The following is a 115,343-nucleotide window of genomic DNA, read 5'->3' on the forward strand; positions in this document are numbered from 1 at the left end:
TATCGCTTAGGTCCACCAGTTCCGACGGGTCACTTTGAATGTCGAAAAACATCTCGTCGTCTTTGAATTTGACCAATTTGAAACGTTGATCGCGGATGGAGATATTGTCTTGAAACTCGTAACGCAGAACGGAACGCTGTCGGATCGGCATTGCCTTGTGCATGCCACTGCTGGTGAAGGGTTTCGTTCCCCAGGTGGGCGTCGGCCGGGTGCCCATGAGGTAGCGATCGCTCCAGTTAGCGTTTTCGCCAAGATCCATTAGCGGTTTCAAGCTTCGCCCGGCAAGCGGACCCGCAGTGTCGGTGGGTATCTCCACACCGGCCAGTTCGCATATCGTGGGCAGCAAGTCCATGACGTGGGCATTGTCGGCGATTGAAACGCCACCGTGGCCGCCAGGCAACCGGATGAACAACGGTGAACGCACACCATTGTCCCACACTTGCCCCTTCTGTCCTCGCAGTTTCATTGCGTTCCGGATGACCGCTTCGTCTTCAGCGATGAATTGCGAGTTGTTTGACATCCGGTTGATGGGGCCGTTGTCGTGCAAGTAGACAACCACCGTGTTCTGTGCAAGATCGCTCTCGGTAATCGATTCGATCAAACGTCCGACGCCCTCATCCGTCTGTGCGACATACCCTGCAAGAAGCTCGAATCCCTCGCTGTATCCTCGCCCACGGTATCGTTCGATGTACTCTTCCTTGGCGGTCCACTGGGTGTGAATCTGCGGATAGCTCGCCATCGCAAACCATGGTTTCCCTTCTGCTTGTTTGCGCCGTATGAAGTCCTTCGTCCATTCGGTTACCAGGTCGACGCTCCATCCTTTCGGCGACTCCTGAATACCGTTTCGCTCCACAATGGGATCCGTGTCCGCATACAATCGCCCAACCAAGTGAATGCTTTCGTCGAAGCCGCGACGATACGGCTTGGTGTCTTCGGATTTACCCAAGTGCCATTTGCCGAATAGGCCGGTCGCGTAACCACCACGTTGCAATGCTTGGGCCAGCGTCACTTCGTCGGTGTGCATGTATTCGCGCCCACCGTGAACCCCCCAAACGCCAGCGTCAACGAAGTAGCGACCCGTCATCAAGGCCGCCCGAGTGGGGGAACATGACGCATTGACGAAGAAGTTCTCGAAGCGAATCGACTGTTTGCTCAAACGATCAATTTGAGGAGTCTCGAACACGGAATTCCCCGAGCAACTCAAGTCTCCAATCCCCATGTCATCCAATAAGATCAAGAGGATGTTCGGATTGGAAGACGCCTCAGCGGGTGCTGGCCCCAAGATCGCGATGGCAAACACAAGGCAAAGGCGGCTCAGGTTGCGATTCAAATTCATAGGGAGGTCCCGTTTGTCGTTGAGAGCCTAGCGTCCGGTTTTTGTCGACGGAGCACGGTACATATCCGGAAGATCTGTTTCGAAAAGAGTGTAAGGATCTTGATGGAAAGACTTGAAATCCGCATGGTGTGGGTCGCCCGGAAGCGGCACCCAATAGTTTTCTGGGCCATTTTGCCACAGCAACATATAGACGAACTGGCGGGCGTGGGCGTCGGACTTCAGCATTTCTAGCAGGTCGACGTACCAACTCGTCTTTGACGAATTCTTTAGGCCCTTTCTTACGCCGATCTCCGCGATGACAACTGGCTTCTCGTGCTTCTGGGCAAAAGACGCCGTAATCTCGCAGTTCTCCAGGAATTCGTGGTAAAAAACCTCCCAGGGCTCTTCTCCGTCCCTGTAGATTTCGTTGCCGTAGTGGTCGACAGCTACAAAATCGACGTACTTGTCTCCCGGATACCTCGAACGCATTTCTTCTTCGCCGGTACGGGTAACCGAATACGGCGAATAGACCAACAACAGGTTGTCGACTCCCTTGTCGCGAAGGTAGTCGACCGTGTAGCGATAGGCAGAGACATACTCCTCTGAACTACACGACTTAACGCCCCACCAGAACGCGTTGTGGGTGTGCTCATGAAAGGGGCGAAACAGGACAGGGATTTTCACACCATCAACCGTAAGACCCTTGAAAAACTTCACCTTTTTGTCCAGCTCTGATCTCCACGCCTTGTTAGCAGAACCACCAGGTGTGATCTCTCGCATGGGATTGCCCGCCCGGTCCTTGTGACCGCCTCCGGAAAGCGGGTTGTGAGCATGCCAGCTGATCGTAATGATCCCACCACGTAGGTGGGCGTCGATGATCTCATCTCGAATCAGGTTGTGCTCCCGATTCACTGGATTGAAATCGAATCCATGCACGGCCGGGTACTCGCCCACTGCCCTGACGCAATCGGAGGGATACGGAGGCACGTTTTCAAAGTTTCGCCCGTCACGAAACATTGTTTGGGTGTTCTGATGGCCGACCATGATTCCCCTTCCACTCATGCGTTTCATGTTCGCATAGAGATTCCGAGTCTCGATCGTCGCGTTTCCATCCGATTGGCCCCTTGAGGTTGAATGCCCCATCAGGAGTACGACTCCCCAACAGATGCAAAAGATTAAAACGGTTCGTAGTGAATGCCAACCTTCCTTGATGTTTTTCCGGAACCGACCCACAGGAACGTCGTGCTGGTGCCGTTCTCTAAGTCGCATCGTACAGCTTCCAATCTTGTTTCGATGAATCATGATGCTTGGAATGAACAGGGGGGCTTGAATGTGACTACTGCAATTCGCGAATCGGCGGATTCGACCACGCTACATGCCGGGCTGGCGATCAGCGGATCAAAATGGTGTCCTGCGCGGAAACGGCCTTGTCGATCCAGATCAACATGTCCGAATCGTTACTACCGATGGAGGTTAGGCTGTACTTATCAGCGGCCAGCCTGTTCCCGTTGATAAAGACCTCGCAATCTGCAGGACTCCTGTGGAAACCGCGTAGCATGATGGCGGGATTGATGATCGTTTCAAATTTCTGCGGTAAGAATCTTAGTTCTACCTTGGGAAGTGATCCCTTCTGCAGGGTAAGCTCATATGCCTTCTTCACGTGGTTGAATCCGGTGTCGACGGCGTTATGACTCAAGACCACAACGCGAGCGGGGTAGAGCCAGGAACTTGCCACCAGGCGAATATGGTCATCATCTTGGTTTGTGGCACCAATCAAAAGCGTGACCTCATTCGGTTCACGTTCCGTGCTGGTGTTGATGCGCATGTTTCCAATCCAGCTATGGTACGGTCGGTTGACTGACACGATGTTGAAGACATCGATGTCAATCTCCGACATTGGCCAGTGTGCGCCCAAGTTAAAACGCACATCTCGGCTGTCTTCGTTTTGATAAAGGAAATTGCTGGTGACGTAGTTATCGACGAGGCCCTGGTTCTTACCAAGCACCAGGAAGGCATCCGGTCGATTCTTCAATGGGATTCTCAAAATCTCTTCATTCCAGCTCTTGTTGTATCCCTTGACCGTCACCTCGCTGCCCAGGCGATTCTCAACGTTCTCACCTTGGATGTTCGATACGCGGGTTATCACCGGTTCGAGTATGGCTTCGGGCAAAATCCCCGGTGGTATCACGTACTGTGGCTGGCAAGTCGTGTGGTGAAGGTCGGTGTTCGCCCAGATTCTGACATTTCGGGTTCCCGTGCCATCAGGATAAAACGTGTACAGCTCATCGACCCATTCGTTGAAATAGATCTTGTAGTTGTTGTTGTTCAATGCGTACTGGTAAAGAACGGTGACTCGACTCGGTGTGTTCTCAATGATTTCGACGCGGGTATAGCGGTTCCTTTTGTCCTGCATCGGTTCGTTGCAACTCTGTGAACCGTATCCCCAGGCCTCCACAAATTCGTAGCTGACACCCACATTGTTGAAATCCCAGAAGGGGATATAGGACGTATGCTCAGGGAACACCATATCCTTGCGGTTGGGAAAGCTAACCACGACGGCGTCTCCCTTGACTCCGCCATAGCTGTACGTTTCCCGTCGAGCGCTGAACGATCTGTCGTCGCCGTACACTTTTCTCGTGAAAAGTTGTTTGAACTTGCCGGCGACCAATCCCCTCGCGTCGATCAGTTGACATAGCAAAGCGTAGTCGCCAGCCGGCAGGTTCTTGATGTCATGGTCACCAAGGCAAACGATGTAGTCATTTCCGCTGCTGAACTCGGTCAACAATTCTGAGGCGATTACTTCCCCTGTCTCTTGGCGAATGAGTGACACAGTCAAGTTGTAAGTGTCTGCGTTGTGCATCACCGGAATGCACCGGATGCGTCCCGATTGTTCCTGCGGAAGATAGACCGCCTCCAGGTCGAATTCGACGAACGGCGGCACTCGGCTCATGTAAGAAGTGTGATAGAACAGGCGTCCGGTGTTCGCATCCGAAATCTTTACCTCAAACGATTGGAAATCGAAGTCTCGAATCTTTATCTCTGTGGTGACTTGTAGACTCTCTTCAGCGGGAATTTTCAGCGTTTGGCGGTTCAGCGCTCTATCCCCGTTTTGGTCCTGTGTGGCAACCTCCACGGCGATGTTCAATGCACTCTCGCTCGTGTTTTCAAGATGCAGTCGCAGCGGGTTGTTGCCCCAAAACATCGGCTTTTGCCAAACCCCTCCACTATAGTTGGCGTGGGCCTCGTTGAAGGCGATCGACCTCACGGCCAGAGGGTTTTCTCCGCACACTAAATCCGCAAAACGGATCGGAGATGAAAACCCCGCGTAGGTATTCATTCGGTCGGTACGGTCCTCGCAGTAGGGAATGGAACTGTATTCAGCAAACCTCGCGTAATCAAACGTGTTTCTTTCGCTCACAGCATTCTTTTGCTCGGCGGAAAGGAATTGTGTCTGCTGCCTCTGCTTGACCTGGATTTGGTTTCCAACGCGACTGCTTCTCCCTCGCCCCGCAAGAAGGCCAAACGTTCTTCCGTCAAAGTTCTTGCGGTTGCTGATATGGTTGACATCAATGAAGATTTCGGCCGTCCAGCGATCGTCGTATCGGGAAACGCTGCTATGCCATTTTCCGTTCCACTGTGGTTTGTAGTTGGACGAAAATGCGTATTGAACCGGCCGTTCAATCGTCTGGTCCATCGTGGCGCCCGAGGCACTCAACACCAGGTTCACCGCCTGCCAATGGTCGTGGTCCAGGTCCAACCATACCTCCACTCGGTCGTCGCCTTGGATATTTTGCTCGTCATCCTGGATGAATGCCTTGGTCCGTAGACCCGACATGTCGTCTTCGAAACATTCAAACGCGACGTACAGATACCGTTGGTCGAAAAGGACGTAGAAATTCGTCTGATTAGCGACCAATTCGCCGGGGCCGACACAAGTCTTCTGGAAGTCAGTGTAAACGTTCGACTCTTTCCAGCAGTCATCATCGAGTTTTCCATCCAATACCGGCGGTTGGTCGGCTCGCAGTGCAACAAGCTTCCGCAATGAAAAATTCTTCAGTCCCGCATCCATCCGGTCCAGGTATTTCATCTGCGCGGACAAGGGACTGCACGCGAGTACGAGGATCGAAAGGCTGATGGATCGAAAAGTCGTAGTCATTGAATCTACCTGCCCGTGGTGCTGGTGAATCGGATCGACAATGTTGTTTCAATGGGGATCTCTCGGTCCAGCCAGATGATCTTGCCTGCATCGCCACTTGTTGTAATCGTTGCAGACTTGTACTCCTCTGGGGCCAACGCTTCGTTATCTATGCTGATGGACTGGATCTCCATAAAACAATTTTCCAGGATCACTACGGGGTGAAAGACCGTCTCCTCCTCTCCTGAAAAACAAAAATTCAGCTCCGGAACCTCATGGCTCTGGTGGAAGACAAACGCCTTTTGGGCTGCATCGAAACCAGTGAATGAAATTCCATCGTATTGCGTATGCACCGATGGCGGATAAAGCCAGTTCGTGCCGATTGTGATGAGTTGTTCATCACCTTGATCACACACACCGATCAAGTGCTTCCATCGATTCGGCTGTGTCTTGGGATCGGGCACAACGTGGACGCTTCCGAGCCAACTGTGATACGGCCGGTCGGTTCCGACGACGCTGTAGACATCCACGTTCATCGGTTGCATCGGCCAGTGCCCGCCCATGGACCGTCCGACGTCGCCAACAACGAGGCCCTTGTTGATTGAATTCGGGACGATGTCTTCTCGCTTCGACCAAATCAGATAGGGATGTTTGCGGTCTTTCAGAAAGATCCGCATCACTTCCTCCTTCCAATCTTTCGCTTGTTCGGGATGCTTCAATACTGGCGCATCGATTCGGTTGACAACGGATTCACCGTCAAAATTGAAAACCTTGCAAGTGATGTCTTCGAACATCTGCCGCGGGATGACACCGGTGGGGAAGACGTATTGAGGCTGAAGGATTTCGTGTCGCACATCGCTGTTGGCCCAGAACTGAATGTCTCGAACGCCGGAGCCATCTGGGTAAAGGTAGTAATACTCGGTGACCCATTCATTGAAAATGATCTGGTAATTCGGGTCACCCAGTGCGTATCGCCAACGCAATACGACGCGCGCCGGCGTGTTTTCAATGATGTCGACTTTGGAGTAACGGTTTTCCTTGTCCTGCATCGGCTCGCTGCATCCCTGGTTGCCAAAGCCCCAGCACTCCATGAACTCGTAGGTGACGGCCATGTTCTCGAGGTCCCACCAGGGAACATAGGAAGAATGTTCCCAGAAAACGAATCGTTCACCGGCGGGGAAGGATACCACCGTGGCCTTGCCCTCTTGGCCACCGAAGCTGTACTGGGTTTCCGAAGCATGCAAGTTGCTGCACGGTTCTGTGCGGTGTTTGGTGAATCCGTGATCAAATTCTCCGATAGTTTTCCCTGTTGGATCCCGCAGTCGACAGGTGATGGTGTAGTTCGACGATGGTAGGGATGACCAATCGAATCCCTCGAAGCAAGTTTCGAACAGATACGGTTTCAGATTCGATTTTCGATCTGTAGCGATGGGAGCCGGTTCGTTGGTGCGGTATAAATCAAAAGAGATACTGCAGCCGTCGATGGCTTCGGGGATAACCACCGGGCTGAAAGCTATTTCTTTGTCTTTCGTTCTGTTCGAATAGATCGCAGATAGATCGAATTCAACGAACGGTGGAACCCTTGTATCATAAGACGTGCTGTACAGAGTCGCGTTTGCGTCTTTGTCGACGACCGATAATGAAAACTGTTGACGTTCACAGTCGCGGATCGGGATCAAGGTTGTAACCGTACGCGAGTCTTTCGCGTTCAATGAGACGTCCTTCTCAATGCGGATTGAATCCCCACGGTAGTCGGTTGTTTGGCTAACCAAAAGAAGATCCATCGAGTGGCCAGAGTGATTTTGCAGCGTCACTTCAAGCGGGTTGTCGCCAAAGAACTGTGGTTTGTGCCAAACGCTTCCGTTGTAGTTCGCATACGCTTCGTGAAAGGCAAGTCTGGAAACAGCTAGGTCGTTCTGGTCAAAGACCAAGTCCGCATAGCCATTGGGTTCCAGCCAGCGATCGGAAAAGCTTCCTTTCACATTGCCGTCGACCGGTTGCCAGGCCGTCATTTGTTGCGTTCCATGCGGTTTGGCTCCGCCGCCAGCACGCGGACCATGATAGAAACGTGAGTGACGGTCTCGGACAATATTGAAACCCCAAGTGGTGCCGGGGCGGATGGGATGGGGATAGATGCGATCCATGGCGATAGCCACTTCGGCAGTCCAGCGATCATCAAGTTGCTGTGTCTTTACTCGCCATTCCGTATTCCAGCGATCGTCACCCTTAATGCATGAAACGGAATACTGGACCGGGCGATCAAACGTGGTGTCGTACGTGATTCCGTTGGCATTGAATGCTAAACGGATGATGTTCTTGTGGTTGTGTTGCGGATCCAGCAAAATTTCGATGCGATCGTCAAACAGGATGTCGGGATCGTCATAGCGAACCGTCTCTGTCCGCACTCTCTGCATTTGCTCTTCTTGGCAAGAGAATGCGAAATACAGATAGTCGTCGTCATGGGTCAACCACGCGGTGGTTTCCTGGAGGTTGTTGTTTGAACCTAGCTGAATGGTATTGGAAAAATCGGACAATCGGGTTGCCCTGCGCCAGGCAGCGTCGTCCAGGACTCCATTCACAACGGGAGGTGACAAGGTTTGATTGCACGTCGCCAGCTTGATGTCGAAAACTTCGGGTTCCTTCTTCATCAAGTCAAAATACTTGATCTGGGCCATTCCGCTCGACGGAAAGCAAACGCAACCGAGCATCAGTAATGCAAACCAGTGCATTCGTTCAGGTCTTCTGTTCATCGCAGTGGGGCGTTGGTGGTTGCCATTGGAGATCCGGTTCACTGACCGCTCTTGTCGTGTCGGTTTACATGGACGAAGGGGGCTCCTCGCGAATCACCTGAATCTTCGATCAGCCAAGTCTTCATGGTGAATGGTCCGGCGGGAAGATCGATGTTGAACTCAACCGATGTTGCATTTGCGGGAATCGTTAGTTCTTGATCTATCGCACCGATGCGAAGTCTCGCACGTTCCGCCCTGATCGGTTCGGTGGATTCAGCTTCGTCGGGCAATTCTTGCAAGCGGAAGGTGTAGGTTCCGGGGCGTTCTACTTGGACTGTCCACCAACCATTGGTTTGCTGGCGGTTGGCAATGACGTCAGGATTCCAGGTCAGCAAAGATGACCGACTGTGCCAATCGTGGCAGGTTAGTTTGACCGGGTTTTCCTGTGCTGCGCCAATGTAGACGCGACAAAATTCGTCGAAGCGGGGCTGAAGGGTACTCCACCAATCCAGGTATTTGGATCGAAGTTCTTCAACGACCTTGGGATGCTTCGAAGCGATATCGTTTTCCTGTCCCGGATCCGTTTGGATGTCAAAGAGTTGTTTTCCTTCGACCAGCCGCCAACGCTCCGTCATAACTGCCGACTTCAACCACTTTTCCGGTCGCTCAACACGAGGGTTGTGGACACACAAGGTGCGATCTGGCCAAGTCACTTGTTCGCCGTGAAGCAGTCCCGCGAAGCTACATCCGTCGATGTCGTTTGGGGCTGCAGGCTGTAAACCGCAAAGGTCGATCAGCGTCGGAGTGAGATCGAAGTGTGCGGTGAGTTCTGGGATATCTCGGCCACCGGTGAGGCCACCATTGGGCCAATGAACGAAGCATGCGGCGCGATGCCCACCGTCATACGGACTGCCTTTCCATTTCCGCAATCCGGCATGATAGGCGTAGGGCGAAGGCTTACCGGGCGTGGGGCCGCCGTGTCCGTTGTCGTTCATGAAAATCAGGATCGTGTTGTCGGCAATCCCAAGCTCGCCAAGCCGATCTCGCAATTGCCCAAGGTTTGCGTCAATGCAGGCGATCATCCCGAAGAATCGAGCTCGCAATTCTTCCATGCCAAGTTCGAGATACGGCTCGGCGTATCGATCGGGCACTCGATACCAGAAGTGGGGGGCGTTCAGCGGGAGGTAGCAGAAGAACGGTTCGCTTTGATTTCGCTCAATAAACTGTGTTGCCTCGCGAAACCATACGTCGGTGCAGTAGCCGTTGAACTTCTCCCACCGTCCATCCCGACAGTAGTGATCGTCAAAATAGGTGTTGCCCCAGTAATCTGGGTTTTGCCCGATACCCCCACCGCCGTGGATCAGCGTTTCATCAAAACCGCGATCTTGGGGCCGATAAGGGTACGCGTCCCCAAGATGCCACTTTCCAAAAATGCCAGTGCGATAACCGGCGTCACGGAATCTGTCGGCCAGTGTCGTTTCGTTGTGACGTAGAATTGAGCGTCCTTGAAGCGTGTGCCATACGCCGACGCGGCTGGCGTACTTACCGGTCATCAATGCCGCTCGGGTGGGCGAGCAAGTGGGATCGACGTGGAAATCGGTCATCCGAACACTGTCGGAATACAAGCGGTCCATCTCCGGCGTTTCTAATGCTGGATGACCGTGACATCCGAAATCACCATATCCCTGATCGTCCGTCAGAATCAGGATGACGTTCGGGGGACGCTCCGAAGCGACAAGCGAAACAGCCGCAAAGGCATAGCACGTAAATAGAGTTGTAAATACGAAGCGTTTCATTGGTTATTCAATCCTCGAAAAACGGTCTTTGCGTTGTCGTGAAGGATCCGTCGTTTCTGTGTCGCCGACAGCAAGTCCGAATCGCAGCGAACCGTATCAATCAACTGTTGGTACGTGTGCAGATTTAGCGTTACCGGTGCGTCGGATCCCCAAATCAGCTTTTCGGCCCCGACCAACCCTACCGCTTCGCGCAACAGACGGGCGACCTCAGGGCATGGATAGCTTTCTTCCAAGAGGGTTGGCACGGCGGATAAGCCCAGCCAAACGTTGTCCCTTTGCCCGAGTTCCAGCAGGCTCTGACGACGCTTCAACGCGACCGTGTCAGACAATTGATCTGCGGGTAGATAGCCCAGATGTGCAAGCACGAAACGCGTCGAGGGCATTCGCGAGATCAGCGCATCAAAGCCTTCGACTTGATAGCCAAGATTCCCTGGAGGTCCCGGATCAATGATCACTTCAAGACCTTCATCGGCAACCGTCTGCCAAATTCCATCCATCTCCGCAGAATCGATCCGGAAATCGGGATACAAGCCGGTCCAACCCCAATCAAAACTCATCTCCATTTTCAACGTGTGATGCCGGGGCGAGACGAATTGGCGAATCGTCTTAGTCGCGAGCGGGTCTCGGGGATCGATCTGAATGACTCCGCAAAACCGATCAGGATATCGCTGTGTGCAGTCACCGATGTATTCGTTGCAGGTACCCAGCGTGGGGTTCTGCAGGAGTACGGCTTGCTTTACGCCTGACCGATCCATTAGCTCGACCAATGATTCAACCGGATAGTTGGAATCGACACATGTGGTCGGCAACATGGGCACGAACTCTGCACCACGATTTACACATCCACAACGGCCTGAAACCACTTTGCCGAAGCGATTGCGGCCACGGACCGTGGGAATCACATGAACGTGCGCGTCGATGATCGGGATTTCTTCATGCATCGCAAACGCCTCAAAGCTCAAGTCATGATCATTCCGCCGGTGATGTTGAGTGCTTGCCCGGTCATAGCACTGCTTTCTTCACCGCAAAGAAATTTGACGACGTTCGCTACCTCCTCCGGGCGAATGAACCGCTTCATCGGCACGTCTTCCCAGGCCTTGTGCATCGCCGCAAGATCGACACCTTCTGCTTCGGAGTGCATGCGAACGAGTTGTCCAATTCGCTCGCCTTCAATCGGACCCGGACAGACAGCGTTCACACGAATTCCGTGTTCTACCAACTCCAGTGCAAGCGTCTGCGTCAGCCCTATTAGCGCCCACTTGCTTGAGACATAATCCGCTCGGAAGGGCAAACCACGCCTGGCAACATTGCTGGCGATGTTGATGATCCGACCCGATTTGCGAGCGATCATGTGGTGCGATACTTCACGTGTGACGAGCATCGTGCCGGTCAGATTGACCCGAAGCGTTTAGTCCCAGTCCTCGAGTTTCATGTCCTGAAGCAACTGCGCCTTTCCGTTGAATCCAGCGTTGTTGATCAGGATGTCGATTTTCCCGTCCAGAAGTTGCGCTGCGTCGGCGACCGCTTTCGTCACGTCCGTTTCCACGGCGATGTCGCAGGATAAGCCGTCAGCGGTCGCACCAAGGCGTCGCAAGTCTTGGACGGATGCGGCGGGATCTTGTCGATCCAGTACGACCAATCGAGCACCCTCCGCAGCAAACTGCTCGGCCAGGCTCTTCCCCAGCCCCATCGCGGCGCCGGTGACAATGACGTTTTTCGTTTCGAATCGTCTCATGACAACTCTTTTGCTTCTGCGACGCTTTAGGAGTCTTGTTTTGCGAATTGTCGTAAGGTCGATTCGTCGACCGTTACACCCAGCCCGGCTCCCTGTGGTACGGGAACCTTTCCGTCCGCACCAATCGCGATCGTCTGCGTCAGCAAATCGTCACGCAGCGGGTTGTGGTTTTGATCGAACTCGACGACCGGCTCGTTTTGCAGCGGAATCGGATTGGCCGTATGCGGCATCGGCGGCAAAGCGGCGATCGCGTGAAGAGCTGCTGCCAATGCGATTCCCGATCCCCACACGTGTGGAAGCACGGGGACACCGTACGCCGAGGCAATCGCGTTGATCTTTTGCCATTCGGAAAAGCCACCGCAAACGCAAAGATCGGGTTGGGCAATATCCACGCATCCGCTGCTGATCAAATCCCGAAATCCCCAACGCGCGTATTCCGCTTCACCCCCGGCGATCGAGATGTCCAGAGTCTCACGCACACGTCGATAACCATCACGATCTTCTGGCGGCACAGGCTCTTCGAATAACAGGCAACCGAATTCTTCAAGAACGCGGCCCATGCGTATCGCCGTCGTCGCGTTGTAGGCGTGGTTGCAGTCGACCAAGATCCCGGTTGTCGGTCCCACTGCGCTACGAACAGCCTCCAGACGCCGGCGGTCGTCTTCAATACTGACCAGGCCGATCTTAATCTTCAGCAAATCAAAGCCTGCTTGAACGTACGAATGGGCCTCTTCCGCAAGTTGCGGCAGTCCTCGCTCAATTTCCTTGACGTCTTCGCCTCGGTAATAGCAGCCTGTTGCATATGCAGGCACGCTTTGGCGAAAAGCACCACCCAGTAGTTCGTGGACCGGAACACCGAACGATTGACCTTTCAGGTCCCACAAAGCGATGTCGATAGCGGAGATCGCTTCGATGTAAGAGCCCTTCTGGCCGAAGTCACGAGTCGCCGCATAGAGTTCCTCCCAGATCCTGCCCGACTCACGCGGTGACCGACCAATGATCTCGGGTGCAAGTACATGATCGATACATGCAGCAACCGGCTCCGCGGGACCGTACTGACCACCTTCACCCCAGCCGACCGCACCGTCGTCTGTTTCAATGCGAACCAGCAAGCTATTACGTTCGGGAAACGCGCATTGCGATGAATAAAACCGATCGTTGCCGAGCTGGACGGTCAGCACATAGGTCTTTACCGACTGAATCTTCATCCATTCATCTCGGTGAATTGATACTTGGCATGGTGTCTTCGGCTCTGGTTTCAGTCACTGGCGGTGGAAACGGAACCTGCCGTACCAACTTGACGGTTTCGAAAGGCAGCCAAAACATCTGTCAGCGTGCTAGCGATGTGCTCGCGCATTCGTCGCTCCGCCTCTTCACCGTCGCGCAGCTTCAGCGCTTCCAAGACCTCTTGGTGCTGCTCGATCGATCGTTCAAGTCGATTGGGAACCAATAACGCGAGTTCGTGCAACCGCTCGGTCAACTCCTTCAGGTTGGCGACCATTCGCAGCAGTCGAGGCGTACCTCCCACACTCAGGACCACTCGGTGCAATTCATCCGTTGCATCGGAGGCGCCGGCGCGATCGCCATCGGCAAGCATTGCTGATGCCACGGCCATGCGTTCCTGCAAATGTGCAAGGGCGGAATCGCTGAGCAACTCGGCGGCACGTCGCGCACTGATACCCTCCAGCGCTTGCCGAATCAGATAAGCCTCGTTGATGTCTTCTGCGGAGATTCCAACGACGATGGCACCTTTGCGCGGCAGAATTTGGACCAGGTGCTCATGCTCCAGACGGCGAAGTGCCTCGCGGATGGGGGTCCGGCTGACCTTCAAGTCGTCAGCCACTCCCAGCTCGGTCAGCGGCTGGCCCGGAGAGTATTCGGCACTGAGGATTCGGGATTTCAAGACCGCGAACACCCGGTCACTGGTGGTCGTGGCAAGGCTCTTTGACGCGGCAATTTCCAACGTTTTTGACTCCGATAACGTCTTGTGGTCATGTTGGGTACCGATTGTATACAACGTGGGTTCGCCAGGCAAACGACGGCACCCGCGGATCGGATGCCTCCCGCTCAAAGCCGCCTTGGTTTGTTTCTGACAGCCGGGTTAACAGCGGAAGAACCGTTCCCGCACTAGAGCAGTGTTAACGCCGACTAAGGGCAGGCTCCGGTCCACTTGAGGTCATCGAGATCTCGTAGCCGAGAACAAATCAGCTTCTGCAGACTGACGTACTCGGCGGTGGAAATCCAAACTTCCATTCCACCGGGCGACACTTTTCGTCGGCGAGCGAATCGGGACTGATCGAAAGCCTGGTCGGTCAATTCGAATTGCTCGATCCGAAATGGCGTTCCTACGATCTGAATTTCCTTCTTGACCGTTCCGCCGATCAGCTCAAACGACAATTACGTATCAAACTTGAATGAGTTGCTAAGCCGGTCCGCCAGTGCACGTGTATCCAACTCGGAAGTTCCGATCACAAAATCTGCACCGGTGGTTGAGCGTGGAAACAAGTAGTACACGCTGGAGGAAGATCTCCTCAGCATGTAGTCCAATCCCGCCTCATTCATGGCTGCGATCAATTGCGTAACGGCTTCCCCAAGCTCCACGTCGTGGGGGCCGCTGGTTCCTGCAATTTCGGCGTCGTTTCTCGCGAGACAACCCCATCCCCTGCCAATCGTTCAACCAGGATGGTGGCTGCTTCCACAAGTCACGTTGCTCAACAAAAACAGACCACTCGTCATGCATCCGCATGTACTTCACGATCCCGGGCATGAGATCGCGACTATACCCGCTGGAAGTTTCGATCATTAGTGCCACATGACGTTTCATTCATACATTCAAGACAGCATACGATGCTGGCGAAGTTCGCGGAGCACGAGCACTGCAGCCAGCAATTCTTTGGGACATAGTTGAGGCTAGTTCCGAGGGACGAGCGTACGATTCGATGAAAGGCGATTCTATCCCGGAAGACACACGAGAAACACGGTCACGACGCATACCATGCCAAAGATGGCGGCAGAAATTGCGGATCAAACGTACGATCAAATGCGGACGTCCAGTACCAAAATTCGGTTTCATTGTTCAAGCAAGACCAATTAGTCACTCAATGACGCGTTCGTCAGGTTTGAAAGAATCATTGCCGCAATGTCGTCGTTGTTCGTGTCTTGCATCAGTAGATGCGAGTTGCCGTCGATGTTTTGTTCGGGCAGCCAGATCATGGTGGCCTTTCCACCGGCTGCCTGAATCTGTTTCACCATTTGAGCACTTGCCTCGTAGCGTCCTTGCATCGGACGCAAGTCAAAGTTGTCGCCGTAGACCGCGATCAGTTGTTTGTCCGCGAAGTGCTGCTTGATGTCGTCAGCATTCGTCGGCGTCCCGGTTACCTCCACAGTGATTAATCCGTTGACCAGATCTCCTCGATCGCGTGTCGCCGCGTAGCCGGTCGGCCCAGCCGCGGAATGGACAAGTATCGTGGCCGGACCAATCTTCTCCAGCAATTCGACCAATGCGTTGACTTTGGGGTTGGTGCCTCGCCTGCCGGAAGCGGTATCACTCGGGGTATCCGAATCAACCTGCTTTTCCTCTGCCGAACCGGCCTCGGCACGTTCTTGCACTGCCTGCCCGCGAAAACGTCCGCGTCGTCGAAATTCGCCTGCACCGCCCTGACCTGCAGCAGCTCCGCCACGACCGCCGCTGCGGCCACCACCCGACATGACCGGCGTCATCGATGCATGGAGTTGATCGATATGCTTGTAGGGAAATCGCGTGTTCTCTGCGGGAACACCGGGTTCAGGCCCGATCCCCCAACGACGCCACGTGATCTCGTTGGACCACAGCATGATGCGTGGTGTCGTTTCCGAGGCGGTGATCTTCCCAACCTCGAAACCCGAGATCGCATTTCCTGGTTCGTCGAAGACATACACGGGATGCCCCGCCTTGGCAAAGATCTGCGCCCAACCCTCTCGTCCATCGGGAGTTCCGAGATACAGATAAGAAGTCAATCCCATACCGGGGATCATGACGATGGGTGATTTGTCTTGCCGCTTTTCTTTCGGCGGGACCAGGAAATGAACGGGGGCCTGGTCGACGATTTGATTTCCACCGCCAAATCGCCCCGCGCTGGTCATGGCGACCTCACGTCCACCCACGAACATGACGCCCATTTTCTCCAGCACCAAGGGCTCGCTGGCAGCCGCTGAGGCCACTGTGAAAAGGGCAAACACAGAAGTCCAAATCGTGTTCTTCATGATTTAACTCAGTATCTCGTGTGCAACGGTTCCCGCGGTCTCGGTCAAACGCATCTCGCGACCCGCATAGCGGAAAGTCAGTTTTTCGTGATCGAATCCCAGCAGATGCAAAATAGTGGCGTGCCAGTCGTGAATGTGCGTCTTCCCGGAGATCGCTTCGTAGCCGTGATCATCCGTTTTGCCGTACTGGAATCCGCCTTTAACACCACCACCAGCCATCCACATCGTGAATCCCTTGTGATTGTGATCGCGACCTTTGCCATCGGGGGAGTAAGGCGTACGGCCGAATTCGCCACCCCACAAGATCAGTGTGTCCTTCAGCAGATCACGACGCCGGAGATCTGTAATTAAACCCGCGATCGGTTTGTCCGTTTCGGCGCAATTCTCTGAAAGTGCAGTTTGCAGATTGCTGTGCTGGTCCCAGCTTCCGTGTCCAAGTTCGATGAATCGGACGCCCGCCTCGGAAAATCGCCTGGCCAGCAAGCATTGACGCCCAAACCCGTCGGTGGGATCTTCGCCGATGCCGTACAGGGCCAGCGTATCCTGCGTTTCACCCGACGTGTCCATGACTGCGGGCACGGCATCTTGCATTCGGAAGGCCAATTCGTAGTTTTCCAGCGCCCCTTCAATCTCTGGATTGTGGATATCCCTCGCTAATTTTTCACGATTTAGGTTGGCGAGTAGATCGAGCTGCGCGCGCTGATCGGTCTTCGACAGACGCTGATTTACCGCATTGTTGATTCCATACGGATTCACTTCGCCACGACGCATCCGATCAATTCGTCGGTTGCGGGCACTGGTGTCAGTAACGGTGAACTTGGTGCCTTGAAATGCCGCCGGCAAGAAAGCACTGCCGAAGTTCTGTGCGCCGCCGACACTACTTGGCGGATTGATCGAGATGAAACCTGGCAGGTTTTGGTTTTCGGTGCCGAGTCCGTACAGTGCCCACGCCCCCATCGACGGCCGGACTTGTTGAAAGTTTCCTGTATGCAATTGCAACATCGCCTGGGCGTGAGACGGTTGGTCGCAATGCATGCCGTTAAGCAGGCACAGGTTATCAGCTTGCTTGGCCAAATGGGGAAACAACTCGGAAATCCAAAGTCCACTGTCGCCATGCTGATTGAAACGAAAGCTTGATTTGCACCAGGGTGTCCCGTAGTTGGAAGGCCTGCCATGATCGGTGGCTAGCCTCGGCTTGTAGTCAAACGTATCGACGTGCGAGGGGCCACCGCGCATGCACAAGAAGATGACTCGCTTGGCACGAGGCTCAAAATGCGGCGACCGTGAATTCAACGACGATTCGCTCGCGGGACTTTGCTCCGCGGCCAGCGCGGAAAACGCCAAGTAGCCAAACCCAGCCGACATGCTCTGTAGGGCATGGCGTCGCGAGATAGAGGGTGCTGTGGGATGGTTCGTGCAAATCATGGATAACAAGTGTTTAAAAAAGCATGGGCTATCTGTCGCCTTTCGCTCCGCGAAACTCGCGGACAACCGTTGCTTTCGCGGAGCGAAAGACGACATTCAATCAATTTGGCTGAACTCGGTGGTGCACATCAAAACCTGGCAGTAGGCGAGGAGCTTGTCTCGCTTGTCGAGTCTGGACGAATCGTTGAGCGAATCCATGAACGCGAACGCATGCTGACGTTCGGCGGGCGTGGATCGGCGTCCGAGCAGAAGCAAATAGGCGGAATCGACTCGCTGGCTTGCGGGCTGGTTCAAGAGTCGATCGGCAAGGCTTTCTGCCTGACTGGCCACAAATTCGTTGTTCAACATGTACAGAGCTTGCAGCGGACTGGAGGTCGACTCGCGGGTCCCCGAGACGCTTCCGGCATCCGGTGCATCGAACAGCTCCAACATTTCCGGCATGACACTTCGGACTCGCGGCAGGTAGACCGAACGGTGGTTTGATTCAATCGCTCGAATCACGGGCTCGAACACGTTTTGGCCGACCGTTCCTTCGCCGACACTGCGCAGGTAAGTCCCAAGCGGTCGCTCGGGATCCAAATTCCCCGCAGCGAACAACATCGCATCGCGAATCGATTCTGCTTCCAATTGTCGTTTGTTCGTTCGCCACAGCAAACGATTGTCGGGATCAATATCAAAGTTGGCAGCGTCGAAATCAGAGGACAATTGCCAGGTGCGTGACATCGCAATTTCGCGAATCAATGACTTGATCGACCAACCGTTTTCCATGAACCTGGCTGCCAAGTGATCCAGCAGCTGCGGATGCGAGGGGCGTTCACCGGAAGCGCCAAAATCATCCGCGGTCCGCACCAGTCCCTGACCGAACATCCAATACCAGACGCGACTGACAATCACTCGTGCCGTCAGCGGATTTTGTTCACTTGCGATCCACTCTGCCAATTCAAGTCTGCCGCTACCATTGATGCGTGGAGGAAGCGAATGCCGACCGGGTTTTGAAAGGACCTGCACAAAGCCGCGCGGGACCAGTTGAGCCGGTTTGTCAATCTCGCCGCGAAGCAACAACCGAGTCGGCAACGGGAAGTTGCGATCTTGGGTGCCCATGGCAAAGACCCTTGGATTCCCACGAGAGTCGTAAGCTTGCAGCGTCGCCTCCGTTTCATCACGATCGCTGCGAATCCGCCTGAGCGTTCCGCGGAAGACGTTCTCGCCACTGCGAATCTTCTTCATGGCGTCGTCAACGGTTTGTCTTGCGTCATCGCGTGCTTTCACCAATTCCGCATACTCATCAGCGGTCAGTGCCGGGATTCCAGGCTCTGGCCCCAAGCCGGTGATGTCGATCAACGTGGTCGCCTGTCGCGTCTGGGCCTTGATCAAACCGTAGTGCGTTTCAGTTGCTCGAAAGATTCCCGCTAAGGCGTAATAATCCGATTGTGGAATCGGATCTGCTTTGTGATCGTGGCATCTCGCGCAAGCAACCGTGGTCGCCAGAAAGGCTCGCGTTGTGGCATCGATCTGTTCGTCGACCAAATCCGCATAGAATTTCTGTGCGTCTTCCTCGCCAACGAGCTTCTGGCCCACGGCCAAGAACCCGGTCGCGATAATGTTCTCGGCCCACTCAGCATCGCTGCCGATCGGCAGGAGGTCTCCGGCCACTTGCTCCATAATGAAGCGATTAAAAGGTTTGTCGTTGTTGAAAGAATCAATCACGTAGTCGCGGTACCGCCAGGCGTGCTGGTGAACGTTGTTGGAGTCACCGCCGGTCGATTCGGCAAAGCGAGCGACGTCTAGCCAATGTCGCCCCCATCGTTCACCGAAGTACTTTGACCCCAACAAAGTATCCACTAGCTTCTCAATCGCGGCTTGATTCAAGCCTGTGGAGTCGCCCTCGATTTCAGCCGACCAGTGCTCGATCGCAGCCGGTGTTGGTGGCAACCCGGTCAGCACGAAAAAGAGACGCCGAACCAACACTCCAGCCTCTGCATCTGCAACCGGCTGTAGATCCTCGGACTCCAATCTCGCCAACACGAAGCGATCGAGATCATTCCGTGGCCAGGAGGCATTCGTCACCGTCGGCGGGCGAACGAGCTTTGGTAATTGATAAGCCCAGAAGTTCCGTCCAGCGGCCACATCGATTTCAGACTTTACATCAGGAACGTTCTTAGTGACGCGTGGGTCGGGGGCTCCCATTTCGATCCAACGACGAATATCTGCGATCACCTGGTCCGGCAACTTACCTTTGGGTGGCATCTGATAGTCGCCATCGTAGGTGATGGATTGATAGAGCAAGCTATCGAGTGCCGACCGCCCACGGATCGCCGGCCCACTCTCGCCTCCGCGCCGCAAAGCGTCGCGCGTGTCGACTTTCAGGCCCCCGCGAGACTTCCCCGATTCGGTCGAATGGCATTCGTAACAATGCTTGACCAGGACCGGTCGAATCTTCGTTTCAAAGAACTGATCTCCGGCTCGATCGTCGGCACCCGCAACGATCGACGAGCAAAACAAAATAGCAAGGCAGATGCACGTTCTCATTTACTGGTCCTCTTTCTTGGTGGCCGCTTCGGCTTCACTGCGATAACCGTTTGGCCGGACGAGGAAGTATTGCGTTGGTTGACGTCGGTATCATCCGTAATCACGTTCAACTCGGTGATGCGATTCCCCTGGGTGACAAGCCTTGCCGAAAGTGGCTTTTGCATGCGAGTGAAAACGGGATGCTGCATGCCGCCGGCCAATTCGATTCCCACACGGAACTCAAACGTCCGCCTCTCACGCATGGCAGCAGTGATTTTTGCGTCCGCCGGAATGACCGCCGTCAATGTCTGCGACAAATTCCCGCCTCCACGGCCGCGACCTCCTCGTATCCCACGACCTTGCCCCATGCCACCGCCTCGCATCCTGCGACCGCGCCCAGCACCTGGGGCACCTCCGTTCTGTGCAGCATCTTGGGCTTGGCCGCCTCCGCCACGTTGCATGCCACGGCCACTGGAAGATTCGACAAATGCAATGCGATTGCCAAGAACTTTCTGGATCGTGATAAACCTCTCTTCGCTGCGAGCAACCGCCGGAATGGCGAGCATCATCGTTAGGGCAATCGCAAATCGGTGCATGAACTCGGTCTTCGCGAAATGGAAAATGGAGTAGCTGTTCGTTGTCGTACAGCGAAGCGGAGATTGGACGCGCGATTTCAAAAAATCTTGGCTGTTCTTCTTGATGAGCAATTCAGATTAATTTTGATTTTCCGCGTCCAATCAGGTTCCACTTCGACGACTACAGTTGGCTGAAGGATCGTCCTGAAGCGTGCTCCAGCAAATAACTCGCCGGATAGATCATGGTTTCCAAGACTGCAACTACACTGACTATTGCCGTTCTCTCGCTTTTTATCTTTTCAGATAACGCCAAGGCCCAGCGGGGTGGCCGCGGCGGAGGGGGATTTCGTGGAGCTGAGACGCAGGCGCCCGATGGAGCGGATCAGGAGAATTTGGGACGCGGCCGAGGTGGCCGGCGAGGCGCAGCGGGTGGTCAGGCGGGCGGTGCGAGGGGAAACACAACCGGGAAGCTTTTCGCCGCGATCGATGACAACCAGGATGGAATCATTACGCGTCAAGAAATGCAGAACGCGCTGCGTGCCTTCACCAAATTAGATGAAGACAACGACGGCAAGCTGACCGCTGAGGAAGCGGGCGAACGGGCCGCCGGAGGGCGAGGTGCAGCGATGCGCGGGCGCGGTGGCCAAGGGCAAGGAACGCAAGGTGGAGCCCGACGAGGCGGAGGCGGCCAACGCGGTCGTGGCACGGCCGCCCCACGGGACCAAGACTCAAGTGGCAAATCGGGTAAAGGCAATCCGCTGTTGGATGATTGAGACTGGTGAGCGATCCCATTCCTACCGAACCACCGAATGAAACGGACAAGGGCGACCCGGGAAGTGAGTTTGTCTCACTGATCGTTCAGCATCGGCACGCGCTTTACGCTTTTATCGCCAAGCAGCTTGCTCATCCAGCGGATGCCGAGGACGTTTTTCAGAAGACGAGCGTCGTTTTGTGGTCGAAAATGGCGGACTTCGATTCGGGCGGCAGCTTCTTTCATTGGGCTTGCGGAATCGCCTTTAACGAAGTGCGCAATCATCGGCGTACGCAAGCAAGGAATCGACTCCATTTTGATTCCGAGCTTTCCGAGTTGCTTGCTGAGGAATCCATGGCAGAGGAGGAGCTGACTCTGGCTCGGCTGCAAGCGCTCAACCGTTGCATGGAACAACTATCACCACGACAACAGCAGATCATGCGTCGCTGTTACGACGGGACCTCCACGATCTCGGAAGTGGCGAGCAAGCTCGGTCGCAGTCGTGATGCCCTTTACAAACAGCTCGCTCGACTTCGCGAAAAGCTGTCGGATTGCATACGTGGCCATATTGCAGCGGAGGATTTTGTGTTGTGAGCGCTCAAGACCTCGACCGCTTAATCGATTTACTCGTCGCTGGAGACATATCTCCCGCCGAGCATGAAGAGCTGCAATCACTTCTGAAAGCGGATGGGAAAGCTCGTGCCGCATTCCGCCTGCGTATGGACCTGGAATCGGGATTGCGTGGTTGGGCCGCGGAGGCACCGGAATCACACGCAATCAAGCATGGGCCAGTTGCAAAACACGTTACTCTGCATCCCGACGCGCATTGGGTGACGGAAGCTCTCGATGCGCGCCCCACCTCCCAACCCTCCCTGTGGGAGGGTCGAGCGAAGCGAGGGGAGGGCAGGCACTCCAAGCGTTGGATGAACCGGCAATTCACTGTCCTCGCAGTCTTGGCCGCGTCCGTCATCTTTTTCATCGCAGCCCTCTCGTGGACTCCAAAAAACAATGAGCAAGAAATCGCCGGCTCGCAGCTTTCCTCCTCTGATGGCAACTTCATTACGGAAAATGCACTCGGGCAGTTAATCGAACAGCCCGACTGTCGCTGGCAAGTCAAACCGGTTTCGTGGGAGGGCACATTCCGCTCCGGCACGGCCGTACTTCAGCAGGGAGCAGCAGAGCTCAAGTTTGGGTCGGGAACCAACCTGATTCTTCAGGCACCTTGCGAGTTGAAGGTGACTGATGCAAGTACTGCGGAGTTGCTCTCCGGAAGCGTGGCAGTCCATGTCACCGAACAGTCCAACGGTTTCGTGCTTGGAACGCCCGAGTCAGAAATCCTGGACGAAGGAACCGAGTACGCCGTGTCGGTGGCCAAAGATTCCACAGAAGTCCACGTGTTTGATGGCAGCGTGTGGTGGGTGCCAAAGCTTGAAGGCGCACGATCAACAGATGACCTCGAAGACAAGATTGAAGCTGGTCAGGCGAAGAAATACGCGCGATCGAAACCGAGCATTGGAAAGTTCATACCGTTTGGCCAGCGTCAGTTCGTTCGACGCATCGAGCAGGCTGTTCGAGCAAATACCGAGGGCGAAATCATTGCCTACGACGGATTCGAAAATATTGCTGGCCGAGTTCGTCGCGGCCGCAGCGGATTCGGATGGTCCGGAGGTTGGCTTCCCATCGGGCAGCGACGCGGCAAAGCAGCGGAGATTATCGATGCTCCTGCCGGATCGGTGTTTGGAGTCTCACGCGAGCAAAGACGACTGATGCTGTGCTCCGACGGCACTGATATCCGTCGTGAACTATCACCGCCGATTACTTGGGACCCCGGATCCGAGCTCTATCTAAGCATTATCATCAGATCTGCAGAAATTGAATCTCACCCTGCCCCAGGAAGCAAACGACCACAGGACACAAACCCGCCTCAGGATCGTCCAGACTTAGATCGTTCATTGCGAATCACGCTCGAGCCTGACTTACCTGGCCGAGGTCGAACGCGACATGCGGTTGCCTCATTCGGAATCACATCGAGCGGTGTGCCGTTTATCAACAGCCGTCACCGTGTCTCTCGGACCGGCTTATCGATCCTGCCGGGCGAGGATTACTTTTTGGTGGTACGATTGCCGTCCGCTGATTTGGATCATTCGCCGCAATTGCGCATGTACCATTCTTCTGAAGCGATCGAACCGGCAACAGCGGAAACGTGGACCGTCGAGGCCGAGCTACCGCTAGAAAGAAAAGCGATTCGATGGATTCGCATTACAGCCGGCAGCGATGCCGTATGGCACCTCGATGAACTACGCCTCGGTTCGACCTGGCAATCAGTGATCGCGAGAGAAACAGACGCGGACTCAGAAAAACGATGAAAGCTATCGTCAAATTCTCGCCACGCTCCCTGTAGTTTTCTGGGGCGTGGACCGGTCAAATTTGACACTCGATAGGGAAGAGACAGTTTATCTATAGCACGACAGCATGATCGGTCGTAGCCGGGACCGCCCAAGTCCTCCCTGTACAAAACCGATCCGGAGAGAGTCATCGGATATTGCAGGTTTTTCCAGCGTGGAATGGCTGTTGAGATGCATTTCCCGTCTCATTCGCTACGTCACGCGACGAAGCGGTTGCGAAAGCTGTTTGCTGCTTGGCTATTAACCGATGCTGTTGTATCTCGCTTGTCTGCGAGTGGTTAACAGGGGAAGAATGTAGCCTGTAGCGACTTCAACGCTGGCAATCTGTTCCGGTCCTTACGAATGGTGCGGCCGAAACCTGAACGGGCAAACACAGTTCACACCCGCGACCGTTGCGGCGAGCGAAACGTCCCGTACGCTCATCGTTTCAGCGGGGTACAAAATGATGCACCCCGGTCATTTCAGGAATTGCGAGGGAATCGGCAGCACGAATGGCCGCGATTGTTCACCCACTTTTGACACTGCTAGCGTCGCTCACCCGGCAGGAGTTGGCCCAGCAAGTGACGTATCTGAAGGCGGAGAATGCAATCCTTCGAAGCAAGTTACCCGATCGGATCACACTGAACAATCAGGAACGGCGTCGACTCGTTCGCCACGGCAAGAAGCTTGGCCCACGGATCAATGACCTGATCGCAAACGAGAGCACCTCTGGGGTCCTTGTATTGATTTAAATATCAAAGCCTATCGATTAACTGTCGGTGTTCTATAGTTTCAAACTCGACGTGAACCTTCCGTTTTCTCAAGTCTTCATCGCCATAAAATTCAAAAGCTGACTCTCCTTCTCCTTCTGAAGACGCACGACTTCGACGATTGAGTTCGTTGATGACTCGTAGAGCGTCGAGCGCAGTAATCCAGTTGTCGCCGCTGACATCGAGGAGGTTTTGTTCTTCGGTTGGAGTCAGGATGACTGAGCGGCTTTCGTTCTGCCGATTTAAGTGATTGATGACAAGCAGCGCGTCTAACGCGCTGACGATGCCATCGCCATTCACGTCGTTGGGATCGCTTTCTCGGTGCTGGGGTTTTAAGTCGGGGACGATAAGGGTGACGCCTTGGCTAGTCAGTTGCCGATAGGCCACTCCGTCAATGTCGATACCGTCTGCTTCCTGCCAGGCACCATCGAGTTGCACGTCGGCATCGCGAGCGAAGTCGAGTCGCAGCGTGTTGCTGCTGTCCGTGATTTTCTCGACCGCGTCACGATCGATTCTCATTTTGAATCCTGTCGCGAAGCTTGCGTCCAGGTGGTCAATGTCCGTAACGTCATCGGCGAGCTTGTTAGTCACGAAGTCCAGGTCAATATCGGCTTGGTAGACCAACATCTTGTTATTGGCGTCGTCGGGCAATTCAGAGGCGACAGGTTGCTTGACTCCATGCTGTCCATCGACTCGAGCAAAGCTGCCTGTACCTACAACAAATTCGTCATCGCCCCATTGCCCAAAGATCGTGTCGTGGCCCATCGTGGTTTCGATGTAGTCGTTGCCAAGTCCGCCTTCAATCAAGTCGTCGCCACCACGATCGAGAATGGCATCGCTGCCCGCTCCGCCAAAAATAGTGTCATTGCCGAGGCCGCCAACGATTTCATCGGGGCCAGCTCGACCTAGCAATACATCTTCAGTTGCGTCGTCCTCGGTTTCCTTGCGACCGATGAACCATGGTTCGCCACCACCGGTTTCATGGGCGTACAGTTGATCTTCATCGTCTCCTCCATCGATGTAGTCCGCACCGCGACCACCGCCGATCAAGTCGCCACCAGCATGCCCAAAGATGCGATCGACACCATCGCGGCCTTCTAGCCAATCGGAACCAGCCTCACCGAAGATCTCGTCGTCGCCGTCACCACCGATTAAGTGGTCGTGGCCTTCGCCACCATAGATCTCATCGTTTCCGCCGACACCGTGCGCCCAATCCTTGCCAATGCCACCTTCCAGATAATCATCGCCGGAACCACCAATGACTTCGATGATGTGGAACGTGCCGTCGAAGTCCAAAACCGCTCCATCGTCGCCAATGAGAATATCGTCACCCGCATCGCCGCGAATGATGTCGTTGCTATCGTCGCGAATATCCTCGGTCGCATCGTTGCCGCCGATCAGAATGTCGTTGCCATCGAAGCCATCGATGAAGTCTGCGTCGAAACCGCCAAAGATAATGTCGTCTCCGAGTCCACCTTTCAGGCGATCAATGCCGCGGCCTCCATGCACAAAATCTGCACCAGCACCAGCGTCTACCAAGTCATCGCCATCGTCGGCTTCGATCGCATCGTCGCCTAGTCCGCCATAGACTTCATCATCTCCGCTGCCCGCCTTGATCCAGTCACTGTCGTCACCGCCGTAAACAACATCGTTGCCATCGCCAGCGTCGAGCGAGTCCATGCCGCTGCCACCGAGAATCGTATCGTTGCCTCGGCCTGCGTTCACCGCATCATCACCCGAACCGGCATCGATGAAGTCGTCGCGGTCGCCGCCTGTAATCGAATCGTCGCCCGAACCGCCTTCAAGCGTATTCGTACCTGCTCCACCGCGAATCTCGTCATCTCCGCCGTTGCCTTGGATCAAGTCGTCGCCGCCACCGCCTTGCAGGATGTCCGCCAAGTTGCCGCCTACGAGCTCATCGTCGCCTTGGCCGCCATGGAACTCGACGGGGACGTCGATACTGCCGAGCACTACAAGGGAATCATTGCCGTCGCCCGCATCCGCTCGAATGCCATTCACGTTGCTGATCGTCTCAGTGATGCCAAACCCGCTGACTTCGATCACCGAGTTGCCATCGGCATCTAGGCTCGGAGCAAACGTCACGTATTCGTCGATGATGCCCTGACCGACTTCACGTCGATCGGCCGAATCGCCGACGAACAAGTTGTAAACTCCATCCGCATCGATTTCCCCCAAAGCTAATGACTGAGCCGGAGAACAAGAGAGACCGAACTCAAGCAATTTGACCGTGGCGATATTTTTGCTGAACGGGGCGCCGAGCACCTGGGCTTTGACGCGAAGTCCAGCTGAAACCGAGCCGGCGAAATCGAAGGCACAGAGGGGCAAGTTGTCAACGAATTCCTGCAACCGGACTTTGCCGTCGCCGCTGGTGTCATTTAAGTTGGCTCCGACAGTCGCGTAGATGCCGCCTCCAACCGAAGCGCTGGCCACACCGGTTGTCAGAGTCGCAAAAGCTTCAAGACTGCCTCGCAAGGTGACTTCGTCAACGTCGGCTCCCGTCCCATCCACGTTTTCCGTGTCGCTTACGAAGAATCCATCGCCCAATTCCAGCGGATTTCGCGACTCGATGAAGTTCCGTAAACCGCGAGTGTCGTAGCCAAACGCAAACTGGGCCGAAACCCCAATGCCGCCCACAAATTCAACTGCGAGCGGGCCGGTAATCGGCACAGTCACGCCCATCGAAAAGTCTGCTGACAGCTTAGGTGTTTGGTAGCCGAACAGCGTCGCGTCCTGTCCAAGTAAGATTCCGAGTAAGCTGGCAGGATTGTCGATGATTGGAAAGACGAATCCGCCGCCGGTGATCGAAGTCATCTGATCGAGAAACGCGGATGATTCCTGGGCGAATTGCTCCTGCTCCTCGCTACCGGTAAAACTTTCCAGCTCTTCGTGCAGGTCCTTCTCAGAGATCGCAGCATCGTCATTGGAGACGTCTCCCGGTGCCGTGCTCGCACCGACAATGACCACTTCACCGAGCGGAATTAGGACCGACTCTCCAGCAACAGGCGTTGGGATGTTGGACGCCAAGTCAACAATCTGCACGATAGCGTCAATCATCTGCACATCAACGTTCCCAAGCAACGAAGCTAAGTCGAGAAGGTTTACCTGATCATAGGGAGCCGTCTCGCCAGCGAATTTGTCGACCAAGAATTCGAGATCGTTGGCGACTGGTAATGGCTCGGTCAGGATATCGACAATCGGCTCGATGGGTTCGAGAACTGCCTGGACTCGCCCCAGAATGTCGCCAGCAAATCCGCTGATGAACGAACCCAGGTCCAAAGCGATGTTCTCAATGGCGACTCGCTCGAGACTACCCGATAAGTCGCTGCCGTCAAAGTTCCAGTCCAGTACGAAGTCGGCTTGTAGCTCGGGCAAGGCAGCAAAGGTGGTTCCGGCAACGAGCGCGAAGTCGATGTCGGCAGCCCCGGTCAGTTTCGCTGCGATCAGATCCGCCGGTGAGACAGCAGTCGATACCAGCTCAGAGAATGTCAGTAGGCCATCGCCTGACGGTTCCTTGAGATCCACATCAAACTCGGCTTGCAGGCGTGAACCCTGGTCCGTTGCCGAGATCTGGAACAGTCCCAGTGTTCCGGTGAGTTCAGCTTGCGGCAACGTGACGAGCACACCCAGCTCAAGTTCATTCACATCGGTCGTGTCGACATAAAACCCGTTTGCGCGGTCGACACCGACTGCTACGTCCAATGCCCAGTCGAGTGATGCATGCACGCCACCGTCCAAGTCCAGGCCGACGCCTGGCAACCCAAGGTCAAAGTCGATTCCCGCGCCGACTTCATAGGAGCCGCCGAGCATCAGGTCCAAGGCCACTGCTTGGTTCAGCGAATCAAACAGAAGCGAGATATCTTGGTGATCTACTTTGCCATCGCCGTTTGTATCGGCGAGTCGCATGACGTCGCCGAGCGCGTCGAACAACACTTGCTTAACTTCTTCGACTAGTTGTCCCGGCTGCAAGTCGTCTCGCAGAATCGGCAAAGCATCTTCGCGGACTTCACGCAAAAAGTCAGCCGCCGACTCAAACTTGTCGCCTACCATCGGCAAGTCGCGATTGAGGACTTGTTCACGCAGTAGACCTTCGACTTTGATCAGCAACGCCTCGATACCATCGGCCAGAACGCGTAGACCCTCGTCGACTGGATCAAAATCCTCGATCAGACTATTCACATCCGGTGCTTGCAACGTCACTTGCGGATCTTCTTCATTGAACAGCCCAGCGATGTTGCCGATGCCCACGATGATCGCATTGGCCTGGTTAACCTCGCTACCGCCTACCGGATCGGATTCCGTTGGGAAGTACAGTGGCAGTACGATGGAAGCTCCTGCTGCGAAGGTCGTCTCGATGTCCGTCGCCGAGATCGATCGAACTTCATCCAGTGTGTATTGACCACTGGCTTTCGAAGCCAAGCCTGCGGCAAGTTGTGCGGAATCCGATGTCGCCGCGTCACCATCGCCATCCACTGTGATGCTGCCTGAGCGAATGAACAAGCCGAGCGGCCCCATGGCGATGGATGCGTTCAAGTCACTGGCCCCGAACGCAACCTCGGCTTCTAATCCGGTCGTGTCTCCGACGTACAGCGTTGGGGCAGTCGCTGTACCGGAGAGCACGTCGGCGACATCCGCACCGAATACTAGATTCGCCTGAAGCGCGGCGAGTGCCGCAATGTTTGTCTGGGCTCCCACGTCGACCAGCTCGCCAAGCAAATCAAAGGCACTTGTATCGTCGGTTGAGGCGGCGACAAGATCAGCCAAGTCGAGGGAGAGTGGCAAGTTGGCTTGCTGTTCGAGGCTGAATTCAACCGACATTTCGAGCGTGTCGTTTTGCCAAACCAACAGCACATCCAGCAACTCTGGTGAAAGCCGCAGTGCGTCTTCAAGTAGCAGCTCCAAACGCTCGCCCAATTCTTGAATCGTCGCTTCGTCCGTTTCCAGTAAGTTGTCGAGCGCTTGCTGCAGCTTTGCCGCGTGGTCCAAAAGCGTGTTGACACTGGAACCGACGCCGGGCAATTCTTCGTTCCACTTCCCTTGTTCTGTGAGCGTATCCAAGACTTCGATCACATCACCCGCCATGTCCACCCACTGATCAATCGTCACGGTGGAGAGTGAGTTGACGTTTCTCAATGCCTCGTTCACGTCGAGCGAGAAATTGGTTGGATCATTCAAGTCGTCGATACCAACCGTGATGACGCCGCCATCGAGTTCCAATCCAGGAATTCCCTCTGCAGTGATGTCCTCCAAAGAAATATCCGCCGATCCAGTCAAGCTCGACGACTGCACCAACGCTCCCGGATCAGTCAGTACCAGTTCGCTCAAACGCTTGAAGGTGATTCGTCCATCGGTTTGCTGATCGTCGGCAAGCTCCAAAGCGACGGTCGCATCGGCGGCAACCCCGATTTCACCGACACTCAGGCCTACGAAACCCAATCGGGCTGACGCACTTGCTGACTCCGTCGCTGCTGTGACGTCCGCAGAGATGCTAACGTCATCAATGAAAAAGTGATTCGCCCAGCTATCGTCGTCACTGATGTCGTCCGGCGTGCTGTCCTCTGCCAGGGCATTCAGGTCAACGCCGAACACTCCCGACAGTAGGAACTCACCGGTTGCTCCAGCGGTTCCATCGAGATTGAGCCCAGCCAACGAGCCGTAGGATTTGTCGGTAGTCAAATCGAGCGCTGCTAGATTGCGTGAGGCCGAGACTTCAAAATCGAAAGTCAGTTCAGCCGTGTCCGGCAAGTACGAAAGCAAAGTCTCTCGTTCGGTGAGCATTTGCAGCCGCTCACGGAAGTCGTCGAATGTCGCAAAGTCTGCTCGTCCCTCATCGTCACTCAGGCCTCCGTCTACCATTTCGCTGAACCGATCCGCCAAGCCTGAAAGATCCGGCAACTTCAATCCTTCCAGCCAGGGCAGGAAGTCATCGCCAAGCCCAGAGGCGTCGCTGGAATCGAGCGAGCCGAGCAGTTCATCGAGCTTCGATCCGATCAAGCCGAAAAAGCCTCGCAAGTCTTCTTGATCGATGCGTGTCATGCGAATCAGGTCGCCCGTCTCCGAAAGTTCTGGCAACTCAACTGTGCCATCGAAGACTGCTGAGTCATTCCAAACGAACGTCTCGCTGCCGGAGTAGTCACCGATCGCGAAACCGGTATCGAACTCGGATTCAAAACTGCCCGTTGCTGCCAGGCTGACCAGGCCGTCGATGGAAGCCCCTTGCAACTGGTTCGCAGTGATCCTCTGGCTGCCGAAATCTGCCTCCAATTCAGCATTCAGCAGAACACTACCATTGTTGACGCTCGCCCCAAGTGGCCCAATGTGGATGCCACCGCTAATTCCACTTGCATCAATCGATAGGCTCGTCGTCACTTCGCCGAGACTCGCGTAAAATTCTTGCCCAACACGATCCACGCCAAGGGTGATCGTCATCTCGGTGAGGGATTCGACAGAAACGACAGGAGCATCATCCGCCCAGGAGATCCACAGCGCCTCGCCAAAGTCACTGAGCATTTCGCTTCGAGTCGTCAATTGCTGTAGAGTGGCCGTCAGTTCGATCGACGCTCCCGAGGAATCGTCGATTTCTTCCACCGACACAGAACCGGAATCGATCCTTGTCGTCGTTCCTCCGCTCGACAACTGAAATCCGTCGAGCAGGCCAACCACATCGGCTGGGGTGACTTCAGCGGCTGATGTCAGCAGGCTCGAAAGCGGTTCGATCAAACCATCGCGGACAATCTCTGAGAAGTCTGAAAGCTGACCTGCTGATTTCTCTAGTCCTGGGATCTGCTGAGCGTACTGCGCGTGCGTTTCGACTTCATCCAGCGTGTCGGCCAGTGTTTCCAGGCCACCCAGCAGCGTCGTTTGCTCAAGCGGAGCGAACAAGAGTTGTCGCTTTTCCAGTGTTTCAAAAGTTCGTCGTCGCTTGGCGTTTCTGTTCGTTCGTCGTGACATAGCGGCTGAATCCTCTCCGGCTGAAATGGTTCTGCCGGTGAATTGCAATCGCTTTCAATAGTGGACAAGAAAAACGAAAAATTTGACGCAGAGGCGCAGGAGGCGGAGAGTCGCAGAGAAGAGGCTGTTCATGCAAACGATTTCTCTGCGTCCCTGCGTCTCCCCGCCTCTGCGCTTCATTCTTCACAGCCCGTTCACAACACGGTGAAACCCGTCTTTGACCATCCGCTCTCCGAAATTCACGACCAACCCGAGCTTTAGATTCATAAGCCGAAGATACGTCAGCGTTTGGGCTTCAAACAATTCGTTGTACCTCGAAGTAGCTTTACATTCCACGATCACCAAGGCATTGACCAAGAGATCGAGCTTCAACGGCGTGGAAAGAGCTTTCCCTTTGTAGTTAATGGGGACTTGGAGCTGTCTTTTGACGTTAAAACCGGCTTCGTTGAGTTCCCATGCGAGAGCCTCCTCGTAGACCGATTCCAGCAGTCCCGGCCCACCAAGCGTTCGGTGAACTTCAATTGAAAGATTCAAGACAGCTTTGCTGATATCGTTTTCCTGCATCATCACTTCTCCGTGAAACAAAGGGAATTTGACGCAGAGGCGCAAGAGACGGAGAGTCGCAGAGAAGACAACTGGAATTCATTGTTCTCTGCGTCCCTGCGTCTCCCCGCCTCTGCGCTTACTTCTACTTCCTAGATTTTCGCAAATTTCGATGGCCAAGAAGCCTCGCGAGCGCAATTCACGTCTACGGAGGTAACAAACCATGAACTTTCTTGACTTCAGTGAGCAGTCACTGGGTATCCGCACATTGGCTGCGGTGACCGTTCTCATCATCCTGGCGGTGATTGCCGCTGGGGTGGTTGTTTTCGCTATGATGATGGTTCTGTTCAGCGTCGATGGTCCTGATCATCGCATGAACGACTCCACGTTGAAGTGGGGTATCTGGATCGTCGGCATTTCGCTTGGTTTGGCTGTGCTTGTGCCGCCGATTCTTGTCTTGCTTCGAGCGTCGCCAGCGATCAGCTTACTGCCAGCGGGACTGGGATTCGTGGCCGCTGGCTTAACGACCCTCTGGCTAGTTGTGCAAAACCTAGGAACCTAAAATGGACCACGAGTCAGTCAAATTGGTGGACCGCTGGCGTGGTGGAGACGAGCTGGCTGCCGGGGAGATTTACGATCGCTACGTCTCGCGATTGATCGCCTTGGCGGCAAGCAGACTTTCTCCGACACTTGCCCGACGCATTGAAGCCGAAGACATCGTTCAATCGGTCTACCGCAGCTTTTTTGCTCGGACAGGTGAAGACCGTTTGCAAGTTCAGCAAAGCGGCCAACTTTGGGGCTTGCTGGCCGCTATCACACTGAACAAGGTCCGCGCGCAAGCACGGTTCCATCAAGCGGATAAACGTAGCGTTACGGCAGAAGCCAGCATCAACGCCAGTCGCAGTTGCTACGGTTTGGCACCCGCCGATTTGGCCGGTGAGCCCACCGCAGACGAAGCAGCCATCCTCGCAGAACAGTATCATTTGGCCGCACAAAAGATGACGCCTGTGGGCAAACAAGTTTTCGAGCTGTACCTCCAGAACACATCCGTTCCGGAGATTGCAAAAGCAGTACGCAGATCGGAACGTACCGTTAGACGTGAGCTCGAGCAGATAAGAAAACTGCTCACGGAGATGTTGGAGTCGAGAGCGGACGCGTAGATGACCAACATTGCCGACGAATACGAAAAACATTTTAAAGCGGGGCTTCGCGACTTGGGCGAATTTCTCCGCCAGCGGTCATTGTCAGTTGATGAAGTTCGCGAAGTTGTACTTGCTGATCAGTATCTTCGCCATCAGCACTCCGAATCGATCCCAGTGCAACAGTACATTCGTGATCTCGAAGTCGTCGCAAACGATCACTCTCTGCAAATCGAACTCTGGTGTGAGGCCTTCGGATACGTCGAAGAAGACCAGTCCTTGACGCCTTCCACCCGGGCCGCGTTCTTAGACGAGGTACCCGCAGAAATTCGCGGGCAAGTCAGTCAAGCCGTTGGCACATCGGCAAGCCCAGCGATCGAATCCGATCAGCGTCCAGAACTCGATCGATATCGCATCGACGATGAAATTGGCCGAGGAACTTTTGGGATTGTTTATCGTGCTTGGGATCTCCAGTTACAACGGAGCGTCGCTGTCAAAGTCATTCATGGCTTGGCAACCGACGAGACACTCTTCGCCGAAGCCCGGATTGTCGCCAAGTTAGACGACCCAGGAATCGTTTCTGTTTTTGATTGCGGTATCGATCCACTGGGACGAACCTTTATTGTCACATCCCTGTTGGACGGCCAGAGTCTTTCCGATTGGTCCATGTCCATCGATAAGGACCAGCCACGCATTGTGCGTCTATTTGCGGGCCTCTGCGATTCACTCGGGAAGGCTCACGCATCAGGGATCGTGCATCGCGATTTGAAACCCAGCAACATCATCGTTCGCGAAGGCGACCGGCCAGTGATTCTTGACTTTGGACTGGCCTTGGCGGAATGGAATGCCGGACGCAGTGGCGAGCTGGTCGGCACTCCTGCCTACATGAGCCCCGAACAGGCGCGCGGAGAAGGCCACCGCGTCGATGCTCGAAGTGACGTGTTTTCGTTGGGCGTTTTGTTGATTGAAGCGTTGACCAAACAACGCCCATGGAGAAGTCAAACGTCACGGGAATTACTCGAAGAAGTCTCAACTGGCAGACTTATTTCAATCGGACGGATAGCTCCTGAGATGCCCGTCGAGTTGCAACGGATTTGTAACAAAGCCACGGCTGCAGCGATGAGCGATCGTTACGACTCCGCGGCAAGTCTGGCAGAGGACTTGCATTGGTACGAAAGTCGTCCTCAGCCAGCCCAAATCGCCACCCCGATGCGAACTCCCAATCGCGGCTTGCGCCCTTTCACGTCGGCAGACGCCGATGACTTCTGGGCTCTGCTGCCTGGACAACGCGATGCACGCGGGATGCCGGACAACGTACGTTGGTGGCTTGATCGCCTTCAGCCGACCGAGCCGGCAGCCACGGCAAGACCCGTACTCGTTTTGTACGGCCCCAGCGGAAGCGGAAAGAGTTCGCTCCTGCACGCAGGAGTTTTGCCGCACATTAGTCCGCAAATTGATGTCACCTGTGTGGACATGACGGAACAGAAAGACCTTTCCGGCCTCGCGAATGAACTCCACCATCGCTGTGGACTCAGGGGATCTGAGGCGGGCAGTTTTTCCGAACTTTGTCGCCAGCTTCGGGAACAAGGGCGAACCAAGCAGGTTGTGGTGCTCGATCAATTCGAGCAAGTGTTCAGTTGGAATGAATCCGAGCCCTTCGGCGACGAACTCGTCCAAGGATTAAGGCAGGCTGATGGAGCGCAGTTGCAATTCGTCCTTGTGGTGCGCGATGAATTTTGGTCCGCCACGAGTCGACTGATGCACTCGATTGACCAGCCACTAAGAGATCAACGCAACGCCATCGGCGCTGAGGTTTTCGGCAGTTCTCACGCGGGCGCGGTCCTGCAGATCTGGAGTCAGCATTCTCTGAGTGAACAGTTTGTTGAAGATGCTTTAGATCTGGTGGCTGAGGACGGCCAAGTTGTAGCGGTACGCCTAGCTTTGCTGGCAGCGCTCCTGGGGCAGGACGAGTGGACGAGGACGCGGTTGGACCAGCTCCGTGAGCGTGGCTCTCTTGGACAAGTCTTCTTGGAAGAATCCATTGATCGATCGACACAATACAAACACATGACGGAGCCAGCGATAGCTTGCCTGCGACGGCTTGTCCCGCAAAATGGGAAGTTACGAGGATCCCCGGTTACGCGAAGCGATCTTTGCAAGACGAGTGGCTTGAATGCATCGGACCCGCTATTTGGGGACTTGATGGATCGTCTTGACCAGCAACTGCACCTGATCACACCAACCAGCAGCAGTGATGCCGAAGCTTCCTATCAGTTGACACACGACTTTTGGGTAACCGAGATTCGCAACTGGCTCCGGCGGCATGACCGTTCGACTATCAAGGGACGAGCTGCGATTGATTTGTTGGAGCGTTCTGAGAGGTGGCATGCAGACCCGAGCAAGAGCAACCTGGCTGGCCCCATCGATTGCCTGCGATTCGGATTTCTCACAAGACCAGAGAACGATGAGCAACGCCGGTTTGTGCGTGCTTCTGCGGTGCGACAGCTGAAGGTCGATACGGCAGTCATGGCTGTTCTCGCTCTACTCGCGGCCATGTTTTGGTGGACCATCAAATCAGTCGAGGCTGGGGCCATTGCTGAGCGCGTTGCAACAAGTAGTACAGATCAACTGGACGCCAGCATTACTGATGCGCGCCAGCGATTGCGTTGGACCAAGCCGCCGCTGACAAATCAACTCCAAAGATCGGAAGCGAAAGGCGATCTGCAAGCGAAAGATCGAGTCGCCCTTGCACTCTTAAAGTCCGAACCCGAGCACGCGATGTATTTGAGTCATCGAGTCTTGGAGGTTACAGCGCCGCTACGAAACATCATGCTCAGCCACTTGCGATCGGACCTTTCGGATGCTGATCGAGATGCTGTCATCGCATCGCTGGTAAGTGTGCTTTCCGGTCCCGACAACACGCGTCGCACAAGACTGCGAGCCGCTGCCGCTTTGGCACCCCTCGCGCCCGAGCATCCCGACTGGCAATTCCAAGCCAAGGACGTGTGCCGAATGCTCGTCGAATCCGACCCACTTGAGCTTGGTGATATTGCGGCAGGCCTCTATCCCATTCGGGAAAAACTCATTGATGAACTCAAGACGATGCGACAAGGAGGCGACACAACCGATACGCGGACAGCCACCTACTTGCTCGCTAGTTTCGCAGACGACAATCAAGAGGCATTGATTGACTTGCTTGAATACGCATCCCTCAATCATCTGAGCGCTGTGGTTCCAGCAGTGCAGGGATCAAGCAAGGAAATCGCTGTGAAGATCCAAGACCGATATGCAGAGGTGCTGAACAACTGGAATGAAATCAGTGTAAGTGAAGAAGTTGACGGCAACGGGGAGGATGCTGATAGAATCCCGGCGAGTCGTACGTCGGCCATCAGCAATCGGCGAGTCGAGTTGGCTAATCGGCTTGGGAATCTCGCCGCAATTTTACTCTCGATGGGAACGACCGATCATGTCGAAGAACAACTGCATCGTTCGGAAGACCTCACACTTCGCAGCTATATCATCGAGTGCTATTCCCGAGCTGGACTGCCGGCCGGTCCAATCGTGCTGCGGTTGTCCAACCTCAATCCAAAGCCTTCGCGAGGAAATGCTTTTGGAGAAGTAACCGACATCGCAGCAGCATACTTACAAATCCTGGGAAGCCTGCCGCCGTCAAGTCAGGTGCCACCACAAGCACAGGATCTGGCGAGGGACTGTCTACTTCACCAGTTCGATCCAGAGCTTTCCGCTAGCGCCGAATATTTCTTGCGACGTGGCGGCTACAACGTCGACTACTCCCACCTGCCAGGATTCGATGCGGTGGACGACGACACGGACGCATACCGCACGGTCGAGAATCAAGTCATGGTTCGATTGCCGGGAGATATCAGCGCGACAGTTGGATCTTCCCTAGCTGACGTCAATCGCTTGCCTAACGAGGAAATGCACGACATCGACGTGCCTGCAAAACTGTTTGTGAGCCAGCACGAATTGACCGCCGAGCAACTACTTCGGTTTCGCGAAGACTTGGGAATCCGCTCTGCACAATTCGCACCTGGTCAGCGAGGTAATTCGCCGGAGATCGAACAGACCGTTCGACTCGGGTTCTATGAGGCCGCTGCCTATTGCAATTGGCTAAGTGAGCGAGAAGGAATTGAAGAATCAGAGTGGTGCTTCGAGCCCAATGACGAGGGAAGAATCGACGGCGGCATGCGCATTGTTCAAGACCATCTCAGCCGCAGCGGCTATCAAATTCCAACACCCGATCTTTGGGAATACGCTTGCCGGGCAGGCACACGAACACCGCGGCCTTATGGATTTGGCATGGAACTTAGCAGCGGTTCGATTCGTTGGATGGGGACGCGATCGGTCAACCGAGAGGCTACAGCCACGCGACTGCCGAACGCTTTTGGACTCTTCGATATGCTGGGGAATCATGCCGAATGGTCCATTGGACTGGTGACGGATCAACAAGGCGGTTTTCCCTTTGATGCTGGCCCCGCTGGCCCACCACCAGGCTTCCGAGGACCTCCACCCGGTGGGCGATTTCAAAATACCGAAGGTCGCCCGGGTCCAGGACGAGGAGGCCGGCCAGGGATTCAAAGAGGAGGCGGGCCAATCCTAGAAACCGCAGCGGGCAAGACGATTCGCGACAACAGCCTGTTTGCCGTTCTCGGGGGGGCGTTTGATTCTCCCGCTCATAAGGTCCGCTCTTCGGACCGGTCCATCATCAGCCCGCCCATTACCAACAAACCCATCACCTTGCGCCTGATGCGAATCATTCGGCCTTCGCAATAGGAAGTTGACGCAGAGTCGCGAGAGACGGTGAGACGCAGAGAAGACAATGCGCATCAATTCTTCTTTGCGGACCTGCGACTCCCCGCCTCTGCGCTGAAGTTTTTTCGCCGAGGCGCAAGAATCTCTGTCCATTTCAGGGTTCTTAAGCAATTCACCAATGGCGACGTTCTAGCCGCCGTGAACTGCTCGAACCAAATATAAGGACAGAACCATGATCAATCTCCGAATGCCTGCTTTCGCCCTGCTCATCGCATTTGCTGCTCAAACGAGCGCAATCGCCGATGACGCTTCGATCAAAATCACCGATCCGAAGCTTCACTCCATCAACTACGCCTTAGATTCTCTCGAACACTGGATCACCAAGGCCGCTGACGGCGACCAGCAGCGTGCCTCGGCACTTATGCGTGATCATCAAAAGATCGTTGTGCGATTCGCTCGCCTACCTGGTGCTGAAACTGTCCAGTATCGATACGTGCAGAAACGCATCAAAACCCTCGAACAACAAATCCAGGACAAAGCGACTCAAGGCTCTACAGCGGACGATGCAAAAAGCCAATCACCCGCAACCGAAATCCAGAACACCAAACCTCATCCGTCGCTAGCGGGCATCGAAAGTCAACTCAACGGTCTGCTCGCCGACATCCAGCGCTATCAGGATAACGACAAGCAGCGGTCGCGGATGCGAAGCGATCTTGAAACGCTGACTGCTCGGTACGGACGGATTCCAAAGTCTGACCATCCCGTTTACGTGAGCGTAGGCAAAGAACTGGACCAAGCAAAGCGTGCGCTCCAGCCTGCGTCGGGTCCGCTGCAAATGTCCAATTCAGAAGCCGCCGACTTTGTGGAGAAAATCCGCGTTCGCTACTCCGAGCAAATCGAACTGCCACGTGCTCGCGACATCATGCACTCTCGTGAACTCACTGCTGAGGACGTCGATGCGATCATTTCAAAGATCAACACCTTCAAGACTTCCGCAGCTCAGGATCAACCAACGTTGCATCACATCGTCGAGGCTACCGGCCAAGGCCGTTACTGGCTGGAGTGGATCGAGACTAAAGCCATAGAGAACTTGGAGCGTGATTTGACTGCCATGGAACAAATGATCGAGCGCGAAGTCAGGTTCGGGCTTTCCAATGCAAAGAATCGCAGCGAGCTCGATGTTGAGAAGAACAACTATGCCTTCAATAACGAAGCCATGAAAAAACAGAACGAAGAATTGTTTGACCGTACGCTACGAACGCTCATACAAGCTGAGCGGCTCAATTCTTCCCTGAACCGCCAGCGCGATTGGTCAGTACAACGCCGTCAACTGGAACAGTACGTTACCACCTATCGAGCCAAAGTCGATGCAGCCAGTTCCGTACGAGATCTTCCTAAAGAAGTGGGCAACGAAGCTCTCCACAAAATCGCCCTCGAGGTCTTCAAGGACAAAAAGTATGGAGTCGGGAAAGTCATCAAGCGGATCGTCAACAGCAAGCCCGTCCCCCGAGACCGCGTCGAACACAAGGAATTTGCCGGAAGAATTGAAACGATCGTTCGCCAATGGGAAGAGTATCAAGTCACTACCGTGGAAGAAGAAGACGGCAAGTACTTCGTCTACATCAACAACCTCGCCAAATTCACGCGAGCCCCCAACCCCACTCCCATCGACCGCTGGATCCTAAAGCAGCGTTTCAAGAGCGGTGAAATCTCGAAAGACAGACTTTAGTCGAAGCAACTCCCGACCACTGCCCATTGCAATGCGGGAGCAACGCACTCCCGTTGTGTCGCTCCAGCACAATCGCCACGAGTTGTATGTCTTCACGACATAGTTGAGGTTATCGGACCTTCAAGCTAACCGCGATCGTTGCGACCGATAGAACCGGTCAGCTTCTTGAAGCGGCGACGTTGCTTGTCCCAGTTGGGTTCGGCGGCGATGGAGCGGACTTGACGCTCGGTGATTGGTGCTCGACCACTGAAGTACGGCTTCACGAAAAGCAACTCTTCTTGAAGATCCGGGGCGAGCAGACACAGGTTCATGATCTGACTCAGACGTGCTCGTGTGACTTGCCCTGCTCGCGCTAGATCGGCCTGCGATCGAAGGCGGCCAGAAGCCAACGCCTGATCGAAGTGAATGGCGAGTGCCATCAGCCGAACTATCCGCGGTAGTCGGCCGGGTATGACCGCCTCTGGGGCCGCACCGCCGCGAAGCTCTTTGGCTCCGCGATCTCTACGGGCAACGTGAAACGTGCGGCGTATCGTCGGCGAGTGCGGCGGTGTTTCGTCTAGTTGATCGTCTGAGTCGTTCATTTCAATGTCCTCCCTGTACAAAACCAATCCGGAGAGAGTCAGCGGATTTTGCAGGGCTTTTCGGCCCGGAATGGCTGTTGCGATGCGATTCGCGTCTCGTTTGATCGGGATCGAGACAAAGCAATTGCGAAAGCTGCTGGTGGTTTTGCTGTTAACCGAAGCTGCTTTTTCTCGCATGTCTGCGAGTGGTTAACAGGGAGAGAGAATGTTGCCCAAAGCGACTCCATCGCTGGCAATCTGTTCCGGTTCTTCTGAGCGGCGCGGCCGAAAACTGAACGGCAAACTACTCACTACCCACGCGACCATTGCGGATGGCGAATCGGACCGTACGCTCGTCGTTTCAGCGGGGTAAAAAAATGATGCCACCCCGATTATTCCAGAATTGCAAGGGAATCGGCAGCACGAATGGCCGCGATCGTTCACCCACTTTTGACACTGCTTGCGTCGCTCACGCGGCAGGAACTAGCCCAGCAAGTGACTTATCTAAAAGCGGAGAATGCAATTCTTCGGAGTAAGTTACCCGATCGGATCACGTTAAACAATCAGGAACGCCGCCGATTGGTTCGCCACGGCAAAAAGCTTGGCCCGCGAATCAAAGAACTGATCTCGATCGTGAGCTACTCGACGTTTCGCCGCTGGGTCCGGTCTATGGAAGATGGGCCATCTAAACGACCAAGGTCCAAGGCCGAGAGCAAGGCGGGCCGGCCAAGGACCGACGAGAGCATCGCCGACACGATCATCCGGATCCGCAAAGAGACTGGTTGGGGCTACACCAAGATCATCCAGGCCATGCGGCGACTTGGACATCGTATCTCACGGCAAACCGTCAAGAACATCCTGATCGAGGCCGGCCTTGGTCCGGATCCGAGTGACCATCCCGACACGTGGTCGGACTTTCTCAAGCGCCATGCGGCGACGATGTGGCAGTGTGACTTTGCGTCGAAAAGAAAGTGGACGGTCAAAGGGATGGTCGATCTTTACTTTCTAGTCTTCATCCATGTGGAGACGCGGCGCATTTGGATATCGCCATGCACGGCGAATCCGACTGGCCAGTGGACGACGCAGCAGGCTCGCAACTTTCAGATGCATCTACAAGACGAGCACCTGCGATGCGAGATTCTGCAGCGTGACCAGGATTCAAAATACGTCGACGCGTTCGACGAGGTATTTCGTTCGACCGGCTGCAAGATCAAGAAGACGTGCGCGCGATCGCCAAACCTGCAGGCATTCGTTGAACGCGTGATTCAGACGCTGAAGCACGAAGTGCTCAACGCTTTCTGCATCGTCAGCGAGAAGCACTTGGACCACATTCTCAGCGTGTCGCGAGACTGGTACAACCATCGCCGCGGACATTCGGGGCGAGATCACCTTTCACCGGTCCGTGACGAAGGAGAGCCTCCGGTACTTGAGCTGGCTAAACACAAAGTCTTCTGCCACACCGAACTTGGCGGACACTTGAAGTCGTACCGCGCCGTGGCGTAACCAATCCGAGCCGAACTGTAACAGTAGTTTATTCCGGCGACACCGTCTAACATCAGCGTAACCGGATCGACCAGAGTTGGGATTAAGATTGTCGCATCAATCATTTAGGCTTGGAGGCGAAGGCAGCTCTAACTCCAGGTCTTCATTCCACTTCTGATACAATCTCCATATCTGCGTCTTTCCCTTGAATGGCTTTACCACGACGCGTGCGCGGTATCCGTATCGCTGACCCACTTGCGGATTCCGAATGACGTATTGCCAGTCCCAAGCCGGACTATGGGTGTCGGGATCACCGGCGTCGTCCTTGAAGAAGTTCCACATCGCGAATCGGATCGAATCGGTCTGATCGAACAGAACCATAAAGAGCAGCCTGTCATCGGTTGTCTTCAGGTCGCGATCGCCGTCTAGAAAGCCGTAGTAGAAAGGTGCGATGAACTTCTTCTCGGGATGTTCGATGACATTTAGCGTTTGTGCTCCTGGCTCGAAGGGCAGATCCGATACGCCTGCATGAGCCACCGTCCCGACCTCAAAGTCTTTCCCTTTTCCAACACCGAACCGCACCCAACCCGTGCGGTCTCCCTCTTTGCCCCAGAAGTGAATCCTTCAATCAACTGTGCGATTCATGTACGACGCCCGCATCATGGCGACGAATCCCTGCGGAAAAAGGTCTCTGGTGGGCGTGCATTCGAAGGTGAGATCGATCTGACCTTCGTTTGACAGGTCGTAGATCATCTGAGCTCCTAATCCCCATTGGGAACCTGCGGCGGGCCAATGGATTCGGAATCGGCTTTCGTCCAGTTGCTTTACATGGCAAGGGTCGCGGCGTGGAGTGAACATAGAAATGTCATCTTGTTCTTTCGCACCATTGAAGATGTGTTCGAAGTTGAGCCCCACTGCATCGTCACGGAAGAGATTCGATGTGGGGAAGGACTTCAGAAAAAGTGGATTCAACCCGCTGCCCTGGCGATCCTCGTTGGACAGGTTGTCATGGAGCACACCCTCAAAGCTGGAATTCTCCACTGCGAGGGCATCTTAGCCGCTCGCCGGCGCGACCAGCAGCGTTCCAAGAAGGGCCACTGATAAAGAGCAGATGGAAAGTCGTCTGTTCATTGCTGGTTGGTGAAGAGCATTGGTGAGGAGGGAATCCGATTCCCCGCAGAGATTGGAGCAACCGAAAGATTTGAAGCATCAAACAGCTTCGGCTTGTCGGCAAAACGTCTGGATAGCCGGCCTACGTCCCAGCAAACTTCGCAGTCAACCATTTCTGAAATCCCGGAGTCGTTTGTTCCGATGTTTGCAACGTAACCTGCGGCGAGTCTGTCGAAAGTTCGAATTGCAATCGCTCGCCGTCCTCGGGGATGAGGACCTGCTCTGCGACACTAGCGTCGTTAACCATTTGCCTGAGTTTGCTTCGACTCATCAGGCAATGATCGATGGCCTCTAGATGGTTGAACACGACCTTTGCCGGAGCCAGTTTCGCAAGCTCGATGAGTTCGGCTTCGCTGAACATCAAATCTTTACCGATGCCAAAATTTGCCGTTCCGGCCGGAGCGACGATCACTTGTGGCCTGAGTCTCTCGATGGCGGACTTGACCGTGTTCGTCAACACCGTGTCACCGGTGATGTAAACGGTCGGTTCATCCGGGTGAGCCAGGTAGTAGCCGGCAACCGGTCCCATCAGCCATCCGATCATCCCATGTCCATGTGTGGCGGGAATGACTTCAACCGATAGGTCGCCCGAGTCTTGGGTGATGATTCTGGCGTCCAAACCCTTGCGTCGGAGGTTGGGGGCATCAATGCTGCTGCACCACAACTTCAATCCGCGAGATTTGATCCACTCGACTCCCGGTTTATCCAAATGGTCGGGATGTTCGTGTGTGATGAGTACTTCGGTCGCCGTTTTAAACAACTCATCGGCGTTGTTTGGCAAGGCCGTAAATGGATTCTTGCGGCGTTCGCCGCGAAACAGTCTGAAGCCTGCCAGCGACGAAGGCGGCGATAACATTGGATCGACAAGGATTCGATGTTCGCCAATCTCCAGCAGGATAGTCGCGTTTCTAATCTGCGTAATATTCATTTCTAACCTCGTCCAGTTTCGTTTTCAGCTTTCCGGCGATCTCGGGATGCTCGCGGATCACGTTGGTTTGCTGGCGGGGATCGGATTTCAGGTTGTAGAGCTGCGAGGGCGGTGAGCCCGGCTTGATGCGGCCGTCGGAGGTAATGTCGCTGTTGATGTTATCAGTGTTCTTAATGCCGGTGAGCCCGTTGCCGAAGCCGCCGCCACCCTGCGCTGGGATGTAGACCCAGTCGGCATCGCGGAGGGAGAGGTGCTCGCGGCTCTGCCCGGCAAGGACGAGATGGTCGCGGCAAGGTTGAGCGGGTTCACCGGTCAGTTCGGGGAGGACAGAGATGCCGTCGGGGGCAGCATGCTCAGGCAGTTTCACGCCAAGGATGTCAGCGCAGGTCGATGTCATATCGATCGAACTGATTAGGGCGTCGGACTTGCTGCCGGCGGGAACGCGACCCGGCCAACGGATGATGAACGGCACGCGGTGACCACCTTCCCAGACGTCGAACTTGAATCCCTGCAGGTGGGCGTTGAGGCGATGGCCGAGTTCCCAGGCCCGGCGGCCGCCCTGGTTGAGCATGCCGCCGTTGTCGCTGGTGAAAATGAAGATCGAGTCGTCGGCGACGCCGATTTGTTCGAGCTTTTCCATCAAGCGGCCGGTGATCCAGTCGAGTTCGTGAACGAAGTCGCCGTAGCGTCCGGCCTTGCTGGTGCCCTGGAATCGTGGATGGGGCGTGAACGGGTGGTGGATGGCCGTGCTCGCGAAGTAGAGGAAGAACGGCTTGTCCTTGTTCGCGTCCATCCACTCGAGCGCCTTGTCCGTCAGGTGGGTGCCGACCATTTCATCGACGTAGAGCCCGTGTGCCGCCTTGCCGCCTCGGAAGCCGAGGCCGTTGCGCAGCGGAGCTTTCTTCTTCTCGGGATAGGCCTGTGTGTGTGGGTTGCCTGTGTTCTTTCTCCAGATCAGCGGATCCTCCGGCACGAGCCCGACCACGCGGTGGTTCTCGACGTATACGAATGGCGGGTGGCTGTTCACCACCGGAACCCCGTAGTAATAGTCGAATCCTAGCTCGAGCGGGCCGGGTATCAGTTCGCCGTTCCAGTTGGGATGTGGATCACCAAAGCCGAGATGCCACTTGCCGATACAGGCGGTGGTGTAGCCAGCCTGTTGGAACACATCGGCGAGAGTGGTTGTGTCCGGATCGATGATCAGACCGTGCTGGGCGAACACCGGGTTGTAGTTGTCGACGCGCCAGGCGTAACGGCCGGTCAGCAGGGAGTATCGCGACGGCGTGCAAACAGCCGATGCGGAATGGGCATCGGTGAAAACGCGGCCTTGCTCGGCGAGGCGGTCGATGTTCGGCGTCTTGAGTCGGCTGGCTCCGTAGCACGACAGGTCCCCGAAGCCGAGGTCGTCGGCGTAGACCAGCACGACGGCTCGAGGGGCCTTTGGGGCAGCGGTTGCTGTGGCCGCGAACAGGATGAGTCCGGCGATAGCAAGCTGCTTCACGCACTGAAAAATCCGGCTAATTGCTGCCATTCGAGACATGCGCACTGATCTCTTCATGGGTCGACATTCGATGGGGTTGGATGGATGGCTTCCAGGGCGAATTCTGCCGCGGACGGTAGGTAGCGGTCATAGTAGCTTCCGCCTTGCACACCGATCAGACGCTTCACTTCGGGCTCGAGGGACGCTGCTGCGGGGCCGATCCGCCGCGCGATCTGGATGGCCTCGAGTCGCTCGGCATAGTTGCCTTTCCGCAGGACCTTCCTCAGCGGGGCGAGAGTGGATTCGTTGGTCTTGCCCATACGCCGCGACCGATATGGCGTGTCGAGGAAGACTGGCAATAGCGAGTTCCGGAGCATATTCATTTCCTAACTCCCGTCAGGCTCAACCCCGAAATCTCTGCTTCCGTTTCCCAGTGGCCCATGCCCTCAAAACCAATGCTGAAGTTGTAGATGGCATACTTTTCGGGATCGAAAGACAACTCGGGCTGCTTCTCATGTCCTTGTCGCAATGCTTCGGCAACCAACTTGCGAACATCGACTTCCACCGTGCGTTGTTCCGACAATTTGGGAACCGGCTTGCCGCCACTGGTAATGCTGTCGCGATAGAAGACGTTGCCGTGCTGCTCGATGCCAAGGTGAGGGGCGTAGCGTTTCTCGTTGCTGGCAAAGAGCATCATGCCGGCGAACAGTTTCTGCTCCAGAACATCCGGATTTCTCAGAAAGAACATGAACTTCAGATTCATCCCAGAACGGGCGGCTCCGCGAATCGCATTCGGCCAGTTCGAGAGTTTCTTCATTCGATCGACCTGGAACGACACTCGAAAATCGAGTCGCTGGAACTCGGCCAGCGGAATCGGCTCCATCATTCGCTGATTGACAAGGAAATGCGGCCACGTATCGCGAGCCCACTTTGCCGAGTGTCCCGTCGCGGCGTTCCGAATCTCGTTCTGCGAGTTGTAGTACAGCCTCAACGTTCCCTGGCGATCCGTCGTGACACGTTTGACGAGCTTTGTGTCACGGTCTGGATGGCCCTTCGGCAACCGATAGTTATTAAATTGCGCGAACTGCAGTCGCTCTGGCGAGTTCTCCTCGATCGTGTGATTGACGATGAGTCGATGCGCATGCAGCTCACGAACCAGATTGCCAGTTTTGTCTTTGAAGTTGTGATGCAGGCCTTCCTGAAAGTCCCATGGATGTGTTTTCACGCCAACCTTCTTCACCGGACCATCAGGGATGAGGAACACTCGCCACGGCGAGATGTCTCGATATTCCGTCACTTCACCAAGCGGTGGACGCCGACCTCCGCTGTACTCGCTGCCGTAGATGAAGGCTGCACCAAATCCTTCGGCGAAGCTGTTGTCTTTAATCAGAGATACATCGTCTTGCCCCAAAGACAGGTTGCCAATTGACGCGACCAGCATCAGCGCCGCCACAGTGAATGCAGTGGTTGTATTCATAGGATTATTCTTCTTTGTTCGATTGAGTCGGCGTCTCGTTAATCGTGACTCAGGCGGTAGGCGTGCCTACTTGTTTGGAAGTCTCACCACTTGAGTGTTGAAGATGTTCCAACCGATCTTGCTAATCAGTTTTTCCCAGCAACAAACGAGCCTGTGTTCCCCAGCCGCCGACGAACACATCCTGTATTCCGTCACCGTTCAAGTCACCAACTTCGATATCCCAGGTGAGTCCGGTTGTTGCACTTGGAATTACATCTTTAGTGACATCGCGGAAGTTGCCTTTCCCATCATTGCGATAAGCATGAACTCGCAGCGGTCGGAAACCGGGGATGTCGATTGCGCAAAGCAAAATGTCCAAGTCACCGTCGCGATCGAAATCGACCACACCCGCGTCATAGGATGAGAACTTGTTCGCTGGCATCCTAAGTTCGGTTTCATCGTTGAAGTTGCCGGAACCATCGTTGATCAGCAGTCGAGCTTGTGGGTTTTTCTTCCAGGCTCCGTTGTTACTGGTCAGATTGGCGAACAGTACGTCCTTGTCACCATCTCCGTCGGCATCGAACAATACGACTTCGCGCGTTTCCAATGGCTCCTTCAACTCCAGGCGTTTTGGCTGGTCGGTAAATTTCCCGCTTCCGTCGTTGATCAAAAGTCGATTCGTCGGAACTTCGTTGCCGACGACCAAATCCAGATCGCCATCTCCGTCCAGATCGGCCGCTTCAATGTCCTGTGTTGAGTCGTCGATTGTTGGCAAGTTGGCGGAGGTGACGTTCTTAAGTTTTCCAGTTCCGTCGCCAAGCCACAGAAAATTCTGTTGAATGCTTTCCCATTCCGGCTGTTTTTCAGAGCCGGCAGGTCGCGGGTTGCCGGTATTGGCAACAATCACGTCAAGGAGCTTGTCGCCATTGATATCTGCCACGAAAACATCGTTCGCGATGCTACGGGCCGGCAGGCGGTCAGTGACATCACGGAAGGTGCCGTCGCCGTTGCCGAGATAGAACTCATGATTCCCGCCTTCCTCGGCAACAAAAATCGCATCGAGATTTCCATCATTGTCGAAATCAGCAAGCTTCACTTCCTCGTTGTCGTGCTTCTTCTCCTGAAACACGCCCTTCTTCCAAGTCAGCTTCCCGCCTCCTTCGTTCAGGTAGAGTCGATTGGCACTGAACTCCAAAGCGGCCACGACGTCCAGATCGCCGTCGTTATCGACGTCGCCAAATTCAGCGTCCAACAGATGGGCGAACGCATCTTGAGGAACGTGTGTCTCCGTCACGTCAGTGAAGTATTTGGTGTCTTGCGCGGATGCCGTCGAGTATGTCACGAGCGATACCGCAGCGATCAGCAGCAACAGCCTGTGGGGTGGTTTGAGAATCTTCATTTCATCTCCAATGTTTCGTGAAGGGCTCATGTAGTGACTGTCGTTGCCCAGTCTCGTTTGATTGCTTGACTGAAATGGCTTCAACTGTTTGCAACTACGATGCCAGACAGCAGAATGAAGGAATCACGCTTCTATCCCTCGTACCGCTCTGAATTCTGTAACGAAACGATGCGCTTGCACGAACTCACAATGCCAATTCTGTCATCGCTCATGGCGATCAGAGGAAGTGGAAGATGCTGGTATGGTGCACACCTTGCGATTGATGCACTGCAAGAAGATGGGGAGATGCAACGACAGGGGCAGCGCGAGCTACTCGGCGTCCGAGTGCGAGACTTGCGTCGGGATCTCGTACTTTTCCAGCAGGCGGTAGAGAGTGCGGCGACTGACGCCGAGCAAACGGGCAACGCGAGCCTTGTTTCCTTCTTCGCGAGCCATCAACTCAGCAATATGGACTCTCTGGATTGAGTCCAAGTCGTCACCGGCCTCGCTGGTCGAATCGCTGGCCGGCGCAGGTTCACCGGGCGCACAGCTTGCGACGACCTCCGGAAGGTTCCCCACTTTTATGACTTCGTCGTCCGCAAGAATCTTTGCGCGTTCGATCGCATTGATCAGTTGCCGCACATTGCCTGGCCAACTGTAGTTCTGGATCGCTTTCATCGCATTTGGTTCGATCTGCCAGTCGTCGCCAGCGAAATGTACGGCCAATAACTTGATGTCGTCCTGCCGCTGGCGAAGTGGAGGCAACCGCAGCGTCAGCACATCGATGCGATAGTACAAATCTTCTCTGAATCGACCGTTCTTGACTTCCTGTTCCATGTCCCGATTGGTCGCACTGATGATGCGAACGTTGACCTTACGTTCTTTCGTCGAACCGACGCGTCGAAGTGAACCGTCTTCCAGCACGCGAAGGAACTTGGCCTGCAACGACGGAGCGAGTTCTCCGATCTCATCAACAAACAATGTTCCGCCATCGGCCACTTCAAACAAGCCCGGCTTGGCACTGGTCGCACCGGTAAAGGCTCCCTTCTCGTGTCCGAACAATTCGCTTTCCAGCAGTTGCTCGGGCAGAGCGGCACAGTTAATCGTAATCATCGGTTTGTCTGCAACGGCACTTGCCTGATGCAGAGCTTGCGCGACAAGTTCCTTTCCCGTTCCGCTTTCACCTTGAATCAGTATCGGCTTGTCCGTTGGGCCGGCTCGTTCAATCAGTCGCAGCACCTCATTCATCGCCGCCGATTCGCCGATCATGTCGAAAGTCGGCCGCGTACGTTCGAGAGCCACTTTGAGTTGACGGTTCTCTTTGCGCAGGCGGCTGGCCTGATACGCCTTTTCGATGACGACTCTTAGTTCGTCCATCTCGACCGGTTTGCTCAGGTAATCATGAGCGCCCGCCTTCATCGCTTCGACGGCTGTGCGAACCGTGGCTTCACCGGTCAGCATCACCGATTCGGTCTCGCCGGCCCGCTCTTTGATGTGGCCCAGCAATTCGAGCCCCGACATGCCTGGCATCGACAGGTCGACGATGGCAACATCGAAACTGTGCCGGTCAAACAACTCAAGCGCGGCCTCACCGGATTCGCAGTCTTCAACGGTGTGACCAAATTTGCGAAGCGTTCGGGCCGTCAGTGAACGGAAGTCCGCATCGTCGTCAATGATAATGAGCGATATTTCGATGGCGGACTTACTCACAATAATCGGCTCCCTGGACTACTGCTGATCGGATGGTGAAACGCACTTGGCTTTGTCGAAACACTCCTTCGTCAACGACTCGGCTGCCTTCAGGATTGCCTCTTCCAATTCACCACCTTCAATCGGCTTGACAAGATAAGCAACGACGCTCGGATGGCACGGCTCACAAGGGCGGTCGTGTGACGAGACAATAATCACGGGTACCTTAGAGCAGGCCGCTATCGCAGTGATCGCTGACACACCATCCATCTGCGGCATGGCAAGGTCGGTGATGACCACGTCGGGCTGTTCGGCTTTGCAGAGTTCAACGAGCTGCGCACCGTCACACGCTTCCCCGACCACACTATGGCCTAGCCGAGGAAGGAAGCGCTTGAAGAAATCCCGAATCTCGGGTTCGTCGTCGGCAACTGCGATTCGTAAGGACTTGGTCACGGTTTGGCTCTCGGAATTTTCAAAACAAATTCGGCACCACCGCTCGACGAATTGCGTGCTTCGATTGTTCCACGATGGGCCTCGACGATCCTTTTTGCAATCGCCATGCCCAGACCGGTTCCCTTGTGCTTCGTCGTGAAAAACGCCTCGAAAATACGGCTTCTCTGCTCTTCGGTCAGTCCGGGGCCGTTGTCGCGCAACGAGACGCACACGCCCGGCTGGCCATCTACGTCAGAATTGACACACTCAATTTCAATCTGGATTGGGTCGCTGCAAGCGGCCAACGAGTTCTCCAGCAGGTTCCGAAACACCTGTTCCAGACGAAACGAGTCGACCGGAAGCACCGGATCACTGTCAGCCGTATTCTCGATCAAGCGAACAGCGCGCGGCTTCCACGCCGGTTCGAGATGCGTCCACGCCTTTTTCCAGATCCCTGACAGATCGCAGTCAGAGATTTGCAGGTTCATCGGCGCAGCAAAGCTTCGCATCTCGTCGTACAACCGCTGCAAGTCTTCACGGGCACCCGCGATTCGTCGCAGGTCTTCGTATGATTCGGACGCTTCATCAAACTCAAACTTCAGCATCTCAACGCCGGACTGAATTCGTTGCAAGGCGTTTCGGCTTTCGTGAGCCAGGGCGGACAACATCTTTCCCATGGCCGCTAGTCGCTCACCCTGAACAAGCTGTTGTTTCGTCTGCTCCAATTCAGTGATGTCCGTCATGAAACCCTCGATGGCTTCCAACTGACCGTCTGACGCAAAGACTCCTTGCCCCTGCTCCCAGACAAAACGTTCCTGCCCGCTTCGATGATGAATTCGATAGACGAATTGAAATGACCGGTGCTCCTTCAAGCTAATTTGAACTTCGTTCCAAACCCTTTCGCGATCGTCGGGGTGCATGAACTCAGCCCACGTCGGCGAACCGTCGGTGATCTCGTTCGCCGAATAGCCACAAACTTGTTCACATCCATCGCTGATGAACTCCATCGTCCATTGTTCGTCATTGAGACACCGATACGCAGCTCCCGGCAGGTTGCTCATCAACGTTGAGAGTTGCCGTTCCCGCAGTTTGACCGCCTCTTCGGCTTTCTTGCGTTCCGTGACATCGTGAAGCACCCATATTTCACTTTCACGATCGACATAGCCCGCAAACTCGACCGTCTTGATTTCGCCTGATTTGCAGGTCACCTTGATCTCCCGTCGGCCCGGGAATCCATCGACTTTGTCGGCTTCGTACAACTGACGCACTTCGTCGCTTCGCTCGCGGTAAAGCAGTGAAAACCAGTCGTCGAGCGTCGCGATCTCATCCGACGAATAACCGAGTATTTCCTCGGTTGTGCGGTTGAAGAAAACTGCCTCGCCCTCGATGGCAATCGCCCCGGCAGGAAGTTGTTCGACCATGCGCCGAAATCGTTCGTGACTTTCGCGGATCGCAATCTTCGCATCACGCGTGGGAGTCATATCGCGCGTGATACTAAGAATCCCTGTGATTTCACCACTGGTGTCGGACAGCGGAACGGATTGACTTTCAACAAAGCGGCGTCCACCCTTTTTACCAATCACTTCATATTCGGCGCGTCCGCTGTGCCCCTTCAGCACTTCGCTGTTAATTGATTTCATAGCTGCGTGATACTCGGGAGCTATGAAAGCAAGAGCAGACTCACCTTCCACCTCATCAAACGAGTCCACTTCGACCATCTCTAGACCGGCACGATTCATCGCCAGAAAATTCCCCTGCTTGTCGAAGACCTTCACGCATTCAGAGACGCTCTGAAAGATCGTGTGCAGCAACACATCCCGACCTGTGATGGCGGCAGCTTTCAAGTTGTTTGCCGGCTGGCACGGGTCGGCAGTTGCGTCAGATGTCAAAGCGTTTTCAGTTGGCATGAGGCTACCGGTTTCGGTTGAATTGGCCGTCGTCAGGGCTCATTCTACCAAACATGACCAGTATGCAACTCGCCACGAATGCATGTGCCGCTTCATGCCTCGCCGCGCCCCGGGTAGTCATTGTCGACGATGTACCTGAACCCGGCAATCAGTTCGTCGATGCTCGGTCTGGTAAATGGCATCGATTGGATTGATGCCGCGTACAACTCATTGTCCGGCCGAACGATGAAGAGGCCCGGTTCGCTGAAGATTTCAGGTTCGTCCGGCTTGATGGCTTTGGAAACGTAGAGTCCCCACGTGCGGGCTTCTACGATCGATAGGTCGTAGCCGATCGGGAGATTTTGAATTCTCCATTCTTCTTTGCTTCGGGTCGCTCGTTCTTTGGAATCGCTGCTGATCGCGACCGCGTTGATACCGAGTGACGCCAGTTCGTCCAGTTTGCGGTCGATGCTACCCAGATACTTGCGACAGATCGGGCAGTGATAACCGCGATAGAAGAAGACGAAGGTGAAGTGTTCCGGCGACTGTTCGCTTAGTGCCCAATCGGGGCCACCGACGGTCTTAACGGTCAGGTTAGGGACTTTTGCTTGTGGTTTGAGCATTGCTTTTCCTGTGGTGATTTGGTGTTTCACAAAGTTTTCAAAGCGTCGGCGATTGGCGTTTCGCCATTGATGAACTCGAACGCCGAACCGACCGTTTTTGGTTCTGCAAGTGACGCGGCGATGACTTCAGCCACGTCTTCGCGACTGATTTGGGCGTCGGTGCCATCAAAAGCGTCTCCAGTCTGAATCTTGGCTGTGCCCGGCTCATCATTGAGATAGCCCGGGCGCAGGATCGTGTAGTCGAGCCCGCTGGCTGCCACATACTCATCCGCTTCGTGCTTGGCGTGCAGATACCGTCGCAGGTTTTCCGGACCCTGCTCAGGTCGACCCGCATAAATGGAACTGAGCAATACGAAGCGGTGAGCTCCTGCGCTGTTCGCAGCATCGCAGAGATGGATCGCACCGTCTCGATCGACTGCTTCAACCGCCTTTCCTTTGGAGCCAGCGGCGAACACGACCGCATCTTGTCCCGCAATCGCGGCATCGAGAGTCTCTTTATGTGAGACATCTGCCAATACCGCGCGGGCGCCGGTTTGCAGCAGGACATCCCTCTGGGATTCAGATCGAACCATCCCGGTCACTTCATGCCCCCTCTCAATGAGCTTGTCGATGAGCAATCGACCGACTGCTCCCCGCGATCCGGCGACAAGAATCTTCATGGTTTTCTCCTTTTGCCTCAATCACGATCCAGAACAATTCGATATCGAGCCTTTCCGCTGCGCAGATGCTCAAAAGCGTCGTTGACTTTGCTCATCGGGAAGTGCTCGTTGACCGGAGCGACGTTGTGCCGAGCGGCAAAGTCGAGCATCTGGCGGATGACGACTGGCGCTCCGACCGGCGACGAGCCAACCGAGAGCTGCTTGAACATCATGTCCGGCAGCACGTTGATATCGAGTGGTTCAGTGACGGCTCCGGGCATCATCAGACGACCGCGTGGCTTCAAGGTTGCGAGGACCGCATTCCAGTCGAGCGGAACGTTGACCGTGGACAACACAAGGTCGAATCTGCCCGCTGCGGATTTGATCGCTTCAGGGTCGCGTGAGTTGATGGTGTCGTGTGCTCCCATGTCGAGCGCTTCCTGACGCTTTGACTCGGAAGTGAATGCGGTTACGTGGCACCCCCACGCGGCAGCGAACTTCAGGCCCATGTGGCCCAGTCCGCCGATGCCGATGACGCCCACGCTGTCCGTTGGAGACAACCCAGCTTGGACCATGGGATTGAAGACAGCGATGCCGCCACACAGCAGCGGCCCGGCTTCGCCCGCATCCAACGCATCCGGAATCTTGATGACGCTGGGAGCTTTCGCACGAACGGTATCGGCAAAGCCGCCATGTCTTCCCGCGATCGTCGGCTCGGCGTCGCTGCAGAGGTTGTGGTCGCCGCTCATGCATTCGTCGCACATCATGCAATAGCCTGCATGCCAGCCAAGGCCAACGCGGTCGCCGACTTTCACGTGGGTCACATGATCGCCCACGGCTGACACTTTCCCGATGACCTCGTGACCGGGAACGAGCGGAAACTGAGCCATCCCCCACTCGTCGTCCACCATGCTCAAGTCGCTGTGGCAGATGCCGCATGATTCGACGCTGATGTCCACTTCGTAGGGGTCGATGTCGCCAAGTTCAAACTCAAATGGTTCAAACTCTCCCTTGGCTTTCGTGACGGCATATGCTTTGACGGTCATTTGATTGCTCCCGAGCGATAACGGTGACTGATGGTTCAGGCGACACTGCCATGAATCGGTCGTATTGGAAAACTCGGCGGCCGATTGCGACCGCCAAGCTTGGAGTACGAACTGCTACGTCGGCTTACAAACCAGTGTGGTCCTTGTCGAAGACGCTGATCAGCTTCTGATTCACGAATTCTTTGATGCCGAGGTCTGCGAGTTCGCGGCCGTAACCGGACTTCTTCACGCCGCCCATCGGCATGCTGGCGTAGGTCCACGAAATCTGATTGACAAAGCACGTGCCCGACTCGATCCGTTCCGCAACACGGCGTCCGCGCTCGAGGTCGTTGGTGTGGACTGAGCCGCCCAAACCGAAGTCACTGTCGTTCGCGATGCGGATTGCATCCTCTTCGTCCTTGGCGATGTGGATGATGGCGACGGGACCAAACAGCTCTTCACAGTCTGCGGGAGATCCCTTCGGGATGTCGGTCATGATGGTCGGCTCGATGAACGCGCCGTTACGCTTGCCACCGACGAGGATCTTGGCGCCGGCTTCGACCGATTTGTTGATCTGGTCTTCGAGTTGGATGGCCGCTTTCTCGGTGCAAACCGGGCCGTAGCCAGTCGACTCATCCAGCGGATCGCCCGGCTTGAGTTCGGCGAAGAGTTTAACCGCGCGATCGAGGAACTCTTCAGCGATTGATTCGTCGAGAATAATTCGCTTGGCGGCGATGCAGATTTGGCCCGTGCACAGCAGTTTACCGATCATGAACCGCTCGATGGTTGCGTCCATATCGGCGTCGTTAAGCACGATAAAGGGATCAACACCGCCAAGTTCCATCACGGTCTTCTTGACGTTGCGGCCGGCCTGTTCGGCAACTGCGGCTCCGCCCTTGTTGCTCCCGGTGAAGGCGACGCCCACGACGCGGTCGTCGTCAATGATGCTCCCGGCGTTGCGAGCAGAGAGTTGCAGATTCGTATGAACTCCCTCGGGTACTCCGGCATCCTTGAGCAACTGGTCAAATGCCTCGGCAGACTGCGGCACGTTTGAGGCGTGCTTAGTGAGAACAACGTTGCCCGCGATCAACTGCGGAGCAGCCACGCGCGACGGCTGATAGAACGGGAAGTTCCAAGGCTGAATGCCGTAGACGATGCCCAGAGGCTGGTTGACAAGAGTACCTTTGCCTTCCGCTGTGTCGTATTCCGTCGGAACGAGAATTCTCTCACCATTGTCTGCGTAGTAGTCGAAGATCGTGGCACAAAGGTCAATCTCAGGGCGTGCGTCTTCAATCTTCTTGCCCATCTCCAGCGTCATGATGGTTGCCAGTTCCTCGCGACGCTCGCGAAGCAATTCGGCGACACGGCGAAGAATACCGGCCCGATGCTCGAAGCTGGTCTCGCGCCATTCGCGATACGCCGCATCTGCCTTCGCGATCGCGGCGTCGACCTGTTCTGGCGTCATCTCTTCGTAGGTCTTAAGCACTTCACCATTGAATGGGTTGACGGACTTCAGTTCGTTCTTCTTTGCTGTTGCTGTGGCTGTCGCCATGAGATGTTCTCCTGTGCTTTGGAACTTGATCGATCGCTATGAGCAACCCAACGTTGCTAGGTCGCAGAGGCTCTTTGCAAGCCCTATACCAATTGCGAAAACCGCTTGATTACGCCTAAGAAATGCTTCGCGTGCAGCGAGGTGTAACCAATCTATGCGCTCACCCTTTAAAGGCGCGCGGTTCTGACATTCTCGGCCGACAAGTATTCGATGCACGCTCCCTGCCGCGTCTGACCGAATCAGCATTCATGCCAAAATTCGACTTTGTCTCGTAATTCAATTGAGAGGATTTGCGAGTCGTTCGAATTTAGAAAGCTGCTGAGATTCGTCTCGCCTCATCACGAGCTGCGGCGCTCGCGGATTCGATTTGTTCCGGGGCGGCGAGTGTCGGTTCCACAACGATGGACTTCACATCCGTGAAGCCAATGAATCCGAGCAGAATCTCTATGTAGGTCTTCTGGAAATCCATGCCTTTCGTTTCGTCGCTGCCGTAGGCGCCGCCGCGAGCGTAGGCGACAGCAACCGGCTTTCCTGTAACCAATCCGGTGTAGCCGCTTTCGGGAGAGAACGAAAAGGCGAGGCCCGGCTGAGTGATCACGTCGATGAGGTGCTTGAGTTTGTAAGGAATGCCGAAGTTCCACATCGGAAGGCTGATGAGATACTTGTCCGCCGAGTTGAATCGCTCAAACACACTGACGATTCGGTTCCACGCCTCGGCTTCGTCGTCGGTATGGTCTTGGCCGTGCAGTATCCTGTACTTGGCATCCAGTACCTTGCCGTCGAATTCAGGCAGCGGCTCGGCCCACAAATCCCACGTTTCCACTTCGTCGTTGGGATTCGCGGCCTTGTAGCCTTCGATGAACTCTTTGGCTGCTGAGATTGAGTGCGATCGTTCCTTGCGTGGTGACGATTCGATGTGAAGGAGTTTGCTCATTTCGTTCTTCCTTTCGTGTGTTGAGGCAACAGCTAGGTTTAGGCCAGGTCAAAAAGCATGATCTCCGCGTCCTCAGACGCGACGATCGATAACGAGTCTTCATTGGTGATCGCGGCACCATCGCTCGTCGAGAGCTGATGTCCGCTGACGGCGACCGAGCCGGAAAGGACTTGAAGCCAGCCGTGCCGACTGGGCTCAAGATCGAAGCCGACTTGGTTTCCGGCTTCGAGCTTCGACAGATACACCTTGGCGTCGGTGTGAATCGACAAGGAACCGTCGTCTCCATCGGGTGAGGCGACCATTCGTAGGCGGTTCAGCTTCTCGTCTTCGTCGAACTCACGCTGTTGGTAGCTGGGTTCGATGTCACGGACGTTCGGCACGAGCCAGATTTGGTAGAAGTGAACCGGTTCTTCGGACGACGGATTGAATTCACTGTGCGTGATGCCCGAACCGGCCGAGATGCGCTGGAACTCGCCGGGCCGGAGCACTTCACCGTTGCCCATGCTGTCTTTGTGCTCCAAGGCTCCGGACAACACGTAGGAGATGATTTCCATGTTGTCGTGACCGTGTGTGCCAAAGCCCTTTCCCGGAGCAACTCGGTCTTCGTTCATCACCCGCAGGCTGCGAAAGCCCATGTGCTGCGGGTCGTGGTAACTCGCAAACGAGAACGTGTGATTGGTGTCGAGCCATCCATGATCTGCGTGGCCACGATCGTTTGCTTTGCGGACGGTAATCATTGCGTATCTCCTTCTGATTTGGAACTCTTGCAGTTGTCAAGACTTCCGGGACCGGGGCCGTTGGCCACGATCATCAACATCGCGCCCATGAGTCCGAGGTTTTTCATGAACTGGATCATCTGCATCTGAAACTCCTGTGAGTCAGGTGCGTGCGTCCAGAAGTCGTGGAAGTAGTACGTCGCGAGAATCAGAAACACGACCAACAGCGATGCGCCGATGCGGGCCTTGAATCCCAGCACGAGCGAAATGCCGCCAGCCAGCAAGAACACGATCGCCCCGACGAGCATGATGCTTGGAGCTGGAACGTCATTGCCCGACATGTAATCAACAGTTCCCGAAAAGTTGGGAATCTTGTTCCCGAGGGCACTCATCAGGAAAATGGTCGCCAGCATCACACGGCCGACCACTGTCAGCGGAGCTTTCAAGCTTTCGTTCATCGGATTCCTCGCTTTCATCTTGTGTTCACTTCGGCCAATATCTGTTGCAACAGATATTGGCTCAAAAAAAGATTTCAATTCTGCCGAGATCGAAAAAGCAGATCGTTCAGTTGCTTTAGCTCAGTCTTCGTCAGACCAGCGAACTGCGACTCATGCAAATCTGCGACCGGTTGATCTAGCTTCTTAAGCACGTCTTTCCCCCGTCTGGTCAAAGTCACCCAAACGACTCGCCGGTCTTCACCGCATCGCTCCCGCTCGACGAGTCCAGCTTCTTCCAACCGATAAACCAGACGCGTGACGTCAGTTTGCGGCGTCACCATCCGCTCGGCGATCTGGTAGACCTGCATCGGTTTGCCTTCTCCTCGCAGGATTCGCAACGCGTTGTACTTGGGATCGGTGAGCCCATGCTGCTTGAATAGCCGCGATAGCTGGCCTGCAAGCTGCGTATGTGTCCGCACCAAGTTCAAATACGCCTCCTGCCGAAGCGAATCAAACGGCTGCCGCTTTCCGACTTCGCCCGCCAGGGTTTTTGATTGTGTCTTGCTCATGCTTATTTATATGTTGCAACAGACATTGTGTCAACAGCCGAATCGCATGGTCGGACTCATGGTCAAAAATGACGAAAAGTTCAGCAAAAATTGGAAGAAGAGTGCGGAGTGGACCTCAGGAGTACAGTTTGATGTCTCGAATCGAGCAATTTCCAGATCCGCAAGGTGGAGACGATTTACGAATTTGCTGATGTGCCCCCAGCAGGAAGGCGTCGTTTGGTTCGCGGACCTGCCACATTGACCTCGCATGACCGTGGTTACCCTCAATACTTCGCTACATAGCTGCTTTTTATCGGACCTTCAAGCTAACCGCGATCGTTGCGACCGGCAGAACCGGTAAGCTTCTTGAAGCGGCGGCGCTGCTTGTCCCAGTTGGGTTCGGCAGCGATGGGGCGGATTTGACGCTCGGTGATGGGCGCTCGGCCGTCGAAATAGGGCTTCAGGAAGAGCAGCTCTTCTTGTAGATCCGGGGCGAGATTGCAGAGGTTCATGATCTGGCTGAGGCGAGCTCGTGTGACTTGCCCTGCCCGCGCCAAGTCGGCTTGTGATCGGAGGCGGCCCGATGCCAAAGCGTGGTCGAAATGGATGGCGAGTGCCATCAGCCGAGACAGTCTCGGCAGTTGGCCCGTTCTGGGCCGCGGTGGGGCCGTACCGCCGCGCACCTCGCGAGCTCCGCGATCCACGCGGGTAACGTGAAACGTGCGGCGTATCGCCGATGTGCGCGGCGGTGTTTCGTTTGAGTTGTTCGATAGGTCGCTCAATTCAACGTCTCCGTAATGTGACGGGCAAAGTTGCCGTCCTGGCCGAGTGACGCGAGTCCGGCGGGCTGGAAGGTGATATCAAGCGTGCCCTCAACACCGTCGTAGTCGATCCGTTCGATCAACAATTCCATCAGTCGGCAACGTTCTCGCGGTGGGATCGTGTCCCAGGCTTTGTCCAGTTCACCGAGGGTCTTGCGGATCGATGCATGGCTGACGCGAATCGGCCGATGGTTGTCGATGGCTTCACGCAGCTCTTTCAATCGTGATTCGCTTTTATCAATGCGTGATTGCGTTGCTTCAATCAAGTCAGGGCTAGCGGCCGTTGCGACAAGGTGAGTCATCTCGGCGTGGTCCTCTTTGAGAAACTTCGCGATCGAATCGGCTTCACGTTTTTGCGAATCGATGTCCTCGCGGTTCTGCTCATGACATCGTTCGTAGATGTCACGAATGAGCTGGACATCATTTGCGAACACGCGGAGTTCGTCGACGACGAAACTCTCAATCTGCCTTGCGGGAATCGAAGGCGATGGACAAGATTCATAGCCTTGCTTTTCGGCTTTGCCGCAAACGTAGTAACGATACCTCTTCGTGCCGCGGCCAGAGGAAGTGTGCCGCATCGCTCGATTGCATTTTGCACACCGAAGGATGCCTCGCAGCATTCCGTCGAAGCTGGTGGAAGCTCGTATCATTCCGATGCGACCATTTTTTCGCAGCGACTCTCCGACTTCTTTGAAGACCTCAGGATCAACGATGGCCTGATGCTGGCCTTCATGGATCTCGTCCTTGTACGTCAGCTTGCCGATGTAGGTGACGTTGGTCAGCATCTGGTAGATGCGGTTCTTGTCATACGGCAGACCACCGCGAGTTGATCCCTTCTTGGTCGTCCACTGCTTGGTCCGCCAACCCCGACGATTGGCTTCCTTGGCCGTTTCGAGCAGAGAGTGCGTTCGTCGGTAGAGATCAAAGATTTGTCGGACGCGTTCGGCTTCGTGGGGTACGACCACAAGCTTGGTTTCCTCGATCGTAAATCCAAAGACTGGGACACCGCCGCACTACTTGCCTTTGCGGCGTGTTGCCGCGATCTTGTCTCGGGTGCGTTCGCTGATCATTTCGCGCTCGAACTGGGCGAAGGAAAGCAGCACGTTGAGAATTAGCCGGCCCATGGAGCTGGCGGTGTTGAACTGCTGAGTGACAGAGACGAAGGCCACGTTGTGTCTCTCGAAGGTTTCCATCACGCGTGAGAAATCGAGCAGGCTGCGACTGAGACGGTCGACTTTGTAGACAACGACACAGTCGATTCTGCCGGCCTCGATATCGGCCATGAGACGTTTCATTGCGGGACGTTCAAGGTTCCCACCTGAAAAACCGCCGTCGTCGTAACGTTCGTCGAGGCAAGCCCAACCTTCGCTTCGCTGGCTTGTGATAAATGCCTCAGCAGCATCACGCTGCGCATCCAGGCTATTGAACTCTTGATCGAGTCCTTCTTCGGTCGATTTGCGAGTGTAGATCGCACACCGAATGGGTTGTTTCATTTGCTCGCGACTCATGCTGACTCCTGCTTGTGAATTTTGAAGAACCGAAAGCCATTCCAGTGCTGGCCCGTGATCGCTTTGGCAACTGCCGAAAGCGTCTTGTAGTGCTCGCCCTCAAAATCGAAACCATCGGGCATGATGGTGACGACGCATTCCCGGCCCTTGTAATCACGAACCAGACAATCGCCGACGGGCGGCAACCGTTCATCCTTGGGCGGAAGATCGCGGTTCACCGGCGGGGGTGGTGGCAAAGGCGAGGGCTCTCGCGGCGCAGTCACGCGAAGATCCGATTCGTTGGCGAGCTGATTGGCTCGCTGGATGGCCCGATCACTCAGGCCACCGAACGCATTGGCTTGCATTCGCCATGCGATTCGCTTCTGAAGCCAGGCCTTATTGCGACCGGTCGTTGATTCGCCGAAGACTTCGAAGTACTTGGCTTGAAGGGTGCTGACCGACATTCGGCGCAGCGCGGCCAACTCTTGGCCCAATGGGTTGCTCATGTTGCTCTCCATGACTCGGAATAGGGAAGTGCCGGGCGTGTTTACCGCGGCTGAGTCACAGAGAGCGATCGTTTTCCGATTCGATCAAGCCATCGGCTTGGGCATCGTCGTCAGATTCTTCGGAGTTCCCAAAAATTGCGGTCACTCGATGGTGACGAACGACGGCACGAGTCAGCAGGTCGACGATTTCGCGACGCCTCAATCGTGTTTCATCGTTATCAGATTTTGGCTCAGAGTTTCGCATAGGCAGAACCTTGAAGTGAAAAGTGGGAACAGGCGGTTAACAGACCGCCCTATCCCTAGACCTTCCAAATTCTGGTTCTGAAAGTCGGAGCCAATCGAAAAGAAAGATTTAGCGAAGTTGTTTGCGAGGCAAACGCAAAACGGCATCCGGATCATCAGCAGTCTGCCAAAGCAATCGCAACTGGTTGGCAGAGGGGTCTTTGATGCAGCGGCTGACATCGGACTTCGAGATTCCGGTCCGTCGCGCGAGCTCTTGTTGCGTCGGACGAGGCAGCAGTTCGCCGGATGCGTGAGCAAGATCAGCAGCACTGCGTAAGTGCAGCGTCAACTCTCGAACCAACAGTTCGATCTTCGCAGTCCGTGATGATCGGCGTGGCTGCGGTTTGGGTTTTGGAATTTCGGATTCACAGGATTCGATCAGGAGATCTTCGACGGTCTCCCAATCGATCCGCAAACCGTCTTTCGACAATTCGACTACCTCCCTAAGTGTAACGCCGGTGGTGACTTGAACGCGAGAACTGGTTACTTGGTCGCCAATTCGCAATTAACTACTTGAAGTGACGACCAAAATTCAGGGATTCTTCCAGATATTTCGCAGTGATTTAGCCAGTACTTTCCTGGCTTATTGGGGCACAGTTTCCATCGTTACCTGCCCCCGAAACGCTCGACATTTCAGAACCTCGCTTGGCCTCGAATCAAGCAAATGGACTTGCCAATCGATTCAGGGACTCTTCGGATTTACGACCGGCCAGGTGTTGCTCTTGCAATGGCGTGAGTCATCGAACGTTCGAGACTTCAGCACGAGCTAATTCGCGAACAGCCGCTGAATCCATAGTCGAAAGAAGCGATCAACAATCACGAATGACGCTTCCTCTCGCTCGATGATGTCACCCGCTTCTAACGACTCGGCAGCCCGCTGCGCATTGGATGCACTACGAAGTCCGAATCGGCGCGTAAAATCAGATGAAAACGGCTTGGGCGGCTCCTCACATTCAGCCAGCCCACGAAGGAACCGCTGCTCGTTCTTCGTCATCGCTTCCCAAAGGTTGACGTAGGCGTGACTTTCTCGACGAAGTAGCTCAGCCACCGCTGTATCGAGATCGGCCTCATTCGCCTCCTCGCCGGTTTCCGTCATCGACCAAAGGACGTGACAAAGGTGCTGCGTATAGAAGGGGTGACCGCCTGTTCTTTTGCACAACGATGCGATGGTTTGTCGATCAATTTGTTTGTCGGCATGTTGAAATCGCTTGGCGACAAAAGGTTGCCAGTGTTTTGTTTCGATGGGCCCGATCGGATAGTGCATTGCACTGCGGTAGAGCGGGCGAGCCTCATCCAGAAACATGGATTGCAGCAGATGCTTGCGGCTACCCAAGAAGACGTAAGCGACATTCTTGTGATGTTGAATACTGCTGCGAATCTGTTTTTCGGTGGTGTCATCCTCGTAGTCCAGGATTTGCTGAAACTCATCAAACACCATCACAACGGTTTTGCCAGTCTTGTCCGCAAGCTTCTGCGGCGCATCCAGCACCTCGACCAAATCAGCCCTAGAGACCGCGCGCCCGTCGATCCCAAAATCAATCTTCGGTTGGCCCGCATCATCAAGCGAAACACTGGGCCGCAGTCGCCCGAAGAGTGATTTTCCAAGCTCCAGCAAACGCTTGGACGTTGATTCTGCCGCCACCGAAACGGCCTTCGCTGTCGCCTGCGAAAACGCTGCCGATCCATCTGTCGGCCAGAGGTCCACGTAGACGGTGACAAACTGCTTCTTGGGGAGCTTCGCGAGCGCACGCAAGATCAGCGATGTCTTTCCCATCCTGCGTTCGGCATAGACAAACGACCTGCCCGCCGACTTCATCATGTCCGTCAGGTCAGCCAGTTCTCTCGTGCGATTGCAGAAGGCACCATTGCCAACAATGCCGCCATACGAAAAGGGATTCACAACCCACACCTCCAAATTACGCAACGTGCGTAACGCAGTTTGCGTAATCCAGCGAGCCACGGCAAGTCCAAAACCAGCGTTGCTCGAAGAATTCCGGCAATTGGCGACCCCAAACCCGAACCCGCAGAATCTGCACATCCTGCAACTCTTCACGACATAGCCCATGTTATCGGACGTTCAACCATCACCTAATCAGTGCGACCGATACCAGCGGAACAAAGCAGTTCGTGCACTGTTCGTCGGAAGTGCTCACCCGGGCGAAACATCGTCTTCGGGATTCCTGTCTCGAACTCGATGCGTTAAAGCCGGATGACATGCGTCGACGCCTAACCAGTGTCCAGCAAACGATCTACCTATTGTTTAACGAAGGCTAAAGTTCCTCGCATTCTGACAAGCTGATACGGGTCGATCTATGTGAGGAAGCTGTCCGTCTAGAGTTGCTGCTGGCCGAGCACGAAAACACAAGCGGTCCCGAGTCGGCGGCGTTCTTAGCGCTCTTGTTGTTCCATAGCGTTCGCTTGGATGCCCGCTTGAACGAGCTCGGCGGTATCGTGCTCTTCGACGATCAAGATCTCAATCGTTGGGACCTCAGCTTGTTGAAGGAGGCTTTTCATTGGTTCGAGTTGGCAACCAACGTCCCCGTGGCAACTCGCTATCACGCTGAAGCGATGATCGCGGCAGAACACTGCCGTGGAAAACTTACCGGTCAAACGGATTGGGATCACATCGTCTCCGCTTACCAGATGTTATGCAGGCTTTCACCATCACTAGTTCATCATTTGAACTGCGCGATCGCGGTTGCTCACCGCGGCGATATTGACGCGGGAATACAGATGCTAGATTCACTGGATTGCAGGGGTCTCAAAGATCGTTACTACTTGTGGCACGCGGCCCAAGGCAGCCTGTTGAAGATGGCTGACCAAATCGAAGAAGCCGCCGAGTCTTTCCGCACCGCATGGAGCCTAGCACCGACGACCGCCGAAAAAGAGCTGATCTGTCAGAAGATCGATGCTTTGCGCGCTCACGATAGGACCTAGCGAACCCGTGATCCATGAGCCACGATCCAGATGTTGCGAAACAAGTTCGGATTGCCGTGGTTTTGGAGCACAATGGGGCCGGAAGGCACTTCCTGGCGTGGGCCTCCAGGCCCGCCGCCCGTGCCTTCCGGTAGTTCGATCTGATCGTGGATTTTCACGCCGTTTTGGATCACGGAAATGACGGCGGGTGAGATCTTCCGCGAGTCCTTGAATCTAGCGGCTTTGAATTCAATCTCCATGCTCTGCCAAGTCAGTGGCGGTAGGCACATGTTCACATTCGGTGCTCGAATGCCGTAGATGCTTCCGCACCAAGTATTGACCGGCTTGAGCATCTGCATTTCGCTCCATGCCGATTTGTCGAAATCCAACCCGAACGTGTCAGCAATCTGGATCTCATAGGCTCCCACCGCAAAGACTCCGCTGTTTCCTCGGTGAGGATGGCTGACGGGCGGCTCTGGCTTGAGGGGAATCAAAAACTCGAAGTATAAACGAAAGTCCTGAAACTTCTCCTTCGTTCGAGTCCCCGCTTTCAAGAAGCCATCCTCGACTTTTCCATTGACCCACTCTTTAGTATCCGAACCGTCAAACAAAACGACCGAACCTTGTGGGGGCTCTTTCCCGACGACTTCTTGGCTACGGTCAGCCTTGTTCCAGCCGTGCAGTTGCTCAGCGATATCCTGAGTGCCGACCCAACGATGCTGGATCGGTGATCCGTCCCATCCGTCACCGGGAAGGCCACCGTTGAAAACAGAGAGGTAAAACTTCTCGCCGGCGACCGTGACCTGCATCGCTCGATTGTCGCGTCGGAACTCACCGATCATCGGGAGCCCTGGATACTCGCTTTCCGCGATCACGCGGTTTGACCAGACCCTCGCGTCGGGATAAGAGACGATCTCTGGCTTGATGGTTTGAACGGAAGCTTTTTCTGGCGTCGTCGGTAGTGAACGGCCGTCCTGGCCAGGCGTTTCCGTATTCACAAGTATCGTCAGCAGCGCTGTGAAAGCCAGCGAAAGTAATCGACGGCTTGTCGATCGAACGAGAGGCACGGCGTTTACCTTGGGTTCCGCAATTTGAACCGGCGCGAACGTCTGTAGGCTGATTACAGCAACGAGCATGGGACCTAAGCTAGCGGAATCACGCCGTCTGGATTTCATAACCTTCTCGCTGTTCACGGCGTAGCATTGCGTTCGCTTCCTCGTCGTTCACGAACTGCTCGGTGGCTGGGTCCCATTTCAATCTGCGACCGAGTCGCAGGGCGATGTTCGCTAAGTGGCACGCGATGGTACTGTTGCCGACAGTCACAACGTCCGAGATCGGTGAAGCGTTCAAACGAATGCACTCGAAGAGATTCTTCATGTGTGCATTCTTGACACCTTCCCAAAGGTTTCCATCAAACTCACCAAAGTTCTCATAGCTTTGAAGTTCGATTTCCCGTTGTCCGTAGGGACCGCCGTAAAGTTCCCTTGCCGCAGCGCGAATCTGGTCGATCCATCTCTTGTCCTGCGTGATTTTGCCGACGATGTTTCCGACCAGCTTCCCGCGATTGACAAACAGTCGTTCACGATCGCCTTCCAACAGGATACCGTTGGTTTTCTTGCCACCGTCTTCAAATTTCAAGGTTGTCCCGTTGTCAAACCGCATTGTCCCGGCAAACGTCTGCGCGGTGTTAAAGCAGTGCTCGCGGTGGTCGAGCACCCCAGTGGCTTCAACTTCAATTGGTCCCGTCTCGATTACGCCGAGCGCCCACTGTGCGATGTCGATATGGTGCGCTCCCCAATCCGTCAGTTTGCCACCGGAATACTCGTGCCACCAGCGAAAGCTTCCGCTACCCCGCTGGGGCATGTATTCCACCAACGGAGCTTGGCCCAGCCAACGGTCCCAATCGAGCCCGTCCGGGACCGGCTTCGGCGAAAACGGACCGCCCTTGGGCCCCATGCCGAGGTAACACGTCGCCGTCAGGTTTTCGCCAAGCACACCGGATTGAGCAATCGCGATGGCTTCACGAAACCACTGGCAACTCCGTTGTTGATTCCCCACCTGTAGAATGCTGCCCGATTCAGCAGCGGCTCTTCGTAGGATCTTTACCTCCTCAACGGTGAGCGTCATCGGCTTCTCGCCGTAAACGTGCTTGCCAGCACGCAGTGCGTCCACATAGATCGGAGTGTGCCAATGATCCGGTGTTGCACAGACGACCAAATCAATGTCCTCGCGGGCGAGCAACTCTCGATGGTCGCCGTAGACATCAAGCCTCCGCTTGCCATCACCATTTAATTGTGGGTTTTGGGCGTAAGCATTCGCAGAACTGCGATTGACATCGCAAACCGCTACAAAGTCACCGAACTTGGATGCCTGCCGAGCATTGTCACGCCCTTTTGAGCCACAGCCGATCATCCCCAACCTCAGGCGGCTATTCTTATCCTCGGCGGCCTGCGAAGAGCTCGACCAGTGATAGGGCGTCAATACCGTTGCGGCAGCCGTGGACTGCAAAAAGCGTCTTCGTGTAAGTGGCATGTTTTCGTTCTAGTGGAAAAGAAAGATGTCGTAGCTTCGCAACCGCAGTCACTACTTCTGTTTATACTATCTCCGGTATTCGACAGAGCAACGAATCAATAACGGAGATCTCCCACGTTCTGCGTATTGTATTCGCTCTACTGGATGCTTCGTATCGGGCCACAACGAAGCGTGCCGCAACTGCCGTTTTGTCAAGCTAGAGTTCTGGACTTTTCAGTGCCGACTCTCAATTTGCACGGTCATCTCTGTTTCTTCCCCATTGCGGAGAACTCAGCGAGGTGTTCGCATGATCTCTCTTGAATCTCTCGGCCGGGTTGGCCAGGCGTTTTCGAGAACACCCTCCCTGTAAAAGACCCTCTCCAAACAAGTTCTCTGTTTTTCGCGCTCGCAAACACTGCAATTTGCGGGGCTTGGCTGTTCAGCGTCCGATTCGCTTGAGATTGCGAAACGCTTTCCTGAATTGAATAGCCACGAGAGGGGCCATTCTGAGAACATTTCCGATCGCACGTTTGACAGGCTGGTTAACAAGCTGCTGTTAACCCTGATGTCGCCACCGCCGTAAAGAAGTGCGGATTAGAGCGGTCGTTTTGTCGGCCATCTTAGCTGGCTACTTCAGCAAGCGTCGGCAGAGCTTGTGGCCCCGGAAGCCGCCGATATGCTTGTCCGCTGAGCGGGGTAAAAAAATGATGCCACCCCGATTATTCCAGGATTTGCAAGGGAATCGGCAGCACAGATGGCCGCGATCGTTCACCCACTTTTGGCACTGCTTGCGTCGCTCACTCGCCAGGAATTGGCTCAGCAAGTGACATATCTGAAAGCGGAGAATGCAATCCTTCGGAGCAAGTTACCCGAACGGATCACGCTGAACAATCAGGAGCGTCGAAGGCTGGTTCGCCACGGCAAAAAGCTCGGCCCACGGATCAAAGACCTGATCTCGATCGTCAGCTATTCAACCTTCCGCCGCTGGATCCGCAACATGGAAGACGGACCTACGAAACGGCCGAGATCGAATGCGGAAGGCAAGCCTGGCCGGCCACGGACCGACGAGAGCATTGCCGAAACGATCATCCGGATCCGGAAAGAAACCGGCTGGGGTTACACCAAGATTATCCAGGCGATGCGTCGCCTCGGCCATCGGATCTCGCGTCAGACGGTGAAGAACATTCTGGTCGAAGCAGGTCTCGGTCCGGATCCGAGCGACCATCCCGACACCTGGTCCGACTTCTTGAAACGCCACGCCGCCACGATGTGGCAGTGCGACTTCGCCTCGAAGCGGAAGTGGACGGTAAAGGGCATGGTCGATCTCTACTTTCTCGTCTTCATCCACGTCGAGACACGACGCATCTGGGTATCGCCCTGCACTGCCAATCCGACCGGCGAGTGGACGACTCAGCAAGCCCGCAACTTCCAAATGCATTTGCAGGACGAAGAACTGCCGTGCGAGCTTTTGCAGCGTGACCAGGACACGAAGTACGTCGACTCATTCGACGAGGTGTTTCGCTCGACCGGCTGCAAAATCAAAAAGAGCTGCCCTAGGTCGCCCAACCTGCAAGCGTTCGTCGAGCGGGTGATTCAGACGCTCAAGAATGAAGTGCTCAACGCCTTCTGCGTGGTCAGCGAGAACCACTTGGATCACATTCTTCGAGTGTCGCAAGACTGGTACAATCATCGACGTGGCCATTCCGCCCGTAGGAATCTGCCGCCCGTGGGGGACACCGAACCGCAGGCGGCGATCGATATCGGCCGCACCAAAATCGTATGCCACAAGGAGCTCGGTGGTCACCTGAAGTCTTATCAAGCCGCGGCTTGAATAGTCGATCGAGGCCAACAGGGTGCGTATTGACCCTATCGCAAAACTCGCTGCCCCCAAAACTTGAATCGCGCATCGAAGTAGACTCAAGTCAATCGCGATAACACCTCGCAGTATTTTACCATCGCTAAGCGGACGCCTCGTCTATGCTGGTCCGAACGATTGTTGTGTCCCCGGTGAAGGGCACTTTACCAGGAGTATTGGCCCAGCCGCAGAGTTGGTAAAATGCCTGTCTTCTGCGTCCAGCTGCAAAGTACTCATCACCGATCAGACCAAGCTGAGTGCGGTTCTCTGTCCCTGCGGAACCCGAACGGCTTCTCCAACAGGAACTGACGAAAGCGGCTGAGTGCGCACGAGAGGTAAGACAACGATGCAAAATGCGGGCTCAAGCGAAGCGGGAACGGATGGCTGGCGTCCTCGCGCTCAATTTCGCTCTCATTACAAACTACGGGCACTAGCTGGCACTCTCAGGAATGGCTCTAAGACGGCAATCGAAGAATTCGCGAGCCCCCAAAAAAGGCAGCGAGAGATGGAAGGCGAGGCGTGTAAACAGGTTTAGCGAACTAGATGAGGAGGCATTCGAGGAACTGCGACGGGAACCCCTTGAAGTTATCCAGGGCGTCTTCAGCAAGTTGCGAGTCGAAAAGCAGTTACCAAAAATTCTTTCTTGCGAGTTTCCCAAGACGCAAGAATTCAAGTGGTATCCTGCTGTGGGGCGACGCAATTTGTCATTAGCGGACGAACTGCGTTTCTCAGTTGCAAGGCTTCTATCTGCCGAGAGCCAGCTCAACAACTACATACGTTCAAGAGAGGCTTTCTGCCGTGACCTGTTGATAGGCAACCTTAGCACCGCCCGTGAGACGCTTAAACGCTGTGAAAACGCATTAGGGGTGAGTAGTTGGTGGCTAGAGTCTCGGCTCCTGCTGGCGGATACAGAAGGAGGATTCGAGAAAACACGAGAAGAGCTTTCGGCGATATTGGAGCTTAATGTCCCACAAAACGCTTTGCTCCTGGCGGAATACGCGAGCCAGCGTGTTGATGCAACGATGTCCGTCATAGAGTACGTCCGAGAAGTCCACGCCATGGTGGACGCTGGTAATTACGACCGGATTGATGCATCGCTGCCCGCATACCTCTGTTTCATGCTGCATGCGCCCGGAATAGCTTTCAAACCTCCCACACTGGACGAATTCGCGTTCATACTGAGGTCTGAGTGTACTCGCCCGATAGTAGACCACTACAATTCCGTCAAGCGTCTGCTCTGGACGCTGATGGACATGGATGCATCCCATGCCTGCGAGCCGTCAATCTCAGACTCTCTACGGGCAATCTGCAGATTAAATGACCCGGACCTCGCTTATCTGCAATCACTATTGGCGTCGCGAACGCACCATGAGCGGCAACACGATAATTCGCTGGCCCAGAAGCACATCTTGAGTGGCAGTCGTGAAGCCATCATCCGCTGTTCTGACGCCGTCCGCAACAGCACATGCGACTTTAGCAATTACCACTTCCTAGCTGCCGCTTGCGCAAGTTCCAACAGTGAAATGCCGCCGCTTTTCCCGGAGAACTCAGTCGCCCATAACCTCCTGAAAGCCGCCTTAGGGTTTCTTTCATATGGCGAAGACTTAGTGCCGAATTACTGGAGTCTGGCGAAAGCATCAATGGCTTTCTCTAGCACACCAATCGGCCACCAGGTCGCTGCGTTTTCACAACGTGGAATCCCTGTCTCAGTAATTGATATCCGCCGGCAACAGCTGATTCACTATCCGACCGTCACGGCGGGACTGTTTCCAAGCAGGAAGATTACACAAATAATAAATGAAGAAGAACTTCGATGTTATGCAAAGGCGTGTATCGGCGTTACTTCCGCCGGGCAAGTCTCGTCTGAAAAGCCGCAAGCCGGTCCATGCACCCAAGCCCTCGAGTTTCTCGCAGAAGCATACGACTGCAGAGTTGACGGGCAAATTCAGGAAGCTGCCGACCTTTTCACTGAACTGGCTACCGCGAACAAATCTGGTTTCTTTGGCGGCGAGGCATTGAGGGGGGCAGTTGAATGCCTCCTCGAGTTGTCGAGCCCACACCAAGCAATAGAGCTCATTTCGCATAGCCAGATTCCTCCTTTTGTGTTGAATCAGCTGGTTCCCATCGAGCTTCTCGTGAGCCACTACTCAAAGGGTGATCACCTTTGCAACGTTGGGTGCATCGCGTGGCCAAATTTGTTCTTCATGGACTATCTATTTGGAAGAACAGCGGCCCGTCAGTTGCATAGTGTCTACGCAAATTTTCTTGAAGCACACGGATGCTCCCGCGCCAATCAGCTAGCACGGGAGCAAGCAACCAACTTCCCGTTAACTCATCTTGAATTCTTCCTTGATGCGGTGTGCAGCATTGAAACGATGCAGTCCGATCTGTCGTTCCGAAGTTCTTCAGAGGTGGAGGACGAACGAATGCTCATCCTACAACAGCTTCAAAACCTGGCGCCCGAGAATGCATCCCAGTACGTGGCGGAAATATCTAACCTTCAACAACAGATTGCGATCCGCCGCGCAATTAACTTCGTGTCTGAAAGCAAGATTTACTTCAACGTTGAAGGGATAGAAAAAAGCCTTTCCAAATCCTTTTATGAGCAATTTCAGCGGTATTTAAAGTACAAGAATCTCGCTGCTGAAAAGCGACGCATGCCCGCATCACAATGGGCACCTACAGAAGAGGGTATTACCGAAACCCGGGATGGGGCATTCGTCCTTTTTAAAACGCTCTTCCAAGAGGTGAGACATGCTGTGCTCTTCAGTAACGAGCACGGGCTTGATTCCTACCTGAGCGTACGAATCAGGCATCAGACAATCAAAGGTGCCATCCGGAGTGTATTTGATCAACTGCATCTTGTCGCCGATATGGAACGCGGTGAGTACCAGCCCAATGAGCACTGGATGCGCCATTCGCTTGGTCTTTCCGAGCAAGTCAGAGAAAAGGTGGGTTCAGCGATAATCCAATTTTCGCGGGAGATTGATGCGTCTATTGACAAGGCATCCGGTGATTGGATGCGGATACGTGAAGACAATGCACAAACTGAGGGGTGGTTCGACGTAAGTTTCTCGGAGCTGGAGCTTGATCAGCTTCGTCGCAAACTGGAGGCAATCGAGGATGAGGCTGAGTTTTTAGAGGCGGTTGTATTTATCTTGCGAGAACGACTTAACGACTGCCTTGTGACGGTTAGGCATAACGTTTCGAGCGTGCTCGGCTCAAGGCTTAATTCAGCAATTGACACGCTTGAGGCAAGTCTCGAGGGCGTTCCCGAGCAAATCCCCCCGGAGTTAAACGCAGCCGTAACTCGCAGTCGCACCGCAGTGCAAACGCAGCTCGACGAGATCGCCAGCTGGTTTCAATTGCAGGATGTTCTTCGGCTTGAAGACTTCTCGTTCGATACACTGCTGCATGCAGCGATCGAAAATGTAAAAAAGTGTTTTCCTTCTTCTCGGTTCGAGTGCAGTGTAAAGGGAGTTGCATCTATAGAGGTGAGCGGTCGTTTGTTTCCTCCGCTTTGGGATCTGCTTTTTCTTGTCTTCGAGAATGTTGTTCGACACGCCGACGAGTATAGCAACGACACAAGCGTCCAGGTTGAGGTTACTGCCGACCTTTTAAGGTTGTCATTCCGCAACAGCCTGGGGACAATGCAAGACCAAAGCGAGACGCAATCAAGGGTTGCAGCTGCGCAGGTGCATGAACCCTCAATGATTCGAAAAGAAGGGGGTTCTGGGTTTGCAAAGATACGCAATATTCTGAAGTCGGACCTTCAGCTGGATGAGTCTTGTTTCACTGCGCAAGTCGCAGATGGTTGTTTTGAAGCGACTGTTGCCCTACCGATCGACCAAATCTCTCCCTAGGCGAAGCAATGAATATCCTCATCATTGAAGACGACCGAATTAAGGGGGATCGCGTGCGCGCACACGTTGAGTCCGTCTGTGGCTCACTGGGGACACCATACGTAATAGAGCTCCAGCGTTCCTACAACTCAGGTCTTCGTGCGTGCCTAAGCAACAGTCCTGAGCTAGTCTTGATGGACATGACTCTTCCAACTTTTGACGTTAGCCCTTGTGAGACCGGAGGTCGGCCGCGTCACTTCGCAGGGAAGGACATTCTATGGGAGCTTGCCAGGCGTGACGTGTTTATCCCCACTATCGTCGTTACCGGCTTTGACGTCATCGGAGAAGGCCCAGAGCAGCAGACTCGTGAGGAACTGTCGGAGGACCTCCGGGAGTCTTTCCCGAGGAACTTTGTCGCAACGGTGTTCTACACGCCTTCGGATCTGTCTTGGAAATCTCAGCTCACAGAGCTTATAACGGAAGCGATTGCCAATCATGACTGACGTGCCACTTGTCGTTCTTGTCGTCGAGGACGACGAGCATAAGTTCGAGCGTGCCAAGCGAGCGATTAACGAACGAGGCGTCATCCGCGCTAACATTGTCCGAATGGTCACAACGAACGAGGCTTTCCAGTGGCTCAAGGAAAATTTCTGTGACGTGATGATACTGGACCTCTGCTTGCCCCGTAGGAAAGGTGAGTCTCCGACCATGGATGCTGGTCCCGAATTGCTGGAATGGATTTCAAGGGCGGATTCGAGATGCAACATCCCTTCTCGCGTGATTGGTCTTACCGCATACCCTGAAGCATCGAGGGAATTTCAGGAGAGTTTTAGTCGCGAAGGATTTCTTCTAGCGGAGTACAGCAATGAGGGGCGAGATTGGGAAGAGGCAATCGTCAGAACATTGCTGCGTGAGATTAGCGTCGTTCGATCAAGAACTAGGGGAGTGATAATACCGCTTCACGGCATTCGCACCATTGCACTTTGGCATCGAACGCTCGCGGACGTTGCTTTCAAGGAGGCGTGGTATTGTTCAGTCGCGGGATGGTGGTACGGTCGCTTTTCGCTTTTCGCTTTTCTTTCACCGCTCGCGCGAAGTGCAAAAGTGCGCTGGTTTCGGGAGCGATACACTGCGACGATGCAAGAACACAAAGACCTTCTTTCCGAGAACATGCTGCCATCCGTCGTTGCCCATAGCTTTGGGACATTTATTCTCGGCAATGCGCTCCTTAAGTATCGAGACATAAAGGTCGACAAAGTGATTTTGTGCGGATCAATTCTGCCGCGACAGTTTCCTTGGGAGTACCTGGTGCGCAATGGACAGGTTTCAAGAGTCTTAAACTGCGTTGGGAAAGAGGATGTGTGGCCCGTGGTGAGCTCATTTGTCATACCTGGGACGGGCAGTTCCGGGCGCAGAGGATTCTCTGTCGAATCTGATTCTGTTGTTCAAGAGGTTCATAACCTTTCGCATTCGGAGTTCTTCGACCCGATGCAAATTAAGAGCGAGTGGTTTGGCTTTTTGGAGGAGCCAGTTTTTTCTCAAGCATCGGAGAGGGCAGCAGGGCATATCCCCCGGGCCAAGGCCGATCATCCGTTTATAACTGCTGCCGTTTCTCCCTTGGTGTTCTTATTGCTCTTGTTTTCTTGTCTTTCTTGCGCTTATTTAGTTTCCTGGGGATACGTGAAAGTTGTCGACGTTGCAATTGAGTCTCTTTGGCATTTGCTCGGAATGGACCTAACACGGCGTTGAGCTCAATTCGGCGTATCGTTATAGCGTTCGCTCGCTGATTGCGGTTGCTGTTTAGTGGAGTATAAAGAGGCGATCGAAGTGTTGCTCTCGTTTTGTCGGTCGTCGGGAGCCTTACCGTGTGTTTTTTGGAAGCGAGCTTGCAAGTTTGCACGCTTTTTCCTTAACTAGGCACCACGTCTGCGGGGCCTAACCCGAAGAAGCTTTTTGAGCTGCTGGTCGGTTGCTTTCAGTTATCCCGACACGACATCTCGCCGTTGCGATCATGTTTCATCACGGGTGCTCTAAGATTGACTCGAGTTCCGACTTGTCGCTGCCGTGCGCCGCACTCAGTGGAGTAGCAAAGAATTAGTTGCGATGGCCCAAACGCATTTCGGTCTGCTAATTATTCGTCTTCTGGATTCTGCGAACTCTTCGATGGCGCGACAAACTCCCGGAAACCGCTTCGGATCATAGTCGTGGCCGATCAGCAGCCCACCGGTTCGGATCTTTGGCCACCAGGCTTCGATGTCGGCTTTGACGGCTTCGTAGCTGTGTTCGCCGTCGATGAAGACGAAGTCGAGTTCGCCGTCTTCGAAGCAGCGGGCGGCTTTGACCGACGGGAGCCGAATTGGGTGCCAGCGGCTGGCGTTGACGGCGAGGTGCCGTAGGGCAATCGGCAGGCCCCAGTAGAGCGTCTTGGTGTCGCCGAGTTGCTGAACGTGATCGGGGCGGGGCTGCTCGGCGTCTGCTGGGTACTGCGTCCATGGATCGACTCCATAGAGTTGAAGGTCGGGCATCAGGGCCAGCAGGTTGGCAGCGGTGACTCCATGGAAGACGCCGACTTCGACTCCTTTGCGCATTGGACCGTTCGCCGATCTCAGCAATTCGAAGACGACTTGGGCGTGCTTTCCCGAAGCGATTGGCTGTGCCGGGTTCTTGCCTCGCTGCCACCACATTTTCGGAAGGTGTCGCTTGGTGCCGGCGACGAAGTGGTAGACATAGGTCTGCATCGAGCGGTGTTCGCACAGATGCGGGTTATGGAGGAGTATCCGTGGCGTTTCAGGTTTGGATCCACGTGGGCAATCGCGGATTCGATCTCTTCTTCTGTTGGTTCGATGGCGAGGAACTCGATCAGCTTGCGAATCGTCTCGGCCGGATCGCTTGTCAATTCACCGAAGTTGATCCGATGCACGGGCACGTCGGGGTGATCGGCGAGGAATCGCTCGCGATGCTCGAGCAGCGAACGCTGCAGTTTCTCGCAGTCTTCATCACTGGCGGCGATCTATCACAAAAGCGGGGATCCAGAAGACGAACAGGGATCCGCGGCTTCGCCGCCGGAGACGGCTCCAGCGAAGTCTGAGGCGGCGGCGAGCGGCCCAGAAGCTGGACACGTTACGGTCAAAGAGAATCAGCGTGGCATAGACTTCGACACCCTGTTCGGACCGTACGTTCAGGGGGCAACGAAGATCGTGCTGACGGATCCGTATATCCGGCTATTCCATCAGGCCAGAAATCTGATGGAGTTCATCGAGACCGTTGCGAGGGTCAAGCCGGACGATCAGCGAGTGGAAGTCGAGCTAATCACATCTGAAGAAGAGTTCAGTCCGGAAAAGCAGCAGGAGTTCTTTGAGCAGATCCAAAAAAACTGCTTGCCCAGCGGCATTCTGTTTTCTTGGAAATTTGAGGACGGTATTCACGCCCGCCACATCGTCACGGACACCGGCTGGAAGGTCCTTCTCGATCGAGGCCTGGACGTCTTTCAGAAGTACGAAATGAACGACGCCTTCACGCTGGCCAACCGCCTGCAGAAACACCGAGCATGCAAGGCGTTTGAGGTGACCTACATCCGGCAATAGCAGCAGCACGGAAATTTAGACGCCGAGGCGCCGCATGGGCGAACTCGGAGCGACGAACGAAGGACCTTCCGGCAGATTCCGAGACCGTCGCGACAGCCGAAGCCAACCGGATTGTTAAACCGAACGGGCTTCCAACCCAGAGAGCGCGAGAGCTCTCGACGGAGCCGGTTGGTTTCGCGGGGTGTGGTGGTCGCTGAACTGCGAAGGTGAGAGCGCTCTCGGATCGCGCGGCGCGGCGAAACCCGGCGAAATACTGCGTGAAAACGCGAAAAGCCGAGAACGGATGTTCTCGGCTTTTGGTGTTAACTGGTGTGGCGGATGAATTCCGCGTTTTGAAAAAGCTCCCCCGGCAGGACTCGAACCTGCGACAAGGCGGTTAACAGCCGCCTGCTCTACCAACTGAGCTACAGGGGATTGAGGAGTTTTCGGCGTGGGCAGGACAGGGATGGTCGACGCTGCCGGTCCGCCAAAGCGACGAATGTTAGAGACTTCCGTCGTCGGCTTCAACCCAGTTAGATCGCCTTTTTTCCCGCTCCGGCACGCTGCACGACCGGCCGCCGGCGGTCGAATCGGATTGTGCCTGTTTTACGGCCTGCGGCGCGACGTCAGCCCCGGCGTTTGGTCATCCAGATCTGGTTTCCGTCGTCATTGAAGCGGACATCGGACATGATTTCGCGGATCAGCAGGACACCGCGACCCCCAGGGGCTTCCAGCAAGTGTTCGCTGGTCGGATCCGGCACCGCGTCCGGGTCAAACCCGTCACCTTCATCGGTGATCCGGATCTGAACCTCGTCTCCGTCGCAATGCATGTGGACTTCAATCCGCTTTTCGGCGTCATGTCGGTTGCCGTGGCGAATGGCATTGGCGATCGCTTCCTCGTACGCCAAGTGAACCCGAAACACCTCTTCGTCGGGCCATCCGTATTGTCGCATCGCGTCGGCCAGTTGCAGCCCCAGTTGCGAGCCCACCGAGAGGTCCGAAGGAAGGTGTTGGCGAAACTGCCATCGCTCGGCATCGGAGCCGGCTTGGGAACCGGCGTCTTGTTGTGGGGCGGCACCAAGTTGGGGGCTCGCATCGAGTCGTGCGGCAGGATCGGGATGGGCGTCAGGGGCCCGTCCGGAGTCGGATGCGTCGTCGGCACCGGAAAGTCGATCCGGATGGGAGTCGTGATCGTGCATGGGCAGAGAGATCATGGAACGCGATGAGTTCGATGGCGGCCGACCTGTTTGTTACTGTACCCCAAAAATACGGATCGATGATCGGGACAGTTCGCTGCCGGGACTCAGCATCGGCTGGCGAGCATGGTGATCCGGCGGGTCATTGGCTGGCACGCTGGGCAGAGAGAAGGATCAGCCGGTTTTCTTCGCGAAATTCGGTGATCTGACCAGTGATTCTCCACTGGTCATCCGCCACGTCGTCATTGATGGCTTCGACGATTCGCTGCAGCATCAAGTTTTCGACACAAATCATCTGGGGCAATCGGCGGGAAACCGTTCGCTGTTGTTCCGGTGGCGCGTGCATGGCACTGGTGCGGGAGGTCGTCCGCGTCAGCAAACCTCGCGATGATTGAATGGTTTCGGTGATCGTCTGCGAGCGGGTCACCTGTGATCCCGTGCCCGAAGTTGGCGAATTGGCATCGACGTTTTCCGGAATGAACACCCAACGTCGACCGAGCTTTGCGACGCGTCCACGGGTGGGCGGAATGCGGGTGCCTTCGCGAAGCCGATAGACGCGCCCGATCGTCCGACGACTCTCGTCCGGGACTTGTTGATCCGCATCGTTGTTGGCGTCGAATTGGGAGCCCGTCGGCGATGCGGCGGTGGCGAAGACACTGGATGCACCAACCGGCGGGGCTGTGATGGCGGGCGTCTGCGCTGTGGCCTGTTGATCAAGCAGGTGAATCGGCGAGCACACCGTCAGCATCGTCGATACCAAGACGATTGTTCGCTTCCGAGGCCCGGCGAAATGCATCGGACGACGAATCCAACAAGTCATCAGCAATAACAGCAACATGAGTTTGTGATCGGTGGGAGGGAGTCCAGGGGGTCGCGTGGGATCGTTTGTCCAAGCCCGCGTTTCGGTTCAAGCATCGTGCTGATCTGCAGCGACGCGATGCGAAGGTCACGAACGCGGGCTGGTGAACGTTGGAGGCGATCGGTGTTTGCCGAGCCGATGGAGGAAGCAGCGACTCGGGTGCAACGCCCTGTGTCGTTCGGTTGCAAGTTTTCGGTGCCACGCCGCATTCGTGCCGGTGGCATCGGTGCGAGCTGGGTTAGTTCGCTTGCCTTGCCAAACTGCACGTTTCGGCGGCTTGCGCTTTTGCGGCAGCTTGCAAGAGGAGACAGGCGGGGAATCGACCGAGATCAGGATCCGTCGCGAGGCATTGCGATTGCGTGCAGGCTGACCACGGCACCGACGGTGATCATGGCCATCCCGAGCCAGCGTGGCAGTTCCACACGCTTGGTCGGTTTGGGATGAACTTGCATGAAGAACGACTGCATGTTGTAGTCGGGCTGAGCGGCCGTTTTCTGGGAAACTTTGGCCAGCGTGCGCGTCGTCGGTTCGTTCAGCACGAACGATTCGACCATACGAAATTGGATGCCCAGCAGGATAAGCAGGACGCCCAACAGAAAGTATCGGTTGCGTGTGAAATGCATGGGATTCACGACATGAAAGGGCGTGGCGGTGGACAGGGATCACTGCGGTCTGGCGGCGGTGCAACTGGGACAGGCGACCGAAATTGGGACGAGGTCCCCGCGGCCGGTCCGACGTTGCGACACCACCATCGTGACGGGGGAGGCGTCAATCGACACGGCAAGGCGAACCGTAACCGGATCGACATGCGACAGGCGAGCCGCCCGGAAAAGTCGTCGCGTTTAAAGGGAGGGACGCGAGACTTTCCGGGTTGCCAAGACTTTGATTCGTCCAGAAGCCCGCCGGATCTGGAAGACTTCTGCGATCGGTGGGACTTTGTCGTTGGGGCCGGTTGTGCCGGACACCTGTTACGTGCGGGCGCTGGTCGCTTGGCAGCCGCCGCTGCGTGCGGGGATTTCCGAAACGACGGATTGACCGGGGACGTGACCGTAGAGGCGATCGATGCGCCGCAAAATGTAACCTGAGGGCCTGTTTTGTCCCGGCCTCTGGCGGTCTAGATTGGGCGTCGTTCAGGCGTCGCGACACGATCGCGTCCGGCGGCTTGTCAGGATCGCATCCTGTAGCCGTTGCACCAGGTAAGTTTCCATTTCGACCCCAGCTTCTTTTCGAACCGACATGCCCATTCGTCCGATCCGAAAACTATTGGTCGCCAACCGCAGCGAAATCGCAACCCGAGTCTTTCGCAGCGCCACCGAGCTGGGGATTCGAACGGTCGCGATCTATTCCCACGAGGACCGTTATGCGCTGCACCGTTTCAAGGCGGATGAGGCCTATCAGGTCGGCGAACCGGGCGAGCCGATTCGCTGTTATTTGAACATTCCCGCCATCGTCGAACTGTGCAAGGAGCACGACGTCGACGCGGTGCACCCGGGGTACGGTTTTCTGTCGGAGAATCCCGAGTTTGCCAAAGCGTTGGAAGACGCGGGCATCATGTTCGTCGGTCCCAGCGTTCGGTCGTTGGAGATGTTGGGCGACAAGATGTCGGCTCGCCGATTGGCCGAGGCCGCAAAGGTGCCGATTTTGGGGGGAACGAACGAGGCGGTTCGCGAGGCGGATGAGGCGATTTCCATCGCTGAAAAGATCGGGTTCCCCGTGATCTTGAAAGCGGCCAAGGGCGGTGGCGGTCGAGGCATGCGAGTGGTCGAAAACAAAGACGATTTGCCGGCGGCCCTGGAGGCTGCCCAGCGTGAAGCCAAGACCGCATTTGGCAGCGATGAAGTGTTCGTCGAACGATTCATCCAAAACGCACGTCACATCGAAGTCCAGTTGATCGGTGACCAGTGCGGAAATCTGATCCACTTGTACGAACGGGACTGCAGCGTCCAGCGGCGTCACCAAAAGGTGGTGGAAATTGCTCCGGCACCGAACCTTGCACCGGAGATTCGTGATGGGCTGTGCGATGCGGCGCTTCGAATCGGTCGCGCGGTCAGCAGTGATGGTGGCAACAGCTATGACAATGCCGGGACGGTCGAATTTCTGTACGACGTTGACAAGCAAGATTTCTTCTTTATCGAAGTCAATCCGCGAATTCAGGTCGAACACACGGTCACCGAAGAAGTGACGGGCATCGACGTTGTCCGGACACAGATCTTGGTTGCCCAAGGCCATGCATTGGACAGTGAACTGGTCGGGGTTCCCGAACAGTCGCAAATTCACACCACGGGTTTTGCGATTCAGTGCCGGGTGACCACCGAAGACCCCGTCAATCAGTTCCGTCCCGACTATGGGCGCGTCAGTCACTATCGACCGGCCGCCGGTTTAGGCATCCGATTGGATGCGGGCAGCGCGTTCAGCGGTGCGGTGGTCAATCCGTTCTATGATTCGATGCTGGTGAAGGTGACCGCCCGTGGCCGTGACTTGGCGACGGCGGCTTCGCGGATGGATCGATGCTTGCAAGAGTTCCGTGTCCGCGGCGTGAAGACGAACATTCCGTTCTTGATCCAGATGGTCAACCATCCCGTATTCTTGGCGGGCCAGGCGACCACGCGGTTGATCGATACGACGCCGGATTTGGTTCGTTTCCCGACGCGACAGGACCGTGCGACGAAACTACTTTCCTTCTTGGGGGAAACGATCGTCAACGGCAATGCTTTGGTCGCCGATCGTCCCGTGGCGACGCGTCGGTTGCCCGCGCCGACGCCGAAGGTGCACCGGGCCGATCCGTTGCCCGAGGGAACCAAGGACATTTTCAAACGCGAAGGTATTAAGGGACTGGTCGCGTGGATCGAAAAGCAACAAGGATTGTTGCTGACCGACACGACCATGCGTGATGCCCACCAATCGCTGTTGGCGACTCGGGTGCGAACGTTTGACATGTTGCAGATCGCGCCGGCCTATGCCGCAATGGCGTCGTCGCTGTTCTCGGTCGAAATGTGGGGCGGTGCCACTTTCGACACCAGCATGCGTTTCTTGAAAGAGTCGCCTTGGCAACGTTTGGCCGACTTGAGCCAAGCGATGCCCAACCTGTTGACACAGATGTTGCTGCGGGCCAGCAACGCGGTCGGCTATACGAACTATCCCGACAACGTGGTCCGCTTGTTCGTTCGCGAGGCTGTTCAGTGCGGCATGGACGTGTTCCGTGTGTTTGATGCGTTGAACTGGCAGGAGAACATGAAGGTCGCCATGGAGGCGGTGATCGAAGAAGGCGGAATCTGTGAAGCATCGATCTGTTACACCGGTGATCTACAGGACCCGGGTCGAACCAAGTACGACTTGAAGTACTACGTCGATCTGGCCAAGCAGTTGGAAAAGATGGGCGCTCACCTGTTGGCCATCAAAGACATGGCGGGGCTGTTGAAGCCGGCGTCGGCGGTGAAGCTGATCCGAGCACTGCGTCAGGAAATCGGTATCCCCATTCACCTGCACACCCACGATACCGCGGGCATCCAAGCGTCAACGATCTTGGCGGCATCGGCCGAAGGGCTGCAAATCGCCGATGCGGCGTTCGCGCCGATGTCGGGCGGGACCAGCCAAGTCAACTTGAACACGTTGGTCGAGGCATTGCGGTACACCGATCGAGCCAGCGATCTGTCGACCGATCATCTGACGAAGCTGGCGACCTACTGGCAGGCGACTCGAGAGTTCTACACGCCCTTTGAAAGCTCCGTGCTTCCTGCGACCGGCGACTTGTACGATCACGAAATGCCCGGTGGCCAATACACGAACTTGTTTCAACAAGCCCGCGCACTGGGGCTGTCGGATCGTTGGGCAGAAGTCTGTCGGGCCTATGCGGACGTGAACCGATTGTTCGGTGACATCGTGAAGGTCACGCCGACCAGCAAGGCCGTCGGCGATATGGCGTTGTTCCTGGTCGCCAACGAAATGTCCGCCGATGAGGTCATGACCAGCGAGAAGGCTTTGGCGTTTCCCGCCAGCGTTTTGGATCTGATCGGCGGCAAGATGGGCCAGCCGCCCGGTGGTTTCCCGCAGCCGGTGATGGAGCGGATCTTGGGCGATACGCCGCCGATCACCGATCGACCCGGGGCCACAATGCCCGACGCGGATATCGAAAAGGCGCGGCAAACGGCGGAACAACTGACCGGCCGAGCTGCCAACGACCGCGATGCGGTGACTCACCTTTTGTATCCGAAGGTGTTCGAAGACTTTGCCAAGCACGAAAACCAATACGGCGATGTTTCGGCCCTGGCCACTCCCAACTTTTTCTATGGCCAAGAACCCGGTGATGAACTGGCCGTTGACATCGAAAAGGGTAAGCGGCTGATCATCAAGTACATCACCACCGGCGCGCCACACCCCAACGGCACGCGGACGGTGTTCTTTGAACTGAACGGCCAACCGCGTGATGTCACCGTCGTCGACCGGTCGCTGGAACCGGAAACCAAGGCTGCGGTCAAAGCGGATCCACAGAATCCATGCCACGTTGCCGCGTCGATGCCCGGCATGGTGATCACGGTTGCCGTCAAGGAAGGCCAGCACGTCAAGGCGGGCCAAAAGCTGGTCAGTCTGGAAGCGATGAAGATGGAAACCATGATCAACGCACCGCTGGACGGCACGATCGAGACCATCGAAACGCCGACGGGAACACAAGTCGAAGCCGGCGATCTGTTGATCGTGATGAAGTCCTAAGCGGATCTCACCGGGCGTCGGCCAGCGGCGATTCGGTGGCCGATGTCAGGGTTTGATCGGTTGCCGGTGCGGTGTGCGGTGGTTCGGTGTCGCCACCGGGTTGTCCCAACGTGACGATCAGAGACCGGACCGTTGGTGGCACATCGTCGGTGCTGCGGACCATGTAATCGACTTGGTATTGTCCGTCGTCCAGCGAACGATCGGGAATGAATCGCAGCTGTTTCGTTTCACCCGGCTTCAGCCAGACGCCGTAGCCGTCGGCCATTTCCAGGGTCCATCCGGCGGCACTGGCCAGGGTCAAGCGTGCGTCGACGGGAAGGTACCCTTCGCCGGCATTGGTCGCGGTCATGCTGAGATAGCGGCTGGAACCGTCCTGTTGCAGTTGCAAATCGCCTAGTTGCAGGTCGGCCGCTGGAGCGTCGCCGAACAGCATGGCGACGGGAAGTTGCCGTCGTGAGGCCTGGCCCGATTCGCTTTCCGAAACAATGTCTAAGACACCAAAGACGGCGTTGGTCTGTTCATCGGAGCGTCGCATCGACAGTCGAACCGATTTGGTGCGTCCGGGTTTCAGTTGAAAGTCGTCACTTGAGACTCGCACGCCGGTGACGGGATTGCCGTCCAGGTCACGCAGGCGGATGCGGGCCGATTGCATGGTGTCGCCCGTGTTTTCGAATCGCAGAATGGCGGTGCGGTCGACACCGGCGACTTGGCCCAGACGGATTTGCGACGGTGAAACGGAAAAGCCGTCGCCCAGGTGTGCCAGCTTCGCCTTCAGTGCGGGAAACGAGGCTGTTTTAGCGGCTAGGGAGAACTGCTGGACCACCAATTCACGTCGTCCGTTGGTGATCGCGATGCGGAAGACCTTGTCGCCTTGAAGATCCAGAGCGTCCACCTGGGCCTGCAGCTTCAGACGCGACCTGGGCATCACTCGGATCAGCGTTCGCTCCGATTCGTCTTCCAGGCTGGCTCGCGAAAGCATCGAAAGCCAAAATGGGGCGGTGGGGCGACGACCGGCGACACCGATGTTCCCGCGAACTTTGAATTCAAAGGCATAGTCGGTCGGGTTGTCCAAATAGACGGTGGCGACCGGCATCCCCAATTCACTGGCAACGTGGGCTTCGGTCAGTTGCAATTGATTCATCGCGGCAAGGTCTTTGATACCGGTTTCGATATCGATACGCAGGACGTACTGCGTCACGAATTGCACGCCGGCGGTGGTCGTTTGACCGTCGGCGTCACCGGTGAATTCGTTGGCCACGCCGTTGTCACGTACCAAGATCCCGTAAGACAGAAAGTTGGTTTTCGCCAGCGGGACTTTGACGGTGCCTTGAATGACGTGGGATTCGCCGGGGGCCAATGGGAATGCCGTGGAGGATGTGATGTCGACCTCGTCGGGCGCACCGCCTTGAAGATCGTGCAGGATGACGCCGGATTCTTCTTGCCGCAAACGAACCGCCTGCACCGTGACGTTCATGTCTTTACCGGTCGACGTGATCTTGAAGCGGAAGGGGATTTCCGCGCCGCGGCGGGCTTCGAATCGTTGGACGATCGGTTCGATGTGAAACGAAGGTTCGACCGACCGTGTCAACGTCACCGATTGGCGACCGTCAGCGGTCGTTCCGGTGCGAATACCGGTGGAGCTGGATTGCGAGGACTGTGCGACGACGGTGGCGGACAGGAAAAGCGACAGGGCGCAGCCGAGCAAATCGGTGTGGCGAACAAATCGTTTCATCGGAGATCAACAGTGGTGAGACGGTTGGTGTTAATCGGATCCGCCTTTCGCATCAGTCAATCGTCTTTATTGGGCGATCGGCCGTGTTCACGAACGTCAGTGACCACCGGGCGTCAAAGCCCGGCAGCAACGCTGAGCGGTGACGGTGAACGCTGAACGGTAACGATGGACAACATCGTGGATCAGTGGGCGACCGAACCGTGGGGTGACGTCAGGGACGCCGGGACGATTGTGGGGGAAACCCGCGGTCGTTCGATGCGTGGCGAAAGGAAGATGACGACTTCGGCTTCACGAGTCTGTCGCTGAGTCGTCTCGAAAAGGTAGCCCAGCAAAGGCAGCCTGCTTAAACCAGGGATACGATTGATGCGGTCCACGGTTTCTTTCTGGACAAGTCCGCCGATTACGATGGTTTTGCGGTCTTCGACGTGGACCGTTGTCGACACGGATCGTCGGTTGATGATTGGGAACGGATTGACCGCCAATTCGGTGTTGGCATTCCGGATGTCTTCGCTGACTTCCGCTTTTTCGATATCGATCGTGACGGTGTTTTCCCGGATCGTCGGGGTCAACGCCAGGGTTATGCCGGATTCGACCTTTTGAATTTCTTGTTGAAAGAAATATGCGTTGTTGTCGGACGTGCTTTGAGGTTGGATGCTGAAGAACGTTTCGCGGTTGATGGCGATGTTGGCTTGTTCGCCGTCTTGAGCCATCACGTGCGGTGTCGCTCGGATTGTCAGGTATCCATGTTCGCAAAGCAGTTTGACGAAGGCCGATGTTTGGGCAAAATCGCTGAAGGCTTGTCGGCCACCGGCGGGACTGTAAACGCCTGACAAAGCCAAACCGTTGGCGCCCAGTCTGGCAAGCGTTTCGCCGTTCAATTGGACGGCGTGTTGCCAGTCCAGCCCGAATTGAAAACCCGAATCCGGGGACACCACACAAATGATCGCTTCCAGTGTCACTTGTGGTATTGGTTGGTCGATCGCGGCAAAGCGTTTTTGAATCGCGGCAACGGTGTTCGATGGCGCATCGATCATGACCAGATTGCTGCCGTTGACCAATTCCACGTAGGGTTCGAATCGATCGGGCAGCGTGTCGACCAACGTTTTGGGGCTGACATGATTCGGGCGATAGGGGACTTGCGTGCTGATGTAGGGGAACAGCGGTGAGTCGGGGTCCGGTGGTGCGATGATGTATTGATTGCCCCGTTTGGCGTAGGACAGTCCCAACGGCATCAAGATCTTTTCGATCGCCTGTTCAATCGTCATCCCGTTGATTTGCGTGTTGACGACGCCGGCGACTTGCGGGTCCATGACCAAGTCAATCTCCGCGTCCTCGGCCAACATGATCAAGACTTCGCGGACATCCGTTTCGATGAATTCATCATCGATCAACTCATCTTCCCCGTCGGGAGAATCCGAGTTGCCGGAATCGCTGAGATGGGCCGACCAACCTTCGCCGGCGAAGTAATCCGATCCCGGCCATTGATTCGGCTCCGGTGCGTCGGTTTGTACGTCAAGGACGTTTCCGTCGGCGTCGCGGATGATCGTTTCTTGGCGGACGATTTCGGCGTCCTCATGGACGACCGTTTCGATCGGCGAGATCGCTTGATCGGCCGACGATTTTTCGATGGCCTGCTGAATCAGTTCTTCCACTGAGGGACGCGGCGGCAGCGGGCGGGATACGCATCCGGGCGTCAGCAGGGCCGTGAAGACCAGGACCATTGCGATTCGCGTTGGCAACGTCGGGGCGTGACGCGATCGCACCGGGCACCCGTGGGTGTGATGGGGCGAGACATCGGATTCCCTTCCGCATGGTCGCAACGACGTTTGGTCCTGTGTTGGATGAATGCCCCAGGTGAACAAAATTTCGGTAGGCGTCCAATAGCGGTTTGCCGCAGGCCGTCGCTACCGTGATTTTCGATCCGACACCGTGGGAAACTCACGACGTTTCACAGGGCGGTGTGCGTTGGGTGAATCAGCGGCCAAAGGTCAGGCCGTCAGGGGACGAAAGACAAAAAGGGGGCGGGACGAAACCCACCCCCATTGGTCGTGACATCGATCAGTTGGACGTGATCGTACCGGTGACGATCGTTTCATAATCGCCGGCCAGGAACGTTCCGAACCCATCGGTGATGAAGGTGACTGACAGGTCCATGTTGGCCGTGCCGAAACCGTCACTGCTGACCTGAACCGTCGCGACTTCGTCGTTGTTGATGTAGTCGGTTTGGTCGCTGCCTTGGGCAACGGTCCAGGTGGCACCGCCGATCGACGAACCGACGGCCAGTCCCAAGGCGACGTCACGTTTTTCGCTGGGCGTGTTTGTATGCGTGAAGGCTGCGGCGGTCGCGAAGGTTGCGGTCACGCCGGCGCTGGAGTTGCCTTTGACGATCCAAGATTGCGGCAAGAACGATTGATCGTTTTCGCTTTCGTCGTGAATCAGGTTCACGTTGTCCGGGGCGATGATGGCGATGGACGAGGGAACCGTGACGGTGAATTTTTGGGTGTCACTGGTTTGAGCGTTGGCCGTGGTCATGGAAGCGACGACGATCAAAGCGGCAACAATCGATTGGATGCGAAACATGGTGAGCAGCCTTCAGCAAACGTGAAACAAGTGGAAAAGGTTTGCAACGAAACATCACCGAAGTTGGCCGACCGCACGCTGCGGTGTTCAATGACCTTGGTCGGTGATCGCGTTCGTCGCTTTCACTGCAAACCTATGCCGGGACGCGATGGTGGCAAACGGATCGGGGCATAAGTCCGAACCGTCCCGTCGCGCAATATGAAGCCCGTCGAAGTTGCGTCTGGTGTTTGTCAGGCAATCAACGGACACCGCGTCGGGGCAAACGCGAAGCCACTTTTGGGCGGTGGTGTCTTGAGCGAAAGAACGATGCTGACATCACAAGAATGAAGCCCCATGTCTGGGGTTCGGGAACCGCCGTGGCGCCGGCGATCGACGTGATTTGCAGAAGGTCGCCGGTCGACGCATCGCGAATGGATCCGATGTTGGTCAATTCACCGGTCTGCAAATCAATCGTTTGCAAGACAGATTCACCGGTGTTGCGGTCGACGGTAAATGCGTGTCCGCCGGACCCGAAGGTCAGCGCGTTGGCGGGTTCGCCGCTGAGCCAGGTTTGAAACGTTCCCAAACCGGTGGATGCATCCAATGTGAATAGCGCGCCCCGTTGATCGACGATGGGCTGGCTGGCATCGGGATCGCCGCTTTTCATGTACAGCGTTCCGTCGGGGGCGAACGCCAAGCCGACCTGATTGACATTCAAACCTGATGGTTGCATCGGAGCGATCGCGGCGGTGCTCGTGTCCAAGCGGACCAGTTGGCGACTGAGCGAACCGAATCCGGCAAAGCTGCCCTGCTGTAGCCAGGCGTAAAGGTTGCCGGACGAATCGAACGTCATGTCGGGGACACCAATCTGTGTGTCGCCGATCAGCATGGCCTGGCCGGTCTGGCTGTCCAGTTCCAACAGCTGCCCGCCGACTTGTGTGGTTCGGTCGTTGCGGTGGGCATAGATTCGGCCGGTCAGCGGGTGGACCGCCAATGCGCCGACGTTTTGAAAACCGGTCGGACCGATCATGGTCGCCATCCCGGTCGCCGCGTCGATGCGGTACAGCACCGATGACAGGTCACGGGCTTTACCATCGACCAGGACTTTGCCGCCGGTGATTCCGATCAGGTCGGCCAGGGCGGTTGGGCTTGCCGACAGGACGCAGGCCAACCACAAGCCGATCCATCCCGACGTCCGTACCGCCATCCATCCGTTGGTGTCCATTCGCATCCGATGCGACTCCTTCCTTCGATCGACCGCAAAATTGTCCGGCCCCTTACCTGATCGTTTCGCCGGAACGAACGATCAAGGTGCCGGGGGCAAGATCGATTGTTTGGGCGAACTGGGGCGAATCGTGATCGGATTGCGGTTTCGCGTAAAGCGGCAAATCTTGAAGCCTCCACTGAAGGACAGGGCTTCGGTTCCACCAGGGTGTTGCCGCTTTGATTTGGCCAAGATTCCAGATGCTTCGGCAGCGGCGGCAGGCGATTCGCGTCACCCGCGGCGGCGTGTCGGCAATGCTAGGCCGTCTGTTGAAGTTGCCGGGCGTAAGTGGTCAATCCCGCGCGGCACCGGACATCCAACTTCTTCATCAACCGAGCCCGATAGGTCTCGATCGTTTTCACACTGAGGAACAGCTTTTCGGCGATCTGCTTGTTGGTCATGCCGTCGGACAGCAATCCCAAGACCTCGCGTTCCCGAATGGACAACTGGTCGATGCGGTCTGCATCCGTGTCCACCGTCGTGGCGGGTCGCATGGGCTTGAGCAGCGACCGGTGCTGGGGGTGGCAAAAGAAATAGCGGCCTTCGGCGACCGACGTGATCGCACAGAACAGTTGTTCGAAGCTGAGCGTTTTATCGACCAGTCCGGCAACGCCCATCCGCAACAACGACGGATAGGATTGGGACGACACCTGATCGGACCAGACGATCACGCGGGCATCGCCGATCGTTTCGATCAGCGTTTGCAGTTGCGCCAACGCTTGGTCGTCGCGAAAGTCGGCATCCAACAGCACGACGTCGACGGATTGGTCGGTCAGCAATTGGGTGGCTTCTTGAAGGCCGCTTGCTTCGCCGACGATCGACACCAGGTCACGCGAGCACGCGGATCGGAATCCGAGTCGGACGAAGTCGTTGGCTTCGATCAAAAATAGAGTGGGGGGCATCGGTGATTCTCCGAAGGCAATGGTGAGGGTATGCCGTCCGGATCACTTCCGTTGGGGGCGAGGCCTGGGGGGGAGTGATCGTTGGGGGTGATCACACGTGATGGTGGACCTTGGGGTGGTCCAACGGTGCGTCCCGCTCCCTTGGAAGCGATTCGGCAAATGGTGAGGCTTTGCACAACCAACCGTTGCACCCGAATACCGCCGTGCCAGACAAAATCAGCAATTGCGGCCCGCCGCAAGCCGGTCGAACGACCGTTTGGGGGAATCTTGACGGTTCGGTTTGGCGCAATTTGAACCCTGTTGTCAGGGTGATATCGGGTGTGGGGCCCATTGTCGTGCCGTGTGTCAGGGGCGTTACCGAATCACCTGGCCGATGGCTTGTCGGGGTGGGGTGTGTTTCGGCTGGCCGGTCGGATTGGCTTTTTCGATGCACTCGACGGCGATGCGCACGAAAAAAGCCCCGGAATGCTGAAGCACTCCGGGGCTTTCTGGGTCAATCTGGTACGTGGCGGTCGACGCACGGGGGCGACGATCGCCGCGAGCGGGGAAACCTTACTCGCGCGGACGGATGGCGCCGGTCAGGCCGCTGTAATCCACTCGGTCGGTGTTGTGCCACAGGGGCTGGCCGAGTTCGACGCGACGACGCAGGACTTCGATCTTTTCGGGGCTACCGGCCGGAGCATCGGTGGGCTCAAAGCCGTCATCCTTGTGGGGGACGAAGTCTTCATCGTGACCGTAGCGAAGGATGGCTTCGAAAACGTTTTTGCAGTGGCTCATAAGCGTTGAACAAATCTTCCTTTGGGGCTTCTGCCGCGGGCTCTTTTCCGTGGCGATGCGGCGAAGTCGAGAGAAAGTCGGCGACGCCTTGATTCCTGGTTTCTCGGGCGTCGGTTTGGTTGGTTGGACGCCGTGATTATTGACGTCAACGGGGGACAGTCAAGAAAATTCCGTGAAGAGTGAAGACGCAAATACAGCGGACCGAGCCACCATTGGCGGCCAGATAAACTTTGTCGCTCGGGAAGAAACCAACGCCCGATGCGGATGGCTGTTGCGTTATGCCGAAAAATGGCTCTTCAAGTGTGGGAATTTTCCCCTACGCTCAAACCCAATGCTGAAATGCCCGTTGCAGTGGTTGACCGCAATGCGGGCCCGGCTGTCAACCGGATCTGACGTGTCGACGGGCACCGTGATAGGTTGCGGCGTGGAAATTGCCATAGAAAAAGCCGAGAATTTTTTCACCCTTGGCGGAAATCGTCACGGGACACGAGGGTTGAACGGGTCATGTGGGTACAAAAACGCATCACGCTGCCGGCAAAACGACGTGGTTTTCACCTGATCACGCACGACGTGTTGGCGGCCATTCCGGAGTTGTCACAGATCCGGGTGGGGATGATGCAGGTGTTCATTCGCCACACCAGCGCGTCGCTGACGATCAACGAGAACGCTGATCCGGATGTTCGTGTGGACTTTGAAACGGCGGTCAATCACATGGTTCCTGAAGACTTGCCGTATGTTCACACGCTGGAGGGGCCCGACGACATGCCCGCACATGTGAAGGCGTCCATGATGGGGGCCTCGTTGATCCTGCCGATTCGCGACGGTCGACCGGATCTGGGAACGTGGCAGGGAATCTATCTGTGCGAACACCGCGACCGCGGCGGGGCCAGGAACCTGACGATCACGGCGATGGGGGAATCGGGAGTGGGAGATTAGCGACGGTTTGGGGCCTGAATGCTGGCGCATCCAGCTACGGTTGGGGGGCGATGGTGGTTGGCTCAGGAAGGGGCACGAAAAAAGGCCACGACGTGGGCGTCGTGGCCTTGGAACGAGATCGCAATTGGACGATCGACGTTTCGCTGGGGCCGTTTAGGCTTCGTCCAGCAGGTCGACCGCCGCGAAAGCCTTACCTTCCAACATCGCCAGGCTGGCGCCACCGCCGGTGCTGACGTGGCTGACTTTGTCGCTGAAGCCCAGCTGTTCGACGGCCGCGGCGCTGTCACCACCGCCGATGATGCTGACGCTGTCGCTGTCGGCAACGGCTTGGGCGACCGCTTTGGTGCCTTCATCAAACGGGGGCATTTCGAACACACCCATCGGTCCGTTCCAGACCACGGTCTTGGATGACTTGATGACGTCGGCGTATTTCTTGGCGGTTTCCGGGCCGATGTCCAAGCCTTCGAAGCCTTCGGGGATCTCGCCGGCCGGGACGACTTTCTTGTTGCAGTCGCCGCTGAAGTCGTCGCCGCAGTGGGTGTCGACGGGCAGATGCAGTTTGTCGCCGCCCTTGGCGATCAATTCCTTTGCCAGATCGACCTTATCGGGTTCGACCAGGCTGCCGCCGACCTTGCCGTCTTGAGCCAGGCTGAACGTGTAGGCCATCGCACCGCCGATTAGCACGGCGTCGCAGATGCCCAACAGGTTGTTGATGACATTGATTTTGTCGCTGACCTTGGCACCACCCAGGATGGCGACGAACGGTCGACCGGGATCGCCGATGGCGTCGGAAAGGTACTGGATTTCTTTGGCGACCAAGTGGCCCACGACACGTGGCTTGCCAGCCATGGCTTCGGGGACGGCGACCATCGAGGCGTCTTTACGGTGGCAGGTGCCGAACGCGTCGTTGCAGTAGGCGTCGGCCATCGCGGCCAGTTCGCCGGCAAAGTCCGCATCGCCGCCTTTTTCGCCGGCGTTGAATCGCAGGTTTTCCAAGACGACGACATCACCGTCGCTCATTGCATCGACTTTGGCCTTGGCGTCGTCGCCGACGGTGTCGGAGGCAAAGGCGACGTTGCTGCCCAACAGTTCACCCAGGCGTTTGGCGGCCGGTGCCAGGCTGAACTTGCTGTCGCCCGCGTCGCCTTTGGGGCGTCCCAGGTGGCTCATCAAGATCAGCCGACCGCCGCGATCGACGACGCTTTTGATACTGGGCAGGGCCATGCGGATGCGACGGTCGTCGGTGATCGATTGTTGGTCATCCAAAGGCACGTTGAAATCGACCCGCATCAGAACTTTTTTTCCGGCAACGTCGATCTGATCAATGGTTTTCTTGGCCATCGCTAGCTTTGTGAAACAAGTGGGTGTGAAACGGTCGGGGGGCGGCCCCGCGAGTGTGCGTCGGCGGAATTATCCGCCAATCCGTTTCGATGCGGGAGGGGGGCCAATCGACGCGATTCGGGCCGGAATCTGGTCAATGGTGCCGACCCCGATTTGGTCGTCGCGACCCCTTTGATTGAACTTGGCGGCATAACCCGACCGAAGAAGAACACCATGCGTTGTACTGGGCACCCAGCCGGCTCGCCGCAACGCCCCGTGGCAGGTGGACCACGGACGAATCTCCAGCGGGGGACGCCAGTGGCGGGCCAGCGAAACGCCGAAAACGACCGTCGATCGTTGCGCATTCGTCTCGGGCGGATCATGCGTCACGCGTGTGCCACGCCGGTGGATGCCGGTGCGCTGCGTCGCGTGGTCGTTGCCGCTGGGGTGTGTTTGCTGATCGCCGCTTCGCTGGGTTCCGACGTGCCAGCGATGGCCAACGAGGGTTCCGGTGGCGGTTTGTTGTCGGCGTTGACGTCGCGGGAACGCCGCGAAGCGGTCGCCGCGTTGCCGTTGCAGCGGTTGACGCCGCAAGCGTCGCAGAGGATTCAGCGGATCACCGACAAGCCGACGATCTATCGCCGATTGCCCACCCAAGCGATCGCCTGTGATCGGGACATGTTTTTGTTCCTGACCCGCAACCCCGAAGTCTTGGTCGGCATGTGGGACCTGATGGACATCACCAAGGTCTCCGTTCGTCGCACCGGCGCCTATCAATTGGAAGCCCAGGACGGCAGCGGGACGACGTGCACGATCGATTTGGTGTACGGCGATTCGACGACGCACGTGTTTGTGGCGACGGGCCTGTACGACGGCAAGCTGACGACCAGTCCGGTGCGAGGCGAAGGCGTGTTCATGCTGCGAAGCAGTTACGCCAAAAACTCCAGCGGCGGAACCACGGTGACCGGAACGCTGGATTGCTTCATCAAGTTTGACGGCTTCGGCACCGATTTGCTCGCGCGAACGTTTTCCGGTCTGATCGGCAAATCGGCGGACGTGAACTTCATGGAGACGTCGCGATTTGTTGCGCAAGTCTCTCAGGCATCCGCGGTCAATCCCGGCGGCATGGTGGACGTCGCACGACGGTTGCCCCAAGTCGAAATGGAAACGAAGAAGCGTTTTGCGGGAACCATTTTGACGGTGGCGAAGCGTGCGGAGCTGGCGAAGGCGGGCGAGCGGAACGGACAGCCGCGGGTGTCGGCCGATGGCTCCAGGACCGCACAACGTTCCGGTCGCGGCGACAAACGCTGAAGCCGTTGAAGCATCGCCGTGCCGGTGACAAGCAATGCGCCGGTGACAAGCATCGCGCGGGCGGGTTTTCTTTCGGTGGCTTCGTCGAATCGCATTGGCGACGCCTGCGGTTCTGGTGAATCGATCGGCCGAATCACACCACCCCTGCGGTGCCGCGCAACACGAGCCCTGTGACGCGTGACTACAATCAGCGGCGGTCGTGATCGGTCATCGTACCGGCCGGCCGTTCCCACCATTGACGCCCATCTTCCCACCGGTGATCCCAGCATGCATCAGCGTTTGTTTTCCCCCGCGGCCGCGGCATTGGCGGCGTTGTTGGCCCTGACCGCTGCCACGTCGGACGCTCAATCGAACCAGGCCGATCAAGCCGAAAGCTATCGTTCGATCGGACGGATCGAACGACTGACCGATGCCGCCGCCGACGTGTTTTCCGATGACGCCAAAATCGAAGTCTTGGCCGACGGTTTGACTTGGTGCGAAGGCCCGGTTTGGGTGCCCGATGATGCGGGCGGGCATCTGCTGTTTTCGGACATCCCACGCAACACCATCTTTCGCTGGTCGGCAGGCGGTGGCATGGCGACCTTCATGCAACCCAGTGGTTACACCGGAGTCACCTATTATGGGTTGGAACCGGGGACCAACGGGCTGACTTTGGATCCGCAAGGTCGATTGACGATGTGTGAACACGGTGACCGGCGTGTCAGTGTGTTGACCCGTCGCGGCGGAAAGATGACGCTGGTCGATCGATTCGAAGGCAAGCGGCTGAACAGCCCCAACGATGCGGTGTTCGACAAAGCGGGGAATCTGTTCTTTACCGACCCGCCCTATGGATTGCCACAGCGGGCCGACGATCCGCGACGCGAGTTGGATTTTTGTGGCGTTTATCGTTTGAGCGCTGATGGCGATCTGTCGCTGTTGACCAAAGAATTGGATCGGCCCAACGGGATCGGTTTGTCACCGGATCAAAAGACGTTGTATGTGGCACAAAGCGATCCGGGACGCCCGATCTGGATGGCCTATCCCCTGGGTGACGACGGCACACTGGGTGATGGCAAGGTGTTGATGAATGCAACGCAGTTCATGAAAGAATACCCGGGGTTGCCCGACGGTTTGGCGGTGCATCCCAGCGGATTGATCTTCGGCAGCGGTCCCGGTGGCATCTATGTGATGAAACCGTCGGGCGACTTGATTGCCCGAATCATCACCGGCGGCCGGACCAGCAATTGCACGTTCGACGACACCCATGGGACGTTGTACATCACCGCCGATGACAAACTGTGCCGCGTGAAGATGAAGGCGGGAGGGTGAGCGGGTTTGCAGGAAGACAGTTTGCAGGAAGACAGGTTTGCGGGCGTCAGGTTGATAGGGACGCTGAGAACCTGAATCGCCCGCGGCCTTGATCTAGCTGTTGCTTGCGTACAGTTCGGCGAATTCGATCGCCCAGGTGTCGATCAGCTGGGCGAATTCGTCTTCGTCGACGTCCACCAAGTCGGCAAAGAAACTGCGATTGAAAATTTCCCGATTGGCCACCGTCCCCTTGGCTTTCATGTCCAGGACTTTGGCGTCGCTGAAGGGGCGGATGACGATCTCCAGGCGGCTGTACAGATTGGTCCGTCGGCCACCATCGATCTTCAAGTCGTCTCGGTAACAGGCGGTGCCCCAACCGTTTTCGCCGAACAGCGATTCCTGGCGAAAGCCGGGAAAGTGGTCGGCCACACCGGTGACGGCGCGCTCGATCCTGTCGGACAGGTTCAGCCGATAACTGGTGTGCAGACGCCGCAGTTCGTCTTCGCTGAGTTCTTTCTTGCGTTGCCGATCGGCCGCGGACTGTGCCCGTTTCTGGCCACGCTGGATGGCCGATTCCAATCGTGATCGAAAATCTCCACTGCTCATGCCGACGACGAATCCGAAGGGTTGTTGGGGTTGGTCGGGTCCGTCGTGGCGGCCGGTGAAGTGGCTTTTTCGGTGGCGGCGTCATCGCCGGGCGGTTGATTCGCTGGCGGCGCCGGATCGGCGGCCGGCGGATCGACTCGTTCGCTGGAATCAGCGGGCGGCTGCGAATCGGCGGGCGGCTGCGAATCAGCGGACGGCTGCGAATCAGCGGACGGCTGCGTGGTGTCAGCGGCATCGGACGCGACCGATTCAGGGGCCGTCGGGGCCGGGGCGTCCGGCTTGACCTCCGGCTTGGGCGGTTCGGGCGTGTCCTTTTGATAGAACTGCATCAGGTCGCCGAAGGAACGCAGCGGTTCGGCACCCTGCTTCATCGCGTCGGTGATCGGTGCCTTTTCCGGTTCGCTGCTGGTGACACGATAGACCTCGGGTTTGCGGTCACGAGAACGACCGCGGTCGCGTCCACCCGGTCGGCCGCCGGACCGTCCGCGGCCACCGCCACGATTGTCCGACGAACGGCCGCCGCCACCGCCGCGGTTCTCACCGCTGCGGCCGCGTTCGGATCCGCCGCGGTTGCCACCGCCCTTTTGACCACCGGCTTGGCCGCCACCGCGTCGTTGACCGCCACCGCGCGGGCCGCGGTCGTCGCGGCGACCACGCTGCTGTTGGCGTTCCTGTTCCAACTGGGCGACTCGTTGGGGGCTGATGGCGCTAAGCGCGACACGACGGCGTTTTTCGTCGATGCCGGTCACCCAACCGGTGATGACATCGCCGACCTGAACCGCTTCGTGCAAGTCTTCGACAAAGCCTTCGCTGATGCGGCTGACGTGGATCAGCCCGCTGCAGTCGGGGGCCAGTTCGACGAACACGCCGAACGGCATGACGCCGACGACCACGCCGATCACTTCGTCGCCTTCCTTCAAGGATTTCAGCGAAGGCATCGTGTTCAATACGGCCGGGCTGACACCGCTGGGGTCGCTGTCGCCGAACGGGTCGCACAGCCAATGAACGATCTGGTGCGAACGGTGACGTCCGACCTGCCATTCCTTGACACACTTGTCGACCTTGGCGGGCTCGGGCAGCGTTTGCCGGAACGGAGTGGCCGGTTGTGCGGCGGCCGCACTGTCGGATTCCGCTTCGGGTTGGGCATCGGATTCGGGCGATGCGTCGGCATCCGCCGAAGTTTCGGCGGTGGCATTGTCGTCGGAATCGGCCGGTGCTTCGGCGGTGGCTTCGGCTTCGGACGCTGATTCGGAATCGGCGGGCGAATTCGCGTCGGCTGTTGCTTCCGCGGCGGGCGGATCGACCACGGGCTGAGATTCGCCGGTGGCTTCGGCTTCGGCTTCCGGTGCAGCGTCAGATTCCGATTCGATCTTGGCCGCAAAGTTCTCCGTCTTTTCGTCCGGGACGGTTTCGAATGTTTCGACTTTCAAGCTGTCGTCGGCGACCGGCGTCTCCACGGGCTCGACCGGCTTTTCCGCGGGTTCATCTTCGAACGACGGGGCGGTGTATCCAGGCGGCTCGGCGGGCGGCAGTTCCAGTTCCAAGGCCTTGGCCAGCTTTTCAGCCAGGCCATAGTCGTCCGGATGGATCATCGTTCCATCCAGCGGCTGTGCGCTGCCGAAGACACGCAAAAACGGCAGTGCTTGGCGGCTGCTGACCAGCGAATCCCAGATGTCCAGTTCGGTCAATTCGGTGCGAGATCCGAACAGTTTTTCGCGACGACGTTGATCGATGGCCTTGGCGATCGCTTCGTTCATGCCGGGCAGTCGGCTGAGCCAAGTCACCGGCGCGCCGTTGGCATCGATCCCGCCACGCGACGCACCGCTGATCATCACGTCACGCAGGGCGCCGGACAGCGTGTCGTCGGACAGTTCACGCTGGAACGATCCCAACCGCAGCTTCAGCGGATCGACCTTGGCCAACGCTTGGGCCGGAGTGACGACCGAGAAAGCGATCCACGATGCGGCGCGGAAACGCCGTGGGGTCGCCTTCATTTCTTGATCTGCCACCGGGCCGCTGGCGTAAGCATCGGCGCCGTTGCGATCGGCCAGCGTCCAGTGGATCGACTTCTCGGGCGACTGTTCGATCAAGTCACCGATGGCGGCCAGGCTGGCACGGCGGGCCGGGCCATTGCTGACCACGATCAGGTCGACGCCGTAGGTGTGGATCAGTTCGCCCATCTTCAGCACGGCTTGCGACCGCAGCGATTTGGACAACTGACATGGGATGTCTTCGTGATGCAGCACCCGTCCGTCACTGGAAACGATCGCGGTTGCCGCGGTGCGTGGTCCGACGGCATCGATCGACATCACGACCTTGGCATCCACGCCGCCACGGTTGACGCTGCGACGCAGATTGTCGGCGGCGATCCCGACCAGACGTGTGGATGCTTGTTCCTGCAATTCATCCCACCAAGCGGACTCGGCCGCTTCGCGGATGTTGGCTTCGTGGATCAGGACCGTTTCACGCAGCTTGGCTTCCAGTTGGCGATTCAGCGCCATTGCCGATCGCTGAATTTCGTCCACCAGCTTTTTCGCGTCGTACTCGAATGAGCACACGGCGACTTGGCTGCGCAAGGCACGAGCCAACATCACGATCTGGAACGAACTGAGCTTCGACGGCGGCAGTCGTTTGCCCTGCAAAGGCTTCAGCACACCGACCAACCAACGTCGTCGGCGCTGACGTGGCGAAACCTTCTTCGTCTTTTTCGTCACCGGAACCGGCGTCGGGTCGGTGACCTCGGGCGAAGCCGGCTTGTTCTGTGGGGGTTTGGGGGCGGCAGGTGACGGGGCGGCAGGTGACGGGGCGACAGGGACCGGGTCGGCAGGTGACGGGTCGACGGGTGAAGGGTCGGCAGCGGTCGGGGTTTCGGAGGCCGGGGCTGCAGGCGGTGGGTCGGCCGGGGCTGCGGGGTCGGCGTTTGGCGTTTCCGGTGCGGGAGCGGCGACAACCGTTTCGGCGGTGACCTGTTCCGCAGCGACCGGTGCTTCGGTCGCTGGAGTTTCGCTTGACGGGCTTTCGGTCGCTGGGCTTTCAGTCGCTGGGCTTTCAGTCGCTGGGCTTTCGGTCGTTGGGGCCACAGCGACCTGTTCGCCCGCCACCTGCTCACCCGTAACCTGGCTACCCGTCTCCTTCTGGTTTTCCTTTTGATCCTTGCCTTTGCGACCCTTTTTCTTTTCCTCCGGCTCGTCGCCGCCGTGGGGGTCGTGGACTTGAGAGATATGAATGCGGGAGTTCTTGGCCAGCCAGCGGACGGCGGCGTTGATCACCCGCGGATCCCCACACAGACGTTTCGCCAGCGCGTTGTCCAAACCGGCAACGGCCGCTTCGACTTGGTCCGCTTCGATTCCATCGACTTTGCCGGCGATGGAGGCGATGTCATCACCGTCGCCTTTGCGGGGATTCAAGATCCGAGCAGCCAAGCGAGTCGAAGGATCGACTTTTTCGCCCAGTTCCGATTTCACGCGACGAGCCAACCGGTCCAGCAATCGTTTGCTGGCCGCTTTTTCAACCGCTTTCCCCAGTGCCGGATCGGTCAGCTCGCTGGTCTTCCACGATTGCACCAATTCTTCGCGGCGTCGCTGCAGTTCAAGATCCGATTGGACGGCGTGGGACAGGTGCCACAGCGACGCTTCGTCGATGTCCCCCAGTTCATCCCGGCGGTACCGCGCCAGATAAGGCGGGGTGTATCCCTGTTCCAGCAAGGGCAGGGCGATTCGCAAACTAGCAGTTTCGCAACGCCCGCGGCGGGCAATTGCCTCCAGATCGACAGTCATGATCGGTCGGTCTCAATCGAGCGGTCCGATGCGGCCGAAGACGCATCGCGACGCAGTTGAAGTTGATGTCTACTTGCACCATCACCGACGAGTCCAAGAACCCTGGGGGGCTCCAGTTGCGCCGTGAGTGCAGTAAACGGCGGAGAATATGACCGCTGCGCAGGACTGTCAACCGAGACGATCGCTGACGACGCGGCTTCGGCGGCCGCCGAGACCTCGACAGGATTACCGATCCGGTTTGTCTTGCCCAAGTTGAAACGGCGGCCCGCCCGATATCCGAGCGGCGACTCGGTCCACCCATTGTTGGGCCTGATCGTCGTCATCGATCTGTCGGCCGGGCAGATCCGTCAGCTCGGTAAACGATCGAAACCAAGTCTCCTGTCGACGTGCCATCTGGCGGGTGCGTGCGGCGATCTGTTGGACGATTTCCTCCGGCGGTCGCCTCGGCCAAGCGTCGGGATCGTCCGCCGACAGGTTCTCTTCTTCCGCCCACTGCAGAATCTCTCGATAACCCACCGCGCTGGCCGCCGTCCGAGAGAGTGTCGGGAATCGCTGTGCCAAACGGCGGACTTCGGCGACCCAGCCGGCATCGAACATCGCTTCGACGCGGGCGTTGATTCGCTGGTGAATTTCCGTGCGATCACGCCGAACGACCAGGGCCGCACACTGATCGGCGTCACGCACGGTGTCGAATTGCTGTTGGCGGTGGCTGAGCGGTTGCCCGGTCAGCTTGGCGACTTCCAATGCCCGGATCATGCGCCGCGAATCGTTGGCGTCGATCCGAGACGCCGACAACGGATCGACCTGCCACAGACGATTCCGCAACGCGTCGACGCCGTGCCGTGCGAGGTCCTCTTCGACCTGGCGACGAAAATCCCAATCGGCCGGCGGCCCCGGATCAAAGCCTCGCAAGACGCCCTTCAAAAACATCGGCGTCCCGCCGACAAAGATCGGAACCCGGCCACGATCCAGAACGGCATCGACCACGCGATGGGCCGCATCCAAGTACCGCGCGACACTGTAGTCATCGTCCGGATCGACCTGATCGATCAAGTGGTGGGGCAGCGCGGCTTGATCGTCCGCGTCGGGCTTGGCGGTGCCGATGTCCATGCCGCGATAGACCGCGATGGAATCCAGCGACAAGATTTCACCGCCGACCTGCCGGGCCAAACGCATGGCGATGCGGCTTTTGCCCGTCGCCGTCGCACCGGTCACAAAGACGGCTCGATCGATCAGCGGCGGATAGGGGCGGTCTTCGGCGGCGTCCAAGATCTTCGGTGCGGTTCGTCGTAGGGTGGTCGTCCGTCGGTCGGCCGGTCGTCCACCGGTGCTCTGGTGGTGTCGTTCGATGGTCTAGGAAAAGTCTAAGTAGACCCTACAAATCGACCAGTCCCTCCGTCGGACGGATCGAAGCGATCAATCCGCACCGGAATCCCGACGTTTTGAATGCCGTTGGGCACGCCGCGTGGTACGATCGATCGAGGCATTCGACGGCGTCTGCGCGGGCGTCCGTTTCATCCATCGCCGAACGATCACACCCATGGGCATCACCTACTTTCGACGATTCCGAATGGAATTCGATCTGGCCGCCGGCGTGCCCGAATCGCCTCCGCTGCCGTTCGGATACGAACTGGTTCCCTACAGCGATGCCCTGGTCCGCGAACATGCGACCGCCAAGTTCGACAGTTTCCGCAGCGAGCTGGATGCGGACGTGTTTCCGTGTCTGTCACGGCAAGACGGTTGTTTGCGTCTGATGCGTGAAATCGTCAGCCGCGCGGCTTTCGTCCCGGAGGCGACTTGGTTGTTGCGGCATCGGGATCCGGCCAGTGGGCGTCAAAGCCCGGTGGGCACGATCCAAGGATTGTCGGTCGACGGCTGGGGTGCAGTTCAAAACCTGGGGGTCGTCGGGGATCACCGTGGCAAAGGCCTGGGCAGTCTGTTGCTGTTGAAGGCGGCTGCCGGATTCGCCGTCACAGGCATCCGCCGCATGCACTTGGAAGTCACCACCGATAACGCGGCGGCTGTCCGGTTGTATGAAAAGCTGGGCTTCAAAAAAGCGGACGTGGTTTACAAAGCGGCTGATATCGTCGGCGCTTGATCCAAGCCCATTTCTGACCCGCAATTCCGGCCGCCACCGATTGGCGACACAAGCCGGCCAAGCACCCCGTGTGGACGACACGAACCAGCGATAGCCGTTTTGTTTCCTGTCAGCTAAGTTGGCGCTAACGCACGGATCGCTCATCGCTGATACGTCTATCTTCCACGTCGACGATTCGGCCGAACCCGTCCACGTCCGTCGCTTCCCATCGATCTTTTATTCAGGCATCCGCACCGCAATGTCCGAACCCGCCGCCGCACCGCTGCAGCTCAGCTCCGTCCAACCCGCACCGCCCGACGCGATCCTGGGTTTGACCGAATCCTTCTTGGCCGATCCTCGTGCGGACAAGATGAACCTGACGGTCGGCGTTTACAAAGACGACAGCGGGATCACTCCGATCATGCGGGCGGTCAAACAGGCCGAACAGATCTTGATCGAAGGCGAAAAGACCAAAGGCTATCTGCCGATCGATGGCATGGCCGACTATCGCGACGCGGTCCGCGATATGGTCTTTGACGGCAAAGTTCCCAACGAACGGGCCGCCGTCGTTCAGGCACCCGGCGGTACCGGTGCGCTGCGTGTGTCGGCCGAATTTCTGGCCGACCAGTTTGCCCGGCCACGGGTCTTTTTGCCCACGCCGACTTGGGCCAACCACGGTGCGATCATGACCGCCGCTGGTTTGGAAGCCGTGTCGTATCGTTATCTATCAGCGGACAAGACATCGTTGGATCTGACCGGCATGCTGGACGACCTGTCGGCAAACGCGCGACCGGGCGACGTGATTTTGCTGCACGCGTGTTGTCATAATCCATCGGGTGTCGACCCGGACGCCCAGCAATGGGAACAGATCGCCGCGCGGATCACCGAGCTGAAACTGTTCCCCCTGATCGACTTTGCCTATCAAGGTTTCGGCGACGGATTGGCCGAAGACAGCGTGGGGCTGCACACGATGCTGCGTCACGTTCCGGAATGTTTGGTATGCAGTTCCTTCAGCAAGAATTTTGGACTGTACAGCGAACGTACCGGCGCGGTCGTGATGATGGCCGCCGATCAGGCCGCCGCGTCCGCATCGGTCAGCCAAATCAAACGGCTGGTGCGATGCAACTACAGCAATCCACCACGCCATGGTGCGTCGATCGTGGCGACGATCCTGGGCGACGAAGCGCTACGCCGGGCGTGGAAGTCGGAATTGATGGAAATGCGTCAGCGGATTCATCGGCTTCGCGAATCGTTCGTCAAAGGGATGAAAGAAGTCGCGCCGGATCGCGATTATTCGTTCCTGCTTTCGCAAAAAGGCATGTTCAGCTTTAGCGGCCTGTCGCCCATGCAGGTCGACCAACTGCGCACCGAGCATGGCATCTATCTTGTCGGCAGCGGGCGCATCAATGTCGCCGGAATGGCCGAAGACCGCATCGACTGGTTGTGCGAAAAGGTCGCGGCGGTGCTGTAAAAGCCGATCGATTCGGTCGCACTTTCATGCATCACCGGCGCCGGACGCCTACACTGGAGTCGGTGGCGAAGTAACGTCACCGTTGTGTTTCGGGCATAGGCCGACGCGGCCTGCCCCGGCAACTGTGTCCCGTGTGCGCCCCATTGCAAAAAGGGATCGAATCGATGTCCCAGCGGAATCATCCGGCCGAGTCCGAATCTCAAAGGGCTCCGTCAAACCAGTCCCAGCGATGCAGCCGGCGTTCCCTGCTGACCGCCACCGCCGCGTTGTCGGCCGGCACCATGCACGCCGGTGCCGCGATCGGCGCCGAATCGGAATCAGCGTCGGCTCCGATCGACAACGATGTGCCTTCGCCGCCGCAGATCCAGCTGGGAAACACCGGCATCACCATGTCTCGTGTCGGCCAGGGTACGGGGATGCACGGTGGCAATCGACAATCGGACCACACCCGGCAGGGCTTCGAAAAATTGGTGGCGCTACTGAACCACGCTTATGATCGCGGCGTGACCTTCTTTGACTTGGCCGATCTGTACGGTTCGCACGTTTACTTTCGCGAAGCCCTGCGGACGATCCCACGCGACAAAGTGACGGTCCTTTCCAAACTGTGGACTCGCTATGACGGTCCCTTTGAAAAGATCGCGCCGTCGCATCGCAAACAGGCCGCCAAGACGACGATCGAACGATTCTGTCACGAGATCGCCACCGACCATTTGGACATCTTGCTGTTGCACTGCATGACCACGCCGGATTGGTCCGAACAGTTGCAGCCGTACATGGAAGCGTTTGACGAAGCGAAGAAGTCGGGAAAGCTCCGCGCGGTCGGCGTTTCCTGTCACAACTTGGAAGCTCTCAAGATCGCAAGTCGGTCCGATTGGGTCGACGTCATCTTGGCTCGCATCAATCCGCACGGCGCCAAAATGGATGGCAAGGTCGATGATGTTGTGTCCGTGCTGACCGAGGCTCGTAAGAACGGCAAAGCGATCATCGGGATGAAGATCTATGGCGAAGGCACGTTGGCCGACAAAGCCGACGAATGCATCCGGTTCGCCCAGTCCAACGGGCTGCTGGACACGATGACCGTCGGCGCCGAAACACCCGAGCAGATGGATCAAACCCTGCGGCTGATCGCCAAGTACCCCGCCGCCCCATTGATCACGCCGTAGGTCAGATCTGTAGTCATGCTGTGCGTGACGATAGATAGATTGGCAGTTAGTTGCATGACAGTTCCGAAAGCCCAGACGTGACCGGCCGCGTCTCTATCCACCGACTCAATCGGGAATGATGCCTGAATACCGCAGGGCCTTCGTGCCCGGAGGTACGTTCTTTTTCACGGTCGTCACGTATCAGCGACAACCAACGTTTGCGGATCCCACGGCAGTGACGCTTCTGGGCAACGTCTTGCGGCAATGTGCAAGTCGTTGGCCGCTCGATGTCGTCGCCATCGTGTGGTTACCGGACCACTGGCATTCGATTTGGTCGCTTCCACCTGGCGATGACCAGTACTCAAAGCGTCTGGGGTGGATCAAGAAGGAGTTTACCAAACGTTGGCTGGTCGCCGGTGGATCGAGCCAACCGGTATCCACGGGGAAGCAGCGTCAAAGACGGCGAGGCGTTTGGCAGCCTCGGTTCTGGGAGCACACCATTGAAGGCGAGACGGATTTTCAAAGCCATTTCGACTACATCCACTGGAATCCGGTGAAGCACGGGTACGTCAAGTGTGCCAAAGACTGGCCGCACACCAGTTTCCATCGTTGGGTCAAGCAGGGCGTGTATCCCGATCACTGGGGCTGTTTTACCGACGAGAACAATCAGACGCCCGAAACCGTTCGTAGGATTCGTGAAGCCGGCGAACCGTAGGTCATGCTCCGCATGACAAATCCCTGTCGGATCGTCCACACCGTCATGCACAGCATGACCTACGTGTGCATTGAACTGTCGCCGTCGAGTCTTTGCTCCGGTGCAACAGCGTGTATGGCCGTAGGTCATGCTCCGCATGACAAGTGCATCTCGGATCGCCTCCACCGTCATGCACAGCATCGCCTACGCGTGCATTAAACTGTCGCCACTGAATCGTTTCTCCGGTGCAACAGCGTGTAGACACATGGCACCAGGATTAGCGTCAGGACCGTTGACGCGACCATCCCGCCGACCACCGCACGGGCCAGAGGAATCATCGCTTCGTTGCCCGGCCTCAAGGCGAATGACAAGGGCAACATCGACGCGACCAACGTCAAACTGGTCATCAAGATCGGTCGTAAACGGACGCGAGCGGCTTCGATCGCCGCGTCGGCCGCCGATTTGCCATCGGCGCGACGTTGGTTGGCAAATTCGACCAGCAGGATCGAATTGTTCACGACCACGCCGACCATCATCAGCGTGCCCATCAGCGATTGGATGTTCATCGTCGTTCCGGTCGCCCACAGCGTCACGATGACACCGCCGATCCCCAGTGGAACCGCCAGCACGATCAACAGCGGATCGATAAATGACCGGAACTGTGCCATCAGCACCAGGTAGACCAAAACGATCGCGACCAACAAACCCCAACCCAGCATTTCCATGCCGCTGTACATCGTCTGCACCGGGCCTTGGATCGTTGCCGATGTGCCACTTTCAAACTCCATTTCGTCGATGACACGTTGTACGTCGGCGGCGACCGAACCGACGTCACGGCCCGAAACATTGACATAGACGTCGTTCACCCGAGCGATGTTGTAGTGCCTGATTTCGGCGGGAATGTTCACGCGGCGGACCGTGGCGATGTTCGACAGCGGGATCGTCACCGCACCGTCGGCCGTGTCCAACGAAATCGGCATGCTGTGAATCTCGTCCAGCGAATCGAACTGGTTGTCGGCATACTGGACCCCCATGAAGAAGTCGACGCCCGACTTGGGGTCGATCCAGATGGTGGGGGCGTAGCCGACACTGCTGCCCAAAGCGGTCAGGATCGTTTCGGCGACTTGTTTCTGATCGACGCCCAGGAACTTCGCCCGCGTCCGATCGACCTGGATATCGAATTGGGGATAGTCCAAAGATTGGGCGATTTGGACGTCGACGGTGCCGGGAATGTCATGGACTTTCGCGACGACTCTTTCGGCCACTTCGCGGCATTTTTGCGGTGTCCCGGCGCCACACTGAATGTTGATCGGGCTTGGCACCCCACGATTCAGCGCCATGTTGACGATCCCGCCACCGACAAACATGAACTGTTGCATCGGGTAATCATCGGCCAACTTGGTTCGCAGTTGGCGGATGTATTGGTTGGTACTGGCGCTGCGGCCGCTACGTGTCAAATTGACGATCACATACGCCGTGTCCGGACCGCTGTTGGAACTCAACACCGTGCTGAAACCGGCACCCTTGCCCACCGGCAACCCGATGTTGGAAATCAGGGCGTCGATCTCCGATTCCGGAATGACCGACCGGATCGTGTCTTCGATGTCGGCGACCAAAGATTCGGTTTCCAACAACTCCGTTCCGGGCAACGTCTTGATGCGAATTTCAAACGTGCCTTCGTCGACGTTGGGGAAAAGTTCGGTCCCGATCGCCGGCCACAGGGCGAACGAGGCACCCACGCCAAGGATGATCACCACAGCCACCAGCTCCGGTGCTTTGATCAGCCCACGCAACAGACGACTGTAAGCATTGTCCGTCGGTTCGCTTGTATCAGGATTGCTTTGCACTTTGGAACGCACAAACGTTGCGCAGAACGCCGGCACCACCGTCAGAGCCAAGATGTAAGACGCACCGATGGTGAACGTGGCGGCCAATGACAGCGGGGCGAACAAGTACTTGATCATCCCGGTCAAAAACAACGCCGGCAGGAAGACGGCCAGGGTCGTGATCGTGCCTGCCAGAATCGCACCGCTGACCTCCGCGGTCCCGTCGCGAGCCGCATCGATGGACGACTTGCCCATCTTCATGTGACGCAAAATGTTTTCAACGACCACGATTCCCGCGTCGACCACGGTGCCGATTGCCAACGCCAATCCGCCCAGCGTCATGACGTTGATCGTTTGACCGGTAAAGGCGAATCCGAGTCCGCCGATCAGAAGCGCCAGCAGGATCGTGGCCACGATGACCAGCGTCGGCAACAAGCGACGCAGAAAGACGACGACCACAACGGCCACCAGCAAGGCACCCAGTGCGACTTGGTTGAACAGGTTCTTCATCGCATCGCGAATGTAGCCCGACTGGTCACTGACCAATGTGACCTCGGTGGCTTCGGGGATGTCGCCCCGCTCCTTCATGTTCGGGATTTCCTCCGCCAAGCCTTCGCGAATCCGGTCCACCACCGCGATGGTGTTTTCGCCCGGTTCACGCAACAACGGGCAATACACGCTTCGCTTTCCGTTGACCCGGACGATGTTGTATTGCAGCGCCGCATCGTCAACGACTTCGGCGACGTCGCGGATGAAAACCGGACGACCTTCACGAACGGTGATCGGGATGCCCGCGATTTCATCAGTGTCGGGCAACGTGTTTCGCGGATGGATCTGATAGTCGATGCCGCCCATCCGCGCCGATCCAGACGCCAGGACCAGATTGCTGTTGCGCAAGGCTTCGACAACGTCGGTTGCCGCGATGTTGAAGGCCTGCAGTTTTTGTGGATCCACATAGACCATCATCTGGCGAAACTTGCCGCCGAAGGGGTGCGGAATCTGGACGCCTTTCAAGCCGCCCATCTTGTTTCGCACCGCGTAGTAACCGATCTGGTACAGCTCGGATTCGCTCAGCCCTTCCCCGCTGATGGCAGCCAAAACGACGGGCAAGTTGGCCGGTTCACTGCGCAGGGTGAACGGCCATTCGATGCCCGGCGGCAAGTGGAACATGTCGCTGGCTTCCAGATTGACGATGTCGTTCATCGCCGAACTGGGATCGGCACCGGGTTGGAAGAAGACTTTGATCACCGCCGCGCCGGGGACGGTCCGCGATTCTTGATGTTCGATCTTGCCGGCCAGGGTCAACGCACGCTCGACTCGGCTGGTTACCGACTTTTCCATGTCCAGCGTCGGCAGCCCCGGATAGCTGAAAAAGCTGACCACGACCGGCTCTTTAAAGTCCGGCAAAATGTCAATCGTGGTCCGCGGAATCACCGCGGCGCCCAAGACGCACAATGCGATGGCCGACGCCAAAACGGCGTAAGGGTTACGAAGCGAAAATCGGATCAGACCCATTGCGAAACTTGTTTCCGAAAGCGGGGACGCGTGGTGGCGACGGAGAAACGTTCAAACGAATCCGACGCTGGCGAGAATCACGCGTGAAGGTGGGGGCGGTGCAAAAACAAAGCGGGCAAAATCAGGGAGCCAAGACCGCGACCTGTTGGCCATCGGTGAAACGCTGAAGGTGAGCGTCGATCACGTTCGTCCCGGCGGGTAAATCCGAAAGGACCTCGATCGTCGATCCGTCGTCGTTGCCGGTTTGGATGTTCTGGACCGACACGGTTTGATCGTTGACGACATAAACGTATGCGTCGCCGTTTTCGTCAAATCGGATCGCACGGGCGGGTAACGTGGCAACGTTTTCGTGCACCGCCAATTCGATCGTCGCTTGGCCGAACATTCCGGGCACCAGCTTGCCGTCGGCGTTGTCCAACACCGCTTCGACCACCATCGTGCGGGTCGATGGGTCCAGTTCGCCGGCGACGCGAGTGACGGTACCCTGCATCGGTGACTCGTCGGGAAAGAACGGAAACGCGACTTCGATGGCATCGCCCGCGTTGACATGGGCGGCATCGGATTCGGGAACCGGCACGTGAACTCGTACGCGGTCAACCTGGCTGATTCGGAGCAACGGGGAACCCGCGCCCGCATTCACCAAGTCACCCGGGGCGACGTTCCGCTGGGTGATGATGCCGTCAAAGGGTGCTTTGATCGTCGCAAAGTTCAGCATGACTTCGATTCGATCCAATTGACGCAGTGCGACATCGACATCGGCCTTCGCGGCATCAACGTCGGCTGCCGCGGCCGTCAGCTTTGCTTGGGCAACGGTGACTTCGGCTTGTGCCGCGTTGACCGACGAACGGATCGCATCCAATGCGGCACGTCGGCTGTCCCGCCGCTGGAGTGCTTCGTCCAGCATGCGTTGCTGCAGCGATTGGCGTGACACCAAATCCTGGGTGCGGGCAAATTCCGATTCGGCGGCGGCCAATTCGGCGTCGGCGCCGGCCATTTCACTTTGGGCGGCCGCCACGTTGGCTTCGGCGGACTGGACGACGGCCCGCGCCAATTCGGCACCGGCATTGGCGCGTTGGACTTCGGCTTCCAGCCGCGCGATTCTGGCCCGCTGGGCTTCGCGGTCTTGTTCCAAATCGGGCACGTCCAAAACAATCAAAGCGTCACCCGCTTTGACCACGTCGCCGATGTCCGACCGGACTTCGCGAACAAAACCTTGCACCCGAGGACGTAGGGCGGCTTCATAGAACGGATGCACCGTGGCCGGTTGGCGGCTGGTTTGTCGAGTCGTCGACTGCTGAACGGAGACCAGTTGCACGGCGACCTGTGCGTCGTTGCGTTTCGCTTCCGTGCCGGCGGTGTCATCGCCGGACGGTTGGCATCCGACCGATGCGGCGATCAACAGCATGGCGATCGGCCCGAGCCAAAGGCGGCGCCGGCACGTCGCTGGCAAGTCACAACAAAACGGCAGTAAACGAATGGCCAGGTTGGGTTTCAAGGCGAAGCGATCCATGGGGGGAGGGAAGGAGGCGGGGTGGGCCGGCGATTCAAACTGAAACGCTTTCGCGACCAGCTTAATCCATACGACGGGCATTTCTGTTTCTGTTCCGTTTGTATCAGTCATTTCTTAGACGCTTGGGGCGACCGCACGCATAACCCGTTGCCGAATCAGAAGTCATACGACCTGCCGTATCCCGACGTTCGGGCAAACCGGAACCGCAGGTTCAACACGACTTCAATCGCCCGTCAAAGGCCACGAATGAAATCGAGACGACTGCTGTATCTGACCTTGGCAAATCTTGCGGCGTGTGCCGGTTGCACGGCAATGCCCGGATTCAACGATCGTGCCGACAGGCCCAGTGTGCCTGTGATGGACGCGACCGACGTGCAAAACCCGGCAACCGATGGTGGAAACGCCATCGATCGCTCCGTTCCCCGGAGACTGGATCCCAAGATGATTGGGCCTTCGGCGGATGTCGAGGGTGACGTGCGCCTGGTCAACAACACCGAATCGGTTGCGGCTGTCGAATCGGAAAAGTCGGCGCAAAGGGAATCACTTCAACTCGCCACAGCAGCTCGGAAGGACATTCGTCACGCGGCCAGCCCCCGCCGAGTCCCGCCACCCGAACGCGCGACCGACGGTCCGGTCGCGGTGGCACCGCCAGTGGATTTTGACAAGCCGGCGATCACCGGTTCGACAACACCGCACCCGGTTTCGATCGACCAGACGCCCGCGGTCACTCGGGCCAACGAAGCGGACGCTACCTCACCGTCGACGCCCATTGAGATAGCCACGGCTGCGCCGGTGCAAATGGCCACCGCTTCGCCGTTTCAGGCCAGCCAGGCATCGTCCATCGAATTGGTCGACGACATCCAAGTTCTGGCCGATGATTCGGCTCCGATCCTGATCGATAATTCCGCCGGCGTGATGCCCATCAACCTTCCCAGCGTATTGGCGATGGTGGGCGGTCGACATCCCGCCGTGGCCGTCGCACGTTGGCGTGTCCAAGAAGCCTACGCCGAATTGGACCAAGCACGCGCGTTGTGGCTGCCGACGATTCAAACCGGTTTTTCGTTCCATCGACATGACGGCCACTATCAGGCCAGTGATGGATCGATTGTTGACGTCAATCGCAACTCGTTTCAATACGGACTGGGGGCCGGCGCGACCGGCGCCGGAACCACGCCGACGCCCGGCTTGGTCGCCCGTTTCCACTTGGCCGATGCGCTCTTTCAACCTCGAATCGCCAAGCGTGGCATGTGGGCCGACGGTCATGCGGCGACCGCGACGATGAATGACCAACTGCGCGACGTCGCAGTGGCTTACACCGATTTGTTGCAAGCACATCAACGGGTGGCGATCGTCCAGCAATCTTTGGAGCGTGCCCAACGGTTGTCCAAGGTGACCAGCGACTTTGCCGAAGCCGGCGAAGGCTTGCAGGCCGACGCGGACCGTTTGGCGACGGAGGTGCTGTTGGTCCAAAACCGATTGTTTGAAGCCCAAGAACAAGTGGGCGTCGCCGCCGCACGACTTGCCGCGGCGGCCAGCCTGGACGGCGGTGGCGACTTGATTCCCACCGACGCGATGGCCATGCCGGTCCACTTTGGCGTGCCGTCGAATGATACGAATTCACTGGTTCCGATCGCGTTGCGAAACCGTCCAGAACTGAAAGAAGCCCAGGCTCTGGTCGCCCAGGCTTGTGAAGCTCATCGACGCGAACGCTACTCGCCGTTCGTGCCCAGTGTTCTGCTGGGCTTCAGCACCGGCGGGTTCGGCGGCGGATTGGGGAACAATTTGGACCAAGTCGACAGCCGTTATGACTTTGATGCCGCGTTGGTTTGGCAAACACGCAACCTTGGGTTTGGAGAACATGCCGCACGTCGTCGTGCTTCGGCCCAAGTCCAGCAAGCACGCTATGAAAAGCTGCGCACGATGGACCAAGTCGCCGCCGACGTACGCACCGCGGCATCCCAGGTGACGATGCGCAGTCGCCAGATCGACGTCTGCCAATCCGCCATTCCGATTGCCCAAGATTCCTATGACCGCAACGTCAGCCGAATCGCCGACGGTCAAGGTTTGCCGATCGAAGCGTTGCAATCGATCGTCGCATTGGAAAACGCCCAGCAAGCCTACTTGGACGCAGTCGTCGGACACAATCGTGCCCAGTTCGAACTGCAACGTGCCCTCGGCTGGCCCGTCAGCGAAGGCATGTGATCGGCGGGAACTGTCATCACGAAAATGGACGCCGCGAGGTGACCGACACGAGGCGATCGCCCCGATCGTTTTCCTCGCGGCGATTGGCTAGGAATCGCAACAACCGCCGTTGTCTTTCAATTCACGGGCGCGTCGCTTGTCGTCTTGCAACTCAGGCACATCGTGAAAGCAGTCGGTCAGACAGCCGTACAACTTTTGTTGAAAGCATGACCGCGCCGGAGCCAACGAATAGTGCGACCACTGGCCGACTTTGCGAACGTCCACCAACGATGCTTTGCGTAGATATGCCAGATGACGCGACACGGTGGGCTGAGGCAACTGAAGGATCTTGACCAAGTTGCCGACGCAGATTTCATCATCCACCAGCAGGTGCAAAATCCTCAAGCGTGTGCCGTCGGCAAACGCTCGGAACACGGTGTTGATCTCCTCGCCGATCTCCGACAACGCAACGATCGGAATGTCGTCTGCCGAGCGGGATTCGGTCGTGGTGCTCATGTTCCAGTGGCCTTTTGATTCGTCAGGTCGGCAGTCGCGTTTCCCCTGATCGCGATGATGCGTTTGAAAACATCAATGTACCGGGACAAACGCGACCAGATCAACAGAACGGTTGTGGCATCTGCACCATCAGGCGGCGTCAAACGACTGCAACGAAGCGCGGTCGTCGACGATTTTGCCGTTGCGAAGTTTCAGCACTCGCTTGGCGCGTTCGGCCGCTTCGGGGTTGTGCGTCACCATCACGATCGTTCGGCCTTCGCGATTGAACTGTTCGAAGTATTCAATCACTTGCTCGCTGGTTTCCGGATCCAAGTTCCCGGTCGGCTCGTCCGCAAGAATCACGTCCGGGTCGTTGGCCAACATCCTTGCCAAAGCGACGCGTTGCTGTTGTCCGACGCTCAGTTCGGTCGGCTTGTGATCCAACCGGTCACCCAAGCCGACTCGCGCCAATAACTCCGCCGCCCGGTCACCGTGGTCGGCTTCCGACGTTCCCGACAAATACAGCGGAATTTGGACGTTTTCCTGAGCCGTCAGATACGGAATCAAGTTGAACGTCTGGAACACGAACCCGATGTGGGCCTGTCGCATTCTAGCCCGACCATCGGCGTTCAAGTCGTACATCGACTGGTCGTTCAGCAAGACACGGCCCGACGTCGGTGACAACATTCCGCCCAGCATGACCAATAGCGAACTTTTGCCGCTGCCACTGGGGCCGATCAACGAAACGAAATCACCCTTGGGGATTTCCAGCGTGGCATCGTCCAAAGCGACCACTTTTTGGCGGTGCATCTCATAAGTCTTCGTGACATTCTGCATCAGTAACATGGTTCAAACCTCCTTGAATGATGTGACGGGGTCCAGGCTCGCCGCGTTGCGGGCCGGGAAATAGCTGGCCAACAAGGTGGTGCCGACCGAGATTCCGATCGCCCACAACGCCAGGATGGGCATCGGCAATACCGGCACGTTGGCCAACCGAGGTCCCAACGTGACGGCCAACGTCGTGCCGATCACAAACCCGCCGACTCCACCGGCAACGCCCAGCAACAACGCCTTCAGCAAAAAGATCCGCAAGATCAGATTCGACTGTGCCCCCAACGACATCAATGTGCCGACCTCTCGCCGACGTTCATAAACATTGGCGAACATAAAATTCGCGATCCCCGCACCACCGATCACGACGATGATGGCCACAAAGATCAACGACAGCTTTTCCATCATCCCGTTGACCTTTGCCTGGGTCGCGACGACCTGTGCCACCGTGACGACCTTGGCATCGGGCAACAGGTCATTGACTTTGCCGACCAGGCCGGCAGAGATCTCTTTGCAGCAACCGACGATCTCGATGCAGCTGACCACCGCGTCTTTGCCGGACATCTCTTGAACGGTGTGCAAGTGAGCAAAGATGCGTGAATCGTCGACCGTTCCCGTTTCGGGCAGCACCGCGACCACGGAAAATTGCTTGCCCATCAATTCCATCGTTTGTCCTTCTACGATGCCCAAGACCGATGCGGTATCGGATCCGACCAGTGCCTCATCGGTGGCCAAGTCGTCGATCACCCGTTTGCGAACGAGCGTCTTCTTGTCCTCGGGTTCATTCGGCGTGCCGACGTCGATCGCCCCGCAACCGATCGGCCGCGAAAAGATCCCGGCGCCGCCCCAAGCCGCTTTGGCCTGAAACTCGCTCTTGGGCAGAATGCCCGTCAGCGTGAACGAGCGACCCTGCAATTCGACCGGAACGCAAAGCTTCGGCGACAGATTGTCGACGCCCGCCAGGTTCGACATGGTCAAACGCAACGCGTATTCCTCGGGAATGGTTTCGTTGTGCAGGTCGGCGGAATAGTAATCCTGCAGCGTCACGCTCTTGGGCAACACCAACACGTTGGCACCCAAACTGTCCATCTCTCGCGCGACGGCCATCTCGGAATAGTAAGTAATGTTTTTGATCGCGATGACCGTCGTGATTCCCAACAGAATTCCGACAAAGATCGTGATCATCTGGCTCTTACGCTCGAACAGTTCTCGCCAGACCAGCTTTCTCAGGTTCATCGATTTGTATCTCCGTATGATTGTCTCGGTGTTTCGAACGCCTAGGTGAAGGCGGCGATCGTTGCTTCCTTTCAATTCCTATTTCGCGGCGGGTTCGCAATTGCCGCCGGGGCAACAGGATTCACCAGGACCACATTGGCCTCCGGGACAGCAAGACGCGCTGGCGGCGGCCAAACGCTCGATGATCTGATCTTTGGTGACGTCGGATTTGAAGGTTGCGACAGGTTGGCCGGGAGGACTTAAGACAACCGTCACGCCCTGATCGGCCGACGGGTCGATCTTCAGCGATTGCAGGAAACCGTGCTCGGATGAGTCGCTCGGATCGATGCGAACGATCTGGCTCGCCGCCGAGTAACGTTCGTCTTGCGTGAATTCATAAGCGCCGGGAAAATCGTTCGGACCGGTCTGATGTTTGACACACAAAAGGACCAACTTGCGATCTTGCAGGGCTTTCAAGCAATGGGAGGTTCCGCGGCTGACCACGGCTGCTTTCAACTGTTGTTCGTCGAACTTGACCGGCAAGCCGCGCGTGATCGCGCCGTTGGGTGCGATCGCAAGTGCCAACGGCATGGGAGCCCGACTGACGCCGAACTTCTTGACCATCGCCGCATTGCTGGCGTCAGTGATTTGCACACTGATCGCATCGGCGACATCGTTCATCTGACCGGTCGCCTTTTCGAAAACAGCCCGCATCGCTTGGGTCGGTGGGTCGGACTGCTTCCAGAAATAGACGAACAAGTATTTGTCTTGGGCCGCCGCGTTCCGCATCGCCACCCCTGCGCGACCCTCCGGGATGCTTTCGGACGCCAGAGCGTTAGCGGCTAGAATCGGTTCGGCAGAGACCAGACAAAGCACCGCCGCCGTGAAAGCGACCAAAAGGCGTGTCGTAATTGTCATG

General features: G+C 56.6%; 85 protein-coding genes, 1 tRNA gene and 3 pseudogenes (1 of these 89 running past the window's edge). 23 read left to right on the forward strand and 66 right to left on the reverse strand.

Annotated features, from left to right (window positions below):
- The 15 genes and pseudogenes from HFP54_RS16500 to HFP54_RS25270 all read right to left on the reverse strand — a co-directional run.
- Positions 1–1,336: sulfatase-like hydrolase/transferase (locus tag HFP54_RS16500; protein ID WP_168566000.1), on the reverse strand; the 1,336-nt coding region annotated here is incomplete at its 3' end.
- 27 nt (positions 1,337–1,363) lie between these two features.
- Entirely contained in the window at positions 1,364–2,617 is a 1,254-nt protein-coding gene (locus HFP54_RS16505; protein WP_315853916.1) for a glycoside hydrolase family 26 protein, read from the reverse strand.
- A gap of 88 nt (positions 2,618–2,705) precedes the next feature.
- A complete protein-coding gene (locus tag HFP54_RS16510; RefSeq protein ID WP_168566002.1) occupies positions 2,706–5,402 on the reverse strand; it encodes a DOMON domain-containing protein in 2,697 nt (898 codons plus the stop codon).
- A gap of 74 nt (positions 5,403–5,476) precedes the next feature.
- Entirely contained in the window at positions 5,477–8,200 is a 2,724-nt protein-coding gene (locus tag HFP54_RS16515) for a sugar-binding protein (protein WP_206036263.1), read from the reverse strand.
- 38 nt (positions 8,201–8,238) lie between these two features.
- The gene (locus HFP54_RS16520; RefSeq protein ID WP_168566004.1) at positions 8,239–9,975 is read right to left on the reverse strand and encodes an arylsulfatase; all 1,737 of its coding nucleotides are present in this window, start codon (positions 9,973–9,975) and stop codon (positions 8,239–8,241) included.
- Complete coding sequence (locus HFP54_RS16525; RefSeq protein WP_168566005.1) at positions 9,972–10,916, reverse strand: amidohydrolase family protein; 945 nt, start codon at positions 10,914–10,916, stop codon at positions 9,972–9,974. Before HFP54_RS16525 ends, HFP54_RS16520 begins: the two co-directional genes overlap by 4 nt.
- A gap of 17 nt (positions 10,917–10,933) precedes the next feature.
- A pseudogene (locus tag HFP54_RS25715) lies at positions 10,934–11,710 on the reverse strand (SDR family NAD(P)-dependent oxidoreductase).
- A gap of 26 nt (positions 11,711–11,736) precedes the next feature.
- Entirely contained in the window at positions 11,737–12,918 is a 1,182-nt protein-coding gene (locus HFP54_RS16540) for a mandelate racemase/muconate lactonizing enzyme family protein (protein WP_168566008.1), read from the reverse strand.
- Positions 12,919–12,968: 50 nt separating this feature from the next.
- Positions 12,969–13,727, reverse strand: coding sequence for a GntR family transcriptional regulator (locus tag HFP54_RS16545; protein WP_168566009.1), 759 nt, complete (start codon positions 13,725–13,727; stop codon positions 12,969–12,971).
- Positions 13,728–13,858: 131 nt separating this feature from the next.
- On the reverse strand, positions 13,859–14,107 hold the full coding sequence (locus HFP54_RS16550) for a hypothetical protein (protein WP_168566010.1): 249 nt from the start codon (positions 14,105–14,107) through the stop codon (positions 13,859–13,861).
- Positions 14,108–14,272: a hypothetical protein gene (locus HFP54_RS16555; RefSeq protein WP_168566011.1), complete on the reverse strand. Its 165-nt coding sequence runs from the start codon at positions 14,270–14,272 to the stop codon at positions 14,108–14,110.
- Positions 14,273–14,800: 528 nt separating this feature from the next.
- On the reverse strand, positions 14,801–15,952 hold the full coding sequence (locus HFP54_RS16560) for an alpha/beta hydrolase family protein (RefSeq protein WP_168566012.1): 1,152 nt from the start codon (positions 15,950–15,952) through the stop codon (positions 14,801–14,803).
- A gap of 3 nt (positions 15,953–15,955) precedes the next feature.
- Positions 15,956–17,377, reverse strand: coding sequence for a DUF1501 domain-containing protein (locus HFP54_RS16565; protein ID WP_235951967.1), 1,422 nt, complete (start codon positions 17,375–17,377; stop codon positions 15,956–15,958).
- 96 nt (positions 17,378–17,473) lie between these two features.
- Positions 17,474–19,906 (reverse strand): PSD1 and planctomycete cytochrome C domain-containing protein, encoded by a 2,433-nt coding sequence (locus HFP54_RS16570; RefSeq protein ID WP_168566013.1) that lies wholly within the window; start codon positions 19,904–19,906, stop codon positions 17,474–17,476.
- Positions 19,903–20,454: a hypothetical protein gene (locus tag HFP54_RS25270; protein WP_206036264.1), complete on the reverse strand. Its 552-nt coding sequence runs from the start codon at positions 20,452–20,454 to the stop codon at positions 19,903–19,905. The genes HFP54_RS16570 and HFP54_RS25270 overlap by 4 nt, the downstream gene beginning before the upstream one ends.
- A 248-nt stretch (positions 20,455–20,702) precedes the next feature.
- Between HFP54_RS25270 and HFP54_RS25985 the strand changes: the two genes are divergently transcribed.
- The 3 genes from HFP54_RS25985 to HFP54_RS16590 are packed head-to-tail and all read left to right on the forward strand — an operon-like array spanning position 20,703 to position 23,577.
- Positions 20,703–21,233, forward strand: coding sequence for a hypothetical protein (locus HFP54_RS25985; protein WP_261346958.1), 531 nt, complete (start codon positions 20,703–20,705; stop codon positions 21,231–21,233).
- Positions 21,234–21,238: 5 nt separating this feature from the next.
- A complete protein-coding gene (locus tag HFP54_RS16585; protein WP_315853917.1) occupies positions 21,239–21,805 on the forward strand; it encodes a sigma-70 family RNA polymerase sigma factor in 567 nt (188 codons plus the stop codon).
- Positions 21,802–23,577: a FecR domain-containing protein gene (locus tag HFP54_RS16590; RefSeq protein ID WP_168566015.1), complete on the forward strand. Its 1,776-nt coding sequence runs from the start codon at positions 21,802–21,804 to the stop codon at positions 23,575–23,577. The genes HFP54_RS16585 and HFP54_RS16590 overlap by 4 nt, the downstream gene beginning before the upstream one ends.
- Before the next feature lie 773 nt (positions 23,578–24,350).
- Here the strand turns inward: HFP54_RS16590 and HFP54_RS16595 are convergent.
- Positions 24,351–31,334 carry a dockerin type I domain-containing protein gene (locus HFP54_RS16595; protein ID WP_168566016.1) on the reverse strand — a complete coding sequence of 2,328 codons (6,984 nt, stop codon included), beginning with the start codon at positions 31,332–31,334 and terminating at the stop codon, positions 24,351–24,353.
- 183 nt (positions 31,335–31,517) lie between these two features.
- Positions 31,518–31,901 (reverse strand): GxxExxY protein, encoded by a 384-nt coding sequence (locus HFP54_RS16600; RefSeq protein ID WP_235951970.1) that lies wholly within the window; start codon positions 31,899–31,901, stop codon positions 31,518–31,520.
- A 199-nt stretch (positions 31,902–32,100) separates the two neighbouring features.
- On the opposite strand from HFP54_RS16600, the gene HFP54_RS16605 reads away from it, so the two are divergent.
- The 4 genes from HFP54_RS16605 (at position 32,101) to HFP54_RS16620 (ending at position 39,518) form a co-directional block, all read left to right on the forward strand.
- Positions 32,101–32,439 carry a hypothetical protein gene (locus HFP54_RS16605; RefSeq protein ID WP_168566017.1) on the forward strand — a complete coding sequence of 113 codons (339 nt, stop codon included), beginning with the start codon at positions 32,101–32,103 and terminating at the stop codon, positions 32,437–32,439.
- Between the two features lies 1 nt (position 32,440).
- On the forward strand, positions 32,441–33,037 hold the full coding sequence (locus HFP54_RS16610) for an RNA polymerase sigma factor (RefSeq protein WP_168566018.1): 597 nt from the start codon (positions 32,441–32,443) through the stop codon (positions 33,035–33,037).
- The gene (locus tag HFP54_RS16615; protein ID WP_168566019.1) at positions 33,038–37,810 is read left to right on the forward strand and encodes a protein kinase domain-containing protein; all 4,773 of its coding nucleotides are present in this window, start codon (positions 33,038–33,040) and stop codon (positions 37,808–37,810) included.
- Positions 37,811–38,021: 211 nt separating this feature from the next.
- Entirely contained in the window at positions 38,022–39,518 is a 1,497-nt protein-coding gene (locus tag HFP54_RS16620; RefSeq protein ID WP_168566020.1) for a hypothetical protein, read from the forward strand.
- Between the two features lie 125 nt (positions 39,519–39,643).
- Here the strand turns inward: HFP54_RS16620 and HFP54_RS25275 are convergent, their stop codons facing one another.
- Positions 39,644–40,276 (reverse strand): hypothetical protein, encoded by a 633-nt coding sequence (locus HFP54_RS25275; RefSeq protein WP_206036265.1) that lies wholly within the window; start codon positions 40,274–40,276, stop codon positions 39,644–39,646.
- A gap of 228 nt (positions 40,277–40,504) precedes the next feature.
- On the opposite strand from HFP54_RS25275, the gene HFP54_RS16630 reads away from it, so the two are divergent.
- The gene (locus tag HFP54_RS16630; RefSeq protein ID WP_168566021.1) at positions 40,505–41,581 is read left to right on the forward strand and encodes an integrase core domain-containing protein; all 1,077 of its coding nucleotides are present in this window, start codon (positions 40,505–40,507) and stop codon (positions 41,579–41,581) included.
- Positions 41,582–41,677: 96 nt separating this feature from the next.
- Here the strand turns inward: HFP54_RS16630 and HFP54_RS16635 are convergent, their stop codons facing one another.
- The 25 genes from HFP54_RS16635 to HFP54_RS16750 all read right to left on the reverse strand — a co-directional run bounded on the left by HFP54_RS16635 (position 41,678) and on the right by HFP54_RS16750 (position 63,508).
- A complete protein-coding gene (locus HFP54_RS16635) occupies positions 41,678–42,142 on the reverse strand; it encodes a hypothetical protein (protein ID WP_168566022.1) in 465 nt (154 codons plus the stop codon).
- 42 nt (positions 42,143–42,184) lie between these two features.
- The gene (locus tag HFP54_RS16640) at positions 42,185–42,601 is read right to left on the reverse strand and encodes a hypothetical protein (RefSeq protein ID WP_168566023.1); all 417 of its coding nucleotides are present in this window, start codon (positions 42,599–42,601) and stop codon (positions 42,185–42,187) included.
- 211 nt (positions 42,602–42,812) lie between these two features.
- Complete coding sequence (locus HFP54_RS16645) at positions 42,813–43,658, reverse strand: MBL fold metallo-hydrolase (protein WP_168566024.1); 846 nt, start codon at positions 43,656–43,658, stop codon at positions 42,813–42,815.
- Positions 43,639–45,159, reverse strand: a complete 1,521-nt coding sequence (locus tag HFP54_RS16650; protein WP_315853918.1) for a sulfatase family protein — start codon at positions 45,157–45,159, stop codon at positions 43,639–43,641. The genes HFP54_RS16645 and HFP54_RS16650 overlap by 20 nt, the downstream gene beginning before the upstream one ends.
- 53 nt (positions 45,160–45,212) lie before the next feature.
- The gene (locus HFP54_RS16655; RefSeq protein WP_168566026.1) at positions 45,213–45,458 is read right to left on the reverse strand and encodes a hypothetical protein; all 246 of its coding nucleotides are present in this window, start codon (positions 45,456–45,458) and stop codon (positions 45,213–45,215) included.
- A 59-nt stretch (positions 45,459–45,517) separates the two neighbouring features.
- Positions 45,518–46,615, reverse strand: coding sequence for a hypothetical protein (locus tag HFP54_RS16660; RefSeq protein ID WP_168566027.1), 1,098 nt, complete (start codon positions 46,613–46,615; stop codon positions 45,518–45,520).
- Positions 46,616–46,736: 121 nt separating this feature from the next.
- Positions 46,737–47,993 (reverse strand): FG-GAP repeat domain-containing protein, encoded by a 1,257-nt coding sequence (locus HFP54_RS16665; RefSeq protein WP_168566028.1) that lies wholly within the window; start codon positions 47,991–47,993, stop codon positions 46,737–46,739.
- Between the two features lie 309 nt (positions 47,994–48,302).
- A complete protein-coding gene (locus HFP54_RS16670; protein WP_168566029.1) occupies positions 48,303–49,682 on the reverse strand; it encodes a sigma-54-dependent transcriptional regulator in 1,380 nt (459 codons plus the stop codon).
- A gap of 18 nt (positions 49,683–49,700) precedes the next feature.
- Positions 49,701–50,114 carry a response regulator gene (locus HFP54_RS16675; RefSeq protein ID WP_168566030.1) on the reverse strand — a complete coding sequence of 138 codons (414 nt, stop codon included), beginning with the start codon at positions 50,112–50,114 and terminating at the stop codon, positions 49,701–49,703.
- Complete coding sequence (locus HFP54_RS16680) at positions 50,111–52,000, reverse strand: PAS domain-containing sensor histidine kinase (RefSeq protein WP_235951971.1); 1,890 nt, start codon at positions 51,998–52,000, stop codon at positions 50,111–50,113. The genes HFP54_RS16675 and HFP54_RS16680 overlap by 4 nt, the downstream gene beginning before the upstream one ends.
- A 92-nt stretch (positions 52,001–52,092) precedes the next feature.
- Entirely contained in the window at positions 52,093–52,602 is a 510-nt protein-coding gene (locus tag HFP54_RS16685; RefSeq protein WP_168566032.1) for a peroxiredoxin-like family protein, read from the reverse strand.
- Between the two features lie 26 nt (positions 52,603–52,628).
- The gene (locus tag HFP54_RS16690; protein WP_168566033.1) at positions 52,629–53,261 is read right to left on the reverse strand and encodes an SDR family oxidoreductase; all 633 of its coding nucleotides are present in this window, start codon (positions 53,259–53,261) and stop codon (positions 52,629–52,631) included.
- Positions 53,262–53,278: 17 nt separating this feature from the next.
- On the reverse strand, positions 53,279–54,286 hold the full coding sequence (gene ahr, locus HFP54_RS16695; RefSeq protein WP_168566034.1) for an NADPH-dependent aldehyde reductase Ahr: 1,008 nt from the start codon (positions 54,284–54,286) through the stop codon (positions 53,279–53,281).
- Positions 54,287–54,410: 124 nt separating this feature from the next.
- A complete protein-coding gene (locus tag HFP54_RS16700; protein ID WP_168566035.1) occupies positions 54,411–55,817 on the reverse strand; it encodes an NAD-dependent succinate-semialdehyde dehydrogenase in 1,407 nt (468 codons plus the stop codon).
- Positions 55,818–56,124: 307 nt separating this feature from the next.
- Positions 56,125–56,751: an FMN-dependent NADH-azoreductase gene (locus tag HFP54_RS16705; RefSeq protein ID WP_168566036.1), complete on the reverse strand. Its 627-nt coding sequence runs from the start codon at positions 56,749–56,751 to the stop codon at positions 56,125–56,127.
- A gap of 38 nt (positions 56,752–56,789) precedes the next feature.
- Positions 56,790–57,488: a pirin family protein gene (locus HFP54_RS16710; protein ID WP_168566037.1), complete on the reverse strand. Its 699-nt coding sequence runs from the start codon at positions 57,486–57,488 to the stop codon at positions 56,790–56,792.
- Positions 57,485–57,925 (reverse strand): DoxX family protein, encoded by a 441-nt coding sequence (locus tag HFP54_RS16715; RefSeq protein WP_168566038.1) that lies wholly within the window; start codon positions 57,923–57,925, stop codon positions 57,485–57,487. The genes HFP54_RS16710 and HFP54_RS16715 overlap by 4 nt, the downstream gene beginning before the upstream one ends.
- Before the next feature lie 74 nt (positions 57,926–57,999).
- Entirely contained in the window at positions 58,000–58,473 is a 474-nt protein-coding gene (locus HFP54_RS16720) for a MarR family winged helix-turn-helix transcriptional regulator (protein ID WP_168566039.1), read from the reverse strand.
- Positions 58,474–58,778: 305 nt separating this feature from the next.
- A complete protein-coding gene (locus HFP54_RS16725) occupies positions 58,779–59,072 on the reverse strand; it encodes a hypothetical protein (protein ID WP_206036266.1) in 294 nt (97 codons plus the stop codon).
- A 158-nt stretch (positions 59,073–59,230) separates the two neighbouring features.
- The gene (locus HFP54_RS25720) at positions 59,231–60,238 is read right to left on the reverse strand and encodes a recombinase family protein (protein ID WP_315853919.1); all 1,008 of its coding nucleotides are present in this window, start codon (positions 60,236–60,238) and stop codon (positions 59,231–59,233) included.
- 48 nt (positions 60,239–60,286) lie between these two features.
- Positions 60,287–60,781 carry a recombinase family protein gene (locus HFP54_RS25725; RefSeq protein WP_235951972.1) on the reverse strand — a complete coding sequence of 165 codons (495 nt, stop codon included), beginning with the start codon at positions 60,779–60,781 and terminating at the stop codon, positions 60,287–60,289.
- Positions 60,778–61,266, reverse strand: coding sequence for a DUF2924 domain-containing protein (locus tag HFP54_RS16735; RefSeq protein WP_168566040.1), 489 nt, complete (start codon positions 61,264–61,266; stop codon positions 60,778–60,780). Before HFP54_RS16735 ends, HFP54_RS25725 begins: the two co-directional genes overlap by 4 nt.
- Before the next feature lie 55 nt (positions 61,267–61,321).
- Positions 61,322–61,510, reverse strand: a complete 189-nt coding sequence (locus HFP54_RS16740; protein ID WP_168566041.1) for a hypothetical protein — start codon at positions 61,508–61,510, stop codon at positions 61,322–61,324.
- A 108-nt stretch (positions 61,511–61,618) separates the two neighbouring features.
- Positions 61,619–61,978, reverse strand: coding sequence for a MarR family transcriptional regulator (locus HFP54_RS16745; protein ID WP_168566042.1), 360 nt, complete (start codon positions 61,976–61,978; stop codon positions 61,619–61,621).
- Between the two features lie 336 nt (positions 61,979–62,314).
- Complete coding sequence (locus HFP54_RS16750) at positions 62,315–63,508, reverse strand: AAA family ATPase (RefSeq protein WP_168566043.1); 1,194 nt, start codon at positions 63,506–63,508, stop codon at positions 62,315–62,317.
- Positions 63,509–63,837: 329 nt separating this feature from the next.
- Here HFP54_RS16750 and HFP54_RS16755 point away from each other — a divergent pair.
- A pseudogene (locus HFP54_RS16755) lies at positions 63,838–64,485 on the forward strand (DUF6596 domain-containing protein); the annotation flags it as partial.
- Here the strand turns inward: HFP54_RS16755 and HFP54_RS16760 are convergent.
- The gene (locus tag HFP54_RS16760) at positions 64,482–65,600 is read right to left on the reverse strand and encodes a 3-keto-disaccharide hydrolase (protein ID WP_168566045.1); all 1,119 of its coding nucleotides are present in this window, start codon (positions 65,598–65,600) and stop codon (positions 64,482–64,484) included. The pseudogene HFP54_RS16755 and the gene HFP54_RS16760 sit on opposite strands and share 4 nt — an antisense overlap.
- A 19-nt stretch (positions 65,601–65,619) precedes the next feature.
- Entirely contained in the window at positions 65,620–66,945 is a 1,326-nt protein-coding gene (locus tag HFP54_RS16765; protein ID WP_168566046.1) for a Gfo/Idh/MocA family protein, read from the reverse strand.
- Positions 66,946–67,729: 784 nt separating this feature from the next.
- Between HFP54_RS16765 and HFP54_RS16770 the strand changes: the two genes are divergently transcribed.
- The 3 genes from HFP54_RS16770 (at position 67,730) to HFP54_RS16780 (ending at position 74,421) form a co-directional block, all read left to right on the forward strand.
- On the forward strand, positions 67,730–68,806 hold the full coding sequence (locus HFP54_RS16770) for an integrase core domain-containing protein (RefSeq protein WP_168566047.1): 1,077 nt from the start codon (positions 67,730–67,732) through the stop codon (positions 68,804–68,806).
- Between the two features lie 632 nt (positions 68,807–69,438).
- Positions 69,439–72,693 (forward strand): sensor histidine kinase, encoded by a 3,255-nt coding sequence (locus HFP54_RS16775; protein ID WP_168566048.1) that lies wholly within the window; start codon positions 69,439–69,441, stop codon positions 72,691–72,693.
- A gap of 474 nt (positions 72,694–73,167) precedes the next feature.
- Entirely contained in the window at positions 73,168–74,421 is a 1,254-nt protein-coding gene (locus tag HFP54_RS16780) for a response regulator (RefSeq protein ID WP_168566049.1), read from the forward strand.
- A gap of 326 nt (positions 74,422–74,747) precedes the next feature.
- Here the strand turns inward: HFP54_RS16780 and HFP54_RS25730 are convergent, their stop codons facing one another.
- Both HFP54_RS25730 and HFP54_RS26445 read right to left on the reverse strand, forming a co-directional pair.
- A complete protein-coding gene (locus HFP54_RS25730) occupies positions 74,748–75,410 on the reverse strand; it encodes a class I SAM-dependent methyltransferase (protein WP_235951973.1) in 663 nt (220 codons plus the stop codon).
- Between the two features lie 119 nt (positions 75,411–75,529).
- Positions 75,530–75,598: pseudogene (locus HFP54_RS26445) on the reverse strand (hypothetical protein); the annotation flags it as partial.
- A gap of 220 nt (positions 75,599–75,818) precedes the next feature.
- On the opposite strand from HFP54_RS26445, the gene HFP54_RS16790 reads away from it, so the two are divergent.
- Positions 75,819–76,256 carry an MIT C-terminal domain-containing protein gene (locus tag HFP54_RS16790; RefSeq protein ID WP_315853931.1) on the forward strand — a complete coding sequence of 146 codons (438 nt, stop codon included), beginning with the start codon at positions 75,819–75,821 and terminating at the stop codon, positions 76,254–76,256.
- Between the two features lie 341 nt (positions 76,257–76,597).
- Here the strand turns inward: HFP54_RS16790 and HFP54_RS16795 are convergent.
- From HFP54_RS16795 to HFP54_RS16810, 4 genes are all read right to left on the reverse strand, one after another.
- Positions 76,598–76,670, reverse strand: a tRNA-Asn gene (locus tag HFP54_RS16795).
- Positions 76,671–76,861: 191 nt separating this feature from the next.
- A complete protein-coding gene (locus HFP54_RS16800; RefSeq protein WP_168566050.1) occupies positions 76,862–77,434 on the reverse strand; it encodes an ATP-binding protein in 573 nt (190 codons plus the stop codon).
- Positions 77,435–77,573: 139 nt separating this feature from the next.
- The gene (locus tag HFP54_RS16805; RefSeq protein WP_168566051.1) at positions 77,574–78,269 is read right to left on the reverse strand and encodes a hypothetical protein; all 696 of its coding nucleotides are present in this window, start codon (positions 78,267–78,269) and stop codon (positions 77,574–77,576) included.
- A gap of 350 nt (positions 78,270–78,619) precedes the next feature.
- A complete protein-coding gene (locus HFP54_RS16810) occupies positions 78,620–78,913 on the reverse strand; it encodes a hypothetical protein (protein ID WP_145296014.1) in 294 nt (97 codons plus the stop codon).
- Between the two features lie 613 nt (positions 78,914–79,526).
- Here HFP54_RS16810 and HFP54_RS16815 point away from each other — a divergent pair.
- Entirely contained in the window at positions 79,527–82,997 is a 3,471-nt protein-coding gene (locus HFP54_RS16815) for a pyruvate carboxylase (protein ID WP_146414696.1), read from the forward strand.
- Between the two features lie 7 nt (positions 82,998–83,004).
- On the opposite strand, the gene HFP54_RS16820 is transcribed toward HFP54_RS16815, so the two are convergent.
- The 5 genes from HFP54_RS16820 to HFP54_RS16840 all read right to left on the reverse strand — a co-directional run bounded on the left by HFP54_RS16820 (position 83,005) and on the right by HFP54_RS16840 (position 89,454).
- Positions 83,005–84,729 (reverse strand): hypothetical protein, encoded by a 1,725-nt coding sequence (locus HFP54_RS16820; RefSeq protein WP_168566052.1) that lies wholly within the window; start codon positions 84,727–84,729, stop codon positions 83,005–83,007.
- A gap of 182 nt (positions 84,730–84,911) precedes the next feature.
- Positions 84,912–86,492: a secretin GspD/PilQ domain-containing protein gene (locus HFP54_RS26225; RefSeq protein WP_315853920.1), complete on the reverse strand. Its 1,581-nt coding sequence runs from the start codon at positions 86,490–86,492 to the stop codon at positions 84,912–84,914.
- Positions 86,493–86,787: 295 nt separating this feature from the next.
- The gene (locus tag HFP54_RS16830) at positions 86,788–87,309 is read right to left on the reverse strand and encodes a hypothetical protein (RefSeq protein WP_168566053.1); all 522 of its coding nucleotides are present in this window, start codon (positions 87,307–87,309) and stop codon (positions 86,788–86,790) included.
- Between the two features lie 238 nt (positions 87,310–87,547).
- The gene (locus HFP54_RS16835) at positions 87,548–88,519 is read right to left on the reverse strand and encodes an NHL repeat-containing protein (protein WP_168566054.1); all 972 of its coding nucleotides are present in this window, start codon (positions 88,517–88,519) and stop codon (positions 87,548–87,550) included.
- Positions 88,520–88,809: 290 nt separating this feature from the next.
- Positions 88,810–89,454 carry a helix-turn-helix transcriptional regulator gene (locus tag HFP54_RS16840; protein WP_168566055.1) on the reverse strand — a complete coding sequence of 215 codons (645 nt, stop codon included), beginning with the start codon at positions 89,452–89,454 and terminating at the stop codon, positions 88,810–88,812.
- Positions 89,455–89,847: 393 nt separating this feature from the next.
- Between HFP54_RS16840 and HFP54_RS25280 the strand changes: the two genes are divergently transcribed.
- Both HFP54_RS25280 and HFP54_RS16850 read left to right on the forward strand, forming a co-directional pair.
- Positions 89,848–90,240, forward strand: a complete 393-nt coding sequence (locus HFP54_RS25280; protein ID WP_206036268.1) for a hypothetical protein — start codon at positions 89,848–89,850, stop codon at positions 90,238–90,240.
- 495 nt (positions 90,241–90,735) lie between these two features.
- Positions 90,736–91,167 (forward strand): secondary thiamine-phosphate synthase enzyme YjbQ, encoded by a 432-nt coding sequence (locus HFP54_RS16850; protein ID WP_168566056.1) that lies wholly within the window; start codon positions 90,736–90,738, stop codon positions 91,165–91,167.
- A gap of 153 nt (positions 91,168–91,320) precedes the next feature.
- Here HFP54_RS16850 and HFP54_RS16855 read toward each other — a convergent pair whose 3' ends face one another.
- Complete coding sequence (locus HFP54_RS16855) at positions 91,321–92,508, reverse strand: phosphoglycerate kinase (RefSeq protein WP_146414689.1); 1,188 nt, start codon at positions 92,506–92,508, stop codon at positions 91,321–91,323.
- A 360-nt stretch (positions 92,509–92,868) separates the two neighbouring features.
- Between HFP54_RS16855 and HFP54_RS16860 the strand changes: the two genes are divergently transcribed.
- Complete coding sequence (locus tag HFP54_RS16860) at positions 92,869–93,798, forward strand: hypothetical protein (protein WP_168566057.1); 930 nt, start codon at positions 92,869–92,871, stop codon at positions 93,796–93,798.
- A 177-nt stretch (positions 93,799–93,975) separates the two neighbouring features.
- Positions 93,976–95,106: an SMP-30/gluconolactonase/LRE family protein gene (locus tag HFP54_RS16865; protein ID WP_315853921.1), complete on the forward strand. Its 1,131-nt coding sequence runs from the start codon at positions 93,976–93,978 to the stop codon at positions 95,104–95,106.
- Positions 95,107–95,199: 93 nt separating this feature from the next.
- Here the strand turns inward: HFP54_RS16865 and HFP54_RS16870 are convergent, their stop codons facing one another.
- From HFP54_RS16870 to miaA, 3 genes are all read right to left on the reverse strand, one after another.
- Positions 95,200–95,691, reverse strand: a complete 492-nt coding sequence (locus HFP54_RS16870; RefSeq protein ID WP_146414687.1) for a hypothetical protein — start codon at positions 95,689–95,691, stop codon at positions 95,200–95,202.
- Positions 95,688–99,467 (reverse strand): S1 RNA-binding domain-containing protein, encoded by a 3,780-nt coding sequence (locus HFP54_RS16875; RefSeq protein WP_168566058.1) that lies wholly within the window; start codon positions 99,465–99,467, stop codon positions 95,688–95,690. Before HFP54_RS16875 ends, HFP54_RS16870 begins: the two co-directional genes overlap by 4 nt.
- A gap of 225 nt (positions 99,468–99,692) precedes the next feature.
- The gene (gene miaA, locus HFP54_RS16880; RefSeq protein WP_168566059.1) at positions 99,693–100,736 is read right to left on the reverse strand and encodes a tRNA (adenosine(37)-N6)-dimethylallyltransferase MiaA; all 1,044 of its coding nucleotides are present in this window, start codon (positions 100,734–100,736) and stop codon (positions 99,693–99,695) included.
- A 271-nt stretch (positions 100,737–101,007) separates the two neighbouring features.
- On the opposite strand from miaA, the gene HFP54_RS16885 reads away from it, so the two are divergent.
- The 4 genes from HFP54_RS16885 to HFP54_RS16900 all read left to right on the forward strand — a co-directional run bounded on the left by HFP54_RS16885 (position 101,008) and on the right by HFP54_RS16900 (position 104,872).
- On the forward strand, positions 101,008–101,565 hold the full coding sequence (locus tag HFP54_RS16885) for a GNAT family N-acetyltransferase (protein ID WP_146414684.1): 558 nt from the start codon (positions 101,008–101,010) through the stop codon (positions 101,563–101,565).
- Between the two features lie 238 nt (positions 101,566–101,803).
- Positions 101,804–103,015 carry an amino acid aminotransferase gene (locus HFP54_RS16890; RefSeq protein ID WP_168566060.1) on the forward strand — a complete coding sequence of 404 codons (1,212 nt, stop codon included), beginning with the start codon at positions 101,804–101,806 and terminating at the stop codon, positions 103,013–103,015.
- 164 nt (positions 103,016–103,179) lie between these two features.
- Complete coding sequence (locus HFP54_RS16895) at positions 103,180–104,178, forward strand: aldo/keto reductase (RefSeq protein ID WP_168566061.1); 999 nt, start codon at positions 103,180–103,182, stop codon at positions 104,176–104,178.
- A gap of 115 nt (positions 104,179–104,293) precedes the next feature.
- The gene (locus tag HFP54_RS16900) at positions 104,294–104,872 is read left to right on the forward strand and encodes an REP-associated tyrosine transposase (protein ID WP_206036269.1); all 579 of its coding nucleotides are present in this window, start codon (positions 104,294–104,296) and stop codon (positions 104,870–104,872) included.
- Positions 104,873–105,066: 194 nt separating this feature from the next.
- Here the strand turns inward: HFP54_RS16900 and HFP54_RS16905 are convergent, their stop codons facing one another.
- Together HFP54_RS16905 and HFP54_RS16910 are read right to left on the reverse strand one after the other, a co-directional pair.
- Positions 105,067–108,192 carry an efflux RND transporter permease subunit gene (locus tag HFP54_RS16905; protein ID WP_168566062.1) on the reverse strand — a complete coding sequence of 1,042 codons (3,126 nt, stop codon included), beginning with the start codon at positions 108,190–108,192 and terminating at the stop codon, positions 105,067–105,069.
- 121 nt (positions 108,193–108,313) lie between these two features.
- Entirely contained in the window at positions 108,314–109,702 is a 1,389-nt protein-coding gene (locus HFP54_RS16910) for an efflux RND transporter periplasmic adaptor subunit (protein WP_235951976.1), read from the reverse strand.
- A gap of 246 nt (positions 109,703–109,948) precedes the next feature.
- On the opposite strand from HFP54_RS16910, the gene HFP54_RS16915 reads away from it, so the two are divergent.
- Positions 109,949–111,904, forward strand: a complete 1,956-nt coding sequence (locus tag HFP54_RS16915) for a TolC family protein (RefSeq protein ID WP_235951977.1) — start codon at positions 109,949–109,951, stop codon at positions 111,902–111,904.
- 87 nt (positions 111,905–111,991) lie between these two features.
- Here the strand turns inward: HFP54_RS16915 and HFP54_RS16920 are convergent, their stop codons facing one another.
- The 4 genes from HFP54_RS16920 to HFP54_RS16935 all read right to left on the reverse strand — a co-directional run.
- On the reverse strand, positions 111,992–112,399 hold the full coding sequence (locus HFP54_RS16920; protein ID WP_146414680.1) for an ArsR/SmtB family transcription factor: 408 nt from the start codon (positions 112,397–112,399) through the stop codon (positions 111,992–111,994).
- A gap of 129 nt (positions 112,400–112,528) precedes the next feature.
- Entirely contained in the window at positions 112,529–113,224 is a 696-nt protein-coding gene (locus HFP54_RS16925) for an ABC transporter ATP-binding protein (RefSeq protein WP_168566063.1), read from the reverse strand.
- A 3-nt stretch (positions 113,225–113,227) separates the two neighbouring features.
- Positions 113,228–114,445, reverse strand: a complete 1,218-nt coding sequence (locus HFP54_RS16930; RefSeq protein ID WP_168566064.1) for an ABC transporter permease — start codon at positions 114,443–114,445, stop codon at positions 113,228–113,230.
- A gap of 78 nt (positions 114,446–114,523) precedes the next feature.
- A protein-coding gene (locus HFP54_RS16935; protein WP_168566065.1) for a hypothetical protein crosses the window boundary here: on the reverse strand, positions 114,524–115,343 show its 3' portion. It continues 8 nt past the right edge of the window; the window shows 820 of its 828 coding nt (coding positions 9–828); the start codon falls outside the window, past its right edge; it ends in the stop codon at positions 114,524–114,526.

This window comes from Crateriforma spongiae (assembly GCF_012290005.1).
Classification (GTDB): Bacteria; Planctomycetota; Planctomycetia; order Pirellulales; family Pirellulaceae; genus Crateriforma; species Crateriforma spongiae.

Excerpts from the sequence above, each read along its gene's own strand:
- HFP54_RS16620 (WP_168566020.1), top strand. The coding sequence starts at position 38,022 with ATGATCAATCTCCGAATGCCTGCTTTCGCCCTGCTCATCGCATTTGCT.
- HFP54_RS16780 (WP_168566049.1), top strand. The coding sequence starts at position 73,168 with ATGACTGACGTGCCACTTGTCGTTCTTGTCGTCGAGGACGACGAGCAT.
- HFP54_RS16605 (WP_168566017.1), top strand. The coding sequence starts at position 32,101 with ATGAACTTTCTTGACTTCAGTGAGCAGTCACTGGGTATCCGCACATTG.
- HFP54_RS16555 (WP_168566011.1), bottom strand. The coding sequence starts at position 14,272 with ATGAATGAGGCGGGATTGGACTACATGCTGAGGAGATCTTCCTCCAGC.
- HFP54_RS16515 (WP_206036263.1), bottom strand. The coding sequence starts at position 8,200 with ATGAACAGAAGACCTGAACGAATGCACTGGTTTGCATTACTGATGCTC.
- HFP54_RS16665 (WP_168566028.1), bottom strand. The coding sequence starts at position 47,993 with ATGAAGATTCTCAAACCACCCCACAGGCTGTTGCTGCTGATCGCTGCG.
- HFP54_RS16920 (WP_146414680.1), bottom strand. The coding sequence starts at position 112,399 with ATGAGCACCACGACCGAATCCCGCTCGGCAGACGACATTCCGATCGTT.
- HFP54_RS16900 (WP_206036269.1), top strand. The coding sequence starts at position 104,294 with ATGATGCCTGAATACCGCAGGGCCTTCGTGCCCGGAGGTACGTTCTTT.
- HFP54_RS16540 (WP_168566008.1), bottom strand. The coding sequence starts at position 12,918 with ATGAAGATTCAGTCGGTAAAGACCTATGTGCTGACCGTCCAGCTCGGC.
- HFP54_RS16930 (WP_168566064.1), bottom strand. The coding sequence starts at position 114,445 with ATGAACCTGAGAAAGCTGGTCTGGCGAGAACTGTTCGAGCGTAAGAGC.
- HFP54_RS16655 (WP_168566026.1), bottom strand. The coding sequence starts at position 45,458 with ATGGGCAAGACCAACGAATCCACTCTCGCCCCGCTGAGGAAGGTCCTG.
- HFP54_RS16690 (WP_168566033.1), bottom strand. The coding sequence starts at position 53,261 with ATGAAGATTCTTGTCGCCGGATCGCGGGGAGCAGTCGGTCGATTGCTC.
- HFP54_RS16525 (WP_168566005.1), bottom strand. The coding sequence starts at position 10,916 with ATGCATGAAGAAATCCCGATCATCGACGCGCACGTTCATGTGATTCCC.
- HFP54_RS16685 (WP_168566032.1), bottom strand. The coding sequence starts at position 52,602 with ATGCTCAAACCACAAGCAAAAGTCCCTAACCTGACCGTTAAGACCGTC.
- HFP54_RS16570 (WP_168566013.1), bottom strand. The coding sequence starts at position 19,906 with ATGAGAACGTGCATCTGCCTTGCTATTTTGTTTTGCTCGTCGATCGTT.
- HFP54_RS16680 (WP_235951971.1), bottom strand. The coding sequence starts at position 52,000 with ATGCCAACTGAAAACGCTTTGACATCTGACGCAACTGCCGACCCGTGC.
- HFP54_RS16735 (WP_168566040.1), bottom strand. The coding sequence starts at position 61,266 with ATGAGCAACCCATTGGGCCAAGAGTTGGCCGCGCTGCGCCGAATGTCG.
- HFP54_RS16520 (WP_168566004.1), bottom strand. The coding sequence starts at position 9,975 with ATGAAACGCTTCGTATTTACAACTCTATTTACGTGCTATGCCTTTGCG.
- HFP54_RS16560 (WP_168566012.1), bottom strand. The coding sequence starts at position 15,952 with ATGAAGAACACGATTTGGACTTCTGTGTTTGCCCTTTTCACAGTGGCC.
- HFP54_RS16615 (WP_168566019.1), top strand. The coding sequence starts at position 33,038 with ATGACCAACATTGCCGACGAATACGAAAAACATTTTAAAGCGGGGCTT.
- HFP54_RS25275 (WP_206036265.1), bottom strand. The coding sequence starts at position 40,276 with ATGCGAGAAAAAGCAGCTTCGGTTAACAGCAAAACCACCAGCAGCTTT.
- HFP54_RS16565 (WP_235951967.1), bottom strand. The coding sequence starts at position 17,377 with ATGATTTGCACGAACCATCCCACAGCACCCTCTATCTCGCGACGCCAT.
- HFP54_RS16760 (WP_168566045.1), bottom strand. The coding sequence starts at position 65,600 with ATGCTCGTTGCTGTAATCAGCCTACAGACGTTCGCGCCGGTTCAAATT.
- HFP54_RS16800 (WP_168566050.1), bottom strand. The coding sequence starts at position 77,434 with ATGCACGATCACGACTCCCATCCGGATCGACTTTCCGGTGCCGACGAC.
- HFP54_RS25985 (WP_261346958.1), top strand. The coding sequence starts at position 20,703 with ATGGTTTCCAAGACTGCAACTACACTGACTATTGCCGTTCTCTCGCTT.
- HFP54_RS16630 (WP_168566021.1), top strand. The coding sequence starts at position 40,505 with ATGGCCGCGATCGTTCACCCACTTTTGACACTGCTTGCGTCGCTCACG.
- HFP54_RS16770 (WP_168566047.1), top strand. The coding sequence starts at position 67,730 with ATGGCCGCGATCGTTCACCCACTTTTGGCACTGCTTGCGTCGCTCACT.
- HFP54_RS16885 (WP_146414684.1), top strand. The coding sequence starts at position 101,008 with ATGGGCATCACCTACTTTCGACGATTCCGAATGGAATTCGATCTGGCC.
- HFP54_RS16595 (WP_168566016.1), bottom strand. The coding sequence starts at position 31,334 with ATGTCACGACGAACGAACAGAAACGCCAAGCGACGACGAACTTTTGAA.
- HFP54_RS16840 (WP_168566055.1), bottom strand. The coding sequence starts at position 89,454 with ATGCCCCCCACTCTATTTTTGATCGAAGCCAACGACTTCGTCCGACTC.
- HFP54_RS16505 (WP_315853916.1), bottom strand. The coding sequence starts at position 2,617 with ATGATTCATCGAAACAAGATTGGAAGCTGTACGATGCGACTTAGAGAA.
- HFP54_RS16910 (WP_235951976.1), bottom strand. The coding sequence starts at position 109,702 with ATGGATCGCTTCGCCTTGAAACCCAACCTGGCCATTCGTTTACTGCCG.
- HFP54_RS16710 (WP_168566037.1), bottom strand. The coding sequence starts at position 57,488 with ATGATTACCGTCCGCAAAGCAAACGATCGTGGCCACGCAGATCATGGA.
- HFP54_RS16925 (WP_168566063.1), bottom strand. The coding sequence starts at position 113,224 with ATGTTACTGATGCAGAATGTCACGAAGACTTATGAGATGCACCGCCAA.
- HFP54_RS16835 (WP_168566054.1), bottom strand. The coding sequence starts at position 88,519 with ATGCGAATGGACACCAACGGATGGATGGCGGTACGGACGTCGGGATGG.
- HFP54_RS16510 (WP_168566002.1), bottom strand. The coding sequence starts at position 5,402 with ATGAAATACCTGGACCGGATGGATGCGGGACTGAAGAATTTTTCATTG.
- HFP54_RS16715 (WP_168566038.1), bottom strand. The coding sequence starts at position 57,925 with ATGAACGAAAGCTTGAAAGCTCCGCTGACAGTGGTCGGCCGTGTGATG.
- HFP54_RS16645 (WP_168566024.1), bottom strand. The coding sequence starts at position 43,658 with ATGAATATTACGCAGATTAGAAACGCGACTATCCTGCTGGAGATTGGC.
- HFP54_RS16660 (WP_168566027.1), bottom strand. The coding sequence starts at position 46,615 with ATGAATACAACCACTGCATTCACTGTGGCGGCGCTGATGCTGGTCGCG.
- HFP54_RS25730 (WP_235951973.1), bottom strand. The coding sequence starts at position 75,410 with ATGCAGACCTATGTCTACCACTTCGTCGCCGGCACCAAGCGACACCTT.
- HFP54_RS16820 (WP_168566052.1), bottom strand. The coding sequence starts at position 84,729 with ATGAAACGATTTGTTCGCCACACCGATTTGCTCGGCTGCGCCCTGTCG.
- HFP54_RS16610 (WP_168566018.1), top strand. The coding sequence starts at position 32,441 with ATGGACCACGAGTCAGTCAAATTGGTGGACCGCTGGCGTGGTGGAGAC.
- HFP54_RS16905 (WP_168566062.1), bottom strand. The coding sequence starts at position 108,192 with ATGGGTCTGATCCGATTTTCGCTTCGTAACCCTTACGCCGTTTTGGCG.
- HFP54_RS16700 (WP_168566035.1), bottom strand. The coding sequence starts at position 55,817 with ATGGCGACAGCCACAGCAACAGCAAAGAAGAACGAACTGAAGTCCGTC.
- HFP54_RS16915 (WP_235951977.1), top strand. The coding sequence starts at position 109,949 with ATGAAATCGAGACGACTGCTGTATCTGACCTTGGCAAATCTTGCGGCG.
- HFP54_RS16890 (WP_168566060.1), top strand. The coding sequence starts at position 101,804 with ATGTCCGAACCCGCCGCCGCACCGCTGCAGCTCAGCTCCGTCCAACCC.
- HFP54_RS16875 (WP_168566058.1), bottom strand. The coding sequence starts at position 99,467 with ATGACTGTCGATCTGGAGGCAATTGCCCGCCGCGGGCGTTGCGAAACT.
- HFP54_RS16805 (WP_168566051.1), bottom strand. The coding sequence starts at position 78,269 with ATGTTGCTGTTATTGCTGATGACTTGTTGGATTCGTCGTCCGATGCAT.
- HFP54_RS16815 (WP_146414696.1), top strand. The coding sequence starts at position 79,527 with ATGCCCATTCGTCCGATCCGAAAACTATTGGTCGCCAACCGCAGCGAA.
- HFP54_RS16705 (WP_168566036.1), bottom strand. The coding sequence starts at position 56,751 with ATGAGCAAACTCCTTCACATCGAATCGTCACCACGCAAGGAACGATCG.
- HFP54_RS25270 (WP_206036264.1), bottom strand. The coding sequence starts at position 20,454 with ATGATGCTCGCCATTCCGGCGGTTGCTCGCAGCGAAGAGAGGTTTATC.
- HFP54_RS16810 (WP_145296014.1), bottom strand. The coding sequence starts at position 78,913 with ATGCATTTCACACGCAACCGATACTTTCTGTTGGGCGTCCTGCTTATC.
- HFP54_RS16830 (WP_168566053.1), bottom strand. The coding sequence starts at position 87,309 with ATGTTTCGCATCCAATCGATTGTTGCCGCTTTGATCGTCGTCGCTTCC.
- HFP54_RS16740 (WP_168566041.1), bottom strand. The coding sequence starts at position 61,510 with ATGCGAAACTCTGAGCCAAAATCTGATAACGATGAAACACGATTGAGG.
- HFP54_RS25725 (WP_235951972.1), bottom strand. The coding sequence starts at position 60,781 with ATGAGTCGCGAGCAAATGAAACAACCCATTCGGTGTGCGATCTACACT.
- ahr (WP_168566034.1), bottom strand. The coding sequence starts at position 54,286 with ATGACCGTCAAAGCATATGCCGTCACGAAAGCCAAGGGAGAGTTTGAA.
- HFP54_RS16860 (WP_168566057.1), top strand. The coding sequence starts at position 92,869 with ATGCGTCACGCGTGTGCCACGCCGGTGGATGCCGGTGCGCTGCGTCGC.
- HFP54_RS16725 (WP_206036266.1), bottom strand. The coding sequence starts at position 59,072 with ATGGCACTCGCCATCCATTTCGACCACGCTTTGGCATCGGGCCGCCTC.
- HFP54_RS16720 (WP_168566039.1), bottom strand. The coding sequence starts at position 58,473 with ATGAGCAAGACACAATCAAAAACCCTGGCGGGCGAAGTCGGAAAGCGG.
- HFP54_RS16870 (WP_146414687.1), bottom strand. The coding sequence starts at position 95,691 with ATGAGCAGTGGAGATTTTCGATCACGATTGGAATCGGCCATCCAGCGT.
- HFP54_RS16600 (WP_235951970.1), bottom strand. The coding sequence starts at position 31,901 with ATGATGCAGGAAAACGATATCAGCAAAGCTGTCTTGAATCTTTCAATT.
- HFP54_RS16850 (WP_168566056.1), top strand. The coding sequence starts at position 90,736 with ATGTGGGTACAAAAACGCATCACGCTGCCGGCAAAACGACGTGGTTTT.
- HFP54_RS16895 (WP_168566061.1), top strand. The coding sequence starts at position 103,180 with ATGTCCCAGCGGAATCATCCGGCCGAGTCCGAATCTCAAAGGGCTCCG.
- HFP54_RS16855 (WP_146414689.1), bottom strand. The coding sequence starts at position 92,508 with ATGGCCAAGAAAACCATTGATCAGATCGACGTTGCCGGAAAAAAAGTT.